Source organism: Pseudomonas sp. S1_G07, from assembly GCF_054668565.1.
Genome location: NZ_CP162778.1, coordinates 1,021,311 through 1,134,635, shown reverse-complemented (window position 1 = coordinate 1,134,635; position 113,325 = coordinate 1,021,311). Strand labels below are relative to the sequence as shown.

Here is a 113,325-nt window from a genome sequence, read left to right as displayed (position 1 = left end):
TGCGCTTGCCGCTCTTGATATCCTGCATCTGTTTGGTCAGGTAACGCTCACCCTGGCCGGCCAGTTTGGGAAAGTTCGGCGCCGGGCTGTTGCCATCCGGTCCGTGGCAAGCACCACACACGGCGGCTTTCGCCTGGCCCGCTGTAGCGTCGCCTGCAGCATGGGCAACACCGGTGATGCCCAAGGTCAACAGCAGACTCACGATCAGTTTGTTCATCAGCTAATCCAACTACGGCTAAGGGTTTAAGAGTTATCTACCGGGTTCACTCACCATCAACTCAATGACGGCCTGGTAATCCTCAGTACTGCAGTCCATGCACAAACCACGCGGCGGCATTGCCTTGAAACCCTGGGTCACGTGTTGCACCAGCGTGTCCACGCAAACTCGGTTGTACACCGCTTCCGGATCCTGTGTAGCCTGAGCGCCCTAAAGCGGAACCAGAACACCGACAGCGAGCAACCATCTGGTCATACATCGACCTTTTCAGGGTTTGAGAGCGTTTTGCGTTCTAATGCGCAATAAAGGTCTATCACTCCCGTGAGCATCATCCTTCGCTGGGACAAAGCACACACAAAATCTGCGGCATTATATACTGGCGCTACTGAAACGGAAACGACACTGCTTGCCGCACCCTTTTTCGGCACCGCCCACATCGGAAATCCCATGCAACTCAAGAATCCCATTCTCGGCCTGTGCCAACAGTCCACCTTCATGCTCAGCGCCGCCAAAGTTGACCAATGCCCCGATGACGAAGGCTTTGAAGTCGCCTTTGCCGGCCGCTCCAACGCCGGCAAATCCAGCGCGCTGAACACGCTGACCCACGCCAGCCTGGCGCGCACCTCGAAAACCCCCGGTCGCACGCAACTGCTCAATTTCTTCAAGCTAGACGATGATCGGCGTCTGGTCGACCTGCCGGGCTACGGTTATGCAAAAGTACCCATCCCGCTGAAGCTGCACTGGCAGCGTCACCTGGAGGCTTACCTGGGTGGACGGGAGAGCTTGAAGGGCTTGATTCTGATGATGGACATCCGTCATCCAATGACCGACTTCGACCTGCTGATGCTCGATTGGGCGGTCGCCAGCGGCATGCCGATGCATATCCTGCTGACCAAAGCCGACAAGCTCACCTACGGCGCCGCCAAGAATACTTTGCTCAAAGTGCAGGCCGAGATTCGTAAAGGATGGGGTGATGCGATCACCATCCAGCTGTTCTCGGCGCCAAAGCGCATGGGCCTGGAAGAAGCCTACACGGTACTGGCTGGCTGGATGGAATTGGCCGATAAAGGCGCGGAAGCCGCCGAATAACTTTTGCGCGGGCAAAAAAAACCCCGGACTTCTTATGGGGAGGGGAAGTTCGGGGTTCAAGTTCCGGACCGCTAGGGCGGGGTCCAGATATCTGCCAACACTTAACACAACATAGGAGCATTGAAGGGCTTCACCACCCATTCAGTAACTCTGAGTAGCAGTTCACGGGTTAAGTTCCGGCAGGTTGGAAAACTATTGGAAATAACTGACGGAGATTTCCGATCTAAAGCACCTTGCCACCCTCCCCAGCGGCGGCAAGGCCGCGAAATCAGTGCGCTTCGTCCCAGTTATCACCCACGCCCACTTCCACCAGCAACGGCACATCCAACTGCGCAGCAGCGCTCATGTGTTCACGGATCTTCTCGCTGACTTCTGCAACCAGATCCTCACGCACCTCAAGCACCAGTTCGTCGTGTACCTGCAGGATGACCTTGGCATCCAGGCCCGAGTCGGTCAGCCAGTTGTCCACCAGCACCATGGCTTTCTTGATGATGTCGGCCGCCGTGCCCTGCATGGGCGCGTTGATCGCGGTGCGCTCCGCCGCCGCGCGCTCCTGGGGTTTGTTGGAATGGATGTCCGGCAAGTACAGCCGACGCCCGAAGAAGGTCTCCACGTAGCCCTGGTCGGAAGCCTGCGCGCGAGTGCGCTCCATATACTCACGAACCCCTGGATAGCGGGCAAAATACACATCGATATACGCCTTGGCCGTCTTGGTATCGACACCAATGTCCTTGCCAAGCTTCTGGGCGCCCATGCCGTAGATCAGGCCAAAGTTGATCGCCTTGGCGCTGCGACGCTGATCCGACGTGACCGCTCCCAACTCAACCTTGAACACTTCGGCGGCCGTGGCCGCATGCACATCCAGGTTATGGCGGAAGGCGTTCATCAGCCCCTCGTCCTTCGACAGGTGCGCCATGATCCGCAATTCGATCTGCGAATAGTCGGCCGCCAGCAATTTGTAGCCCTTGGGCGCGACAAATGCCTGGCGGATGCGCCGCCCTTCGGCGGTGCGCACCGGGATGTTCTGCAGGTTCGGATCACTGGAAGACAAGCGTCCGGTGGCCGCCACCGCCTGGTGATAGGAGGTGTGAATACGCTGGGTGCGCAGGTTGATCTGCTCCGGCAGGCGGTCGGTGTAGGTGCTTTTCAGCTTGCTCATGCTGCGGTACTGCATCAGCACCTTGGGCAGCGGATAGTCATCTTCGGCCAGCTTGGCCAGCACTTCCTCAGCGGTGGAGGCTTGCCCCTTGCCTGTCTTCTTCAGCACCGGCAGCCCGAGCTTCTCGTAGAGGATCGCCCCCAGTTGCTTGGGCGAGCCGAGGTTGAACGGCTCACCTGCGATCTCGAACGCCTGGCGTTCCAATTCGACCATCTTGTTGCCCAGTTCGATGCTCTGCACGCCGAGCAACTCGGCATCCACCAGCGCACCCTGGCGTTCGATGCGCGCCAACACGGGCACCAGCGGCATTTCAATGTCGGTGAGCACACTGGCCAGGCGGGGTATGGCGGCCAGTTGGGCGTACAGTGCCTGATGCAGGCGCAGGGTCACATCGGCATCTTCGGCGGCATAAGGCCCGGCTTGCTCAAGCGGGATCTGGTCGAACGTCAGCTGCTTGGCGCCCTTGCCGGCGATGTCCTGAAAACTGACGGTGTCGTAATCCAGGTACTTCTTCGCCAGGCTGTCCATGTCATGACGGGTAGCGGTGGCATTCAATACATAGGACTCAAGCATGGTGTCGAAGGCGATACCGCGCACGTTAATGCCGTGCGCAGGGTCACCGCCGATGGCGCAGTTGGCCAGGATGTTCATGTCGAACTTGGCGTGCTGGCCGACCTTGAGCTTGGTCGGGTCTTCCAGCAGCGGCTTCAACGCCAGCAACACGGTGTCACGATCCAACTGTTGCGGCACCCCGATGTAAGAGTGGGTCAGCGGGATGTAGGCCGCTTCATGGGGCTGTACGGCAAAAGAAACGCCGACCAATTGCGCCTGATGAGCGTCGATCCCGGTGGTTTCGGTGTCGAAAGCGAACAACTTCGCTTCGTTGAGCTTCCTCAGCCAGAGTTCGAATGTGGCCTGGTCGAGAATGGTGGTGTAGACCGCGTCCACGGGTACCGGCGTGGCCGTCTCAACGCTTTCTTGCGCGGCAGGCTCGGCAGCCGTGGCTGCCTTGAGCTCGACACGCTTGGCATCGCGCTGAATCTCATCAAACCAGCTTTTGAATTCCAGGAGGGCATACAGCTCCAGGAGTTTTTCGCGGTCCGGCTCGATCAGGTGCAGGTCCTCCAGGCCCACGTCCAACGGCACATCGACCTTGATCGTGGCCAACTGGTAGGAAAGGAACGCCATCTCCCGATGCTCTTCGAGCTTGGCCGGCAAGGTCTTGGCGCCGCGGATCGGCAGGGTCGGCACGATATCCAGTTGCTCATAGAGCTCTTTGAGGCCGCCATTTACACCCACCAGCAAGCCGGAAGCCGTCTTGGGACCAATGCCCGGAACACCTGGGATGTTGTCGGACGAATCGCCCATCAACGCCAGATAGTCGATGATCTGCTCCGGAGCGACGCCAAATTTCTCCTTTACGCCGTCCACATCCATGGCACTACCGGTCATGGTGTTGACCAAGGTAATGTGCCCGTCGACCAATTGCGCCATGTCCTTGTCGCCGGTAGAAATCACCACCGGTCGGCTGGCGGCCGCGCTGCTGCGGGCCAGGGTGCCGATCACGTCGTCGGCCTCGACGCCTTCGACACACAACAACGGGAAGCCCAGGGCGATCACGCTCTGGTGCAGCGGCTCGATCTGCAGGCGCATGTCATCGGGCATGCTCGGGCGATTGGCCTTGTATTCGGCGAACATTTCATCGCGAAAGGTCCCACCCTTGGCGTCGAACACCACCGCAAAGGGGCTGTCCGGGTACTGCTTGCGCAGGCTCTTGAGCATGTTCAACACGCCCTTGACCGCACCGGTCGGCAGGCCTTTGGAGGTGGTCAACGGTGGCAGTGCGTGAAAGGCACGGTATAGATAAGAAGAACCGTCCACCAGGACGAGGGGTGCTTGGCTCATGAGCAGGATCAACCTTTTCGGCGGGTCTGGCGCTAGAATAGCCGGACCAATGAAAACAAAGGGACAAGGTTATCATGCGTACATTCAATCGCCTGCTGTTGACCGGCCTGATCGCACTCGTTCCGATGGCTGCCATGGCGGCAGACAGCGCGCCTTCGGGCAGTCCGGACGTTACCATTCGCAGGGAAGGCGACAGAACTATCCAGGAATACCGCCAAAACGGTTTCCTGTACGCAATCAAGATCACCAAAAAAGGCTTTCCACCGTATTTCCTGGTGCGCGCGGACGGAACCGACGCGAACTTCATCCGCTCTGACCAGCCGAATATGCTGATCCCGTCATGGAAGATCTTCGAATGGAAATGATTTCTTAACTTCAATTGGCGCCGTGCAGTGCGGCGCCCGTACTGGCAGTTTTAACCATGTCTGTGTTCACCCCCCTGGCTCGGCCCGAGCTGGAAACCTTTCTTGCCCCTTACGGGCTTGGCCGCCTGCTCGACTTCCAGGGGATCGCCGCCGGTAGCGAAAACACCAATTTCTTTATCAGCCTGGAACAGGGCGAGTTCGTCCTGACCCTGGTTGAGCGCGGCCCGGTCGCGGAAATGCCGTTCTTCATCGAACTGCTCGACGTGCTCCACGACGCCGACCTGCCGGTGCCTTACGCCCTGCGCACCACCGACGGCGTGGCCCTGCGCGAGCTGGCCGGTAAGCCTGCACTGCTGCAGCCGCGCCTGGCCGGCAAGCACATCAAGCAGGCCAATGCCCAGCATTGCGCCCAGGTGGGCGAGTTGCTCGCCCACCTGCACCTGGCCACCCAAGGCGAGAAGGTGCTGGAACGCAAGACCGACCGCGGGCTGGACTGGATGCTCCGCGAAGGCGCGCAGTTGATTTCACACCTGAACGACGCCCAGCAACGCCTGCTACGCGATGCACTCGATGAGATTGAGGCGCACAAAGCGCAGATCCTGGCCCTGCCTCGCGCCAACGTCCATGCCGACCTGTTCCGCGACAACGCGATGTTCGAAGGCACGCACCTGACGGGCCTGATCGACTTCTACAACGCCTGCTCCGGCCCGATGCTGTACGACGTGGCCATCGCCCTGAATGACTGGTGCTCGGACGCCGAAGGCGTGATCGATGGGCAACGCGCCCGCGCCTTACTGGGCGCCTACGCCGGGCTGCGGCCGTTCACGGCAAAGGAGGCGCAACTATGGCCAACGATGTTGCGTGTAGCCTGCGTGCGCTTCTGGCTGTCACGCCTGATCGCGGCGGAGTCGTTTGCAGGGCAGGATGTGTTGATTCACGACCCGGCGGAGTTCGAGCATCGCTTGGCGCAACGCCAGCAGGTCACGGTGCAACTGCCGTTCGCGCTTTAAAGGTCAGAACAAAGGAGCTGGCTTGCCTGCTCCTGCATGAGGTCTGTGCAGCCCGTTACAGCGACTCCAGACACCCTGCCAAGTCGTTCCCAAGCTTCTCCAGCACCTGCTCATACCCCTGCGCCGTCGCCGGGGTATAGCCACCCAGCGCATCCAGCTCTGCCAGCTTCACCGGCAAACCGGCCACCAGCGTCTCGGCCAGACGCGGCCGCAGTGGCGGCTCACTGAACACACAGGTCTTGCCGACTTCCTGCAAACGCGTACGCATGGCGGCCACATGCTGGGCGCCAGGCTGTACTTCGGCGGCAACACTGAACACGCCGGCATGCTTCAAGCCGTAAGCGTCTTCGAAGTAATCAAAGGCTTCGTGGAATACAAAATAAGGTTTGCCCTCGACGCCGGCCAAACGCTTCTTCAAGCGCGTATCCAGCGCGTCAAGGCGCCCCTCAAAGGCCTGCGCGTTGCGCTGATAACGCTCGGCATTCGCCGGGTCAGCCTGACTGAGGTCAGCCGCCATGCGCGCTGCGATCACCCGTGCGTTCACCGTCGATAACCACAAATGCGCATCCACGCTGCCTGGACGATGATCATGATCATGCTCGTCCGCTTCGTCGCCATGAGAGTGGCTATCTTCGCCGAAACGGCGCAGTTTCATCCCCGCAAGGTCCTGCACGGCCACGGTTTCGGCGTTACGTCCTTTCAGCACGCGAGGCAGGAAGGTTTCCATATCCGGCCCAATCCAATACAACAGATCCGCCGACTGTACGCGCCGTACGTCGGATGGACGCAATGCGAAGTTATGTGGCGACGCGCCCGGCGGCAGCAACACCTCGGGAACCGCCACCCCGTCCTGCACCGCCGCGGCAATCAACTGTAATGGCTTGATGCTGGTCAGTACCTTGACCTCGGCCTGCGCCTGGCCTGCGATGAACAAACTGGTGACAAATACGACAAAAACGGGAAAAAGTCGGGACACGATGACCACTCAATGGCGTAGGAACGGGTAACATAATAACGTCTCTATCAAATATCTGTCGCCGCTCATGCCTAAAACACCGCTTGCCAGCCGTCCCCACGACCATTCTCACTGCGTGCATACCGCGCTGTCGGAGGCCGACACCCTGTGCGCGCAGAAAGGTCTGCGCCTGACTGCCCTGCGTCGGCGCGTGCTGGAACTGGTGTGGCAGAGCCATAAGCCGCTGGGTGCCTACGACATCCTCGGCGTGCTCAGTGAGCAGGACGGCCGCCGCGCCGCGCCACCCACGGTTTACCGCGCGCTGGATTTTCTGCTGGAAAACGGCTTGGTGCACCGTATCGCCTCGCTCAACGCGTTCGTCGGCTGCAACCACCCGGAACACGCACACCAGGGCCAGTTCCTGATCTGCCGCGAATGCCATGCCGCCATCGAGCTTGAACAAAAAAGCATCAGCGACGCGATCATCAGGAGTTCCGCCGATGTCGGTTTCAAGGTCGAAGGGCAAACGGTCGAAGTGATCGGTCTGTGCTCGGGCTGCCAGGGGGCTTGATGAGCAACGCGTTAATCCGCCTGGAGCAGGTTGGGGTCACGTTCGCCGGGCAAGCCGTGCTGGATAACATCGCACTGAGCGTGGAGCCGGGGCAGATCGTCACCCTGATCGGCCCCAACGGCGCCGGCAAGACCACCCTGGTGCGCGCCGTACTGGGCCTGCTCAAGCCCGACAGCGGCAGTGTGTGGCGCAAGCCCAAGCTGCGCGTCGGCTATATGCCGCAAAAGCTGCATGTCGATCCAACCTTACCGCTCTCCGTGCTGCGCTTCCTGCGCCTGGTGCCCGGTGTGGACCGCGCCCGCGCGCAGGCCGCCCTCAAGGAAGTCGGTGCCGAGCAGGTGATCGACAGCCCGGTGCAGAGTATCTCCGGCGGTGAAATGCAGCGCGTGCTGCTGGCCCGCGCTCTGTTGCGCGAGCCGCAGTTGCTGGTACTCGATGAGCCCGTACAAGGTGTCGACGTCGCCGGCCAAGCCGAGCTGTATAGCCTGATCACGCGCCTGCGCGACCGCCATGGCTGCGGCGTGCTGATGGTTTCCCACGACTTGCACCTGGTGATGAGCACCACCGACCAGGTGGTGTGCCTCAACCGTCACGTGTGCTGCTCCGGCCACCCGGAACAGGTCAGCGGCGACCCGGCGTTTGTCGAGCTGTTCGGCAAGAACGCCCAGAGCCTGGCGATCTACCACCACCATCACGACCACGCCCACGACCTGCATGGCGCTGTGGTCGATGACCCCGCCACACCCCATACCCACGTTCATGGAGATAGCTGCAAGCATGGCTGATTTTCTGCTCTACGCCCTGCTGGCAGGCTTGGCTCTGGCGCTGGTGGCGGGCCCGCTGGGCTCGTTCGTGGTCTGGCGGCGCATGGCATATTTTGGCGACACGTTGTCGCATGCCGCGCTGCTGGGCGTGGCCATGGGCTTTTTGCTGGATGTCAGCCCGACCATCGCTGTGACGGTCGGTTGCCTGCTCCTGGCGGTGCTGCTGGTGGCCCTGCAACAACGCCAACCCCTGGCCTCCGACACCCTGCTGGGCATTTTGGCGCCCAGCACCCTGTCCCTGGGCCTGGTGGTCCTGAGCTTTATGCATGAAGTGCGCATCGACCTGATGGCTTACCTGTTCGGCGACCTGCTGGCGATCAGCCCTACCGACCTGGCCTGGATACTCGGCGGCAGCGCGGCCGTGCTGGCCGCGCTGGTGGCCCTGTGGCGCCCATTGCTGGCGATTACGGTGCATGAAGAGTTGGCCAGGGTCGAAGGCTTGCCCGTATCCGCCCTGCGCATGGCCCTGATGTTGTTGATCGCCGTGGTGATCGCTGTCGCAATGAAGATTGTCGGCGTATTGTTGATCACATCGCTGCTGATCATTCCTGCGGCCGCCGCGCAGCGCCACGCCCGCTCACCGGAGCAGATGGCGATGGGTGCAAGCCTGCTGGGGATGCTGGCGGTGTGCGGGGGCCTGGCCTTGTCGTGGTTCAAGGACACACCGGCCGGACCATCGATTGTGGTCACGGCCGCCGCCCTGTTTCTGCTGAGTTTTGTCCTGCCCCGTCGAGGGGTGTAGACTTGCTCGCTTTTTGCGCAAATAGAGAGTCGCAGGAATGAAGCCGTTCACCTCCCGTTATCTGCTCCTTGCCGCATTTTCCCTGCTGCTGGGCGCCTGTCAAAGCACACCGCCCGTAGCCCCCGAGGCCTCGGACCCGCGCGCTGCCGCCATCGCGCAGCTGGAGCAAAACCTGGCCAGCAGCGAGCTGGCCACCGCCGAAGACCAACTTGCGGCGCTGCAGGCCCAATCGCCCAATGACCCGGCACTCGAAGCCTACCAACGCCAATTGGCCGAGGCTTACCTGCAACGCAGCCAGATCGTGCTGCAAAAAGGCGATGTCAACGCCGCCGCCACCGCCCTGAGCCGCGCCCGCGCGCTGATGCCCAAGGCACCGGCACTGACCGGCGGCGTCAACAGCGCCATCACCCACGCACGCAAAGCCGAGCTGGATAAAGCCGAGGAGGCCCTGAAAGCCGCCGAAGCCAAGCCCGCCGCCAAGGTCATCGACCCGGCCGCGCCAAGCACCACCGTGGCGCTGAACCTCACCGATATCGAAGCGCTACGCCATCAGCTCGATGCGATCGCCACCGATGTGGTGAATTACCAGTGCGACGTGAGCATCCAGGCGCCGCGCACCGAGGATTACCCGTGGTTGGCCACCTTGCTGACCAAACGGGTGAAACGGATTGATTCGGGGTACGACCTGAAAATTCACCGGCAGATCCTGAAGAAAATTCCGGCGCAGATTGTGCTGATTCCGCGCAAGACTCAATAACACCCTTCGCGAGCAAGCCCGCTCCCACATTGGAATGCGTTCCAAATGTGGGAGCGGGCTTGCTCGCGAAGACGATTTAAAAAACAGCGGAAGGTTTAAGCCGGAATCGCCTTGGCCTTCGGTTCACGATCCCAGACCCGGTGCTGGGCAATCGCCGCGAAGAACGCCTTGAACGCCTTCGCATCCGCACCTACGATCAGCCCCGCATCCGCCTCGAGCTTCAGCATATCCAGCAATGGCTTCACGTCACTGGCCACGGCAATCGCCTTCAGGTGCTTGTACGCTTCCAGCACGTAATGCAGCGCTACACCGTCTGCACTCAGCGCTTTCACCGACTCCTTGCCGCCCGGGATAAACACGGCGTCAAACGCAATGGACGGCATGCCTTCCATCGACGCATCCACCGGCAAGGTCTTGCCATCCGCCGTCGTCACCGGCGCCGAGGTCGGCCCCAGCAACTTGGCATGTGCACCTTCGGCCTCCAGCGCCTTTTTCAGCGCGTCAATCGCGGCGCCGTCCACGCCGTTCGCCGCAAGAATCGCCACTTTGCGCGTTTTGATATCGCCCGACAGCAAGTTCACCTGGCTCAAGGCCGGCGATTCTTTCAGCGACGTCTCACGCGCAGGCACTGTGCCCTTGGTCGGTGCCGGCAAACCGAGGTTCTGCGCGACGCGCTGGGCCAACGTCAAGTCGATATTGGCCAGAATCTCGTTCACTTGACGGGCACGGATAAACTCGCGCTCCACCTTGCCCAACTCGAAGCTGTAGGCCGCAATGATGTGTTCTTTCTCATGGTCGCTCATGCTGTTGAAAAACAGCGTGGCCTGGGAGAAATGGTCGCCGAACGACTCACTGCGCTCGCGCACCTTGTTGGCGTCGACGCGCTCGTAATAGGTTTCGAAACCGCCGTCCTGAGCCGCCGACGGGGTTTCTTTCGGCCAGCCACCGTCGATCGAGTTCGGTTCGTACGCAGCACGCCCCTTGTCGATGACCGTACGGTGCTGAGCATCGCGCTGGCCGTTGTGGAACGGTACGACCGGCCGGTTGATCGGGATCTCATGGAAGTTCGGTCCGCCCAGCCGGCTGATCTGCGTATCCGTGTAGGAAAACAGACGGCCTTGCAGCAAGGGGTCGTTGGTGAAGTCGATACCCGGCACGATATGCCCTGGGCAGAATGCCACCTGCTCGACTTCGGCGAAGAAGTTGTCCGGGTTGCGGTTAAGCACCATTTTGCCCAGCGGCGTGATAGGCACCAGTTCTTCAGGGATGATCTTGGTGGGGTCCAGCAAGTCAAAATCGAATGCGTGCTCATCCTCTTCCGCGACGATCTGCACCCCCAACTCCCACTCGGGGTAGTCGCCCATCTCGATGGACTCCCACAGGTCACGACGGTGGTAGTCGGTATCCTTACCCGCAAGCTTTTGCGCTTCGTCCCACACCAGGGAGCAGGTGCCGACCTTGGGTCGCCAGTGGAACTTCACGAAGCTCGATTTGCCTTCGGTGTTGATCAGGCGAAAGGTGTGCACACCAAAACCCTGCATGGCGCGCAGGCTTTTTGGAATGGCTCGGTCAGACATGGCCCAGATCACCATGTGCGCCGACTCAGGCTGCAGCGAGACAAAATCCCAGAACGTATCGTGGGCCGAGCCGCCCGTGGGAATTTCGTTGTGTGGCTCAGGCTTTACCGCGTGCACAAAGTCAGGAAACTTGATCGCATCCTGAATGAAAAACACCGGCATGTTGTTGCCCACCAGGTCGAAGTTGCCTTCTTCGGTGAAGAATTTCACCGCGAAACCGCGCACGTCGCGCACCGTATCACCGGAGCCGCGCGGGCCCTGCACGGTGGAGAAGCGCGCGAATACCGGCGTTTTATGCTCAGGCGTGCGCAGGAACCCGGCCTTGGTCAACGCCGAATGGTCTCCATAACTCTGGAAATAGCCATGGGCACCCGTACCGCGGGCATGCACGATGCGCTCCGGGATGCGCTCATGGTCAAAGTGCGTGATCTTTTCACGCATGATGAAATCTTCCAGCAGCGACGGCCCGCGAGCGCCGACCTTCAAGCTGTTCTGGTTGTCGGAAATCTTCACGCCTTGGTTGGTGCGCAGTGCCTGGCCGGTCGCGTCGGAGCGGAATTCTTCCAGGGCCTGCAGCTTGGCATTGGTATTGCCACGGTCCAGGGTATCGGTGCCCGCCAGTTCACTCTTAGGCGGGGTAGCTGGCTTCTTGGTGCTCATCAGTCAAAACTCCTTATTCAAAGTGGCCAGAGCGGTCCCCGGCTCGTTTGAGCAAAACCCCAGGCACGGCACCTGGGAAATCGCGTTGCCTAAGTAGTGACTGATGGTGTTTTAGGCCGTTCCTTTTTTATGACCTTTGATCGCGTTATTGCCAAATCGCTGGTTGAATAAGAAATAAATGCTAAGAAACGCTATACGGACAGGCTAAAATGCGCGCCCGGCTAACCGCTGATCCCTTTTCCATGCGCCCCACAAGGTTCGCTACGTGATCGAGTTTCAAAACGTCCATAAAACCTACCGCGTCGCCGGTAGGGATATCCCCGCCCTGCATTCCACCAGCCTGCGCGTCGAAAGCGGCCAGGTGTTTGGCCTCATCGGCCACTCAGGCGCGGGCAAGAGTACCCTGCTGCGCCTGATCAACCGCCTGGAAGAACCCAGTGGCGGCCAGATCACGGTCGACGGCGAAGAAGTCACCGCCCTGGACGCCAACGGCCTACGCCGCTTCCGTCAGCAGGTCGGGATGATCTTCCAGCACTTCAACCTGCTCGCGTCCAAGACCGTCGCCGATAACGTGGCACTGCCGCTTACCCTGGCCGGCGAACTGTCGCGCAAGGACATCGACCAGCGCGTCGCCGAATTGCTCGCGCGCGTTGGCCTCTCGGACCACGCCAGGAAATACCCGGCGCAGTTGTCCGGCGGGCAGAAGCAGCGTGTCGGCATCGCCCGCGCCCTGGCGACCAAGCCCAAGATCTTGCTCTGCGACGAAGCCACCAGCGCCCTCGACCCGCAGACCACCGCCTCGGTCCTGCAACTGCTGGCCGAGATCAACCGCGAGCTGAAGCTGACCATCGTGCTGATCACCCATGAAATGGACGTGATCCGCCGCGTCTGCGACCAGGTGGCAGTGATGGACGCTGGCGTGATCGTCGAGCAAGGCTCGGTGGCCGATGTGTTCCTGCACCCCAAGCACCCGACCACCAAACGCTTTGTACAGGAAGCCGAGCAGGTCGACGAAGGCGAGCAGCGCGACGACTTTGCCCATGTACCGGGCCGTATCGTGCGGCTCACGTTCCAAGGCGAAGCGACCTACGCACCATTGCTGGGTACCGTCGCACGGGAAACGGGGGTGGACTACAGCATCCTGGCCGGTCGAATCGACCACATAAAAGATACCCCCTACGGGCAACTGACCCTGGCCATCACCGGCGGTGATATGGAAGCGGCGTTCGCCCGCTTTACCGCGGCCGATGTGCACATGGAGGTCCTGCGTTAATGGACGTATTACTGCATTACTTCGACAAAGTGGACTGGGCTGACATCTGGGTTGCCACCGGCGACACCCTGCTGATGCTCGGCACTTCGCTGTTTTTCACCGTGCTGGTCGGCCTTCCACTGGGCGTTCTGCTGTTTCTGTTCAGCCCGCGACAATTGCTGGAACAGAAAGCCACGTATGCAGTGCTGGCCTTTGTGGTCAACGCGATACGCTCCCTGCCGTTTATCATTCTGCTGATCGTGATGATCCCTACGACGATCTTTATCACCGGCACTTCACTCGGCGTCGCCGGCGCGATACCCCCGCTGGTGGTGGGCGCTTCGACGTTCTTCGCGCGGCTGGTGGAAACTGCGCTGCGGGAAGTGGATCGCGGCATCATCGAAGCGACCCAGGCCATGGGCGCGACCACCCGCCAGATCATCACCAAGGCGCTTTTACCCGAGGCGAAGCCTGGCATTATTGCCGCTATCACCGTTACCGCCATCGCGCTGGTCGGCTACACCGCCATGGCCGGCGTCGTGGGTGCCGGCGGACTGGGGGACCTGGCGATCCGTTATGGCTACCAGCGCTTCCAGGACGACGTCATGGTCGTCACCGTGGTGATGTTGATTGTGCTGGTACAAATTCTGCAGACCATCGGCGACAAGCTGGTGACGCACTATTCTCGAAAATAACGGCCATTGCCGGCCCAACGCCGGCACATGCCCGAACAAGGAGCTTGTTGGATGAAAAAACTACTGGTTGCTTTCGCCGCCGTTGCCGCGTTTTCCGCCCACGCCGAGACCATCACGGTCGCTGCCTCGCCGGTGCCACATGCAGAAATCCTGGAATTCGTGAAACCTGCCCTGGCCAAAGAAGGCGTGGACCTGCAAATCAAGGTGTTCACTGACTACGTACAACCCAACGTACAAGTGGCCGAAAAACGCCTGGACGCCAACTTCTTCCAGCACCAGCCGTACCTGGATGAGTTCAACAAGACCAAAGGCACTCACCTGGTGAGCGTCGGCGCGGTGCACCTGGAGCCTTTGGGCGCCTACTCCAGCAAGTACAAGAAGCTGGAAGACCTGCCAAGCGGCGGCAACGTTGTTATCCCCAACGACGCCACCAACGGCGGCCGTGCGCTGTTGCTGTTGGCCAAGCACAACCTGATCACCCTGAAGGACCCGACCGACATCCTGTCGACCATCAAGGACATCACCGCCAACCCGAAAAATTTGAAGTTCCGCGAACTGGAAGCCGCCACCCTGCCGCGCGTGCTGACCCAGGTCGACCTGGCGCTGATCAACACCAACTACGCCCTGGAAGCCAAGCTGGACCCTGCCAAGGACGCCCTGGTGATCGAAGGCAATGACTCGCCTTACGTGAACATTCTGGTCACCCGCGAAGACAACAAGGATTCGGACGCCGTGAAGAAGCTGGTAGCCGCCCTGCACACGCCAGAAGTGAAGACGTTCATCGAAGATAAGTACAAAGGCGCGATCAAGCCGGCGTTCTGATTTCGACCTGCAAGGCCCGATCTCCTGCCTGATGGAGATCAAAAATGTGGGAGCGGGCTTGCTCGCGAAAGCGGTGGGTCAGTCAACATCAATGTTTGCTGGGCCGACGTATTCGCGAGCAAGCCCCACATTTATTTTGTGTCGCACTATTTACGCTGCAGTAGCCCCGGCAACTGCGCCACCAGCTTCTGGTTGTTCAGCGGCGCACGAATAAACCCACGCTGCGTACCATCCGGCCCGATCAGCGCGAGGTTGCCGCTGTGGTCGACGGTGTAGTTGGGCTTGCTGGTGTCCGCCGGGATGAACGGGATGCTCACTGCGTTCGAGACCTTTTGCACATCGTCCACATTCGCGCCGGTCAGGCCTTCGAATTGCGGGTCGAAGTACCCCAGGTACTGCTTGAGCTGGGCCGGGGTGTCGCGGTTCGGATCGACGCTGACCAGAATCACTTGCAACTTATCCACAGCCTCTTTGGGCAGTTCGCTCTTGATCTGGCGCAGTTGGGCGAGGGTGGTCGGGCAGATGTCCGGGCAGAAGGTGTACCCGAAGAACAGCAGGCTCCACTTACCCTTCAACTCATTGATCAGCACCGGCTGGCCGTCCTGGTTGGTCATGGTTACCGGCGGCAGCTGGCGGCTTTGCGGCAGCAGGATAATGCCAGCGTCAATCAGCGCGGTAGGGTCGCCCTGGCCTTTGCCCGACAGCACTTTGTTAACGGTCAGGCCTATGATCAACGCGACGATGGCCACCAGGATGAAGACGGTTTTTTGAGTTCGAGTCATAGGTTCAACAATAAGTAGTGGTCTACGAGCAGGGCGATAAACAGCAGGAACAGGTACCAGATAGAGTACTTGAACGTGCTGATCGCCGCGTGCGGCCGACCGCCACGGTACAACACCCAGGCCCATTGCAGAAAGCGCCCGCCCAATACCAGCGCACACCCCAGGTACAGCGGGCCGCTCATGTGGATGACATAGGGCATCAGGCTCACCGCCAGCAGGGCGAAGGTGTAGAGCAGGATATGCACCTTGGTGTAGTGCTCGCCATGAGTGACGGGCAGCATCGGGATATCGGCCTTGGCGTATTCTTCCTTGCGGTGAATGGCCAGGGCCCAGAAATGCGGCGGGGTCCAGGCGAAGATGATCAGTACCAGCAGCAGCGGCTCGGCGCTGACATGCCCGGTCACGGCCACCCAGCCCAAGAGTGGCGGCGCGGCACCGGCCAAGCCGCCGATGACAATATTCTGCGGCGTCGCGCGCTTGAGAAAGCCGGTGTAGATCACCGCGTAGCCCAGCAGCGATGCCAACGTCAGCCAGGCCGCCAGCGGGTTGGTAAAGGCCAGCAACAGTGCCAGGCCGGCAACGGCCAGAAACAAAGCAAAAGCCAATGCCGCCACAGGCGACACGCGGCCTTGCGCCAGAGGTCGCTTGTGGGTACGCGCCATCACGGCATCGATGCGCCGATCCACCACATGGTTGACCGCCGCCGCGCCGCCCGCGCACAGGCCGATGCCCAGGTTGCCGAACACCAGCACGGTCCACGGCACCCCGGCGCGGGTGGCGAGGAACATCCCCACCAGGGAGGTGATAAGCATCAGCACCACCACTTTCGGCTTGGTCAGCTCCAGGTAGTCGCGCCAGATCGCCTGGCCGTGACGCGCGCCGATCAAGGTCGCCATGGCATCTCTCCTTTAAGGGTGATGAGGCCCGCTACAGGTTTGCGCGGGCTGAAGCGCCAGCCAAAGGGCAATTGATGACGCACCCGAACCAGGCTGGTGCGCGCGTGATAATTGACCAGTACCAGCGTCAGCAACAGCGCTGCGCCGCCGGCGTTATGACCGACCGCCACTGGCAACGGCAGGCCGAAAGCCACATTGCTCAGGCCCAGGCTGATCTGCGCGGCCAAGGCGATCAACAGCAGGCCCGCAAGCCGCGTCATGCCCACGGCGCGCAACTGCCAGGCCAGGCCCAGCAGCACCAGGGTCACCAGCACCGCACCTATACGATGGGTCAGGTGAATGGCCGTGCGCGCCTCGCTGTCGAGTTGGCCGCCCAGGTAGTTGGGGCCAATGTGCTGAGTCAGGTGAAACCCATTGGCAAAATCCGCCGCCGGCCACCATTCTCCATGGCAGGTTGGCAAGTCGACACACGCCACCGCCGCATAATTGGAGCTTACCCAACCACCCAGGGCGATTTGCCCGATCACCAGCACCAGCCCTGCTGTCGCCCAATACTGCAGGCGCTTGGGCACGATTAACGCCGGCAGTACGCCGGACAAACGCAGCGTCAGCAAAAACAACAGGCTCAAGGTGGCAAAGCCGCCCAGCAGATGGCTCGTCACCACCTGCGGCCACAGTTTCAAGGTCACCGTCCACATGCCGAACACCGCCTGGGCAAACACCACCGCCAACACGAACAGCGGCAACTTCACTGGCTGGCCTGGGTCGCGCCGATGACGCCACGAGCGCGCCGCCAGCAATACGATCAGCAAGCCCAAGGTGCCGGCGAAGTAGCGATGGGTCATCTCGGCCCACCCCTTGTCGGCCTCCACCGGCGTATCCGGGAAATGCAATTGGGCATGGGCCAGCTGGGCTTCGCTTTGCGGCACGCTGATAAAACCGTAGCAGCCCGGCCAATCCGGGCAACCGAGGCCGGCATGGGTCAGGCGGGTATAGGCGCCGAGCAGTACGACGATCAGTGCCAGCAAGGTGGCAAACAACGCGAGGCGAAATCCAGGTTTGGCCATGACAATGCCCTTATCCGATGTTCGACAGTTTCAGCAGGTGGCGCAGGTCGTTAAGCAAATCCTTGCCCTTGACCCTGGCGTCGTAGCGCAGCACCAGGTTGCCGTGGGGGTCGACGATCCAAAGCTGCGCCTCACCCGGCGCGGCGGCGTTTTTGGTGAACGTCGAAACATCCAGGGAGTAACGCTGCAGTTGTGGGTACTCGGTCTTCAACTTGGCCTCGTAAGCGGCGTCGACCGCTTGCGCACTGGCCAAGGCATGGCTGGCGCGGGACGCGTCGCGCCCAAGGCCGATCTGCAATTGGCGCGCGAGGTACACCAGTTGCTGGCAATCGGTGGCACAAGCGGTGGGCGCGGTCACCAGCAGTTGCCAGCGCTGTTCATCGGCCTGCACGCCAATATCGGCACGGGTCTGGCCGTTGCCGATCATCTCGCCGTGGTAGCTGCGACTGTCAGGCACCCAGAACTGCAGCTTGTACATAAAGGTGGCCAGCACCATCGGGCCGATCACCATCAGCAAGATCAGCAGCAGCTGCCAGCGGCCTTTGCGCCGATCAGGCAGTTCAGACATGTTGAGTGGATTCGTGGCCGCTGCCATGGGGCGTCTCCTTTGTGTTGTGCCATCCGAGGTAGAGGTAAAGCGCGAGCAACGCCAGCGCCATGGCGAACCATTGCACGGCATAGGCCAAGTGTTTTTCCGGGCCCATGGCGACCACCGACCAGGAAGTTTCGTATGTACCAGGCCCGGCCTCGGCCCGCAGTTCGTAGGCAAAACCGCTACGACCCAGTTCGGCCCATAGCGCGGCGGGGTGTAGCGCGGTGAGCAAACGCGGCCATGGCGCGCCGGCCGGGTCGGCATGCAGCTGGAAGGTTTCGCCGGGGGCGACATACACCCACGCGTCGAGATTCAACGGTTGTTCAGGGGTGGTGAAGGCGGGTGGGGTGCGCCGGTCCGGCCAGGGTAGCCAGCCACGGTTGAGCAACAGCCACTGGCCACTGGCCTGGTCGTGGAAGGGTTGCAACAGCTCGACGCCTGCCCTGCCGTCGCGCATGCGGTTGTCGAGCAGCACGCTGTGCTCGGCGTCGAACTGCCCGCGTAGATGCACACGGCGAAACGCCGGATCCGCCGTGTCATTGAGTTGCTCACTGCTCATCGGCGCAGCCGCGCGACGCTCGGCATAGCTGTCGAGCAACGCCTGCTTTTCATGCCCGCGCGACAGTTGCCAGAACCCCAACCCCACCATCAACGGCAGCAGCACCAACACCACCAGCGTTGGCGCGATCCCTGGGCGAAACTGTTTTATGGCGCTGGCTATACTTGTTTTCATTGCCCGCCCCTTCCGTAAAAGCCCAGGAGCCAGACCATGCTCAAAGCAGCCATTGCCCTGATGCTGATCGCGACTGTCGTGAGCCTGTTCAGTGGCTTGTTCTTTCTGGTCAAGGACGAGGGCAACTCCAACCGCCTCGTCACTGCCTTGACCGTGCGTGTCGTACTGGCCGTGATCACCCTGGCGTTGATCACCTGGGGCTTTTTCAGCGGCCAACTGGTCTCTCATGCGCCGTGGTAACGCGCCTCACAGCACATAAACGAAGAAAAACAGCCCGATCCACACCACATCCACAAAGTGCCAATACCAACTGGCTGCCTCAAAGCCGAACTGGTGCTCGGCATTGAAATGCCCGCGCAGAATGCGCATGAGCATCACAAACAGAATGATGGTGCCGATGGTCACGTGGGCACCATGAAAGCCTGTGAGCATGAAGAAGGTCGCGCCATACACCCCGGAACCCAAGGTCAGGCCCAGCTCCTTGTAAGCGTGGATGTACTCCTCGGCCTGGAACCCGAGAAACGCCAGGCCCAGCAACACGGTGATCGCCAACCAGATTTTCAGCGCGCCGCGATGACCTTTGCGCAAGGCATGGTGGGCGATGGTAATCGTCACGCTGGAGCTCACCAGCAGGATGGTGTTGACCAGCGGCAGCCCCCACGGGCTGATGGTACCTTCCGGCGCGGGATACAGTTTTGGGTCCGGATTGTTGAGCAATGGCCAGGCAAACTCGAAGTTCGGCCACAGCATGTGCGCGATGCCTTTGGGGCCTTCGCCGGCCAATGCAGGACCGGATAAGTGGCGCACGTAGAACAGCGCACCGAAGAACGCGATAAAAAACATCACTTCGGAAAAGATGAACCAGGTCATGCCCCAGCGGAACGAGCGGTCCATCTGTGAGCTGTACAACCCGGCGCGGCTTTCTTTGATCACCGCGCCAAACCAGCCAAACATCATGTAGGCCAGCAACAGCCCTCCCACGAAAAAGATCCACGGACCGTGGGATTCCGGGCGCGCGGCCTTCAGATCGTTGAACCAAACACCCAGGCCATACACGGTGATCAGCAGCCCAAAAGTGGCAATTATCGGCCATTTGCTTTGCGCTGGTACGTAGTACGTATCATGAGTCGACATGTATTCGCTCTCCTGATTGAGCGGGCAAACAGTAGCTAGCCGCCTGTATGAACAGCCACGGGCGGTTGGCGCGCAGTGATATCAAATAGGGTGTACGCCAGGGTCAGATGCTTCACATCCTTGGGCATGTCGCGGTCGACGATGAAGCGCACCGGCATCTCGATACGCTCACCTGGCTGCAATACCTGCTGGGTGAAGCAGAAGCACTCGGTCTTGTGGAAGTACATCGCCGCTTCGGCCGGGGAAATACTCGGGATCGCCTGGGCGGTCATGGGCTTGTCGGTTGGGTTATGGGCGATGAACAGCATCTCGGTCACAGCGCCAGGGTTAACCACCACCTCGTCAGCCTTGGCATAAAAGTCCCAGACCATGTCGATGGCATTGGTCGACAGGAACTGCACACGCACCTGCCGGGTCGGGTCGACTACCTGCGAGCCCTCATACTGCCCGGCGGTCTTGCCGTTGATGCCGAACGCCTTGCACATCACGTCGTAGATCGGCACCAGGGCAAAACCGAAGGCGAACATCGCCAGCACCAGGATCAACAGGCGGGTGACCAGGCGCTTGAGAGGCACGGAGTCAGCCATGGCGCCCACCCGACCCACACTGACCGAGTTCACAGCGCCATGAGGTGTTCATTTGACCTCCGGCGGCGTGGTGAAGGTGTGATACGGCGCAGGCGAGGGGATGCTCCACTCCAGGCCTTCGGCGCCATCCCACGGCTTGGCCGGCGCAGGTTTGCCGCCACGGATGCACTTGATCACGATGAACAAAAAGAAGATCTGTGTAGCGCCAAACATGAACGCGCCTATCGACGAGACCATGTTGAAGTCGGCGAACTGCAGGTTGTAGTCCGGCACCCGCCGAGGCATCCCGGCCAGCCCCACGAAGTGCATCGGGAAGAACGCCATGTTCATGCCCACGAAAGACAGCCAGAAGTGCAGCTTGCCCAGGGTTTCGTCGTACATGTGGCCGGTCCATTTCGGTAGCCAGTAGTAGGCCGATGCGAAGATGCCGAAGATCGCACCGGGCACCAGTACGTAATGGAAATGCGCCACCACGAAGTAGGTATCGTGGTATTGGAAGTCCGCTGGCGCGATGGCCAGCATCAGCCCGGAGAAACCGCCGATGGTGAACAGGATCACGAACGCCACCGCGAACAGCATCGGCGTCTCGAAGGTCAGCGAGCCTTGCCACATGGTGCTGACCCAATTGAACACCTTCACGCCCGTCGGCACCGCGATCAGCAAGGTGGCGTACATGAAGAACAACTCGCCCACCAGCGGTATGCCCACCACGAACATGTGGTGCGCCCACACGATAAACGACAGGAACGCGATGCTCGCCGTGGCGTAGACCATCGAGGTGTAGCCAAACAGCGGCTTGCGCGAGAAGGTCGGGATGATCGAGCTGACGGCGCCGAACGCCGGCAGAATCATGATGTACACCTCCGGGTGACCGAAGAACCAGAACACATGCTGGAACAGCACCGGGTCACCGCCGCCGGCGGCGCTGAAGAAGCTGGTGCCGAAGTGGATATCCATCAGCATCATGGTCACGCAGCCGGCCAGTACCGGCATCACCGCGATCAGCAGGAAAGCGGTGATCAACCAGGTCCAGACGAACAGCGGCATTTTCATCAAGGTCATGCCGGGGGCACGCAGGTTGAGAATGGTGGCAACCACATTGATTGCGCCCATGATCGAGCTGATGCCCATCAGGTGGATGGCGAAGATGAAGAACGTCACGCTCTCCGGCGCGTAGGTGGTGGAGAGCGGGGCATAGAAGGTCCAACCGAAATTCGGCCCGCCACCTGGGGTGAACAGGGTCGAGACCAGCAGCAGGAACGCCGCCGGCAGCAGCCAGAAGCTGAAGTTGTTCATACGCGGCAAGGCCATGTCCGGCGCCCCGATCATCAGCGGGATCATCCAGTTGGCCAGGCCGACGAATGCCGGCATGACCGCGCCGAACACCATGATCAGGCCGTGCATGGTGGTCATCTGGTTGAAGAACGCAGGCTCCACGATCTGCAGGCCGGGCTGGAACAACTCGGCCCGGATCACCATGGCGAACGAACCGCCGAGCAGGAACATGGCAAAGGCAAACCACAGGTACATCGTGCCGATGTCCTTGTGGTTGGTGGTCAGCACCCAGCGCATCAAACCCTTGGCGGGGCCGTGGGCATGGTCACCGGCGTGGCCATGGTCATCGATCACAGCGCTCATGGCCGTTCTCCTGCAAACGAATGGGCGGGGCGGGTCAGGGCATTGGCAATGAAGTAAGTCATTTGCTTTCCGCCTGCTTAATGGCCAGCACGTCTTTAGGCGTGACCATGTCGCCTTTGTTGTTGCCCCAGGCATTGCGCTCGTAGGTCACCACGGCAGCAATATCCACTTCCGAGAGCTGCTTGCCGAACGCCGCCATCGCGGTACCGGGCTTGCCGTGGTAGACGAGGCTCAGGTGATCGGCGGCAGGCCCGGTGGCGATTTTCGAGCCCTTGAGCGCCGGGAACATCGGCGGCAGGCCCTGGCCTTCGGCCTGGTGACAGGCCACGCAAGTGGTGTGGTAGACCTTGTCGCCTCGGGCCACCAGCTCTTGCAGCGTCCACTCTTTGGAGGTCAGCTCCTTGAGCTTGGTGGCCTCTGCCTTGCGTTCTCCGAGCCAGGTGTCGTAGTCGGCCTTGGACTTGACCTCGACCACGATGGGCATGAAACCGTGGTCCTTGCCGCACAGTTCGGCGCACTGACCACGGTAGATGCCGGGCTTCTCGATACGGGTCCAGGCCTCATTGACGAAGCCGGGAATGGCGTCGCGCTTGACCGCGAAGGCCGGCACCCACCAGGAATGGATCACATCGGCCGCAGTGACCAGGAAGCGCACTTTGGCGCCCACCGGCAGCACCAGCGGCTGATCGACTTCCAGCAGGTAGTGTTCGCCCTTGGTGGCCTGGTTGTGAATCTGCTCGGCGGGCGTGGCCAGGTTGCTGAAGAACTCCACGTCCTGGCCCAGGTATTTGTAGTGCCACTTCCACTGGTAGCCGGTGACCTGGATATCGATATCCGACTCACTGCTGTCGTAGATGTTGATGAGGGTCCTGGTCGCCGGAATGGCCATCGCAATCAGGATCAGCAACGGCACGATGGTCCAGAGGATTTCCACGGTCGTGCTCTCGTGGAACTTGGCCGCCACCTGGCCGGTGGAGCGTCGATGCAGGATCATCGACCAGAACATGGCACCAAACACGATGATGCCGATCACCACACAGATCCAGAAAATGGTCATATGCAGGTCGAACACAGCGTGACTGACTTCTGTCGCCCCTGGCGCCATATTCGTGGTCCAGGCGGCGTGCGCCTGGCCGAATACCGACCACAACAGGAGGCCCATCCAAACGTGTGGATGTCGCATCATTGCGGGTTCCCCTTATCGTTCTTGTTATCCCGCCGGTTTGCACCTGCGTCGAAGGGAGCGGCTTCCATACTGCTTACAACCGCTTAGCCTCACCTGCTTATGCAGTCTGGCGTCATCAGCTAATTGCGTACAAACCCGAGTATAGACAGGGACTGCAACCCCGCAATGTGCAGGGACAAATGAGCCAAAAAGGCGTGGCCGAAGCCCGTAAACTCGGGGGCGGAATCGTTTATCCGACAAACGATGGCAATTCGATATAACACACGTGCATAACCATGAAATAATTATGACGAATGCGTCTTAGGGGCTCGTATAAACGAGCTACCTTATGCTGTCCCTATTCCTACGCCTGCTTCACTGGAGCTTTCATGAACACCGCCGCATTGCGCGAGCAGATTTCCCGTGCCCATCAACACGAATCCAGCACCCATCAGCTTGCCAAGCAATTGGAAAAGCAATTGCCGCACCTGCACACGGCCATTTCCCTGACTGACGGCGATCGCAACATCGTCATGACCCGCTTTGTGACCGCCTATATCGACCTCGTACCGGACTTGCTCGACGCCGCCAATGACGTGGCCCGTGAAGCCGGGATCGAAAGCCAGATCAAACCGGTGCTGAAAATCGCCGAACACTTCTTCCTGCAACCGCCGGCGATCCTGGAGGGCCACGAAGGGCTCGACGGCCTGCTGGACGAGGCTTACCTGGCCCATCGCCTGGTGGAAGAAGTAAACGATCTGTATATCAAGCATTTCGGTCAGCCGTTGATTCCGGCGGACACCACCGTGGCTAACCTGATCGCCCACCAGCTCATCGGAGAGCCGTTTGCCAACCAGTTGGACGAAGCCGTGCACCTGGCCGTGGATGAGATGCTCAACGAGGACAGCTTTGCGCTGGAGTCGGTAGAAACCTACCGCGAAACGCTCAAGAGCCCGAATACGGAAGCGGCGTGGAAGCGCTGGCCATGCCTGTCGCGGCAGCTGGGAGTTGAGCTGGAGCTGGATCAGCCAGCCTGAATGCTGAGCTGATACCGAACAAGCGGGCTTGCTCGCGAAGACGTCGGCCCAGCAAACATTGATGTTGACTGACCCACCGCTTTCGCGACCAAGCACGCTCCCACAGGTTTTTGTGACGCTCAGACGGCTGCGGAGCCAATCCTCGTCGTCGTGCGAATCCGCCCTTCCAGCCGGCGCTTCAACCCCCGCGCCTCGATCACCAGCCTCGAACCCTTGGCCGCATTGGCCCGCCCCCATTCCTCCAGCAACTCCAGGCAGGAATGGTCGATGTAACTCAGGTTATTGAGCGGCACATGCAGGGTAGTCCCTGCGGGTACCACCGACAGCACCTGGGTCAACGCCGGCACCTTCAGAAAGGTCGCCGCCCCCGTCAGGCGCAGCTCCATCTCGCCGTCCTGGGGCAAGTCGATCAGGCTGACTTTCAACCGTGATGCCTTGAAGGCCAGCTTCACCAGGGTCAGGCCAAAGCCCACCAGCACACCGGTCAGCAGGTCGGTAAAGATGATCGCCAGCGCCGTGGCCGCATAGGTAAACATCGGCATCCGCCCGTACCGCCCCAACGCCTTGAACGCCTTGATGTCCACCAACTTGATCCCGGTGTACACCAGCACGCCTGCCAGGCTCGCCACCGGAATGCTTTGCAGCACGCTCGACAGCAACAACACAAAGCCCAGCAACCACACGCCATGGAACATTGCCGACAAACGCGTGGTGGCGCCGGCCTGGACGTTGGCCGAGCTGCGCACGATCACACCGGTCATCGGCAAGGCGCCAACCAGGCCGCAGAGCATGTTGCCAATACCCTGGGCGGACAGTTCCTTATCGAAGTCCGAACGTTGGCCACTGTGCATACGGTCGACCGCCGCCGCCGACAGCAGGGTTTCGGCACTGGCGATGAACGCCACGGCGAATGCGGCAATCAACAGCTGCGGGTCGGCCAGGTTCAGCAAGTCACTGGGGCGCAGCCAGTCAATGGCGTCTGCCAGGTTTTCCGGGACTTCCACGCGCTTGACCTGTAATGCCAGCACCAGGCTTGCCCCGGTCGCCAACCCCACGCCAAGCAGGGCCCCAGGCACGAACCGCAATGATTGCGGGCGCAACTTATCCCACGCGTACATCACCAGCATCGTCGATAAGCCGAGCAACCCCGCTTGCCAGCCAACGCCACCGCCGAGGCTAGGGATCGCCTCAGCCAACGCAGCCGGGAAGCCCGTCAGGTTATCCAGCCCCGACGGTTTGGGCGCGCCGTCGAGCATCACGTGAATCTGCGAGAGCACAATCAGCACGCCGATCCCCGCCAGCATGCCGTACACCACAGCCGGCGCCGTAACCCGGAACCAGCAACCCAGGCGCAAACGCCCGGCCACCAGTTGCAGGAAGCCCGCCAGCAGCAGAATCGGCCCCAGCATCAGCATGCCGTGCTGACGCACCAACTCGAATACCAGCACCGCCAAACCCGCCGCCGGGCCACTGACCTGCAGCGGCGACCCCGCCAGCCAACCCACCACCAGGCCACCGATAATGCCGGTGATAAGACCTTTGGCCGGCGGCATGCCGGACGCAATGGCGATCCCCATGCACAAGGGCAGGGCGACCAGAAACACGACCACGGAGGCAAGCAGCTCCCGTGGCAACACAGCTTTCAATTGAGCAGCACGCATGATGACTCTCCCGAGGCATTCGCCGGGCGCGGTAAAGCCTGACTGCGTCCGTGGCAGCCACCGCTTTACCCGGCAGGGAAGTGTTTTAGAAGCGCGCTTTAGGCGTCGCGGAAGGAATCGGCTCGGTGCCGTTCAACGGTCGAAACGCAGACTGGTCCGCATCGTAGGCCCGAATCTCGCTGGTCTCGATGTTGTAGATCCAGCCATGGATAAACAAATGACCATTGGCCATGCGCGAGGCCACGGAAGGGTGGGTGCGCAAATGCTGCAACTGGGCGATGACGTTTTCTTCGGTGAGCACCTTCATGCTCTCGCCTTCGCTGGCGCAGTCGCAGTTGTCGTGGACCATGGTCTTGGCGACCTCGGCATGCCGCAGCCAGGCCTTGACCGTCGGCATCTTCTCCAGGCTATCGGGGTTGAGTACCGCACGCATGGCGCCGCAATCGGAGTGCCCACAGACAATGATGTGCTGCACGCCCAAGGCAAGTACCGCGTACTCGATGGCCGTGGAGACACCGCCATTCATCTGGCCATAAGGCGGCACCACATTGCCGACGTTACGTGTCACGAACAGGTCGCCAGGAGAACTTTGGGTAATCAGCTCGGGCACGATGCGCGAGTCTGCGCAGGTAATGAACATCGCCCGCGGGCTCTGAGCCGTGGCGAGTTTCTTGAAGAGCTCTTCCTGCTGGGGGAAGACGTCGTGATGAAAATGCAAAAAACCGTCAACGATATGCTTCAACGCTGCATCGGCGGACTCCGCCACTTGAGTGGCTGAAGCCGACGCAGCCAACGGCTGTTTATCCTTGTCACTCATGATTCATCCTCTTGATTAATGCAGGGGAGTTTTCAGGTCGGTTCGACGCCTGGCCAGTGGAATAGTTTTAAAAACGCCACGGACCTCGGTGCCGACCCAATAGTCACTCGCTGAACAAGGTATCGATCGAAACTTAACTCAAACTGAATCAACCGCTCTAGCTCGCGGCTTTCAGTGATGTCAAAACGCGACTATTTATACAGAAAGGATGTATCACTCCTCATCAGTCTACAACAATGCCATCTGTCTACCCGGCGGACAAAACGCCGTGCAATCCAGGTTGAACCCTTCCCGACGGTTGAGCCCCAGGCGTTTGATCGCCTTGCTGAAACGCTGGGCCAGCAGGTCGGCAAACGGCCCTTCGCCACGCATGCGTACGCCAAACCGACTGTCATACACCTCGCCACCGCGTACCTGGCGCACCAGGCTCATCACATGGGCTGCGCGCTGTGGGTAATGCGCCGCCAGCCACTCCTCGAACAGTGGCGCCACCTCCAGCGGCAGGCGCAGCATCATGTAGGCGGCGCTCTGCGCACCGGCGGCATGGGCCTCGGCCAGCAGACTCTCAAGTTCACTGTCGTTGATCATCGGGATCATCGGTGAACACAGCACGCCCACCGGGATGCCCGCCTCACGCATCACCCGAATCGCTCGCAACCGCGCCTTGGGCGTCGCCGTACGCGGTTCCAGGATGCGCTTGAGTTCGTCGTCCAGGCTGGTAAGGCTGATCATCACCGCCACCAGGCGTTGCCCGGCCAGCTCGGTGAGCAGGTCAAGATCGCGCAGGATCAACGACCCCTTGGTGATGATAGTCACCGGATGCCGGTAACGCAGCAGCACTTCAAGGATTTGCCGGGTGAGCATGTGTTCGCGCTCGATCGGCTGATAAGGGTCGGTGTTGGAGCCCAGGTTGATCGGCGCGCACACATAGCCGGGCTTCGACAGCTGTTGCTCCAGCACATTGGCGGCGTTGTGCTTGGCGATCAATCTGGTTTCGAAATCGAGCCCAGGCGACATGTCCCAATAGGCATGGCTGGGCCGCGCATAGCAGTAGATACAGCCATGCTCGCAGCCACGATAAGGGTTGATCGAGCGATCGAACGGCAGATCCGGCGAGTTATTGCGCGTGATGATGGTCTTGGCCGTTTCGATGCGCACTTCGGTGCCTTGGGTCTGTGGCACTTCCTGATACCAGCCATCGTCCTCGACCACGCTGATGGTGGGCGCGAAACGGTTGTGCAGGTTGGTGGCCGTGCCCCGGCCACGGGGCGGCAGCGGAGTCGACATAAAAACGCCTCGATACTGTTTTTATATACAGTACCGAGGCGTGGGGTTTCTGACCAGTGCCGTTTGGCGGCCCGCGAAAAATCAGTGCTTTTGCGTCACCTGCCCCAGATCGTCCCCCGAGGTCGTGCGCATATCGTTCTTGCGCAGGTCCGCCACCTCGCTGGCTTTCACCGGCGCCCCTTTATTGCCCCAGCCGCCACGGATAAAACTCACCACATCCGCCACTTCCTGGTCCGACAGACGCCAGGCAAACGCCGGCATGGTGAAGGTAGACGGTGCCGTATGGGTGGCGGGCAACGTACCGCCGTTCAACACGATGTTGATCAACGAAGTGGCATCCGCGGTCTGCAACACCGGGTTGCCCGCCAGCGCCGGGAATACCCGGGTATATCCATGGCCGTCGGTACGGTGGCAGGCTGCGCAGTTGTCGATATACACCGACGCGCCCGGCGTGCTGTCATCGCCTTTCCACAGGGCCTCGGCCACTTGCTTGTCGTACTGGTGCGGCACATCGTCAGGGTTCACCGCCGGCAGGCTCTTGAGGTAACGGGCGATAGCGGTCAGGTCGTTTTCCGACATGTACTGCATGCTGTGCACGACCACATCGCTCATGCCGCCAAACACGGCACTGCGATCACTGCGGCCGGTCTTGAGGAATTGCACCAATTGCTCTTCGCTCCAACTGCCGAGGCCATCCTTGTGGTCGCCGCGCAGGCTTTTCGCAATCCAACCTTCAAGCGGTGCGCTGCCCGACAGGAAGTCACTGCCGTCGGTAGCACTCAGGGCTTTTTCCTGCATGGTCAGGGCACGCGGTGTATGGCACGCGCCGCAGTGACCGAGGCCCTCCACCAGGTAGGCCCCCCGGCTGATCACCGGGTCGGCATCCGCCGCCGCCGGTTTATCCGCCACCTCAGGAGCAAACATCCAGCGCCACGCCGCCAGTGGCCAACGCATGCTCAAGGGCCAGGGAATATCACTGTCCTTGTTTGACTGGTCTACCGGCTCCACGCCCTTCATGAAATACACATACAGCGCCTGCATATCGCTGTCGCTGACACGTGCATAAGAGGGGTACGGCATCGCCGGGTAAAGCGTACTACCGCTCTTGGCGACGCCATGGCGCACAGCCTTGTCGAAGTCTTCGAAGCTGTAGTCGCCCAGACCGGTCTTGTCCGGGGTGATGTTGGTGGAATAGATCACACCGATCGGGGTTTCCATCGGCAGGCCGCCGGCGAAGGGTTTGCCGCCCTTGGCAGTGTGGCAGGCCACGCAGTCGCCGGCGCGGGCCAGGTATTCGCCCTGTTTGATCAGGTCGCTTTCAGCGGCGCTTATCGAGCAACTGCTGAGCAATGCAAACATCGCGATAACAAATACTTTCATGGTCATCGCTCCTTATGCCTGAACCAGTGGGCCGGGGTTTTTCAGGTACTGCTCGCGGATCGCCCGGGCCGACCAATAGGTCAGCGCCGCCACCAGACCGGTAGGGTTGTAGCCCAAGCCTTGTGGGAAAGCGGACGCGCCCGGGACAAACACATTGTGTACATCCCAGCACTGCAGGTAACGGTTCAGCGCACTGGTTTTCGGGTCGGTGCCCATGATCGCGCCACCGTTGAGGTGGGTGGTCTGGTAGGCCGCAGTGTTGAAGTGCTCGCCGACCTTTTTGCCGAGCACGGCAATGGCCTTGGGGTTCATCGCTTCGGCGATCTTCCCCATTTTCTCGACCATGAAGCGGTTCATCTTGATGTCGTTTTCCTGCCAGTCGAAGGTCATGCGCAGTAATGGCAGGCCGTAGGCATCGCGATACACCGGGTCCAGATCCAGGTAGTTCCCCCTGTAGGATTGGTGGGCGCCATGGGCATCCATGGACACCTGATGGGTGTAGTAATCGGCGGTGGCGCGCTTCCAGGCACTCCCCCAGGCCGGCGTGCCCGGCGGGTTGGAGGTGCCGGCAATCGGCCGGCTGCCCGCCTGGTTGACCCACATCGGCGAGCCCCCCACAAAACCGTGCGGGCCATGGTCGAAGTTATCCGCGTTGAAATCATCGATCGCCACGCCATTGCCGCCGGCGCCGATAAAGTTGTTGGTGTGGGTGTCCTTGTCGAAGAACGCCTTGATGGTCGCCATGTTCTGGTAGGCAAAGTTCCTGCCTACCACACCCTCATTGGTCACCGGGTCGTAAGGCTTGCCGATTCCGGACAGCAGCATCAGCCGCACATTGTGGAACTGAAACGCGCCGAGAATCACCAGATCCGCCGGCTGCTCGCATTCCCGACCCTGGGCATCGATGTAAGTCACGCCGGTGGCCTTGCTCCTGGTGCTATCGAGGTTGACCTTGAGCACATGGCAATTGGGCCGCAGTTCGAAGTTCGGCACCTGGCGCAACGCCGGCAGGATGTTCACATTCGGAGAAGCCTTGGAATACATGTAGCACACGTAGCCGCTGCAAAATCCGCAGAAGTTGCATGGACCCATCTGCGCACCATAGGGGTTGGTGTACGGTCCCGAGGTATTGGCTGACGGCAGGTTGTAGGGCTTGTAGCCCACGCTGGCGGCAGCTTTCTGGAACAGTTGGGCAGACACCGTGTTTTTCTGCGCCTCCAAAGGGAACGGGTTGGAGCGATCCGGTGCGTAGGGGTTGCCACCTCGGCCTTCGCCCACCCGTTGCCCTCTCACCGTCCAGGCCTGGCCGGAGGTCCCGAAGACTTTTTCGGCGTAATCGAAAAACGGCTCCAGCTCTTCGTAGCTGACGCCGAAGTCCTGGATGGTCATGTCCTTGGGAATGAAGTGCTTGCCGTAACGCTCTTCGTAGTGGCTGCGCATGCGCAGCTCCATCGGGTCGACGCGAAAGTGCACGCCCGACCAGTGCAGGCCCGCACCGCCCACGCCATTGCCCGGCAGGAAAGCGCCGAGTTGGCGGTTGGGCAGGGCGACATCCTTCACGCTATGGCGAATGGTCACGGTCTCTTTGGAGATGTCCTGGAAGAGTTTTTTGCGCACGCTGTAGGTCAATTCATCGATGACCTGGGGATAGTTGCCGTCAGGGTAAGTGTCCTGCATCGGGCCGCGCTCCAGCGCCAGCACGTTGAGACCTGCTTCCGTCAGCTCCTTGGCCATGATCGCGCCGGTCCAGCCGAATCCGACAATCACCGCGTCAACTTTTTTCATGATGGTCGCCACGTTTATGCCCTCTCGCCGCGGATGGAAACAGCCGGGAAGGGGTACTGCTCGTTACGTTCCACCCAATCCATGAAGTCGGCGCGCGCGCCAGGGAAGCCGATCATGGTCCAGCCGACCATGCCCTTATTACCGCCGTGAATCGGGTCGCAGAAGAAGCCTTCCTTGGTATTTTGCAGCAGCAGGTTGAAGAACATCTTGGGTGGCACTGCGTCGAAATGCGCCGACACTTCGCTGCCGCCAGCCTCCAGGCGGCGCAGCATATCGTCTCGGGTAGCGCTGTCTTGAGCAGCAAAAGCTTTACCGTTGAACGCCTTCGACCACGCATCCGTAGCGGCGATGCCCAGGCGATAGATCTCTTTGGGCACCAATTTGCTCTGCCAGCCCATCTCCGGCGCGGCATCGGCGTTGAACGGGCCTTGCATGAACCACAGCGCGCCACTGGCATACGGCGTGTTCATCTGACGGTCGATGTACTCGGGCACGCCGGCTTCCAGGGCGCCTGGGCCTTGGGCATCGGCCGGGATCAGGCGCTCGACGGCGGCGTTGATAAACGCCCATTCCTCGGCGGTGAAATAGCTCGGCTCGTACGCCTTGTCGCTCGTTACAGGTTTGACTGGCTCGGCCTGGGCCGGCTCAGGCGTAGCCATCAGCATCGAGCCGCCAAGGCCGGTACTGGCAACCGTGACCACCGGGATCAAGGTCAAGGATTTGCGTAGAAAGTCACGCCGGGGGTTGTCTTGATCTTGATCAGACATGGGGGCACCTCATCATGTGGTCACGGATTTGTTCAGCGGCTTCTTGGGAGCGGCTTGTCGTTTCGGGCAGTGAGTGGGACCTGACGATCCACCGGGGGTAGAACGCAGAAGCAATCAATAGTTACAAATGATAGCAGGCTAAGCATCCGCCGAATCGTTTCAGCGACTAAAGACTGAGGATTCACGATTCTTTGACGCCTGCCTGACACCCCGTTGACCCCCTGTAAACGAATCTGCGCACACTCCATCCACGCCCTATTCGGTTACGTCGCTCATGCCCAAGAATCAATGGTGGCCAGCCCTCGGCCTGGCACTCATCGCATTGCTCGCCACCGCATGTGCTCAAGCCGACGAGAGCACGTCCATTCGCTCGCCTGAATGGGCCCAACCCGTGGGCGATCAGTACAACCTTTATCAGATGACACCCACGCTCTACCGCAGCGCGCGACCGGACGGCAACGCGGGGCCGCTGTTGGAGAAACTCAAGATCGGTACCGTGATCAATTTCCTGCCGGAATCCGACGCCGACTGGCTGAAAGCACCCGACATCCGGCAAGTACAGCTGAGTTATCGCACCAATCATGTGGATGATTCCGACGTGCTGGCTGCTCTGAGAGCGATCCAGACAGCCGAAGCCAGCGGCCCGGTGTTGATGCACTGCAAACACGGCTCGGACCGCACCGGCCTGATGGCGGCGATGTATCGCGTGGTGGTTCAGGGATGGAGCAAGGAAGAGGCGCTGAACGAAATGACCCTGGGCGGCTTCGGCAGCAGCAACGGCTTCAAGGACGGCATTCGCTACATGATGCGAGCCGATATCGACAAGTTGCGTACAGCCTTGGCGAATGGCGAGTGCAGCACCAGCGCGTTTGCGCTGTGCTCGATGAAGGATTGGATGAATACAGCAGGCAGCCCCGCCATAAAACCCTAAAGGTAGGAGCGAGCTTGCTCGCGAAAAAAGCAAGGACACTGCGGGCATTCAGGATGCCCGCGTCATCAATGACGTTCTTCGCGAGCAAGCTCGCTCCTACAGCGGGGGTCGTGTCAGGTTTTTTTCAGCTTGGGGTTAGGAAAAAACTGCACCGCCTGCACCTTGGGGTCAGGGGCTTTCAGCGCCGACGTATTGACCCGCGTGCCCAATTCCTTGGGCACCGACAACCCTTGGTCATTGAGGGTGTCGGTATACCCGCAGGCCACGCATTCGCGGTGTGGCACGCTGTCCTCGGTCCACATTTTGAGCTTGTCAGGCTCGCTGCACGCCGGGCACACCGCCCCGGCGATAAATTGCTTTTTGGTGATCACAGGCCCTTCGCTCATGCTGCCGCGTCCTCACTCAGGCCGCTGTGGCGCAAGAGTGCGTCAATCGACGGCTCGCGTCCGCGGAAGTCGACGAACAGCACCATCGGTGCCTGGGAACCGCCGCGCGCCAGGATCGCCTCACGGAAGGCGCGCCCGGTGTCGGCATTGAGCACGCCGTCTTCTTCGAACTTGGAGAAGGCATCCGCCGACAGCACTTCGGCCCACTTGTAGCTGTAATAACCCGCCGCGTAACCGCCGGCGAAGATATGCGCGAAGCTGTTAGGAAAACGGTTGTAGGCCGGCGGACGCATCACCGACACCTCGTCGCGTACGCCTTCCAGCACTTGCGCCACACTGCGGCCGTCGCCGTGGGTGGCGTGCAACTCGAAGTCGAACAGTGAAAATTCCAACTGGCGAACCATCATCAGCCCGGACTGGAAGTTCTTCGCCGCGAGCATTTTTTCCAACAGGTCCTGGGGCAGCGGCTCGCCGGTTTCATAGTGACCGGAGATCAGCGCCAGGCCTTCCGGCTCCCAGCACCAGTTCTCCATGAACTGGCTCGGCAACTCCACCGCATCCCAGGCCACGCCGTTGATACCGGACACGCCAGCATGTTCGACGCGGGTCAGCAGGTGATGCAGGCCGTGGCCGAACTCGTGGAACAGGGTGGTGACTTCGTCATGGGTCAGCAGGGCAGGCTTGCCGCTGTCGGCCGGGGTGAAGTTGCACACCAGGTTGGCCACCGGGCTTTGCAGCACGCCGTCGACGGTACGACGACGGTCGCGGGCGCCGTCCATCCAGGCGCCGCCACGCTTGTTGGCGCGGGCATACAGGTCGAAGAAGAAGCGGCCGACGTGCTGGCCGTTTTCCTTGATTTCAAACAGGCGCACATCCGGGTGCCAGGTGTCGAAGCCTTTCTGCTCGGCGATCTCGATGCCGTACAGACGTTGCACAATGGCGAACAGGCCGCCAAGCACTTTATCGATGGGGAAGTAGGCGCGCAGGGCTTCCTGGGACACGCTGTAGCGCTGCTCGCGCAGTTTTTCGCCATAGAAACCGCTGTCCCAGCTTTGCAGGTCGGCGCAGCCTTGTTCGGCGGCGTAGGCCTTGAGCTGTTGCAGGTCCTGGGCGGCAAACGGCTTGCTGCGCTTGGCCAGGTCACGCAGAAAACTCAGCACCTGGTCGCTGGAGTCAGCCATTTTCGTGGCCAGGCTCAATTCGGAGAAGGACGCATAGCCCAGCAGTTGAGCCAGTTCCTGGCGAAGGTCGAGGATCTGTTCCATCACCGGGCCGTTATCGTTCTGACCGGCATTCGGGCCCTGGTCCGACGCACGGGTGCAGTAGGCAGCGTAGAGTTCTTCACGCAGGGCGCGGTCCTGGGCGTAGGTCATTACCGCGTAGTAGCTGGGGAACTCCAGGGTGATCAGCCAGCCGTCGAGGCCTTTGGCCTGGGCAGCGGCGGCCATTTGCGCCTTGGCCGAGTCGGTCAGGCCGGCGAGGATGGCTTCATCGGTGACGTGCTTGGTCCAGGCCTGGGTGGCGTCCAACAGTTGGTTGGAGAACTTGCTGCCCAGCTCGGAGAGTTTGCTTTGCACTTCGGCGTAGCGCTTCTGCTGCTCGGGTGGCAAGTCGATACCCGACAGACGGAAATCGCGCAGGGAGTGCTCCAGGATGGTTTTCTGCGCCACGTCGAAACCGGCGGCTTCCGGGCTGTTGGCCAGCGCTTCGAAGGCCTGGAACAACTCGCGGTTCTGGCCCATCTCGGTAGAGTAGGCGCTCAATGCCGGCAGGCATGCCTCGTAGGCTTCGCGCAGCTCAGCGCTGTTGCACACAGCGTTGAGGTGGCTGACCGGGCTCCAGGCAGCGCCCAGGCGGTCATTGAGTTCGTCCATGGCCAGCACCAGGCCGGCCCATGTAGGGTTTTTACCCTGGCTTTGCAGGATGCCTTCGATGGCCACGCGGTTGTCAGCGAGGATCTGTTCGATGGCCGGCTGGACGTGCTCGGCACGGATCGCCGAGAACGGCGGCAGGTCGTAGGACTGCAGAAGAGGGTTGTTCGCGCTCACGGTTGATACCTTGGCTGAAGAAACATGTAAGAACAAAGATGGGGCCATCTTAATTACAATCAACACCCACCGCAGCTATCAGCAGAAGAGAGAGAGGCTATCGTGACCCTTCGCACCTATCAGAACCACACGCCAACCCTGGGCGCCGGGGCTTTTGTCGACGTTTCGGCGGTGGTGATCGGCGATGTCGAAATCGGCACCGACAGCTCGGTATGGCCGCTGACCGTGATTCGCGGCGACATGCACCGCATCCGCATCGGCGCGCGCACCAGCGTGCAGGATGGCTGCGTGCTGCACATCACCCATGCAGGGCCGTTCAATCCTGACGGTTTCCCCCTGCTGATCGGCGACGACGTAACGATTGCTCACAAAGTCATGCTCCATGGCTGCACCATCGGCAGCCGCATCCTGATCGGCATGGGCAGCATCGTGATGGACGGCGCGGTGGTAGAAGACGATGTGATCATCGGTGCCGGCAGCCTGGTGCCGCCGGGCAAAAAACTCGACAGCGGTTTTCTGTACGTGGGCAGCCCGGTTAAACAGGTCCGCGCCCTGACGGACAAGGAACGGGCCTTTTTCACCTACAGCGCCGCGAACTACGTGAAGCTCAAAGACCTGCACCTGGCAGAAGGGTTCGACCAGTGAACCTGCCCTATCAAACCGTGCTGTTCGACCTGGATGGCACCCTCACCGACCCGCGTGAAGGCATTACCCGTTCGATCCAATACGCTCTCGGTAAACTGGGCATCGACGAACCGGACCTGACCAAACTCGAACACTTCATCGGCCCGCCACTGCTGCAGGCGTTCATGCAGTTTTATGACTTCGATGAAGCCAAGGCCTGGGAGGCGGTGAACTTCTACCGCGAACGCTTCAAGGTCACCGGTCTGTATGAAAATCGCGTGTTCGACGGGGTGATGCCTCTGCTGGAAGCATTGAACGGCCAGGGGCGTCAGCTGTATGTGGCCACCTCCAAGCCGTGGGAATTTGCCCGTGAGATCGCCCGGCATTTCGACTTCGCAAAGCACTTCAAAGTGATCTACGGCAGCGAATTGGACGGTACGCGCACCAACAAGGTCGAGCTGATTGCACATTTGCTGAGCGAGGAACGCCTGGATCCAAGCACCACCTTGATGATTGGCGATCGCAAGCATGACCTGATCGGCGCGCGCAGCAACGGGCTGGATTCGGCGGCGGTGGGGTACGGGTTTGGCAGTTTCGAGGAATTGAATGCCGAAGCACCGACCTGGCACTTTGAAACATTGGCTCAGATGCATCAGGCATTCATGCGGTGAGGCCCTAAAGGCCGGCACCTTCCAACTGTTTCAACGTTGCCTTGCGTTGCACCAGCGGCAACCCACCGATCTTCTCCACCGCTGCGTAGAACTTCACCCAATCCCCTCCTTCATGCCTGAACAACGCCGCAAACGCCGACACCCACTGGTCATACAGCCCGAATGGCAGCAAACGCGCGTTGTTCATCGGCTGGTTGATCCAAGCGTCGTAGCGCTTATCGCCCCCCCATTGGCTATCGCGCAACTGCCGATACTCACTGCGCAAGCGTTCGAACTCCGCCGTCTTGGCCTGACGCATCGCATCGGCCGCCAAGGGCTGGCCGTAGAGTGTGGTCAGGCGTTTGCGGGTATCGAGGATCAGCTGGATAAACTGGTCGCGCTGCTTCAATGTCGCATTGCTCAAAGGCGCCAGGCCACGGGACGCGCGCCATTGCCGGGTGCCTTCCTGCTCGACGAAGGTGGCGAATGACTCATTGAATTCGGTGTCGTCCTTAACATAGAAGCGCTGATGCGCCAGCTCATGGAAAATCAGCGTGGCCAGACGCTCATCGCCCCAGTTCATCATCGAACTGATGATCGGGTCATTGAACCAACCCAAGGTGGAATAGGCCTCGACGCCGCCAATCGACACGTCCATGCCCCGCTGGCGCAATAACGCCGCCTCGCCCCGCGCCGCGCCCTGGCTGTAATAACCGCGATAGGCCACGCAGCCGGCAATGGGGAAACAATGGTTCTCAGGCGATAGAGAAAATTCCTGCGTGGCGAAGACATTCCAGACCACATAGGGCCGGCCAATATCGGCGTATAGCCGGTAACTCTGATTGTCGGGCAGGTGCAGGTGCTCGCTGGCGAAGGTTCGCGCTTTTTGTGATTGAGCAAGATGGTCACGCAGTGGCTGCGGGCGGGATGGGTCGGCGATGACCTGCGTAACCGGCTCCCGCGCCCGCAAAAGCTGCCACTGGCCGTCTGCCAATTGGCTGTAATAACTGACGCTGGAGCAACCACTGAGCAGCACGACCATCAACCCTGGAAGAAAACGCCTGACCATGCCCCGACTGCTCCTCGGTGATTTGTTCGTGTTTATACTGACAGAGAGCTTGCTTCCCGGCTCATCCTTCCCCGCCGTCGAGAGTGCCTGCCATGCGTCAGTGCTTACTTCCCATCGCCTTCATAGTCCTCAGTGCCTGCACTTCAACCCCGGTGCCGCCGGCTGATCCGAAGCAGGCCTGGGTTGATTTCGCCACGCCGACGCCGGGCGCCAAGCTGATCATGGCGCAACGCCTGGACGGCAAGAACCTTGACGATGGGCGCTACTTCCAAGTGCCGCCAGGCCGCCACGAGCTAATGGTACGTTTTGATTTTGAAGTGCCTGCCGGCGGCAGCTTGAGCGGGTTTGGGCAAACCATCGACCGAACCTGCTTCATTACCGTGCAGTACGACCATTTCGAAGCTGGCCAACGTTATCGCCTTGAAGGGCGCTCATTGGCCTACACGCCGAATATTCGCCTGTATAACGCGGCTCGCCAATTATTGGCTGAAGAACGCAGCGTGAACTGCCTCTGATCAGTCGTTGTTCTTCTGATAGATGATGCGCTTGGTGCCGTTTTCGCACGAACCGACAATCATCGCGCTGTCATGGTTCTTGGCTTCTTCGGCAGTGATGATTTCGAGGGTATAGGACGGAATCGCCTTGGCCTGGATCTTCACTTCGATTTCCTTCCTGAGCTCTTCACAATCTTTTGGAGCGGCCACGGCCGAAGTGGCCAACGCACCGCAGATGATCGCCAAGGCAAAACGTTTCATAGGTGAAGCTCCCTGAATGCATTGCGCACGAGTGTGCGGCTATGACTGCATGAGCTATAGGACCACATTTGCGAAACGGGAGTTCTGATTTAAGGCAGAACTAAATGTGGGAACGAGGCTTGCTCGCTCCCACATTGGACCTGCGGTATTTCCCGGACTGCGTCAGTTGACGAGCGTGCCATCCAGCGTGATGGTTGCATTGAGTACCTTGGACACCGGGCACCCTTCCTTGGCCTTCTTGCTCAGCTCATCGAACTGCGCCTGGCTTGCACCTGGGATCTTGGCCTTGAGGATCAGGTGCACAGCGGTAATCGCAAAACCACCCTCCACTTGGTCCAACGTCACTTCAGCCTGGGTATCGATGCTGTCAGCCTTTAGGCCGGCGTCACCGAGAATCATGGAAAACGCCATGGAGAAACAGCCGGCGTGCGCCGCACCGATCAGTTCTTCCGGGTTGGTGCCCTTGCCACCTTCAAAACGTGCCTTGAAGCCGTAGGGCGCGTCGCGCAGCACACCAGTCTCAGTGGAAATGGAACCCAGGCCGGTCTTCAGATCACCTTCCCAATGCGCGGATGCCTTTTTAACGATACTCATAGCTTTCTCCTCGTACGGTGGTTTTGCGTCAGTAAGGTTCTGAGGATAGAAGCTTTGGCAAAGTTCAGTCGTAAGAGAAACCCAGTAAATAAGTAGGAATTTTCGCGCTCACTATTGAATCTCGGGTATATGCCCTCATTGCATAGAACATGCACATGAAGCGGCAGGTTTTGGTTCGTCTAAGAAGCCTGCGCCCCTATTTGGAGAAGCAGGCTTATGAAATCGCTGTCCGAAGTGAAGTTCTCGACCCTCGACCTGGTGCCCGTTCGGGCCAACGGCAGCCCGGCGCAGTCGCTGCGTAACTCCCTGGATCTTGCCCAACACGTGGAAAAGTTCGGCTATAACCGTTTCTGGGTGGCCGAACACCACAACATGGATGGTATCGCCAGTTCGGCCACCTCGGTCTTGCTGGGCTACCTGGCCGGCGGCACCTCGACCATCCGCGTCGGCTCCGGCGGCGTGATGTTGCCCAACCATGCGCCGCTGGTGATCGCCGAACAGTTCGGCACCCTGGAAAGCCTCTACCCCGGCCGCATCGACCTGGGCCTGGGCCGCGCGCCCGGCTCCGACCAGATGACCGCCCGCGCCCTGCGCCGCGAACGCTCCGGCAGCGCCGACGACTTTCCGGAAGACGTGGCCGAGTTGATGGCCTACCTGGGCCCGCGCACCCCCGATCAACGTGTCATCGCCGTTCCGGGTACCGGCACCAACGTGCCGGTCTGGTTGCTGGGCTCCAGCTTGTTCAGCGCACAGCTGGCGGGGGAGCGCGGTTTGCCTTACGCGTTCGCCTCGCATTTCGCACCACGCCTGATGCATGAGGCAATTCGCGTGTATCGCAATCACTTCACACCGTCGGCGGTGCTGGACAAGCCCTATGTGATGCTCGGCATTCCTCTGGTGGCTGCCGACACCGACGAGCAGGCCGAATACCTCGCTACGTCGGTGTACCAGCGCATTCTTGCGCTCATGCGCGGCCAGAGCCTGGTGCAGCGCCCCCCGGTCAACACCATGGATGGCCTGTGGCTGCCCCATGAAAAAGACGCGGTCGGCAGTTTCCTCGGCCTGGCCATGGTCGGCAGCCCGGCGAAGATCCGCGCCAAGCTGGAAGTGCTGATCGAGCAAACCGGTGCCGACGAACTGATCTTCACCTGCGACCTGTATGAACACGCCGACCGGATTCATTCCTACGAACTGCTCGCGCAGTTGATGAAGGGCTAAACCCCAGGCGAAAAAAAACCGACGCACCTGTGGCGAGGGAGCTTGCTCTCTCGCCACAGGTGCGTCGGCTTCAGGTCTGCAACACGGAATTAACCGCGCTTGTAGACGATTTCCTTGGTGCCGCCTTCGCAGCTGCCGACCACTTGAGCGTCGGTGGAGGCGCCTTTATCCACGATTTCCAGCGAATAACCCGAAACGCCCTTGGCGTCCATTTTCGCTGCGATCTCGCTTTTCAGCTCTTCACAAGGCTTGCCCGCCGCCAGGGCTGTGCCCGCAATGCTCAACAAACCTACCGCTAGCAGAAACGTCTTCATCCGTTACTTTCCTTGCGCTGATCGAAAAAAGAACGTGCCGACGCGCATGGCATCGGCACCCCATCGTTGTAGCGCAGGTTATGGCAATCGGCCAGCCAGCAAGTTCAACTCAGCGGATCAACTGCTGGCAATTCGGAATCCCACCTTGAGCGTGACCTGGAAGTGCGCGGCTTTGCCATCCTTGATGTGACCACGGGTTTCGGTCACCTCAAACCACTCCAAGTGCTTGATGCTCTTGCTGGCTTCGGCCAGGGCGTTGTTGATCGCCTCTTCGATGCTGGTGGTGGACGAGCCCACCAATTCGACTTTCTTATAGGTGTGATGGTCAGACATGGCGTTTCTCCTGAGGGTCGTCAATAAAGCCTAGCAGTCAAAGTTCATACTGACTCTGGCGACCGTTCCTACCCGAAAGTTCAGATTTACTGCACTTTCTGAAACCGCCGGAGTCGGTATCTACACACGCCACTCAATCACTTCAGGAGAGTCCACATGGCCAACACTTCTTTACGCAAAGCGTCGCTGGAAAGCATGGAAGCCGAGATTTCGAGCCTGCTCAAGTCCCTTGAAAGCCTCAAGGACGATGCGTCCGATGAGTCGCGCAAGACCCTGAAGGCCCTGAAAAGCAATGCCGAGAATGCGCTCAAGCACTCGCGCCACCTGATCAGCGATGCCTACGAAGAAAGCAAAGTCAAAATCCGCGAAACCGGGGTTGCCACCCGTGACTACGCACAAGACCACCCATGGACTACAGCCGGTGTGGCTGTGGGCGCATTGGGCCTGCTGGCGGCTTACCTGCTGTGCAAGCGCGGTGACTAAACCGGTTGGCGCATCAGCTCAGCCTTGAGCCACTGCGCCAGTTGCCGAGCGCGCCCGTCCGCGGCGCGCTTGGGCAACCACAATGCCAAGTGCGCCGGGGTTTCGCTGAAACCCCACGGCGCCACCAGACGACCCGCGCGCAGGTCCTCTGCCACCAGCGGCTCCGGCGCGATTGCCACACCCAACCCGGCCACCGCCGCCTCCAGCAGATAATACAAATGCTCGAACCCCTGGCCATGTTTCAGCGCGCCGGGCTCGATACCGTGTTGCCGCGCCCAACTGGGCCAGGCTTGTGGACGCGACGTGGTGTGCAACAGGGCTTCACCACACAGGGCAGAAGCGGGCGCCTGGCGCAGCTGCTCGTAACTGGCGAAACGCGGGCTCATCACCGGGCCGATGCGCTCGCTGGCCAGTTCATACACCTGCATATCCGCCGGCCACGGCGGTTCGGCGAACACCAGCAGCGCGTCCAACCCCGGGCGACGCGGGTCCAGATCGCCTTCGCCTGCCGACAGATGCAGGCGCAGGTCGGGCAGGTCGGTGTTCAAGCGGCCCAGGCGCGGAATAAACCAACGCGCCAGCAGACTGCCCGAGCACCCCAGCACGAACGGCGCGTCCGCGCTGCTTTGAGTGAGTTCGGCGCACACACCTCTCAAGCGCTCAAACGCCTCGAAGCTGGCGTCGCGCAACCGAACACCGGCATCTGTGAGTTTAAGGCCGCGCCCTTCCTTGACGAACAAGCTGACACCCAAGTGCTCTTCCAGCACTTTCAGCTGCCGGCTGACCGCACCGTGGGTCACGTGTAATTGCTCAGCCGCCTGGCTCACGCTGTTGAGGCGAGCGGTGGCTTCAAATGCGCGCAAGGCATTGAGGGGAGGAAGGTCTCGGCTCATCTGTGAGTTTTCCTGACAGGTTGCAGCGATCTTATCGGTTTTCAGCGTAGCGTGTCAGGGGTAGAGTGGCCCTCATTGTTTCCTACACCCTTCTTTCCTGGAGCGTCCCATGACTCAGTCCCAGACCGATTTACGCAACGGCCCAGACGCCAACGGCCTGTTTGGCGCGTTCGGCGGCCGCTACGTCGCTGAAACCCTGATGCCGTTGATCCTCGACCTGGCCCGCGAATACGAAGCGGCCAAGATCGATCCGGCGTTCAATGAGGAATTGGCCTACTTCCAGCGCGACTACGTTGGCCGCCCAAGCCCGTTGTATTTCGCCGAACGCCTGACCGAGTTCTGCGGCGGTGCCAAGATCTACCTCAAACGTGAAGAGCTGAACCACACCGGCGCGCACAAGATCAACAACTGCATCGGCCAGATCCTGCTGGCGCGGCGCATGGGCAAAAAACGCATCATCGCCGAAACCGGCGCCGGCATGCACGGCGTGGCCACCGCCACCGTGGCGGCGCGCTTTGGCCTGCAATGCGTGATCTACATGGGCACCACCGACATCGAGCGCCAGCAGGCCAACGTGTTCCGCATGAAGCTGCTGGGCGCCGAAGTGATCCCGGTGGTGGCCGGTACCGGCACCCTCAAAGATGCGATGAACGAAGCCCTGCGCGACTGGGTGACCAACGTCGACGACACCTTCTACCTGATCGGCACCGTGGCCGGCCCACACCCCTACCCGGCGATGGTGCGCGACTTTCAGGCCGTGATCGGCAAAGAAACCCGCACCCAGCTGCAAGCCCAGGAAGGCCGCCTGCCGGACAGCCTGGTGGCGTGCATCGGCGGTGGCTCCAACGCGATGGGCCTGTTCCACCCGTTCCTGGATGACACCAGCGTCGAGATCATCGGTGTTGAAGCGGCCGGCCATGGCATCGAAACCGGCAAGCACGCCGCCAGCCTCAACGGTGGCGTACCAGGTGTGTTGCACGGCAACCGCACTTTCCTGCTGCAGGACGACGATGGCCAGATCATCGACGCCCACTCGATTTCCGCCGGCCTCGACTACCCCGGCATCGGCCCTGAACACGCCTGGTTGCACGACATCGGGCGCGTGCAGTACACCTCGGTGACTGACGACGAAGCCCTCGATGCCTTCCACAAATGCTGCCGCCTGGAAGGGATTATTCCTGCACTGGAAAGCGCCCATGCCCTGGCTGAAGTATTCAAGCGCGCACCGACCCTGCCGAAGGATCACCTGATGGTGGTCAACCTGTCGGGCCGTGGCGACAAAGACATGCAGACCGTGATGCACCACATGGAACAGTCCCAGCAGGAGAAACACTGATGAGCCGCCTGCAAACCCGCTTTGCGCAACTCAAGGAACAAAACCGCGCCGCCCTGGTGACCTTCGTCACCGCCGGCGACCCTGGTTATGACGCCTCGCTGGCGATCCTCAAGGGCCTGCCGGCCGCCGGCGCCGATGTGATCGAGCTGGGCATGCCCTTCACCGACCCGATGGCCGATGGCCCGGCCATCCAACTGGCCAACATCCGTGCGCTGGAGGCCAGGCAGAACCTGGCGAAAACCCTGCAGATGGTCCGCGAGTTCCGTAAGGACAATAACGACACCCCGCTGGTGTTGATGGGCTACTTCAACCCGATCCACAAATACGGCGTACCGACGTTCATCAGCGATGCCAAAGAGGCCGGTGTCGACGGCCTGATCGTGGTCGACATGCCGCCGGAGCATAACGGCGAGCTGTGCGACCCGGCCCAGGCCGCGGGCATCGACTTTATCCGCCTGACCACGCCGACCACCGACGACGTGCGCCTGCCGACCGTGCTCAACGGCAGCTCCGGCTTTGTGTACTACGTGTCGGTAGCCGGCGTGACCGGTGCCGGCGCCGCCACCCTGGAACACGTCGAAGAGGCCGTGACCCGCCTGCGTCGCCATACCGACCTGCCGATCAGCATCGGTTTCGGGATCCGCACGCCGGAACAAGCCGCGGCTATCGCACGCCTGGCGGACGGCGTGGTGGTGGGTTCGGCATTGATCGACCACATCGCCAATGCCAGCAACGACCAGCAAGCCATCGATGGCGTGTTGAGCCATTGCGCGGCGCTGGCCGAAGGTGTCCGTAACGCACGTAAGTAAGCGTGCCGGTTTCGTTCCTTGCGCTAGGCTTGAGGGGTGAACATTCCGTTCGCCCCTCAACGCACTTCATGCCTATTGTTGTCTGACCGCCTCTGCAAGCCCCCGCCTTTCTTGCCACTCGGCCGTTAAGTTAGTCGCATCAGAAGTCATTTTTGGCTCTCAGGAGTACAGCATGGCATTTGATCTCATCCACCCCTCGGACCGCCGCCATTCAACCTTGCAGAAAGGTTTCAACCTGCGCTGGCCACGTGACAATAGGCCGGGTGAGTCATCGCCCAATGGTGCCAGCCGCATCTATATCTGCCACAGCCATCAAGACATCATCGCCGCCGCCGCAGATGCGCTGGCGATTCCCAATGGCCGAATCACCGTGCGTAGCGGCGGCCACTGTTACGAAGGGTTTGTCGCCAACAAAATGCCCAACGCCCCCGACGAGCAGTTGTCGATCCTGGACATCGGGCAAATGAACCAACTGGTTTATGACGCCGATGGGCAGATCCAATCCCAGCTGGTGTCCGGCTTGCCCTACCGCTATGGGTTTCGCCTGGAAGCGGGTGCGCAAAATTGGGATGCCTATGTGGCGCTGTACAAACTGGCCGGAAAAACGCTGCCCGGCGGCTCCTGTTATTCGGTCGGTCTGGGCGGACATATCTGCGGAGGAGGCTATGGTCTGCTGTCGCGCAGACACGGACTGGTCTGCGACTGGCTGGACGGTGTCGACATGCTCGTGCCGAACACAGAGGGAACCGGGCTGAAACCGGTGCATGTCTCGCGGGACAGCAGCGACGCCGATGAGCTCGACCTCTTCGCGGCGTGCTGCGGTGCAGGGGGAGGGCAGTTCGGCATCATCACCAGCTATTACTTCAAAGACCTCCCCGTTGCGCCAAAGGAAGTGCTGTGGCTGGTGCTGGAATGGGATTGGAACGTGCTGACCAAACCCGCGCTCGACAATCTGCTGGCGGCCTATCAGTCGTGGTTCGCCGATAACCAGAGCAACCCCGACACCTGGGGCCTGGCGACCAAACTGGAGATGCGTCATCAGCACACCGGTAACGTCACGCTGGGTATTCACTATGTGGACAAGAACGGAGAGCTGAACGATCAGGCCCCGTTCGATGATTTCGTCACCCGAATGCTCGCCGCTATCAACCTGCCCGCTACCGAATCGTTGGTTCCATTTCACGTAATCCACCTGCCGCGCAGCAACGCTGCCGGACGCACGATCAACTCTTTGCTCTCAGCCCGCGCGACGGCTCAACGTCTGGATTGGCTGCCGTGCCAGCAAACATTGAACGGCTCGGGCGATAACCAACGGGGCCGGTACAAATCGGCGTATCAGAAAGGTGTTTTCACACCTCAGGTACTGCAAGCCATCTGGGACACGCTGACCCTGGACGACCCCAACAACGACCTGACCCAGAGCCTCATCCAGATCCAGTCATTCGGCGGGCGCATCAACGAACCAGCTTGCGCGGTGCGCCAAGAATCATCGGCCGCGCAGCGCTCTTCTTACTTGAAGTGGCAGCCGCAATGTTATTGGCGCGACGCAAGCGAGGCCTCGGACCAGGCCCATGCACGGTGGATCCAAGGGTTGTTTTTCCAGGCCTTTGCCAACGATGTCGGGGTGCCGCTCAACAGCGAGTTCGAAGGTTGCTACATCAACTATCCGGACCTGGACATGACCCACGTCGGCGGCGACCCTGCCAACGCCAAGAACCCACTCTGGTACGGGATCTTCTTCCCCGACACCGTCATCGAAAACCGTCTGCGCCGAACCAAACAACACTGGGACCCGTTGAATATCTTCCGTAACGAGATGTCGGTGCCGTAGCGCGAAAAATGGGCGACCTTGAGGTCGCCCGTTTTTACAGCTCGATCCGTTCAACCTTGCCTACAAGCAGTATGTAGGACAGCGCCCCAAGCAACGCCAGCACCGCGATATAGGTAATCGCTGGTGCAAACGAATCGCCGCTGGCCAAAAAGCCGATCACGATCGGCGTGGCAATCGCCGACAAGTTACCGATGAAGTTGAACACCCCGCCGGTCAGCCCCAGCAGCCGTGCGGGGGCCAAGGTCGACACCAACGACCAGGTAATCGACGCCAGGCCATTACCAAAAAACGCCACCGCCAAAAACGCAATCACCCACGCCGTCGAATCCACGTAGTTGGCGCCAATGATCGCCGTGGAAATCAGCAGCCCGCCAATGATCGGCAATTTGCGTGCGAAGCCTACCGACGCGCCCCGGCGAATCAGCCAGTCGGAAAAAATCCCGGAACACAGCACGCCGACAAACGCCGCCAGGAACGGCAGCGACGCCAGCAGGCCGGACTTGATGAAGTCCATGCCGCGATATTTCACCAGGTAGGTCGGGAACCACGTCAGGAAGAACCATAGAGTGGAGTTCAGGCAGAACTGCCCCAGGTAGATGCCCCAGAGTTTGCGCTTGCTCAGCACAATGCCCAGGTCGACCCAACTGAACGGTGCTTTGGCCGTTTGCGCCTGCATGTCCACCAGGCCGCCACCGTCACGGATCAACTGGATTTCAGCGTCGTTGGCGCCTTTGAAATCCTTCGGCTCGCGGTACACCGCATACCAGATCACCGCCCACAGGATGCCGACGCCGCCGGTGACGACGAACACCATGTGCCACCCGAACGCATGTTGCAGCCAGGCCAGTACCGGCGTGAGAAACGCCAGCCCGACGAACTGCCCCGAGGTATAGAAACCAATCGCGGTAGCGCGTTCACGCTCGGGAAACCAGGTGGTCACCACGCGGCTGTTGATCGGGTAAGCCGGCGCTTCCAACGCGCCAACCGCCATGCGCAACACAAACAGCGCGATAAAGCTGGCGGCAAAGCCGAGCATCACAGTGGCGATGGACCACAGCAGCAGGGCAGCAGCGTAGAGGATGCGCGGCGGCACGCGGTCGACCAGCCAACCGCCGGGGATCTGCATGGCGGCGTAGGTCCAGCCGAACGCGGAGAAAATCAGCCCGACCTGCACGGGGTCTATCCCTAAGTCGCTGGTCAGCGCCGGTGCGGCAATCGACAAGTTGCTGCGATCCAGGTAGTTGATCACCACAGTGATAAATAGCAGCACCATGATGAAGAAGCGCTTTCGGCTAGGCGTGACTAAAGAAGCCTGCCCGGTGAGGGGTTCAGGTTGCATGGGGAGGTGCCTCTTCTTATGTTTATTGAGGGACGGAACGTGGTCAAGGTGGGAGCTGGCAAGCCAGCTCCCACATTTTTACCGGGTGTCTTCAGATAAAAACATCACCACTCGGCAAAACTGCCATCGGCATGGCGCCAGATCGGGTTGCGCCAGCGGTGGCCGATAGCCGCGCGTTCGATCACATATTCCTCGTTGATCTCAATGCCCAGGCCCGGCCCGTTGGGGATCTTCACAAAGCCCTGGTCATAGTCGAATACGCCCGGGTCGCGCACGTAGTCGAGCAGGTCGTTGCTCTCGTTGTAGTGAATGCCCAGGCTTTGCTCCTGGATAAATGCGTTGTAGCAGACCGCGTCCAGCTGCAGGCAGGCCGCCAGGGCAATCGGGCCCAGCGGGCAGTGCAGGGCCAGGGCCACGTCGTAGGCTTCGGCCATGTTGGCGATCTTGCGGGTTTCGGTGATGCCACCGGCGTGGGAAGCATCCGGCTGGATGATGTCGACGTAGCCTTCGCTGAGCACGCGCTTGAAGTCCCAACGTGAAAACAGCCGCTCGCCCAGGGCAATCGGGGTGCTGGTCAGCGGTGCCAGTTCCTTGAGCGCTTCGTAGTTTTCGCTGAGTACCGGCTCTTCGATAAACATCAGCTTGTACGGGTCCAGCTCCTTCATCAGCACCTTGGCCATGGGCTTGTGCACGCGACCATGGAAGTCGACGCCGATGCCGACGTTAGGACCGACTGCATCGCGCACGGCGGCGACGTTGGCCAGGGCCAGGTCGACTTTCTCGAAGCTGTCGACGAACTGCAATTCTTCGGTGCCGTTCATTTTCACGGCGGTAAAGCCACGGGCCACGGCCTCCTTGGCAGCTCGGGCGGTGTCGGCGGGGCGGTCACCGCCGATCCACGAATACACGCGGATCTTGTCACGCACCTGGCCACCCAGCAGGTCGCTGACGGACACGCCCAGGGCCTTGCCCTTGATGTCCCACAGCGCCTGGTCGATGCCGGCCAGCGCGCTCATGTGCACGGCGCCGCCACGGTAGAAGCCTCCGCGATAGAGCACGGTCCAGATGTCTTCGATATTGCGCGGGTCTTTGCCGATCAGGTAGTCGGACAGTTCCTCGACGGCAGCGGCCACGGTGTGGGCGCGGCCTTCAACCACAGGCTCGCCCCAACCGGTTACGCCCTGGTCGGTTTCGACCTTGAGGAAGCACCAGCGCGGCGGGACGATAAAGGTCGTCAGTTTGGTGATTTTCATCTGTTATCTCTCTTATCGATGCAGCGCCAGGGGCGCGGAACTTGATATCAGCTCAGGGCTTTCCAGGCGGCGACATACGCCTGGGCGCGGCTCGCTACCTGATCCACTGTCATACCCGGTTTGAACAACCCGGAACCCAGCCCGAACCCTTTGGCGCCGGCGTCGGTGAACACCTGCATGTTGTCCGGGTTAATACCGCCCACCGGCAGCAGCAATGTGCCCTGCGGCAGCACCGCCAGCCACGCCTTGATCACCGCCGGGCCCATTTGTTCGGCCGGGAACAGTTTCAATACGTCGGCGCCTTCGGCCAGGGCGGCGAAGGCTTCGGTGGGCGTGGCCACCCCCGGCGACAGGTACAGACCCGCCGCTTTGGCGGCGCGCAACACCTTGGGATCGCTGTGGGGCATGACGATCACTTGGCCGCCAGCCGCTTTCACCTGCTCGACCTGCTCAGGCGTCAACACCGTACCGGCACCGATCAGGCAATCGGCGGGCAGGCTGTCACGCAGGGTGCGGATGCTGGTGTAAGGGTCCGGCGAATTAAGCGGCACTTCGATCACGCGAAAACCGGCGTCGTACAGCGCCTGGCCGACAGCCTGGGCTTCGTCCGGGCGTACACCACGCAGAATTGCGATCAGACCGTTTTGTGCGAGTGCTTGCTTGAGCATGTCAGGCCTCCAATACAGGTTGAGTGAGCCCGGCCGCCACGGCCAGTTGCCACAGACCGCGCTCAGTGGCTTCCTGCGCCAGGCTGACGTGGGCGAACCCACAAAAGGCGAGGGCGCGTTGATAGCGGGCGCAGAGGGGAGCGGCGCCGACCAGGATGATCGGCATGTGTTTGGCGCGGTCCGGCAGGCCCGCGAGTTCGTGACCGATCAACAGGCCGGACAGGTAATCGGGCTGCTGCTGGGGTGAGAGTTCAGCAGTCAGACCCAGGGTGCGCGCACTGAACAACGTCGACAGCACGCCACGCCGACCCTCGTCGGACAGCGCCACATGCACGCCTCGGTCAAAGGCATCGGCCTGGAAAGTTTCAGAAGGCGTTTGGGTACGGCCAAGCAGGCTGTGCTTGCTCAATACCGCAAACACTTCACCGGTCATGAATGTGTCGAAATGAGTGATGCAGCCACCCATCACCTCGACCCATTTGGAGTGGCTGCCCGGCAGGCCAATCAACACCTCGGCCTTCAGCCCCTGCAACACACCCAACACCTGGGTTTCTTCGCCGCGCATTACATTGGGCAAACCAACCTGCTCGATCACGCCAGGCACAATGTGCACCTCGATACCGCGCAGGCTGCGTACCTTGTGCAGGGCCTGGCCCAGGCTGGCGACATCGACCGGCGTATTGCGATACGCCGCCTCGCTCCAGCCCTGGGCGCTGCCGACCATGCCGCAGGCGATCACCGGTAAGCCGGGTTCGGCATCGAGCCAATCGCCGCAGGCCGCCTCGAAGGCCAATTCGAAGCCATCGCTGCACAACACACCGGCAATCTCGCGGGCCTCGGAGGGCAAATGCATGATGCCCGACGCCAGCGAACGTTGTTCCAGCACCACGCCTGCGGGGCCGAGTTTGTAAGCACGAAGGGAACTGGTTCCCCAATCGAGCGCGATCAATTGCGCCTGCATCGCTTCACCTGAAATGAGTGGGTGCTGAAAAAAGCAGATGGGCGAATATAAACCGATGCCTGGCAACATCTCAATATATAAATGCATGTCCCATATAATGGGAAATAGCTACGCAAATCCCTACAACCTCGACAGACGTTGAGCGTTGCAAATCAGAGACAGTGCTTACAAAGCAGCCAGGTTCAGCGGGCGCATCGCGCCCATCCAGATCGCGTAGTCGGTGTGATCCTTCAGGTCATCGCCGGTTTCGGGATGCAGGAACACCACCAGGCCATTGCGATGCAGCGCCAGCCACGGCAGGACTATGCCGATGTATTCGGCGTCGAACGCCAGCTGGCAGCTCCAGTCGGGGTGCGGCCCGACGGGGCGCTCATGCACGCGCCCCATGCGCAGCGGGAACAATTTTGCGGCGTCTTCACACAGGGTGCGCGCCTGATCGATTGTGGTGGCGTCGAAGTAGATGTGAGCGTGATAGCCCTTGATACGTTGCATGACGGACTCCGGATCCAATATGCGCCAGAGGCTAGACCGCAATCGACGGCAGGGCCAGCCCGGCCAATGACTGCGCACTACCGGCCTGCTCGGCCACCAGCCAATCGACAAAACGCTCGACCAGCTGCCCCCGGCGTTTGCGCTGGGGCTGTACCACGTAATAGCCCAAGCGTGAGACCACCGTGTTGCCGAACGGCCGGCACAACCAGTTCTGTTCCAGCAGGTTATCCACCAGGTGGCGCCAGCCGATAGCCACGCCCTGGCCGGCAATCGCGGCCTGGATCAGCAGGGTGTAATTGTCGAAGCGCAACTGGCCGGGGGTGGGCGCGGCGCTGATGCCCAGCTCGCGGAACACGCCGCTCCAGTCGAACCACCGGCTGTTGTTTTCCTGGCGCAGGTGCAGCAAGGGAACGTCGGGCAAGGTCTGCAGGGTCAGCGGCGTGGCCTGGTCCTTGAGCCACTGCGGGCTGCACACCGGAAACACTTCCTCATTGAACAACCACAGGCTGTCGCCCTGCTTGAAGCGGCCATCGCCAAACAGCACTGCCACGTCGATGTCGCTGCGCAGGGTGGCGTGGTTGCGTTCGCTGGTCACCAGGCTGACGTCGACCTGAGGGTTGGCCTGGTGGAAGCGATGCAGGCGCGGCATCAGCCAGTAGGCGGCGAAGGCGAAGTCGGTAGCCACTTGGAGCACTTCGTGCTGGTCCTGCCGGGTGATAGCACCGAGGCCCTGGTTGATGCTCTGCAAACCGCCCTGTACGTGTTCGAACAGCACGGAGCCGGCGTCGGTCAGTTCAATGCCACGGTAGATGCGGTCAAACAGGCGGATCGCCAGCTGTTCTTCAAGGCGCTTGATCTGCTGGCTGATCGCCGGCTGGGTGGTGCCCAACTCCATGGCGGCTGCCGTAAAGCTGCGATGACGTGCCGCCGCGTCAAAGGCACGCAGCAGGTCGAGGGACAGGTTACCGAGGGCTTCATACATAAGCAGTGCTTATCCTAGACATTGCATTTCATGGGCTTTACCCCGTTTTCCATGGGCCGCATGCTCACTCGCATAAACATCGCCTATGGAATGCCGAAGCCCTATGAAGCGCAAGAACATTCTTTTCATCATGGCCGATCAAATGGCCGCGCCGATGCTGCCGTTCTACGGACCTTCCCCAATCAAGCTGCCAAACCTGAGCCGCCTGGCCGAACAAGGCGTGGTGTTCGACGCGGCCTATTGCAACAGCCCGCTGTGCGCACCGTCGCGCTTCACCCTGGTCAGCGGCCAGTTGCCGAGCAAGATCGGCGCCTATGACAACGCCGCGGATTTCCCGGCCGACGTACCGACGTATGCCCACTACCTGCGTCGCCTCGGCTACCGCACCGCGCTGTCGGGCAAGATGCATTTCTGCGGCCCCGACCAGTTGCACGGCTACGAAGAGCGCCTGACCAGCGACATCTACCCCGCCGACTACGGCTGGGCGGTGAACTGGGACGAGCCAGACGTGCGCCCCACCTGGTACCACAACATGTCGTCGGTGCTGCAAGCCGGCCCGTGCGTGCGCACCAACCAGCTGGATTTCGACGAAGAGGTGGTGTTCAAGGCCCAACAGTATTTGTTCGACCATATCCGTGAGGACGGCGACCGGCCGTTCTGCCTGACCGTTTCCATGACTCACCCCCACGACCCGTACACCATTCCCAAGCCGTTCTGGGACCTGTACGACGACGCCGACATTCCCTTGCCTGCGACGCCACCCCAGGCCGATCTCGACCCGCATTCCCAGCGCCTGCTCAAGGTCTACGACCTGTGGGGCAAACCGCTGCCTGTGGATAAGATCCGCGATGCGCGCCGCGCCTACTTCGGCGCATGCAGCTACATCGACAGCAACGTCGGCAAGCTGCTGCAGACATTGGAAGACACCGGCCTGGCCGACGATACGATCATCGTGTTCTCCGGCGACCATGGTGACATGCTCGGCGAGCGCGGCCTCTGGTACAAAATGCACTGGTTTGAAATGGCCGCCCGCGTACCGCTGCTGATCAGTGCGCCGGGGCAATTCGCGGCGGGGCGCGTGGCCAGAGCTGTATCCACCGCCGACCTGTTGCCGACCCTGGTGGAACTGGCCGGCGGCGAACTGGACCCGCGCCTGCCGCTGGACGGCCGCTCGCTGGTGCCGCACTTGCAAGGGCAGGGCGGGCACGACGAAGTGTTCGGCGAATACATGGCCGAAGGCACCGTCAGCCCGCTGATGATGATTCGCCGCGGCGCTTACAAATTCATCTACAGCGAAGACGATCCCTGTCTACTGTTCGATGTGCACAACGACCCACGGGAGCAGGAAGAGCTCAGCCAGTCGCCGCAGCATCGGGCGCTGTTCGACGCATTCCTGATTGAGGCGCGGGCCAAATGGGACATCCCGGCGATCCACCAGCAAGTGCTCGCCAGCCAACGCCGCCGTCGCCTGGTGTTCGAGGCGCTGACCCAGGGCAAGCTGAAGAGCTGGGATCACCAGCCACTGGTGGACGCCAGTCAGCAGTACATGCGCAACCATATCGACCTCGACGATCTGGAGCGCAAGGCACGTTATCCACAACCCTGCCAAAACCAATAACTAAACAGAGGGAAGGCCATGCAAAAGTTGACTGTGGTGCTGGGCATGCTGCTACTGAGCAGCGCCAATGTGTATGCAGACGCCCGTTGTGAAACGGTGAAGATGGCCGATCCCGGCTGGAGTGACATTGCCGCAACCAATGCCATCGCCGGCTTTCTGCTGACGGGTATGGGCTACAAACCGAAGGTCGACACCCTGGCGGTGCCAATCACTTTTGGCGGGCTCAAGGATGGCCAGGTGGACGTGTTCCTTGGCAACTGGATGCCGGCGCAGCAGGGGTTCTACGACAAGTTCGTGGCCAATGGCGATGTGGTGCAACTGGCGAAGAACCTGGACGGCACCGAGTTCACCCTCGCCGTGCCGGACTACGTGTGGGACGCGGGTGTGCATGACTTTGCCGACCTGAATAAATTCGCCGACAAGTTCGACAAGAAGATCTACGGCATCGGCTCCGGCGCGCCGGCGAATATCTCGTTGCAGGAGATCATCAAGAAAAATGACTTCGACCTCGGCCAGTGGAAGCTGATCGAGTCCAGCGAACAGGCAATGCTCGCCGAAGTGTCGCGGGCGGTTAGAAAGCAGAAGTTCGTGACCTTCCTTGGCTGGACACCGCACCCCATGAACGTGCAACTGAAAATGCACTACCTCAAAGGCGGCGAGAAGTATTTTGGCGACACCGGCAGCGTGTATACCCTGACCCGCAAAGGTTATGCACAGGCCTGCCCGAACGTAGGCAAACTACTGACCAACCTGAGTTTCACCCAGGCGATGGAGAACAGCATCATGGCCGAGGTGGCCAACAACAAGGTCAGCAATGCCGACGCGGCGAAGGCGTGGATCAAGGCCAATCCGGCGGTGCTGGATAAGTGGCTCGACGGCGTGAAAACCGTGGATGGCCAGGATGCGTTGGCTGCGGTAAAAGCCAAGCTCTAACGAGCACCGCTGCCCCCCCTGTAGGAATTGGCTTGCCTGCGATAGCATCACCTCGGTTTAACTGACGGACCGAGTCGTCTGCATCGCAGGCAAGCCAACGCACACAAGGATTTGTACGTACTGATACCCTGAGCCAAACCTTTCAAACCGAGTTTGCGATGCCCCGGCCCAACCGCCACACACTCTTTCCTTTCCTGGACTGGCTGCCACGCCAAACCCGCGCCAGTGTCGGCCGGGATGCGATGGTCGGCCTCAGCGGCGCCGTGCTCGCCTTGCCGCAGTCGATTGCCTACGCGCTGATCGCCGGTCTCCCACCGGAATACGGCCTGTACGCCGCAATCATCCCGGTGCTGATCGCTTGTCTGTGGGGTTCATCCTGGCACCTGATCTGCGGCCCCACGGCGGCAATTTCCATCGTGCTTTACGCCAGTGTCAGCCCGCTGGCCATGCCGGGCTCACAGGATTACATCACCTTGATCCTGTTGCTCACGTTGCTCGCCGGGGTATTCCAGTGGTTGCTGGGCATGCTGCGCTTCGGCGCGCTGGTGAATTTCGTCTCCCATTCGGTGGTACTCGGTTTCACTCTCGGGGCTGCCGTGGTAATCGCCCTGGGGCAGTTGCCCAACCTGCTGGGGCTGGATTTGCCGAGCCAGGCCACCGCCATCAATAGCCTGCTGACCTTGATCGACCATAGCAAAGAGTGGGACCACGCCTCGCTGGCGCTGGGCCTGGGCACGTTACTGGTGGGCGCATTGCTCAAGTACCTGATGCCACGGTGGCCGACGCTGCTGATTGCCCTGGCATTGGGCAGCCTGGTCGCATGGCTGTGGCCGGCGATGTTCGGGCATGTGGCGCGGGTCAGTTGGTTTATCGGCAAACTGCCGCCGTTCAGCCCGCTGCCATTGGACCTGGACATGATCCTGCGCCTGCTCCCGAGTGCCGTGGCGGTGGGCATGCTGGGGCTGGTGACCAGCCTGTCGATTGCCCGCTCGCTGTCGGCTCGCTCGCAGCAATTGCTCGACGCGAATCAGGAAGTGCGTGCGCAGGGATTGTCCAACATCGTTGGAGGATTCTTCTCTGGGTACTTGTCAGCCGGTTCCTTTACCCGCTCCGGTCTCAGCTATGAAGCGGGCGCCTGCTCGCCATTGGCGGGGGTGTTTTCCGCACTCTGGGTGGCGCTGTTTGCCCTGTTTGGCGCGGCGCTGATCGCGCATATTCCGATCCCGAGCATGGCCGCAAGCATCCTGCTGATTTGCTGGGGCCTGGTGGATCATCGCGGTATTCGCGCGTTGTTCCGGGTCAGCCACGCCGAGTTTGCAGTGATGAGCCTGACGTGTGTCGCCACACTCTTGCTGGAGCTGCAAACGGCGATCTATGCGGGGGTGCTGGCGTCGCTGTTTTTCTACCTCAAGCGCACCTCGCAACCACGGGTTCAGCAATGGCGGGATGGCGAAGAGGATGTACTGCGGGTGGGCGGCTCGATTTTTTTTGGCGCCAGCCATTACCTGCAAGTGCGCCTGCAAAGTCTGCAGGGCGAACGGGTGGTGATCGAAGCGCAGCAGATCAACTTTATCGACTATTCCGGGGTGGAGATGCTGCACCAGGAAGCGCGTCGGTTGAGGGCTTTGGGACGCAGCCTGACGTTGCGCCGGGCCCGGCCACACGTGGTTGAGGAACTGAAAAAACTGGAAGGGCCCGACAAGTGCCCCCTCCACTTCGAAGACTGAACGCGATTAACACGTTGGGAGGCCCCATTACCTCTTCGCGTAGAGCTGTCGCGTAGCAAGCCCGATCTCTGTGGCGAGCGGGCTTGCCCCGCGTTGGGCTGCGCAGCAGCCCCAAGAACAGGCGCAGAGGAGTGCCTGATACAGCGCATTCGTCTTCATTAGGGGCGCTTCGCACCCCAACGCGGGCGGTGCGACGATTCGACAAGCCCGCTCGCCACAGAAATGCGGTTGACTGAAAGTGCCATGCAAGAATTCAGGGTGAAGTTTTAGTTTGATAAGAGCCGGCGAAGCTCAGCCAACACCGGCGCCGACTCCGGGCGCACGCCGCGCCACAGGTAGAACGCTTCGGCCGCTTGCTCCACGAGCATGCCCAGGCCATCCATCGCCACTGCGGCGCCGTGTTCAGTGGCCCAGCGGCAGAACGCGGTCGGCTCCTTGGCATACATCATGTCGTAGCAGAACGTCTTGCCCGGTTCGATCAGGCTGCCGGCAATCGGCGGTACATCGCCTGCCAGGCTGGCGGAGGTAGCGTTGATGATCACGTCCACCGGCTCACGCAGCCAGTCGAAGCCGCTGGCGGACACCGGGCCGAGGTCGTCGAACAGCTCGGCAAGCATTTCGGCCTTTTCCACGGTGCGGTTGGCGATGATCAGCGAAGAAGGCTGCTCAGCCAGCAACGGCTCCAGCGCACCGCGCACCGCACCACCGGCACCCAGCAACAGGATGCGTTTGCCGTGCAGGCTCAACCCGGCGTTCACCGTGAGGTCGCGCACCAGGCCCGCGCCATCGGTGTTATCGCCCAGCAAGGTGCCATCGGCCAACTTACTCAGGGTGTTCACCGCGCCCGCGCGTTGAGCGCGCTCGGTGAGGGTGTTGGCCAGGCGATAAGCCTCCTCCTTGAACGGCACGGTGACATTGGCGCCACGGCCTTGTCGGAAAAACTCGCGGGCACAGCCGGTAAAATCTTCCAGCGGCGCGAGCAAGGTGCTGTAGTCCAACTGTTCGCCGGTCTGCTCGGCAAACATGCGGTGGATCAGCGGCGACTTGCTGTGGCCAATGGGGTTGCCGAACACCACATAGCGATCCATCAGACAGCCGCCTTGGGCGCTGCCACGCCGAGCCAGTCGCGGTCCTGCAGGAAGTAATCGGTGAGGCGCGCTTCTTCACTGCCGGCTTCGGCCTTCCAGTCGTAGCTCCAGCGCACTTGCGGCGGCAGCGACATCAGGATCGACTCGGTACGCCCGCCCGATTGCAGGCCGAACAGGGTGCCACGGTCATATACCAGGTTGAATTCAACGTAGCGGCCGCGACGAAACTCCTGGAACTGGCGCTGTTGTTCGGTGTAGGCGGTGGCCTTGCGGCGCTGCATGATTGGCAGATAGGCGTCGATGCAGGCGTCGCCGATGGCACGGATAAAGGCGAAGCAGGTGTCGAAGCCCCACTCGTTCAAGTCATCGAAGAACAAGCCGCCAATGCCACGCGGCTCATTGCGGTGCTTGATATGGAAGTAGGTGTCGCACCACGCTTTGTAGCGTGCATAAACGTCCGGGCCGAACGGTGCACAAGCCTGCTCGGCTACGCGGTGCCAGTGGATACAGTCTTCTTCGTTGCCGTAGTAGGGCGTGAGGTCGAAGCCGCCACCGAACCACCATACCGGCTCTTCGCCGTCTTTTTCGGCGATGAAAAACCGCACGTTGGCGTGGGAAGTTGGCACGTGCGGGTTGTGCGGATGGATCACCAGCGACACGCCGAGCGCTTCAAACCCGCGACCGGCCAGCTCAGGGCGGTGCGCACTGGCGGACGGTGGGAGACCACTGCCAAACACGTGGGAAAAGTTGACGCCGCCTTTTTCGATCACCGAACCGTTTTCAATTACACGGGTACGGCCGCCACCGCCAGCAGGCCGGGTCCAGGCGTCTTCAATAAAGCGAGTGTCCGTCTCGAAGGTTTCCAGGGCACTGCAAATGCGGTCTTGCAGGTCAAGCAGATAGGCTTTTACAGCCTCGGTGCGGGTAGTCATGGCATCACCTTGAATCGGGCAAAGCTACGCGAGGCCATGCGGCGTCGGCGGCAAATGGGCGCACAGGATACCACCGTGCTCCCATCGCACCGCACTCAGGTGCGCCGCAGTTGACGAAGATCAAGCTTAGGAGTCCGATAGGGGGCTACGCGAATTCGATCTCAGGAGAAGTGCAGATGGCCAAACGTATCCAGTTCAGAGCCCATGGCGGCCCCGAAGTACTTGAATATGTGGACTACACACCGGCGCAGCCGGGCCCGCAGCAGGTTCGGGTGCGTAACGAAGCCATTGGCCTGAATTTCATCGACACCTACTACCGCAGCGGGCTGTATGCGCCGCCGGCCTTGCCATCGGGATTGGGCGCCGAAGGCGCCGGCGTGGTAGAGGCGGTGGGCAGCGAGGTCACCCAGTTCAAGGTCGGCGACCGCGTGGCCTATGGCAGCGGCCCACTCGGTGCCTACAGCGAGCTGCACGTATTGCCTGCCGCCAACCTGGTGCACCTGCCGGCCGAGATCAGCTTCGAACAGGCCGCCGGGGCCATGCTCAAGGGCCTGACCGTGCAGTACCTGCTGCGCCAGACCTATGAGTTGAAGGGCGGCGAGACCATCCTGTTCCATGCCGCCGCTGGTGGCGTAGGCTCCCTGGCCTGCCAATGGGCCAAGGCTCTGGGCGTCAAGTTGATCGGTACCGTGAGCTCGCCGGAAAAAGCCGCCTTGGCCAAGTCCCTCGGTGCCTGGGAAACCATCGACTACAGCAAGGAAAATGTCGCACAGCGCGTGCTGGAATTAACGGACGGCAAAAAGTGCCCAGTGGTGTACGACGGCGTCGGTAAGGACACCTGGCTGACGTCGCTGGACAGCGCGGCACCTCGCGGGCTGGTGGTGAGCTTCGGCAATGCATCGGGTGCGGTGGACGGGGTGAACCTGGGGATTCTGGCGGCGAAGGGCTCGCTGTACGTAACCCGGCCAACCCTGGCGACTTACGCCAACAATTCGGCGAACTTGCAGGCGATGGCGAATGATCTGTTTTCGATGATCACGAGCGGCAAGGTACGGATCGATATCAACCAGCGGTACCCGCTGGCTGAGGCGGCGAAGGCGCAGACGGAGCTGTCGGCGCGGCGCACGACCGGCTCAACCATTCTGCTGCCTTAAGGACACCATGGCGGCAAGCCCGGCTCCCACACTGACCGAGTTGTCATGACAGACACCGATCAAATGTGGGAGCCGGGCTTGCCCGCGATGGCTGCGCCTAGGTCTCAGGAAGGTCGTACCACATCACCCGTCACCAAATCTCGGATCAGGCTCGGATTCTTGCGCCCACCCAGGGCACCACCGAGCACCAGGTCCACCTGGCCACGGAAATATTGCTCCACGCGAATTCGCGTGCGCGCCGCCGGGCGGCCCTGGGGGTTGGCCGAGGTGGAAATCAACGGCCCCACCAACGAGCATAAATCCCGCACCAGCGGGTGATCGCTGACGCGCAGCGCCACCGTGTCGTGCACGCCGGTCACCCACTCGGGGAGCAAATCCTGATGCGGTACCAACCAGGTATTCGGCCCCGGCCAGGTGCTGGCCATGCGCTCGATCCAGGTGTCCGGAAAGTCTTCGAACAGAAAATCGAACTGGCGAATATTGTCCGCCACCAGGATCAGCCCCTTGTCCACCGAGCGATTCTTGATCGCCAGCAGCCGGTCCACTGCTTCTTCGTTCCAAGGGTCGCAGCCCAGGCCCCAGACTGCCTCGGTTGGATAGGCAATCACCGCGCCTGCGCGAATTTCTCGTGCGGCTTCCAGCACACGCCACCTGTTGACCATTGTTCACTCTCCGGACTAAAGCTCTGCGCAGTTTACCGATCTCTGTTACAAAACCTAGCAGCGCGCGAGCCAGCGCCCGCTTTCGCAAATCACCCGGCCTTCAAGCTCCAGCTCCGTGAGCGTCGCCAACACCTGGGACAACGGACGCCCGCTCGCGATCGCCAGGGCTTCGCTGGTGTGCGGCGCCGCAAGCAACAGAGCCACCAGCGGATGGGTCACCGGCAGCGGTGCCGGGCAAGACAACGCCTGCCACCCGCGCAACCCCTCGAGGATATGCTCGATGGTTTCCACCAATACTGCGCCATCGCGAATCAACTGGTGACAACCCTTGGCCCCGGGATGATGGATCGAGCCTGGAATCGCATAGACCTCGCGCCCCTGCTCGGCCGCGAGTTTCGCCGTGATCAGCGAGCCACTGGCCATACTGGCCTCGACCACCAGCACGCCCAGGGACAAGCCACTGATGATGCGGTTGCGTCGGGGGAAGTTGCCGGCCTGGGGCGCGGCGTCCAAGGGGAACTCGGAAACCACCGCACTGCCTTGGGCAATCATCTGCGCCGCGAGACGTCGGTGGCGCTGTGGATAAAAATTTTCCAGGCCGGTGCCGAGTACACCGATTGTATGCCCCCCAACATCCAAAGCTGCCTGATGCGCCGCCCCATCAATACCCAGCGCAAGGCCACTGGTGATGACAAACCCAGCGCCCGCCAGGCTGCGGGAAAAGGCGGCGGCGGTGTCCATGCCAGGGCGCGATGCGCGGCGGCTGCCGACCATCGCCAGTTGTGGTTTTTCCAGAATCAAAGGGTCGCCGGCGACGAATAACAAGGGTGGCGCGTCGTCGATCTGAGCCAGCAGTGCCGGGTACTCAGGCTGGTCCCACATCAGCAAATGCTGGGCCGGGCGCCCCAGCCAGGCCAGTGCATCACTCGCGCCATCACGGATTTCATGACTACGCCGGGCCTCGGCGCTGATGGCTGGCACTCCCAGGGACCGCCAGGCACTGGCGGGGGCGCTGAGGGCTTTGGACGCGCAGCCGAACGCCTCGATCAATAGGCGAAAACGCTTCGGGCCCAGTTCCGGCAGCCTGTGCAAGCGTAGTCGCGCTTCGAGTTCTGACGGGGAAATTTCATGGCTGTTTATCGGATTCATCGGATCATCCTTGACCGGAACAAGCTGTGGATAACTCTGTTGGTAACTTATTTAGCAGGCTATTTATTGTGTTTGACGGCTGTCTCGAAACGGTCCATCACCGCCAGCGGTTGCGAAGCGCTGAGCACCAGGCCGTAACTGAGCTTTTCATAGGTTCGAAACACCAACAGGGTGGCGGCACGCTCATCGGGGAGCGCGAGTGGCTCGCCGGTGAGCACATCTCGCACGGTGGCGCCGGCCTTGATCACTCTCAGCAGTTGGCCTTCGACCAGGCCATCGCGGCGGCCTTTGTTCAGAGTGACGGCGTCGAGCACGCCGATCTGGGTTACACCTTTGGGGACATCGATAATGTGCCCTTCGATAAAGGACCCAGACACGTGGGGTTGCAGGCCTGCCGGCGCAACAGGTGCCTGGGCGCGGAGCAGGCGATCACCAGGGCGCACTTCCTGGGTGATCCGCTGCACGGCCAGGGTGTTGAGGTCGCCAGCGGTCACAAAACGGGCCGTGCCGATGTCGTCGGCGTTGACCCCCATCAGTTCTCGCGTTTGCGGGTCGGTGTAGACCTTGCCTCGGCGAAAAATCCCATAGCTCGGCTGGGTAGGGTCCAGGTCACCCCTGGCGTACACAGGCTCGCCATTGGCGCCCAGCACGCGACCGGCGCCGGCCGCGACGATGTAAGGGGCTGTGTCCAAGTCCTGCGGCGTATCCAGAATGCGGTTATGCAGCAAAAAACGCTGGATGGCCTGTTGCGTCGGTGAATCCAGGCGCTGGCCGGACGGGGCCAGTACGGCCATGGCAAACGGGGCCCAGAGCAGCAAGACGAGTAGCGATTTCCTCATGGGGTGAATCTCCTTTATTATGTGCGTTCGCGTGAAATGCCAAGGCCCTCGCGGCTTTCGGGCATTTCACACCGGCCGCGTGGGTCCATCCCAGCGCCGATTTGCCTCTACCTCACATGTGCAGCAATTACGCTTATGGCTATTTTGAACATCCTCGAATTCCCCGACTCGCGCCTGCGCACGATCGCCAAACCGGTGGCCGTAGTGGACGACAAGGTTCGTCAGTTGGTCGACGACATGTTTGAAACAATGTATGAAGCCCCGGGCATCGGCCTTGCCGCCACCCAGGTCAACGTGCATCAGCGCGTCGTGGTCATGGACCTGTCGGAAGATCGCAGCGAACCACGGGTGTTCATCAACCCCGAGTTCGAACCGCTGACCGAAGAGATGGGCGAATACCAGGAAGGTTGCCTGTCGGTGCCGGAGTTCTACGAAAACGTCGAACGCCCGCTGCGCGTGAAGATCAAGGCGCTGGACCGTGATGGCCAGCCGTACGAGCTGATCGCCGAAGGCCTGCTGGCAGTGTGCATCCAGCACGAATGCGATCACCTCAATGGCAAGCTGTTTGTCGATTACCTGTCCACGCTCAAGCGCGACCGGATCAAGAAGAAGCTGGAAAAAAAGCATCGCCAGCAAGCTTGATGCCCTTCTTCCAAAGGCTTGCCGCGGCAAGCCTTTTTCTTTTGTGACTGTTTTTAACCGAGACCTCCCATGACCGAGCCATTGCGCATTGTTTTTGCCGGCACGCCCGAATTCGCCGCCGAACACCTCAAGGCGCTGCTCGCCAGCCCTTATGACATCGTCGCGGTGTACACCCAACCGGATCGCCCGGCCGGGCGTGGGCAGAAACTGATGCCCAGCCCGGTCAAGCAGTTGGCGCTCGAGCACCACATTCCGGTGCTGCAGCCGCCCACCCTGCGCAATGCCGAGGCCCAGGCCGAACTGGCCGCGCTGAAACCCGACCTGCTGGTGGTGGTGGCCTACGGCCTGATCCTGCCGCAAGGGGTGCTGGACATTCCACGCCTGGGTTGCATCAACAGCCACGCCTCGCTGCTGCCGCGCTGGCGCGGCGCGGCGCCGATCCAGCGCGCCGTGGAGGCGGGCGACAGCGAAAGCGGTGTGACCGTGATGCGCATGGAGGCAGGCCTGGATACCGGCCCGATGCTGCTCAAGGCCATCACCCCGATCAGCGCCACCGATACCGGCGGCAGCCTGCACGACCGCCTGGCCGAGATGGGCCCGCCGGCAGTGATCCAGGCCATCGCCGGCCTCGCTGCCGGCACCCTGGAAGGCGAAGTGCAAGACGACAGCCTGGCCACCTACGCCCACAAATTGAACAAAGACGAAGCGCGCGTCGACTGGAGCCGCCCGGCCGTGGAGCTGGAACGCCTGGTGCGCGCCTTCAACCCGTGGCCGATCTGCCACAGCACCCTCAACGGCGAAGCCTTGAAAGTGCTGGCTGCCACCTTGACCGACGGCAAGGGCGCACCGGGCGAGATCATCGGCGCCAGCAAGGACGGCCTGCTGGTCGCCTGCGGTGAACAGGCGCTGTGCCTGACACGTCTGCAATTGCCCGGTGGCAAGGCGCTGAATTTCAGCGATCTGTTCAACAGCCGTCGTGAGAAATTTGCCCTGGGCACGATCCTCGGGGTGACCGCTCAATGAACCCACGTCTGGCCGCCGCCAAGGCGCTCGCCGCCGTACTCAACGGTAAGGCGTCGCTGAACAGTTCGCTGCCCACGCAGTTGGACAAGGTCGAAGACCGCGATCGCGGTTTCACCCAGGACCTGGCCTTTGGCACCGCCCGTTGGCAACCACGCTTGTCCGCCCTGGCGGCCAAGCTGTTGCAAAAACCGTTCAAGGCGGCGGATGCGGATGTGCAGGCGTTGCTGCTGGTGGGTCTCTATCAACTGCTCTACACCCGCGTACCGGCCCACGCCGCCATCGGTGAAACCGTCGGTTGCGCCGACAAACTGAAAAAGCCCTGGGCCAAGGCCCTGTTCAACGCCGTGCTGCGTCGCGCCCAGCGTGAAAGCGAAGCACTGCTGGCCGAGCTGGAACATGACCCGGTGGTGCGCACCGCCCACCCACGCTGGCTGCAAAAATCCCTCAAGGCGTTCTGGCCCGAGCAATGGGAAGCCATTTGCGCGGCCAACAATGCGCACCCGCCGATGATCCTGCGGGTCAACCGTCGCCATCACCGCCGTGACGCCTACCTGCAGTTGCTGACGACCGCGGGCATCAACGCCACGCCCTGTGTGTACAGCCGCGACGGCATCGTGCTCGAAGCCGCCGTCGATGTGCGCAGCCTGCCGGGCTTTGCCGAAGGTTGGATCAGCGTGCAGGATGAAGCTGCGCAGCTGGCGGCCGACTTGCTCGACCTGGCCCCCGGTCAACGGGTACTGGACGCCTGTTGCGCACCGGGCGGTAAAACCTGCCACATTCTGGAGGTCGAAAAAGACCTCGCCGGCGTAGTCGCCGTCGACCTGGAAGCCAAGCGCCTGGTGCGCGTGCGGGAAAACCTCGCACGCCTGGGCCTGAACGCCGAACTGATCGCCGCCGACGGACGTGACACCGCCACCTGGTGGGACGGCACGCCATTCCAGCGCATCCTGCTCGACGCCCCGTGTTCGGCCACCGGCGTGATCCGCCGCCACCCGGATATCAAACTCACCCGCCAAGCCGACGACATCGCTGCCCTGGCCGTGCTGCAAGGCGAACTGCTCGATGCGATGTGGCCGACCCTGGAAGTCGGCGGCATCCTGCTCTACGCCACCTGCTCAACGTTGCCCACCGAGAACACCGAAGTCATCGAAGCCTTCCTCGCCCGCACCAGCGGCGCACGGGAACTGGACCTCGCCACGGACGCCGGCATCAAGCAGCCCCACGGCCGCCAACTACTCGCGCAACAAGGCGGGCATGATGGTTTCTATTACGCCAAACTGATCAAGATCGCCGCCACGCGCGGCTGAATGGGTTTAAGGGAGTGACCGGATGAAAATCATCATCCTTGGTGCAGGGCAAGTGGGCGGCACACTGGCCGAACATTTGGCCAGCGAAGCGAATGACATCACCGTGGTCGACACCGACAGTGAGCGCTTGCGCGACCTCGGTGACCGCCTGGACATCCGCACCGTACAGGGCCGCGCATCCTTTCCGACGGTGCTGCGCCAGGCCGGTGCCGATGACGCCGACATGCTGGTGGCCGTGACCAACAGCGACGAAACCAACATGGTCGCCTGCCAGGTCGCCCACACCCTGTTCCACACCCCCACCAAGATTGCCCGGGTGCGTGAGGCCGCCTACCTGACGCGCGCCGGCCTGTTCGACAATGACGCGATTCCTGTAGACGTGCTGATCAGCCCGGAACAAGTGGTGACCCACTACATCAAGCGTCTGATCGAAATTCCCGGTGCCTTGCAGGTAATCGACTTCGCCGGCGGCAAAGCGCAATTGGTGGCGGTGAAGGCCTACTATGGCGGGCCGTTGGTGGGCCAGCAGCTCAAGCAACTGCGCGAGCACATTCCGAATGTGGAGATGCGCGTGGCAGCGATCTTCCGCCGTGACCGGCCGATCCTGCCCCAGGGCGACACGGTGATCGAAGCCGACGACGAAGTATTTTTCATCGCGGCCAAGGCCAATATTCGTGCGGTGATGAGCGAAATGCGCCAGCTCGATGAGAACTACAAGCGCATCGTCATCGCTGGCGGCGGCCAGATTGGCGAACGCCTGGCCGAAGCGATCGAGAGCCGCTACCAGGTGAAGATCATCGAGATGAACCCGACGCGCTGCCGGCATTTATCCGACACTCTCGACAGCACGGTGGTCCTGCAAGGCAGCGCCTCGGACCGAGACCTGCTGCTGGAAGAGAACATCGCCGATGCCGATGTTTTCCTGGCCCTGACCAACGATGACGAAGCCAACATCATGTCCTCGCTGCTGGCCAAGCGGCTGGGGGCGAAAAAGGTGATGACCATCATCAACAACCCGGCCTATGTCGACCTGATCCAGGGCGGCGACATTGACATTGCAATCAGCCCGCAACTGGCCACCATCGGCACCTTGCTCGCCCACGTACGCCGTGGCGATATCGTCAGCGTGCACTCCCTGCGCCGGGGCGCGGCGGAAGCCATCGAGGCAATCGCCCACGGTGATGCGAAATCGAGCAAGGTGATCGGCAAGGCCATCTGCGACATCGGCTTGCCACCGGGCACCACCATTGGCGCGATCATTCGAGATGAGGAAGTGATCATTGCCCACGACGACACGATGATCGCCGCCGGTGACCATGTGATCCTGTTCCTGGTGGATAAAAAACATATTCGCGATGTGGAGAAACTGTTCCACGTGGGGTTGAGCTTTTTCTGATCAAACGGAGTTTTTGAAATGCTCGAATCCCTGGAAAAGATGCTGGCCAAGGGTGTGGATAACTCACTGCTGCGCTTTGGCCTGGGCAAGGGTTATCTGGATTTGAAGGACAACGCCCAGGCGGCCGAGCATTTGCGCAAATGCGTCGAGTTCGATCCGAAGTATTCGGCGGCGTGGAAGTTGTTGGGCAAGGCGCATCTGGGGCTGGGTGATCAGGCCGCTGCACGGGTGGCGTGGGAGAAGGGCATCGAAGTGGCCCAGGCCCACGGCGACAAACAGGCTGAAAAAGAGATGACTGTGTTCCTGAAAAAACTCGACCGCCAAGCCTGAATGAAGATCAAAAATGTGGGAGCGGGCTTGCTCGCGAATGCGCTATGTCAGATACATATTCAGTGACTGACACTCTGCATTCGCGAGCAAGCCCGCTCCCACATTGGTTTTGCATCGACCTTGAGTCAATGCTGAATCAGTACCACCGCTCTTCACCCGGCGGGCGTTTCTTGAAGCGCTTCATGCTCCACATGTACTGGCTCGGGTAGGCGCCGACATAACGCTCCACCACCTTGCTCATCGCCGCGCAGGAGGTGGCGGTGTCGGTGCTGTACATGTCTTCGGGCGCCGCTTCCAGGATCACTTTGTAACCTGAACCATCCGGCAGGCGCAGGGCATGCAGGAACACGCCCACTGCCTTGTGGCCCGCCAGCATGTTCGGCACGAACTTGCTGGTCAACGCCTGGGTGGCAAAGAACGGCACAAAGACCCCGGCGGACTCGGCCGGCTCCGGATCGGCCGGAATACCTACCTGGCCGCCCTTGCGCACTTCCTTGATCACACTGAGGATGCCTTCCTTGGTCGACGCGGCCACGCGGTTACCCAGTTGCACGCGTTGCTTGCGCAGCAATTCATCCACCGCCTTGAGCTTGGGCGGGCGATAGAAAATGATCGGTTTGCACTGGCTGCAATAGAAGTGGTTCAACACCTCCCAGTTGCCCAGGTGGCTGGTGATGCCGACCACGCCTTTGCCCGAGGCCAGTGCTTCGTGCAGCACTTCCAGACCTTCAACTTCACGCACCAGGTCGATAGAGCGCTGGGCCGGCCAGATCCAGGCGCAGGCGCTTTCGGTCAGGGACTTGCCGATGTCCTTCAGGCTCTGGCCAACCAGGCGCTCGCGCGCGGCGGGGTCCATGTCCGGAAAGCATTTTGAGAGGTTGATCCGCACCGTTTCACGGGAGCGGTTGGGGGTTTTCCACATGATCCAGCCGATGGCCGAACCCACGGCTTGCACCGCGCGCCAGGGCAGCAGGGCAAACAACCGAAGAGCGCCTACCAGCAAGGCGCCTTTAAACTTTTCCACAGGTCACTCCTGATCGTGTGTGGTGCGCAAAGCCGCCATTCTAACCGGCGTTGGCCAGGTCCGCGTAACGGTCGCAGTCCTGAGTGTGGTCCATGACCATGCCCGAGGCCTGCATGAACGCGTAGCAAATGGTCGGCCCGACAAAGGTGAAGCCGGCTTTTTTCAAGGCTCGGCTCATGGCTTCGGCTTGCGGGGTAATCGCCGGGACTTCGCTGCGGTCCTTGAAATGATTGACCTGGGGCACGCCACCGACAAATGACCAGAGCAACCCCACCGGGTCCTCCAGCGCCAGCCAGGCCTCGGCGTTGCGGCGGGTGGCCTTGAGTTTGAGGCGGTTGCGCACGATGCCGGGATCGAGCATCAGCGCTTCGATATCTTCATCGGTCAGTTGGGCCAAACGCCGCGCATCAAAACCAAACAAGACCTTTCGATAATGCTCGCGTTTGCGTAAAACGGTGATCCAGGACAGGCCCGCCTGGAACCCTTCGAGCAAAAGTAACTCGAACAAACCCTGCGCATCGCGCAGCGGTGTTCCCCACTCCTGATCGTGATAAGCCATGTACAGCGGATCTTCAGAACACCAAAAGCAGCGTGGCATAAGGCTCCAGGGGATGGTGGCGCGGCCGAATCGGGTATACTCCCGCTCTTTAAATCGCAGCCCAAGTAACAGGTGAATTTCGTGAGCCAGCCTACGCCAGCCGTGCGTACCTTCCAAGACTTGATCCTCGCCCTCCAGCAATACTGGGCCGAGCAAGGTTGTGTGGTACTTCAGCCCTACGATATGGAAGTAGGCGCCGGCACTTTCCACACCGCTACCTTCCTGCGGGCCATCGGCCCGGAAACCTGGAACGCCGCTTATGTGCAGCCCAGTCGTCGCCCGACTGACGGCCGCTACGGCGAGAACCCGAACCGTCTGCAGCACTACTACCAGTTCCAGGTAGTCCTGAAGCCAAACCCGGACAACTTCCAGGAACTGTACCTGGGCTCGCTGAAACACGTCGGCCTGGACCCGCTGGTCCACGACATCCGTTTTGTCGAAGACAACTGGGAGTCGCCAACCCTGGGCGCCTGGGGCCTGGGCTGGGAAGTCTGGCTCAATGGCATGGAAGTGACGCAGTTCACTTACTTCCAGCAAGCGGGCGGCATCGAGTGCTACCCGGTGACCGGCGAGATCACCTACGGCCTCGAGCGCCTGGCCATGTACCTGCAGGGCGTGGATTCGGTCTACGACCTGGTCTGGGCTGACGGCCCATTCGGCAAAGTGACCTACGGCGATGTGTTCCACCAGAACGAAGTGGAGCAATCGACCTACAACTTCGAGCACGCCAATGTCGACAAGCTGTTCGAACTGTTCGACTTCTATGAAAGCGAAGCCAAGCGCCTGATCGAACTGGACCAGCCGCTGCCGTTGCCGAGCTATGAAATGGTGTTGAAGGCATCCCATACCTTCAACCTGCTGGACGCCCGCCGTGCCATCTCGGTGACCGCGCGCCAGCAATACATCCTGCGTGTCCGCACCCTGGCGCGTTCCGTCGCCCAAGCCTACCTGCTGGCTCGCGCCAAGCTGGGCTTCCCGATGGCAACCCCGGACCTGCGTGATGAAGTGTTGGCTAAGCTGGAGGCTGCACAATGAGTGCTCAAGATTTTCTGGTTGAACTGGGCACCGAAGAGCTGCCACCCAAGGCGCTCAATACCCTGGCCGATGCCTTCCTGGCCGGTATCGAAAAAGGCCTGCAAAGCGCTGGCCTGAAGTTTGAAGCCAAGCACGTCTACGCCGCGCCACGTCGCTTGGCCGTGTTGCTGACCGCGCTGGAAACCCAGCAGCCGGACCGCAGCATCAACCTTGACGGCCCACCGCGCCAGGCTGCCTTCGACGCCGAAGGCAACCCCACCCAGGCCGCCCTTGGTTTTGCCAAGAAGTGTGGCGTGGAGCTGAGCGAGATCGACCAGAGCGGCCCGAAACTGCGTTTCAGCCAGGTTATCACCGGCAAGCCGACAGCGAGTCTGCTGCCGACTATTGTCGAAGACTCCCTGAACGACCTGCCGATCCCCAAGCGCATGCGCTGGGGGGCGCGCAAGGAAGAGTTCGTGCGCCCAACGCAGTGGCTGGTGATGCTGCTCGGTGACCAGGTCATCGATTGCACCATCCTCGCCCAGAAGGCCGGTCGCGATTCCCGTGGTCACCGCTTCCACCACCCGCAAAGCGTGCGCATCACCTCGCCGGCCAACTACCTCAACGATCTGCGTGCGGCCTACGTATTGGCCGACGCCAATGAGCGTCGCGAGCTGATCAGCAAGCGCACTGAAGAGCTGGCCCGCCTGCAGGAAGGCACCGCCATCGTGCCGCCAAGCCTGCTCGACGAAGTGACGGCCCTGGTTGAATGGCCAGTGCCGCTGGTGTGCTCGTTCGAAGAGCGCTTCCTCGACGTGCCGCAGGAAGCATTGATCACCACCATGCAGGACAACCAGAAGTACTTCTGCCTGCTGGACGTGGACGGCAAATTGCTGCCGCGTTTTATCACCGTGGCCAACATCGAAAGCAAGGACCCGCAGCAGATCATCGCCGGTAACGAGAAAGTCGTGCGCCCGCGCCTGACCGACGCCGAGTTCTTCTTCAAGCAAGACAAGAAGCAGAAGCTCGAAGATTTCAACCTGCGCCTGCAAAACGTGGTGTTCCAGGAAAAACTCGGCAGCGTCTACGACAAGGCTGTGCGTGTTTCCAAGCTGGCGGCCTACATCGCCCCACGCATTGGCGGCGACGCCGCCTGGGCCGCACGAGCCGGCTTGCTGTCCAAGTGCGACCTGGCCACCGAGATGGTCGGTGAGTTCCCTGAGATGCAAGGCGTTGCCGGCTACTACTACGCCCTCAACGACGGCGAAGCCGACGATGTTGCCCTGGCACTGAACGAGCAGTACATGCCGCGCGGTGCAGGCGCTGAGCTGCCAACCACCTTGACCGGCGCAGCCGTGGCCATTGCCGACAAGCTGGACACCCTGGTCGGCATCTTCGGTATCGGCATGCTGCCCACCGGTAGCAAAGACCCCTATGCCCTGCGCCGTGCAGCCCTGGGTGTGTTGCGCATCCTGATCGACAAGAAGCTCGACCTTGACCTGACCCAGGCCGTGGTGTTCGCCGTCGGCCAGTTCGGCGCCAAGGTCAAGCAAGCCGGCCTGGCCGAGCAAGTGCTGGAGTTTGTGTTCGACCGCCTGCGCGCGCGTTACGAAGACGAAGGCGTGGACGTTTCCGTCTACCTGTCGGTACGTGCCCTGCAACCGGGCTCGGCGCTGGACTTCGATCAGCGCGTACAAGCCGTACAGGCCTTCCGCAAACTGCCGGAAGCCGACGCCCTGGCCGCCGTGAACAAGCGTGTGTCGAACCTGCTGAGCAAGGCCGAAGGCCTGGGCAACGCCGACGTCGACCCAGGCCTGTTTGCCGATGCCAAGGAGTTCTCGCTGAACTCGGCCATCGCCAAGGCAGAAAATGCAGTGAAGCCGCTGATCGCCGAGCGCAACTATGCCGAAGCCCTGGCACGCCTGGCGACCTTGCGCGAGCCGGTGGATGCGTTCTTCGAAGCGGTGATGATCAATGCCGAAGATGCCGGCGTGCGGAAAAACCGCTACGCCATGCTGGCGCGTCTGCGCGGCTTGTTCGTGAACATCGCTGACATTTCGACGCTGAGCTGAGCATGTTGAAACTGCTGATTCTCGATCGGGACGGGGTGATCAATTACGACTCCGACGCTTACATCAAGTCGGTGGCCGAATGGGTGCCACTGCCCGGCTCGATCGAAGCCATCGCGCAGTTGAGCAAAGCCGGCTGGACGGTGGCCGTCGCCACCAACCAGTCCGGCATTGCACGTGGTTACTACGACATCGCTACCCTGGACGCCATGCACGCACGTTTGCGCACATTGGTGGCCGAGCAGGGCGGTGAGGTGGGGCTGGTGGTGTACTGCCCTCACGGGCCGGATGAAGGCTGCGATTGCCGCAAACCCAAGCCTGGCATGTTGAAAACCATTGCAGCACATTACAACGTGCCCTTGGCTGGGCTATGGTTCGTCGGGGACAGCCTCGGTGACCTGGAGGCGGCCAAAGCCGTCGACTCTCAGCCAGTTTTGGTAAAGACCGGGAAAGGCGAAAAGACCCAGGCGAAAAACCTGCCGGTTGGCACTTTGATTTTTGACGATCTGGCGGCGGTTGCCGCAGAACTTATCAACAACTAGCCGCCCTCGACTTCCTGGCCAAGGATTGTTCGGGAGTGCGCTTTTCAACAGTCGGGCCGTGTCCCGCAACGGTAAATGCCGCCATGTCGATCTTGCAGGCCATCAGAACCTTTTTCTTTTACCTGCTGCTGGGCACCAGTTCGCTTCTCTGGTGCACCCTGAGCTTTTTTATTGCGCCCTTTTTGCCGTTCAAGGCGCGCTATCGTTTTATCAACGTCTATTGGTGTCGCTGCGCCTTGTGGCTGACCAAGGTGTTCCTGAACATTCGTTTCGAGATCAAGGGCGCGCAAAACGTCCCGGACCAGCCTTGCGTGATTCTGTCGAACCACCAGAGCACCTGGGAGACGTTCTTCCTCTCGGCGTATTTCTCGCCGTTGAGCCAGGTACTCAAGCGCGAGCTGCTGTATGTGCCGTTCTTCGGCTGGGCCATGGCCATGTTGCGTCCGATCGCCATCGACCGTGACAACCCCAAAGCGGCGCTCAAGCATGTGGCCAAGAAGGGCGACGAGCTGCTCAAGGATGGTGTTTGGGTGCTGATCTTCCCGGAAGGTACGCGGGTGCCCTACGGCACATTGGGCAAGTTCTCGCGTGGCGGCACCGCCCTGGCGGTCAATGCCAACCTGCCGGTGTTGCCGATTGCACATAACGCCGGCAAGTTCTGGCCGAAGACGGGCTGGGCCAAGCGTGAAGGCACCATCACCGTGGTGATTGGCGAACCGATGTACGCAGAAGGCGAAGGACCACGTGCCATCGCCGCGCTGAATGACCGTGCCCAGGCCTGGAATGAAGCCCAACAACGGGCCATGGGTTCGCTGCCGCCGGAACCGGTGCTGGTCGACACACCTGTGATCTGAGCAATTGTGGATAACCTGTGTACGGTTTGTTAGCGAGTTTCTATTTTTTGCTTATAACCATATGATTTATTTACATATTTTATAAACCTATAAAAACGCGAAAATGGTGCATAAGTTTTTTCCAACATAAAAAATCGGTCCTGGTGACCGATTTTTTATGCACAGCGAAAAAGCACGTTTCAGGCATCTTCCAGCAAGGGCAATTGCAGAATAAAGGTAGTGCCTTTGCCCACGGTGCTTTCACAATCAATACGGCCACTGTGACGTTCCATGACCGCCTTGACCATGGTCAGCCCCAACCCCAAACCTTCGCTGCCCTGCGCCGAATCGAAACGCCGGTATTGGCTGAACAGCTCCGGCAGATCCTGCGCCGCTATCCCCGGGCCCTGGTCGCTGATGCGGCATTCCAACCAGCCTTGTGCGCTGCTGTGTCTCAACCTGACCGTGGTGCCGGAGGCGGAGTACTTGATCGCGTTCTCCAATATATTGAATAACGCACGGGTGAGCAGCGATTGATCGGCTGACACCATGCCTTCATCGGCCTCGTCCAAGTCGTGCACCAGATGAATCCCCTTGAGCTGGGCAACCACAGCCACTTGATCGAAGGCATCCATCACCAGCATCGCGAACAGCGTGGATTGGAACTGGTAACCGTCGGCCTCGGCTTTCGCCAGTTGCACGAACGATTCGGTGAGGTTCAAGGCCCGTCGCACTTGCTGCTCGATCTGGGCAAATACTGGCGACTGCGCGTTCTGCACATCCAACAGCGCAAGGATTGCCGAGTGCGGTGCACGCAGGTCGTGGGAGAGGAAACGCAACATGGTTTCCCGATGCTGCTGCGCGTTGCGCTCCTTGCTCAGGTCGGTGAGGCTCAGCAGCCAGCCCAGCGCGACATCACCTTCGGCCGGCAGCAAGGGGCCAAGCTCCATACGCAGACTACGCTGGTGGATATCACGGAACTCCACCAGCTCCAGCGCTGAGAGGGCAGGGCGCACGCCATCGTGCAGCGGCGGATAACCGAGGTCGGCCAGCTGCTCCAATAGGTTTTGGTTGACCAGGTTGTTGCCGAACACGTCACGGGCAACGCGGTTGGCCAGCAGGATATTACCCTTGGGGTCGGTGATCAGTGTCGCTACTGGCAGACATTCCAGGCCATCGGCCATAAACCGTCGGGTATCACGGGTGCGACTTACCGCTTGCTCCAGGGCAAAGATGCGCCCCTGGAGCACATCACCATGGCGGGCAGGTGCGCGACGGCGTTCGGGCAGCACTTTTGGCTCGTTATCCAGGCGCGCCAACTCCCAGCCAAAGTAGGCGAGAATGACGCTCAGGCGGCGCCAATTCCAGATCAGGTAGCTCAGTAGCAGGCCAATGAGGCAGGCCGCCGGCGACCACCAGTGACCCAGGCGCAGCAAGGTCAATGAGCCGAGCAGGGCGATGAGCATGCACCCCAGGGTCATCCCCAGCGCATAGCGTGGACGGTAGAGCAGCAGCCCCAGCAGCAAAGCCACCAGGGACGTCGCCATCAGTGCCGCCAGCCAGCCAGGCAAGTCGACAACACTGCGTTCCTGCAGCAGGCCATTGAGTACGTTGGCCTGGATTTCCACACCCGCACTGGTGCCGACCGTGGAGGAAATCGGCGTGACAAAACGTTCTGCCACCCCGGATGAGGTGGACCCCACCAGAATCAAACGGTTACGCAGGCGATCCGACGGTACCTCACCGTGTAGGACGCTGGCGTAGGACACACTCGGGAACTGAGCGTCGGCGGCAATGAAGGGGATACGAATCGCATGTTCCCGGAGCCAGGGCTGGGCACCCGGTTCCTTGGCCGCTCCCGGCATCGCAGAAAACTCTCCACTCATCACATAGGCCAGCCACGCCAACTGAGGTGCCGGGGCGTCGAGCGGGCCTTCGCGCAGGTACAGGCTGCGGACCACGCCATCATTGTCTGCCTCTACATTGATATGCCCAACGCCCTTGGCGCATTTGAGCAACGGCTGCATTTGCACACCGGGCTGGCTATAGCCCGCAGACCCTTCACGCACCAGCGGCAGCAACACATTGCCAGCATTGCAGACAGCGTCGGCCAGTCGTTTGTCGTTGGCAGGGTCGCCGGACTCGCTGAAGATCACGTCAAACAGGATAGCCGTCGGTTGCCCCGCGCTGAGGCGATCGATCAGGTCGGCGTGCAAGCTGCGCGGCCAAGGCCACCGGCCGAGTTTCTTGAGACTGGGGTCGTCGATGGTGACCAGCAGGATACGTGGGTCGACCGGCACGGGCGTCAGTCGGCGAAGGCTGTCATATAACGGGTTATTCAACGCCAGGCCCGGGCTCAACGACAGGTAAGCGGTGATGGGCAACAACAGCAGGCCGATCCACAGCCACTCGCGCACCAGACCACGGAACAGGCGCTGGGCATGGGTGGGTTGGCGTTTTTCGGGCTTGCCCCAGAGCGTCATGAGTCAGCGCGCCTGTGCTGTGGGTGGGTAGTAGAAAATGTCATAGATACCCGTTTCCCCTCCAGGCCGTGTTCATCGTAAGCCGACACACGCACGTGATAAAAAGACGCTTCGAGCCCAGTGAAGCTCACTTTGGGCGCAGTGGAAAAATTTTCCTGCTTGATGTGGTTGGCGATTCCATATCGGCGCACAAGAGTTTACGACAGCGCATGCGTCGGCTGATCCTTTTCCTTACGGGCAGGAGCCGGTATCTTTCCCACATAGGTATCGATGACATTCAATGGGGCATCGCCTATCGAGCCCAGCGTACCGAGAGATCCAAGGGGTCGTCGAATCTGAGCACATTTCTTCAGATTCAACGACCGGCATCTGCGGTAATAACGTGAGCACCCTTAAAAGAAAGGACCCTTTCCATGCGTGTCGCAATACTGGACGACGAGCCCGCGGAGTTGCGCCGGGTAGAACAGACACTGCGACAAATCCCCGGCACCGCCGAACAGCCCTGGACCCTGCATTGCTTCGAGCGCGGTGAGGACCTGCTGCGTCAATTGCGGCGCGAAACGTTTGACCTGCTGATACTCGACTGGCAGCTGCCCGACATCACCGGCATTGCTCTGCTGCGCTGGACGCGAGAGCACATGGAGTCACCACCCGCCGTCATCATGCTCACCAGCCGCGATGCCGAGAGCGATATTGTCACCGCACTGAACAACGGTGCCGACGACTACGTCAGCAAACCCTTTCGCCCCAATGAACTGAAAGCCCGAGTCATAGCCGTACTGCGTCGACAGGGCCTGCGCAAATCGGCGACCCACGAAGTGCAAAGCTTCAACGACCTGACCTTCGACGATGCCGAGTTGACCGTCACCCGTGCAGGAAAACCTATCAACCTCACGGAGCGTGAATACCGCCTGGCGAGTTGCCTGTTCGCCAACCTGGCCCGACCGCTGTCGCGCGAGTATCTGTATGAACGCTTCTGGAGCCATGAAGAAATGGTCTCGTCGCGGCCGTTGGACACGCATATCTATCGGTTGCGCAATAAGCTGGGGCTCACGGCGGATCGTGGTTGGCAGCTATTGACGATCTACGGCTATGGGTACCGGTTGGAGAGTGTGGCGACGGCGTCCAACGGCTGAGAATGGCGATGTTCCACGTGGAGCATTTCGATAAAGCGTGAGTTCTGCACCCATAAAAAAGGTTCTTCACGGATTGCCGGGAAAGACGCTCTTGATCTTCATGAAAAAGAATTCGCTGTCCCGGTAACCGTACGCCATTCGTTTGATGACCTTTATTCGATTGTTTATTCCTTCCAACTGACCAGTGTGCATTGGCCAGCGTACCCGGCTCACGATGCCCCGCAAGTAGCCCTTTAATCGCTTTGCGAACTGGATCAGTGCGGGTATTTCGCTTTCTTGAGCGTGACGCAGCCACTGCTTCCAGGCTGATCTCCAGTCCCAGGCATCGCTCGGCGCCCAGAGCATTTTGAGCTCGGCCTTCATCAAGTAGACCGTCATTAACGATTGGTTAGCGGCCAGCAGATCCTGTAAATGAACCTGCTGTTCCGGCTTTTTCAGGTTCTCCGGGTTACGCAATAGCAACCATCGCGCTTGCTTTATGACCTTTCGAGCGGGCTTGTCATGGCGCAGTCGGTTCGCCTCGTCAACGCGAACACGATCAATCACTTCTCGGCCATATTTGGCGACCACATGGAAAAGGTCATAAATCACCCGTGCTTTTGGGCAGTGTTGGCGAACCTCCAGGTCATAAGCCGTGTTCATGTCCATCGCTACCGCTTCAATTCGGGCGCACCCTTCTGGCCCCAGCTCTTCGAAAAACGGTCTGACTGCCGCTCGGCTACGGCCTTCGCCGATCCAAAGCACTCGCCGAGTATCAGCGTCCAACACCACGCTGGCGTAGCGATGACCTTTGAATAACGCGAACTCGTCCATTATCAAGCGCCGTGGCTGGGCCTTGGGTAAGGCACTCAACGCCGCTTGCAGAGCGCGCCGCTCCAGCAACCGAACGGTGTCCCAGTGCAGCCCGAACATTTGCGCAACATGCAGTGTAGGAAGGCGTTCGCAGGCTTGAATAACGGCCTCTGCCAGCCGGCGCGTCATGCGGGCATAGCGATCCAGCCAACTGACGACCTCCATGCGCTTGCCACAATCACGGCAGCCAACACGCCTGAGTTGCACGTTGAGGCGGACTGCGCGACCGAGAATCGGCAAGTCACGCACGACTCGATCGCAGTATTCATGAGTTGTTGGACAGAGCTTTTGGCAGCCACCACAGGTGGGAAATCGCGTGGCCTGGGGGATCAGGTCGATTTGAAGGGCATCGCCGTCAGGTTTGATCGCGACGACAGAAAAGCCCTCCCAAAAGGGAAGGAAAGTATTAATATCGCGCATAAGAACGCCGGTTTTTTAGATGTGTTTGCTCGCACGAACATCATCCATCAAATCGGCGTTCTTGTTTCTGTGTTTCCCGGGATTCCGTGAAGAACCATAAAAAAGGCCAACGCTAATAAGCGTTGGCCTTTTGTTTTAGCGAGTTATCTCTGGATGTAGGTGGGCAAAGTTAATTGGCCTTGACACGACTAAAAACTGGCCATTTGCCTGCCGGGATCGTTTAGCGAAGCAGGATGTTTTGTTTTGCGCGATCTAACCGAGTTTGATGACGTACGAATATCTCGCAACCGTCATGAGTCGCATCAATGGCGCCTGTCAAGATTGAAAGTCCTGACAGGCTCCACGTGGATCAACAGGGGAGATGCGTTGATTTGTCGTACTCTTCACCTTCCTATCACTGGTGCGAATCCCAGTATGGCAATCGAGCAATCGTCTGAAGTTTTACGGGCAAAATTCTGTTCCAAGTTGAGGCGTATAACCTTTTTCATCCGGCCTGAAGTAAGGGAACTGTTCCAATCGAATAGTCTCTTCAATCCGTCTTGCGCCGGAGACTTAGTTGATCGGAGATAAAGACTTTCTGCAGTACCATCACTCATAATTGCGAATGCTGAAAGGTGGCCACTTTCCCCTTTGTACAATCGCATACGACTGCTTGCAGAGAGGTCAGTGACAAAGACAGTAGTATTTGCATACTCGCCATTATCTGGGTGCGCCAGGGCAACAATAGAGCCGTCATCTTTCAACTGCGCAATGAATCCATCTCCTAGATGGCCAGCCAAAAAGCGCCCCTTGGAATGCGCGACAAACAGCAGGGTACTCGCAAGGTCGTTCAACGTGCATTGCTGTTTTTTCGCTTCACGTTGCAATGCGATCAAGCAGTGGGAAAGCACATCTTGGACGGCCACTGCTGGGTCAGTCTCGGTCTTCGCCCATAGGTCATCAAATTTCTGAGCGAGAAGACGATTGACTGTTTTAACGACCGTTTGGGCGCCGTATTCTGATTTGGATCTGGAACCCGCGCCATCTGCCAGCGCTATACATCCAAACTCTGGGTGATTTCGTACTGCAGCGTAGTCCTGGCACGGCGTATTATCTTTGGCATGCGACCTACCAGCGATACGCCCATGAGAAGTTTTGTAACGATACCCCTCAAAAGTTTCGGCCATATTCAGACCTGCCCCCAGGCTTCGATACCAGCAACGTCAAGCTGTACTGCCTCACCAGGTGTGGATTGCGATACGCGCGACACGCTTCTGCTGAGCCACAGGAAAAACTCCTTAAAGTTCAGCCCTTTCAACCGCAGCGGAGGGCGACCAGGAGAGAGAGCAGACAATGTCTCAAGGTTTGCACCCGCGCCAATAGCAATAGGAAAGACTGTCAGTTTTTTCGATCCTGCCAGACTTTTGATCCTCGAACTGGCAACAGAAATATCATCTGTAGGTTCACCATCAGTCATGATGACCATCCAAGGTTGGTAATAGTCCACGCCAGCTCGTCTGTACTCCTCCTTTCGAGCGTCCAGCAAGTCAAGCGCCATATTAACGCCTTGCCCCATTGCAGTAGTACCGTCTGCAACTAGCGCTGGAACATCCTGACGCTCAATTGACATGAAATCGACAGCGCGCTGCGCGGTGCTTCCGAACGTTACAACGCAGATCTCCGCTGCATATTGAGCAACATCATCCTCTCGAATGGCGTCGAAGAACATCTGAACACCTGATTGGAGCTCCTGTATAGGCTCGCCCCCCATGGAGCCACTCACGTCGAGTACAAGACAGATCGGGACTCGAGCAGTGGGGTTCTCAACAAGCTCTTCTTGCCGAATCAGAAATTCTTCCTTCATGTACTTCTTCTCCTAGTTAGCGAATTATTTACGCTGAGTGTTACTTGAAAAAGTTATTAAGAATGAAGCCCAAAATACTCATTCCAACATTCGGCTGGTCAGCAGGTCGTGAGTAAGAGGGTTTCGGAGTTGGTTTTGGAGCTGCCGGACGAGCAGATGCAGTCTGTGGTCTCGGGGGAGTGCTGGGACGATTCGGACGGGCGTGGGTGGTGGCAGAAGCTTTATAGCCTAACTGATCTACTTCCCTTCGACTTTGGTTGGCTAAACGTGTCAGCTTACTTTTTTGCGTACATTCCGGACACCAGGCCATCCGGCCCTGCTGTTTGAGCTTCTCCACCCAACTCTTAGAATTGATGTGCTTACTTTGACATTTATCGCACACTACTTCGATAGGATCACGGATCTTATAAAACGTCGACGGAAACAAGTCGTCCGACACGTGCCCCTTTTCTAGCGAATAGAGGTATTTTTTCATCAGCGTAATCCATTCGCTGACGGAAACCCTTTCATTCAGCCGAAACGTTTTATGGAATGCCTCACGAAGACCGAAAGGCAGGTGATTCCAGATTAGCTGCCAAGGGCCCTGCGGAGCATTCTTTCCAGTAAATTGCTGATCATCCTTAGTGAACCGATACGGGAAATCCATCGCTTTGATGTTGTCGGAGGGGGTACCGCCACCTTGCTGAGAATAGGGTGGCTTGCCTGGGTGCAGAATCATAAACAGCATGGTAGCGACTGCGAATAACTCATGCTCCTTCGTTCTCAGGTAGGTGCTATAACTCGTTCCTTGAATCTCCGGTGCGGTAAAGTTCACGGTCCCGACGGGACATGGGAATGCTTCAATTTGGAAGCTATCGGTATCAACCAGCCAAAGCTCGGAGCTATTTTTTGTAACCAAGAAGTTCAGTGGATTGATATCACCGACGATAATATTCAGGCTGTGAAGAAAACGCACATGCTCAAGAAAAGACATGCAGACTTTTGCAAGATCACGTCGTGTCCAATGTGGAAAATTTTTCTCTAGGACTGGTTTGACGAACATCGACGTCTGCATCGTTTTACCGTCCGCTCGTGGCATGGTGTAGCCAACGAACTCCTTGTGCTCATTGAGCACAAGATCGCTGGGCCAGCAGATACCACGTTGCATGATCTTACGGCTCGCCATCAGCTCAATTTTACGCCGTTTCAGCTCAGTGAGCTTGTTGGCGTGATAGATTTTGCAAACCTCAGCCGGCACGCCAGTTTCGTAAATGACCCCTTCACCACCCGAGCTAATCTGCTTACCAAGTCTCAGCGTCCTGCCGGAACTCGTCGTGACGACAGATCCTGTGGCTGGGCGCGAACGCACTGCAATGGAGGTGTCAGCAGTATTAGTTGGAGAAGCACAAAGCAGGAAAGGTTTGACCCCCCTTTTTGAGAGGCATTGGCATCCGGTGCTTTTTCTTGGACTTTTGGAGATTTTGACTCTGTTGGGCCCGTCCATAGATATGTCGTAATACCTCTGGACTCTGCATACCGCTTGGTTTGATTACTGCTTGTTATCAAGACCATCCCGTAGTCAGTGGCGACATCAATCAACCTTGCAGTGATTGAGCTGAGGTGTGCATTTTCACGGATGACCACGTATACCGGGCCGCCCTCAAAGTGACCTTGATCGAGCTTATCACCGGAAACTAATTGCTCGCCGCCGGGTAGCATAGTTACGGTGGTTCTCTCCCCTGATCCGACTTCCCCGAGAAAGTATCGAGCGTTCCTGCCTCCCTCATCGTCGCTACTCTGACGATCTAAGAGCGCCTGGAGGGTGAAGCCTGTGATGATCGGAATTCCGTTTTTTTGACGAATCCTAGAGATGACCTTTGGATCTGCGAACAATATGTCGCCATCAATCAGAATTTTTCTGCGTACTGTCATAGGCGCTCATCGTGTCCTTACTTTGAATTCAACTTACGGGATCAATTAGGTACAGGTCAGATTGAGAGCTTGGGCCTCCAGACCAGCTTTTGCTCCAAGGGCTGCGAGGCTAGGGGTGCCAAGGAATACATCGCAACAGAACTGATATGCAAAACGGTTCCTGTCGCTTTGACAGCCTCATCGGTGACATCGCTAAGCTCGCTATGTGGTTAATCTGACCCTGTTTTCCATTGGCCTCCTAGCCACTTCACAGTCGCCATAAAGTCACCACGACAAAAAACGCACTCACCACAAAGCTAGCAAGCTGATGAACGCTCGCATGTGGTCCAAGGGCTAGATCAAAAGCCAAGTATCAGAATGCCACTACTGAGCCGCCTAAGGGAATCGCTATTTACATCAAAACGAGCGTTTAGGTTCTGCAGTGCTGCGACATCCACTGACGGTGGTGACGCAGTCGGCAAATGAAATGGCCGGAAGGATTCTCTATCCTGAAATGTCAGGGGCTCCATCTGGTGAACTACTTCTACCAACCATATTGATTAGGTACTTCGATACTAAGTCCAGCAACTCATCCGCCCTATGGGTAAGGGGATCCAGCCAATCTACTTTGACCCTGGCCCACTGTGCATAAGCGAGCTGCTCCTGGGTCGGCACTCCCGAACCATAGGTTTTTTTCTCTAATTCAAGGAGATATTGCCGTAGTAAATTTGCCCGCCGCCAATTATTGGCGTCGTCTTCAAGCCGCTGTAGCTTTTTCCTTTCCGCATCCTGCAGTGCTTTTTGTAGTGGTCTGTCCCGTCCTGAATAAGGTTTACGCCTTCTGACCTATCTTCAGGAAGAGTCAATGGATTCGGGCAAAAGGCGGAGCCAGCGTGACTACACGCTAGCCTTTAAATTATCGGTCGTAGACCAGGTCGAAAAGGGCGAGTTGAGTTATAAGGAGGCTCACGGCGCTACGGCATTCAGGGCCGGTCCACGGTACTGGTCTGGCTACGCAAGCATTTAGAAGGGCATCCGCGGAGCCCAATACTGCTCTGAACTTTATCAACGCTTGCACGCGAGTCACGGCGTCAGATGCTCAATGACCGACGGTTATGACTGCTACCAGAATGCTCTGGCGGAGAGGATAAACGGCATTTTGAAGACCGAGTTCCTGCTGTATCGCCCTAAAAATCTGGCGGAAGCAGTGAAAACGGTGGATGAGTCGGTGCTGATCTACAACGGGGAACCGCTACACCTATCCCTGAAATACAAAACGCCCGATGCGGTGCATAGGGCGTTTTGAGATTGAAACAGGTGTAAACCTATTTCAGGACTAGACAGCGAGTTATCTCTGGATCAGAAGTCCAGGTTGGAAACCGCCAAGGCATTGCTTTCGATGAAGTCACGACGAGGTTCAACCGCATCACCCATCAGGGTATTGAAGATCTGGTCCGCGCCAATGGCATCCTCGATGGTCACGCGCAGCATGCGACGCTGGGCAGGATCCATCGTGGTTTCCCACAGTTGATCCGGGTTCATTTCGCCCAGACCTTTGTATCGCTGAATGGTGTGGCGCTTGGTGCTTTCGGCCATCAGCCAGTCAAGGGCTTCCTTGAATTCCTTGACCTGCTTCTTGCGTTCACCACGTTGAATATAAGCACCATCGTCCAGCAGGGTGTTCAGCTGTGCGCCCAAGGTCACTACGGTCTTGTAGTCGTTGCTGCCGAAGAAGTCACGGTTGAAGGTGACGTAGTTCGACAGGCCGTGGGAGATCAATTCGACCTCCGGCAGCCAGACATTACGTTCACGGTCTTCACGCAGGCTGGCCTTGTAGACCAGGCCAGATTTCTCGACAGTGCGCAGACGCACTTCGTACTGGGCCAGCCAATCCTGCATATGTGCATGATCGCCCAGCTGCTCCAGGCTCACGGCCGGCAGGTAGATGAAGTGCTCAGTCAGCTCCTGGGGGTAGAGGCGCGACAGACGCTTAAGGGTCTTCATGACCATACGGAAGTCGTTAACCAGGCGCTCCAGCGCCTCACCGGCGATGCCCGGCGCTTCGTCGTTCAAGTGCAAACTGGCATCTTCGAGGGCCGACTGCGTCATGTACTCTTCCATGGCGTCGTCGTCTTTGATGTATTGCTCTTGCTTGCCCTTTTTGACTTTGTACAACGGCGGCTGAGCGATGTAGATGTAGCCACGCTCGATCAGCTCCGGCAACTGACGGAAGAAGAACGTCAGCAGCAGGGTACGGATGTGCGAACCGTCGACGTCAGCATCGGTCATGATGATGATGTTGTGGTAGCGCAGCTTGTCGATGTTGTATTCGTCACGGCCAATACCGCAGCCCAACGCCGTGATCAAGGTGCCGACTTCCTGGGAGGAAATCATCTTGTCGAAGCGCGCCTTCTCGACGTTGAGGATCTTGCCCTTCAACGGCAGGATGGCCTGGGTACGGCGGTTGCGACCCTGCTTGGCGGAACCGCCAGCAGAGTCACCTTCCACCAGATACAGTTCGGAGAGGGCAGGGTCCTTCTCCTGGCAGTCAGCCAGTTTGCCCGGCAGGCCGGCGATATCCAGCGCGCCTTTACGACGGGTCATCTCACGGGCCTTACGCGCCGCTTCACGGGCACGCGCGGCGTCGATCATCTTGCCGACAACCAGCTTGGCTTCGTTCGGGTTTTCCAACAGGAAGTCGGAGAAGTACTTGCCCATTTCCTGTTCCACTGCGGTCTTCACTTCGGAAGACACCAGCTTGTCTTTGGTCTGGGAGCTGAACTTGGGGTCTGGTACTTTCACCGAAATAATCGCGGTGAGACCTTCACGGGCATCGTCACCGGTCGTGGCGACTTTATGCTTCTTGGCCAGGCCTTCGGCTTCGATGTAATTGTTCAGGTTACGCGTCAGTGCTGAACGGAAACCCACCAGGTGAGTACCGCCGTCTCGCTGTGGAATGTTGTTGGTGAAGCACAACAGGTTCTCGTTAAAGCTGTCGTTCCACTGCAGGGCGATTTCCACGCCGATGCCGTCTTCACGCTGGATGTTGAAGTGGAACACCTGGTTGACCGCAGTCTTGTTGGTGTTCAGGTATTCAACGAAGGCACGCAAGCCGCCTTCATACTTGAACAGCTCTTCCTTGCCGCTGCGTTCGTCCTTAAGGACGATGCCCACACCGGAGTTGAGGAAGGACAGCTCACGAATACGCTTGGCCAGGATGTCCCAGCTGAAGTGGATATTCTTGAAAGTCTCAGCCGAAGGCTTGAAGTGGATCTGGGTACCGGTGGTCTCGCTGTCGCCGACGATTTTCATCGGTTCCTGTGGAACACCGTGCACGTAAGTCTGTTCCCAGATCTTGCCGCTACGGCGGACGGTCAGGATCAGCTCTTCAGACAGCGCGTTCACTACCGACACACCTACACCGTGCAAACCGCCGGAGACTTTATAGGAGTTGTCGTCGAACTTACCGCCAGCGTGGAGCACGGTCATGATGACCTCTGCCGCCGATACGCCTTCTTCTTTATGCACGTCTACCGGGATGCCACGACCGTTGTCGCGCACGGTAATGGATTCGTCCGGGTGGATGATGATGCTGATGTCGTCGCAGTGACCGGCCAGGGCTTCGTCGATGGAGTTGTCGACCACCTCGAACACCATGTGGTGCAGACCGCTACCGTCATCAGTGTCGCCAATGTACATACCGGGACGTTTGCGTACGGCATCCAAACCTTTCAGCACTTTGATGCTGGTCGAGTCGTACGTGTTTTCTTCGCTCATGCCTTCACTCCCGATGGTCGTGGGTCTGGGTGATACGGCCTTGTTCCACGTGGAACAAAGCGACTGGCGTTTCCGTCTGCCAGCCTTCCCTCAATAATTCGTGGTCTACACAGGTGATAAACACCTGGCAGCGTAAGTCTTCCAACAAGCGGCATAACGCACGGCGGTGTTGCTCGTCGAGTTCGGACGGCAAGTCATCCACCAGATAAATACACTGACCACGTCGAGCTTGGCTAACCAGATGGCCCTGGGCGATGCGCAACGCGCACACCACCAACTTTTGCTGGCCACGGGACAAGATATCCGCGGCATTATGAGCACCTAATCTAAGGCGCAAATCAGCTCGCTGAGGGCCGGCCTGGGTATGACCGATTTGCTGATCCCGATGCAAGGAGGTGGCGAGCACTGCACTCAGTTCACGCTCTTTGTCCCAACCGCGGTAGTAACTCAGCGTCAGCCCCTCGAGATCCAGTAACTCACTCAAGGTCTGCTCAAAGACTGGTTTCAAGGCTTTGATATAGGCGCGGCGGTATTCATCTATTTCATCGCTGGCCAGGCACAGTTCCCGGTCCCAGGCCGCTTGCGAAGCGGCGTCAAGTGTACCATGCCGCAGCCACGAGTTCCGCTGCCGCAGGGCCTTCTGCAGGCGCTGCCAAGTGGCCATGAATCGTGGTTCCACGTGGAACACTCCCCAGTCAAGGAACTGCCTGCGGATTTTCGGTGCCCCTTCCAACAGGCGGAAGCTATCTGGGTTGATTAATTGCAGGGGCAGGATTTCCGCCAACTGGGCTGCGCTGCGCGCATTTTGCCCATCAATGCGAATCTGGAATTCTCCACCACGATCACGGGATATCCCCAGGCTGCTGTGCCCACCTTCTGCAAGTTCAACCTGGCCAAATACCGTGCACGCCAGTTGCTCGTACTGGATCACCGGCAACAGGCGGGCGCTGCGAAAGGAACGCGCGAGCCCCAACAAATGAATGGCTTCCAGCACGCTGGTTTTGCCACTGCCGTTGGCGCCGTGGAGGATATTGATGCGGGGAGAGGGAGAGAAGGTCACCGGGTGCAGATTGCGCACCGCGGTGACCGAGACGCGACTGAGGGACATCTAGCTTCTGCTGAGCATGATTACAGGCGCATCGGCATGACAACGTAAGCCGAGTCGTCGTTATCGGATTCCTGTACCAGGGCGCTGCTGTTGGAGTCGGACAGAATCAGGCGAACCTGTTCGGTGGTCATCACACCCAATACGTCGAGCAAGTAGCTCACGTTGAAACCGATTTCCAACGAACCACCGTTATAGTCGACGCCCACTTCTTCTTCGGCTTCTTCCTGCTCAGGGTTATTGGCCTGGATTTTCAATTGACCATTGGCCAGCTGCAGCCGAATACCCCGATACTTCTCGTTAGACAGAATCGCCGTACGGCTGAACGCTTCACGTAGGGCCTGGCGATCACCGATCACCAGCTTGTCACCGCCTTTAGGCAGTACGCGCTCGTAATCCGGGAACTTGCCGTCGACCAGCTTGGACGTAAAAGTGAACTCGCCGGTGGTGGCGCGAATGTGATGCTGACCCAGCACGATGCTGACATTGCCATCCGGCTCGGTGAGCAGGCGGGCCAGTTCAAGGATACCTTTACGCGGCACGATCACCTGATGACGATCCGGTTGACCGATATCGGCACGCATGGAGCACATCGCCAGGCGGTGGCCGTCGGTAGCAACAGCGCGGATAACACCTTCAGACACTTCCAGCAGCATACCGTTGAGGTAGTAGCGCACATCCTGCTGCGCCATGGCAAAGCTGGTGCGCTCGATCAGGCGGCGCAACTTGCTTTGCTCCAGGCTGCAGGTCAGCGAGCCTGGGCCTTCTTCCACCGTTGGGAAGTCATTGGCTGGCAACGTCGACAAGGTGAAGCGGCTGCGACCGGCCTTGACCACCAATTTCTGCTCATCAACCCGGATGTCGATCAGCGCATCGTTCGGCAGACTTTTGCAGATATCCATCAGCTTGCGTGCGGGCACAGTGATCTCGCCAGGTTCGGCGGGTTCTTCCAGCTGGACGCGGCCAACCAGTTCCACTTCAAGGTCGGTACCGGTCAGGGATAATTGCTGGCCTTCGACAACCAGCAAGACGTTGGAGAGTACCGGCAAGGTCTGTCGGCGCTCGACGACGCCTGCGACCAGTTGCAGGGGTTTCAACAGGGCTTCGCGTTGAATGGTGAAATGCATGGTCTAGTCCCTTGCCTTAATAAGCTGCGCTGGTGTCATCACGTAGTCAGTGTACGCAGCAGGTTCTTGTAGTCCTCGCGAATATCCGCGTCGGATTCCTTAAGTTCATTGATCTTGCGGCACGCGTGCAAGACCGTGGTGTGGTCGCGGCCGCCGAACACATCACCGATTTCCGGCAGGCTGTGGTTGGTCAACTCCTTGGAGAGGGCCATGGCCACCTGACGCGGACGAGCCACCGAACGCGAACGGCGCTTGGACAGCAAGTCGGAAATCTTGATTTTGTAGTACTCGGCAACGGTGCGCTGGATGTTATCCACACTCACCAGTTTGTCCTGGAGTGCCAGCAAGTCTTTCAGGGATTCACGAATCAGCTCGATGGTGATGTCGCGGCCCATGAAGTGGGAATGTGCGATGACGCGCTTGAGAGCGCCTTCCAGTTCACGCACGTTGGAGCGAATACGTTGGGCGATGAAAAACGCAGCATCATGCGGCAGGTCGACCTTGGCCTGGTCGGCCTTTTTCATCAGGATCGCAACGCGGGTTTCCAGCTCCGGCGGTTCTACCGCAACGGTTAGGCCCCATCCGAAGCGAGATTTCAAGCGTTCTTCCAGGCCTTCGATTTCCTTCGGGTATCGGTCGCTGGTCAAGATGACCTGCTGGCCGCCTTCGAGGAGAGCGTTGAAGGTATGGAAAAACTCTTCCTGGGAACGTTCCTTGCGCGCAAAGAATTGAATGTCATCGATCAGCAACGCATCAACGGAACGGTAAAAGCGCTTGAATTCGTTGATTGCGTTGAGCTGCAGGGCCTTGACCATGTCAGCGACGAAGCGCTCCGAGTGCAGGTACACGACCTTGGCGTTCGGGTTCTTCTTTAACAGGTGGTTACCCACGGCATGCATCAAGTGGGTCTTACCCAAGCCAACGCCTCCATAAAGGAAGAGCGGGTTGTAGCCATGCTTGGGGTTATCGGCCACCTGCCAAGCGGCAGCGCGAGCCAGCTGGTTGGATTTACCTTCAACGAAATTCTCAAACGTAAACGTGCGGTTCAGATAGCTGGTGTGCTTGAGCGCACCTTCAACCTGCACGGTGCGTTGTTCGGCACGGACCGGCGCTTGCTGGGAGCTGGCGCCCGCCATCGGATCGAAGCTGTCGCGGGACGGCTCTTCATTGGCGGGGGCGTTTTTCTGGGCAGACGCTTTCGACGGTGTCGGTGCAGGCGCAGGTATGTTGTTGACCGCAGCGGCTGGCGCCTGGGCCTGTGACGCAGCCGCCGCCAGCGGTGCGTTCGGTGCCGCGCGAGGTGCCGAGCTGCGTTTACTGCCTATCAATAAGGAAAGGACGGGCGCGAGGCCGTTGCCATGCTCATCGAGCAATTCGAGAACGCGGCTCAGGTACTTCTCGTTGACCCAGTCGAGAACAAAGCGGTTGGGCGCGTAGACACGCAACTCGTCGCCTTCGGCTTCGACCTGTAGCGGACGGATCCAGGTGTTGAATTGCTGGGCAGGCAGCTCATCGCGCAAAAGCTCCACGCACTGCTGCCAAAGTTCCACTGACACGGATATCCCCTAAGTTGAAAGCCGGTGAGGCAAAAACAGCCGCCATTGTAGCGGCCAGCCGCCCACTTATCCACATGTAGGTTGCTCACAGATCACCCAAAATCAACGTCTTAACGGCAATAAAGCCGACCGGCGGTCTGTGCATAAGCTCTGTGGATAAGCGCGCCTGAGCTCGTTGTACAAGTGGGGGAGAAAGTCTGTGGGTAACCGGCCTGTGGATAACATGCCCTTTCACACACAGCTTATCCGATAGCGCAGCACAGGCAGAGCACCGCTTCTCCCCCGTGTTGTCATTCTCTGTACATCAGGTGGAATAAGGGCTAAAGGCAGTTATCCACAGAGGATCGCCTGCCTAGCTTTTATAAGCTTTACAGAAAAGCTTTAAATAACTTCCTTCTTTATTTTTATATCTATGGCATTGCTCGTGGAAGACCAGCGCGTAGAAAAGCTGCTCTGGGCCTGTGAACATCTAATTGAAGGAAAAGCTGGTTGGAAATTGACCTAGAGGCTTGCTTTCTCTAGAATCGCCGGTCTCTTAAAACGGGGGCCATTCCGGCCCGTTGTGGACGAACCAGGTAACAACGCCATGAAACGTACTTTCCAACCAAGCACCATCAAACGCGCCCGTACCCACGGCTTCCGTGCTCGCATGGCTACCAAGAACGGCCGTGCTGTCCTGTCGCGTCGTCGCGCCAAAGGTCGTGCGCGTCTGGCAGTTTGATAATCCGGTACTGGTGGTGAGTCAGGACTTCAGTCGGGAAAAGCGTCTGCTAACCCCCCGGCACTTCAAGGCAGTCTTTGACTCCCCCACCGGCAAGGTTCCGGGGAAAAATCTCCTGCTCCTTGCGCGTAACAACGATCTTGATCACCCTCGTCTCGGGTTGGTGATCGGCAAGAAGAGCGTAAAGCTCTCCGTTGAGCGCAATCGCCTCAAGCGTCTGATGCGCGAATCGTTTCGCCTCCACCAGGACACTCTGGTTGGTTGGGATATTGTTATCGTCGCGCGCAAAGGCCTGGGGGATGTAGAAAACCCCGAATTGATTCAGCATTTCGGCAAGCTCTGGAAACGTCTGGCGCGTACCAACAAACCAGCACCAGCAGTCAACACCGAAACTGTAGGGGTAGACAGCCTTGATGCGTAAGCTGGCAATCGTTCCGATCCAGTTTTATCGCTATGCCATTAGTCCTCTGATGGCCAGCCACTGTCGTTTCTACCCCAGCTGTTCCTGCTACGCGTTAGAAGCCATAGAAAATCATGGTCTTCTGCGCGGTGGCTGGCTGACCTTTCGTCGTTTAGGTCGCTGTCATCCGTGGAATCCCGGTGGTTATGACCCGGTTCCACCTATCCCTACCTCCCGTTCTTCTTCGATGGCCGAGTAATCATGGATATTAAACGCACGATCCTGATCGTCGCCCTGGCAATCGTGTCCTACGTCATGGTTCTTAAGTGGAACCAGGACTACGGCCAAGCTGCCCTGCCGACTCAGAATGTTGCTACCAACCAGGCTGCGCCGGCTATTCCGGACACCCCGCTGGGTAACAATGCGTCCGCGAGTGCCGATGTTCCCAGCGCGAATGGCGAGACAAGCGCCCCTCTAGAAACGCCAGTGATCACCAACAAAGACCTCATCCATGTAAAAACGGATGTGCTCGACCTGGCTATCGACCCGCAAGGCGGTGATATCGCGCAGCTGAAGCTGCCGTTGTACCCACGTCGCCAAGACCATCCGGATGTTCCGTTCCAGCTGTTCGATAACGGCGGTGAACGTACTTATCTGGCGCAAAGTGGCCTGACGGGCACCAACGGTCCTGATGCACGTGCTACCGGTCGTCCGGTTTATTCGACCGAACAAAAATCTTATCAACTGGCTGATGGCCAGAACCAGTTGAACGTCGACCTGAAATTCAGCCTCGACGGCGTCAACTACATCAAGCGTTTCAGCTTCACGCGCGGTTTGTACGACTTGAAGGTCACTTACCTGATCGACAACACCAGCGAAAAACCTTGGAGCGGCAACCTGTTTGCCCAACTCAAGCGTGACGGCAGTTCCGATCCTTCTTCCAGCACCGCCACCGGCACAGCGACTTACCTGGGCGCCGCCCTGTGGACAAGTAACGAGCCGTACAAAAAAGTGTCGATGAAAGATATCGACAAGGGCGCGCTGAAAGAAACCGTCCAAGGTGGCTGGGTTGCCTGGTTGCAGCACTATTTCGTGACCGCATGGATCCCGAACAAGGGCGAAGCCAACCTGGTTCAAACCCGCAAAGACAGCCAAGGCAACTACATCATCGGCTTCACTGGCCCGACGTTGACCGTTGCGCCAGGCGCCAAGGCTGAAACCAGCGCTACCCTGTATGCCGGTCCGAAAAGCCAGGCAGTTCTGAAAGAGTTGTCCCCAGGTCTTGAACTGACTGTGGACTACGGCATCCTCTGGTTCATTGCTCAGCCGATATTCTGGCTGCTGCAACATATCCACAGCATTGTGGGTAACTGGGGCTTCTCGATTATCTTCCTGACCATGCTGATCAAGGGGATCTTCTTCCCGCTGTCGGCCGCCAGCTACAAGTCGATGGCCCGCATGCGTGCCGTGGCGCCGAAATTGGCTGCGTTGAAAGAGCAACATGGCGATGACCGGCAGAAAATGTCGCAAGCCATGATGGAGCTGTACAAGAAAGAGAAGATCAACCCGCTGGGTGGATGCTTACCGATTCTGGTGCAGATGCCAGTGTTCCTGTCGCTGTACTGGGTACTCCTGGAAAGCGTGGAAATGCGCCAGGCGCCGTTCATGCTGTGGATAACTGACCTGTCGATCAAAGACCCGTTCTTTATCCTGCCGATCATCATGGGCGCGACCATGTTTATCCAGCAGCGCCTGAACCCGACTCCGCCGGATCCGATGCAGGCCAAGGTAATGAAAATGATGCCAATCATTTTCACCTTCTTCTTCCTGTGGTTCCCAGCCGGTCTGGTGCTGTACTGGGTGGTCAACAACGTATTGTCGATCTCTCAACAGTGGTACATCACACGTAAAATCGAAGCGGCTACCAAAAAAGCCGAGGCGTAATTTACTCTGTGGATAACCACTCAAAACGCCCCCTAGTGGGGCGTTTTGCTTTCTGTCACTTTTGTCCTGGAACCTGCTGATGAGTGCTCCTCGTGAAACCATCGCTGCTGTTGCAACCGCTCAAGGTCGCGGCGGTGTCGGCATTGTGCGTATTTCCGGGCCGCTCGCCGGCATTGCAGCCAAGGCGATCAGCGGCCGGGAATTAAAACCACGTTTCGCCCATTACGGCCCATTTCTGGATGCTGACGAACAGGTATTGGACGAGGGGCTGGCCATCTATTTCCCGGGGCCGAACTCCTTTACCGGCGAAGATGTTCTGGAATTGCAGGGCCATGGCGGTCCTGTTGTGCTGGACATGTTGCTGCAGCGCTGCCTGCAACTGGGCTGTCGTCTCGCTCGCCCAGGAGAGTTCAGCGAGCGAGCGTTCCTCAATGACAAGCTCGACTTGGCTCAGGCCGAAGCCATCGCAGACCTGATCGAGGCCAGTTCTGCACAGGCGGCGCGCAATGCATTGCGTTCGCTGCAGGGGGCATTTTCCCTGCGTGTGCATAACCTGACCGAACAATTGATCAGCCTGCGCATCTACGTCGAGGCCGCGATTGATTTTCCGGAAGAAGAAATCGACTTCCTCGCCGACGGTCACGTATTGGCGATGCTGGATAAAGTCCGCGAGGAGTTATCCACAGTACTGCGTGAAGCCGGGCAGGGCGCGTTGCTGCGTGACGGTATGACCGTGGTTATCGCCGGGCGACCGAACGCTGGCAAATCCAGCCTGCTCAATGCCCTGGCGGGGCGTGAAGCAGCGATCGTCACCGAGATAGCCGGCACCACGCGGGACATCTTGCGCGAACATATCCACATCGACGGCATGCCCTTGCACGTGGTTGACACCGCTGGTTTGCGCACCACCGATGACCAAGTGGAAAAAATCGGCGTGGAACGCGCACTCAAGGCCATCGGCGAAGCGGATCGGGTATTACTGGTTGTGGATGCCACCGCATCCGAGGCTGTGGATCCTTTTGCACTGTGGCCGGAATTCCTCGAGCAGCGGCCTGACCCGGCCAAAGTGACCCTGATCCGTAACAAGGCCGACCTGACGGGGGAAGCCGTTGCGATGCAAACCAGTGAAGATGGCCACGTTACCATCAGCCTGAGCGCCAAGTCAGCGGACGACGGTCTGGAACTGCTGCGTGAACACCTCAAGGCCTGCATGGGCTACGAGCAAACCTCGGAAAGCAGCTTCAGTGCGCGCCGCAGGCACCTGGAGGCGCTGCGCCATGCCAGCGCAGCCTTGGAGCACGGTCGGGCTCAGCTGACCTTGGCAGGGGCTGGTGAGCTGCTGGCTGAAGATTTGCGTCAGGCGCAGCAACTGCTGGGAGAAATTACCGGCGCGTTCAGCTCGGATGACTTGCTCGGGCGGATCTTCTCAAGCTTCTGTATCGGTAAATAGACCTCACTTGTTCACAGGCAGGCCATTCGTGCCTGTCTGTCCAGTTCGTTCCAGCGCATCTCATTGCATTTTCCGAGTCACCGCCAGTCGGTGGCGGCTTTCGCGTGCCCGCAAATGGCCCCGGCGAGCACTTTTCTGTGGATTAAGACCTGTGAATAACCGTGCCTGTGCCCAGTTGATAACAGGGCAATAAACCTGAGCAAAAACCCATCTGTGGATAACCTCATGTTTAATCCACAGGCTTAACGCACTTATCCAAGGGCCTCATTGGCACATGACCACAGACTTTTGAATCTCTGTACAACATGTAAATAAAGGGCTATAGCAATCTATCCACAGAAAGGTGGCTCAGTAGAAATAAACATAAAAACAAAGATCTTATAAACTTCTCTCTTTTAATTTCTATTATCCGCAAGTCATCCACAGCTGGTTAAATTTTGTGCAAAGGGTTCTTTAGGAAGGGCTAAGTCCCTATACTTGCCGCCAAAGCTCTAAAACCAGCTCAACCAATCAATTCCTAATTACCTACATAAGCAGGCACGAGGTGCGTGGTGGATTTCCCTTCCCGTTTTGAAGTGATCGTCATCGGCGGCGGTCATGCCGGTACCGAGGCAGCACTGGCGTCAGCACGCATGGGCGTAAAAACCCTGTTGCTTACGCACAACGTGGAAACCCTTGGCGCCATGAGTTGCAACCCCGCTATCGGCGGGATTGGCAAAAGCCATCTGGTCAAGGAAATCGACGCCCTTGGCGGCGTGATGGCCATGGCTACCGACAAAGGTGGTATTCAATTTCGCGTGTTGAACAGCCGCAAAGGCCCGGCCGTACGTGCCACTCGGGCACAGGCCGACCGCATCCTGTACAAGGCTGCGGTGCGTGAAACTCTGGAGAACCAGCCGAACCTGTGGATATTTCAGCAAGCAGCCGATGACCTGATCGTCGAGCAGGACCAGGTTCGCGGTGTTGTCACGCAAATGGGCCTGCGTTTCTTCGCAGAATCCGTGGTATTGACCACCGGTACCTTCCTCGGTGGACTTATCCACATAGGCATGCAGAACTATTCCGGCGGTCGTGCCGGTGATCCACCGTCGATTGCCCTGGCACAACGCCTGCGTGAATTGCCACTACGGGTGGGTCGCCTGAAGACCGGGACGCCACCGCGTATCGACGGGCGCTCGGTGGATTTCTCGGTGATGACCGAACAAGCCGGTGATACCCCAATTCCCGTGATGTCGTTCATGGGATCGAAAGAGCAGCATCCGAAGCAGGTAAGCTGCTGGATTACCCACACCAACGCCCGTACCCACGAAATCATTGCTGCGAACCTCGACCGTTCGCCGATGTATTCAGGGGTAATCGAAGGTATTGGCCCGCGTTATTGCCCATCGATTGAAGACAAGATCCACCGCTTTGCCGACAAGGAGAGCCACCAGGTCTTCATCGAGCCAGAAGGCTTGACCACCCACGAGCTGTACCCGAACGGAATTTCCACTTCGCTGCCGTTCGACGTGCAAATCCAGATCGTGCAGTCGATTCGCGGTATGGAAAATGCGCACATCGTGCGGCCAGGCTACGCCATCGAGTACGACTACTTCGACCCGCGTGACTTGAAGTACAGCCTGGAAACCAAAGTCATCGGCGGCCTGTTCTTCGCCGGACAAATCAACGGCACTACAGGTTACGAAGAAGCCGGTGCCCAAGGTTTGCTGGCCGGAACCAACGCCGCTCTGCGCGCTCAGGGCAAGGACAGCTGGTGCCCGCGTCGTGATGAAGCGTACATCGGCGTATTGGTTGACGATCTGATTACCCTGGGTACCCAGGAACCGTATCGGATGTTCACTTCCCGGGCGGAATATCGGTTGATCCTGCGTGAAGACAACGCCGACCTGCGCCTGACCGAAAAAGGTCGCGAACTGGGCCTGGTCGACGATGCGCGCTGGGCTGCGTTCTGCAAAAAACGTGAAAGCATCGACCTCGAGGAACAGCGCCTGAAAAGTACCTGGGTTCGCCCCGGTACCGAGCAGGGCGAGGCGATCGCGGAAAAATTCGGCACGCCGCTGACGCACGAATACAATTTGCTCAACCTGCTGTCCCGTCCGGAAATCGACTACGCAGGCCTGGTCGAGGTGACCGGTGGCGGCGCCGAAGATCCGCAGGTCGCCGAACAGGTCGAAATCAAGACCAAATACGCCGGATACATTGACCGCCAGCAGGACGAGATCGCCCGACTACGCGCCAGTGAAAATACCAAGCTGCCTGTGGATATCGACTACACCGGTATTTCCGGGCTGTCGAAAGAGATTCAAAGCAAGCTGGGGATAACTCGTCCGGAAACCTTGGGCCAGGCGTCCCGTATCCCCGGCGTCACCCCGGCAGCCATTTCGCTGTTGATGATTCATTTGAAAAAACGCGGCGCGGGCCGTCAGTTGGAGCAAAGCGCTTGAGTTCGTTGGTCACCTCGCAACACGCAGAAGAGTTATCCACAGGCGCACGCCAGTTGGGCGTCGACCTGACGGCCGCCCAGCACGAACTGCTGTTGGGCTACCTGGCCCTGTTGATCAAATGGAACAAGGCCTACAACCTGACCGCAGTGCGTAATCCAGACGAGATGGTGTCCCGGCATTTACTCGACAGTCTGAGCGTGATGCCGTTTATCGAAAATGGTCGATGGCTGGATGTCGGCAGCGGCGGCGGCATGCCCGGTATTCCTCTGGCCATCCTGTTCCCCGAGTCCCAAGTGACCTGCCTGGACAGCAATGGCAAGAAAACCCGCTTCCTGACCCAGGTCAAACTCGAACTCAAGTTGGAGAACCTTCAGGTTATCCACAGCCGGGTCGAAGACTTCACGCCTGAATTGCCCTTCACCGGAATTGTTTCCCGGGCGTTCAGCAGCATGGAGAACTTCAGCAACTGGACCCGCCACCTGGGCGACCACGACACCCGCTGGCTGGCAATGAAGGGCGTCCATCCAAGCGACGAGCTGTTAGCATTGCCGGCAGACTTCCACCTCGATAGCGAACACGCCTTGGCCGTACCCGGTTGCCAAGGCCAACGCCATCTGCTGATACTGCGCCGCACGGCATGATTGGGAACACAAGCAAGAATGGCTAAGGTATTCGCGATAGCGAACCAGAAAGGTGGCGTGGGTAAAACCACCACCTGCATCAACCTCGCGGCATCCCTGGTCGCTACCAAGCGCCGGGTGTTGCTGATCGATCTCGATCCACAGGGCAACGCCACCATGGGCAGCGGTGTGGATAAACACGGTCTGGAAAACTCGGTCTACGACTTGCTGATCGGCGAGTGCGACCTGGCCCAGGCCATGCACTACTCCGAACACGGTGGTTATCAACTGCTGCCGGCCAACCGCGATCTGACCGCGGCGGAAGTGGTGCTGCTGGAAATGCAGATGAAAGAAAGCCGTCTGCGCAGCGCTCTGGCACCGATCCGCGAGAACTACGACTACATTTTGATCGACTGCCCACCGTCGCTGTCGATGCTGACGCTCAATGCCCTGGTGGCCGCCGACGGCGTGATTATCCCCATGCAGTGCGAGTACTACGCACTGGAGGGGTTGAGCGACCTTGTGGATAACATCAAGCGTATCGCCGAGCTGCTCAACCCGAACCTGCAAATCGAGGGCCTGCTGCGGACCATGTTCGATCCGCGCCTGAGCCTGATGAACGATGTGTCGGCGCAACTCAAGGAACACTTCGGCGATCAGCTCTACGACACCGTGATCCCACGTAACATCCGCCTGGCCGAAGCGCCGAGCTATGGCATGCCGGCTCTGGCCTACGATAAAACTTCGCGTGGTGCCATCGCCTACCTGGCGCTGGCCGGCGAGATGGTTCGCCGTCAACGCCGCAATTCACGCCCCGCTGCAGCCCTGCCAACTTAAGGAATCCCCATGGCCGTCAAGAAACGAGGTCTCGGACGTGGACTGGATGCACTGTTGAGTGGTCCGACCGTCACATCGCTTGAAGAACAAGCGGTGCAGGCCGACGAGCGCGAGCTGCAACACCTGCCCCTGGACCTGATCCAGCGCGGTAAATACCAGCCACGCCGGGACATGGATCCCCAGGCGCTGGAAGAACTGGCCAACTCGATCAAGGCACAGGGCGTGATGCAGCCGATCGTGGTTCGCCCGATCGGTGGCGGGCGCTTTGAAATCATTGCAGGCGAACGCCGCTGGCGCGCGAGCCAGCAGGCCGGCAAAGAGACCATCCCGGCGATGGTGCGCGATGTGCCGGATGAAACCGCTATCGCCATGGCGTTGATCGAGAACATCCAGCGTGAAGACCTCAACCCGATCGAAGAAGCGATCGCTTTGCAGCGTCTGCAGCAGGAATTCCAGCTGACCCAGCAACAAGTGGCCGAAGCTGTGGGTAAATCCCGTGTAACCGTGTCCAACCTGCTGCGTCTGATCGCTTTGCCGGAAGTCATCAAGACCATGTTGTCCCACGGCGACCTGGAAATGGGTCACGCCCGTGCTTTGCTCGGTTTGCCGGAAAATCAACAGGTTGAAGGGGCGCGACACGTTGTCGCACGAGGGCTCACCGTTCGTCAGACCGAGGCGCTGGTGCGCCAGTGGCTCAGTGGCAAACCTGCACCGGTCGAAACCGCCAAACCTGATCCGGATATCGCGCGCCTCGAGCAGCGCCTGGCCGAGCGCCTGGGCTCTGCGGTGCAAATTCGTCATGGCAAGAAGGGCAAAGGACAATTGGTCATCGGATATAACTCCCTTGATGAGCTTCAGGGCGTCCTTGCCCACATCCGCTGAAACATTTGCTTATGTAGCGCGTGATCGGAAATCACTACCCGGCAGTTGAATAGGGGCAGAACCGCCCCTATACTCTGCGCGCATTTTGTCGGCACAAATTATGCCAAGTTATTGATTTCCGGCAGCCGACCATTGAGGAGCAAGAGTGATGGAAACCCGCACGCCAAACACGTTGCCATTCCATCGCTTGGCTGTTTTTCCGGTTCTACTGGCTCAATTTGTCATGTTGCTGATCGCGGCTTTGGCGCTTTGGTACGGGCATGGAGTCGTAGCCGGATATTCAGGACTTTGCGGAGGCCTGATAGCCTTGCTGCCCAATATGTATTTTGCTCACAGGGCCTTTCGGTTTTCCGGCGCCCGAGCAGCCCAGGCTATCGTCCGGTCTTTTTATGCCGGTGAGGCGGGGAAACTGATTTTGACGGCAGTGCTGTTTGCACTGACCTTTGCAGGTGTGAAGCCATTGGCGCCGCTGGCTGTATTCGGCGTCTTCGTGTTGACCCAACTGGTCAGCTGGTTCGCTCCCCTGCTGATGAAAACAAGACTTTCGAAACCTTAGGGCGTTTGAGGCAACCATGGCAGAAACAACCGCTTCGGGCTATATCCAGCACCACTTGCAGAACCTGACTTTCGGTCAGCTTCCCAACGGCGGCTGGGGCTTCGCCCACACCGCAGCAGAAGCCAAGGAAATGGGCTTCTGGGCTTTCCACCTGGATACTCTGGGTTGGTCGGTCGCACTGGGTCTGATCTTCGTCCTGATTTTCCGCATGGCGGCAAAGAAGGCGACTTCCGGTCAACCAGGTGCCCTGCAGAACTTCGTTGAAGTACTGGTCGAATTCGTCGATGGCAGCGTGAAAGACAGCTTCCATGGCCGTAGCCCGGTGATCGCGCCGCTGGCACTGACCATCTTCGTATGGGTGTTCCTGATGAACGCCGTCGACCTGATACCGGTCGACTGGATTCCTCAGCTGGCGATCCTGATCTCCGGCGATCACCACATTCCATTCCGTGCGGTTTCCACCACGGACCCTAACGCCACCCTGGGCATGGCCCTGTCGGTGTTCGCGTTGATCATTTTCTACAGCATCAAGGTCAAGGGCATCGGCGGCTTCATCGGCGAACTGACCCTGCACCCGTTCGGCAGCAAGAACATCTTCGTTCAGGCCCTGCTGATCCCGGTGAACTTCCTGCTGGAATTCGTAACCCTGGTCGCCAAGCCGATTTCCCTGGCGCTGCGACTGTTCGGCAACATGTATGCCGGCGAACTGGTGTTCATTCTGATCGCTGTGATGTTCGGCAGTGGTCTGCTCTGGCTTAGCGGCCTGGGCATAGTTCTGCAGTGGGCGTGGGCTGTGTTCCACATCCTGATCATCACCCTGCAGGCGTTTATCTTCATGATGCTGACCATCGTCTACCTGTCGATGGCGCACGAAGAGAACCATTAAGGCCAGTCTCGACTAGTCTGATGTCCTTCCCGGTAAAACGGGAAGGTGGCCCCAAAGGGCTATGAAACGATTTGTTTTACCGCTTTAAAATCTAAAAAACCTAAACCATACGACGTAAAAGTCGGGAGGAAAGATGGAAACTGTAGTTGGTCTAACCGCTATCGCTGTTGCACTGTTGATCGGCCTGGGCGCCCTGGGTACTGCCATTGGTTTCGGCCTGCTGGGCGGTAAATTCCTGGAAGGCGCAGCGCGTCAGCCAGAAATGGTTCCAATGCTGCAAGTTAAAATGTTCATCGTTGCCGGCCTGCTCGACGCCGTAACTATGATCGGCGTTGGTATCGCCCTGTTCTTCACCTTCGCGAACCCCTTCGTTGGTCAACTCGCTGGCTGATCACTCGAATTTTCGAGTTGATTGGGGTGATGGACAACGAATGAGCGAGGTGTTGGCGTGAACATTAATGCAACCCTGATTGGCCAATCCGTTGCGTTCTTCATTTTTGTAGTGTTTTGCATGAAGTTCGTGTGGCCTCCGGTCATCGCGGCTTTGCACGAACGTCAGAAGAAGATCGCGGATGGTTTGGACGCTGCCAGCCGTGCAGCTCGCGACCTGGAGTTGGCCCACGAGAAAGTGGGTCAGCAACTGCGCGAAGCTAAAGCACAGGCAGCTGAAATCATTGAGCAAGCCAAGAAACGCGGTAACCAGATCGTCGAAGAGGCTGTTGAAAAAGCCCGCGTCGAAGCTGACCGTGTGAAGGCTTCGGCTCATGCCGAGATCGAACAGGAACTGAACGGTGTCAAAGACGCGCTGCGTGCCCAACTGGGTGCGCTGGCGGTCGGCGGTGCCGAGAAGATCCTCGGTGCCACAATCGATCAAAACGCGCACGCGGAGCTGGTTAACAAACTGGCTGCTGAAATTTAAGCGAGGGCGATCATGGCAGAACTGACCACGTTGGCCCGACCTTACGCTAAGGCAGCCTTCGAGCACGCCCAGGCCCACCAGCAGCTGGCCTCTTGGTCAGCCATGCTCGGCCTGGCTGCAGCAGTGTCGCAGGACGACACCATGCAGCGCGTGCTCAAGGCCCCGCGCCTGACGAGCGCAGACAAGGCCGCCACTTTTATTGAAGTGTGCGGCGACAAGTTTGATGTAAAGGTGCAGAACTTCATCCACGTCGTTGCCGAAAACGACCGTCTCCCGCTATTGCCGGAGATCGCCGCTCTGTTCGACCTGTACAAGGCCGAAGCAGAGAAATCGGTAGACGTTGAAGTGACCAGTGCTTTTGCATTGAACCAAGAACAGCAAGACAAACTCGCCAAGGTTCTCAGTGCACGACTCAATCGGGAAGTGCGCCTGCAAGCTTCGGAGGACGCATCCCTGATTGGTGGTGTCGTTATCCGTGCCGGCGACCTGGTTATCGATGGCTCGATTCGCGGCAAAATCGCGAAACTTGCCGAAGCATTGAAATCTTGAGTTTGAAGGGGCAGCAGAGCAATGCAGCAACTCAATCCTTCCGAAATAAGTGAAATTATCAAGGGCCGCATCGACAAGCTCGATGTGACCTCCCAAGCCCGTAACGAAGGCACTGTCGTCAGCGTATCTGACGGTATCGTACGGATTCACGGTCTGGCCGACGTCATGTACGGCGAGATGATCGAGTTTCCGGGCGGCGTCTACGGTATGGCCCTCAACCTGGAGCAAGACTCCGTAGGTGCCGTTGTATTGGGCGCGTACACCAGTCTGGCTGAAGGCATGAGCGCCAAGTGCACAGGCCGCATCCTCGAAGTTCCGGTGGGTAAGGAACTGCTGGGCCGCGTAGTCGACGCACTGGGTAACCCTGTTGACGGTAAAGGTCCACTGGGCAACACCGAGACTGACGCGGTCGAGAAAGTTGCTCCAGGCGTGATCTGGCGTAAGTCGGTAGACCAGCCTGTACAGACTGGCTACAAGGCTGTCGATGCCATGATCCCAGTCGGCCGTGGCCAGCGTGAGCTGATCATCGGTGACCGTCAGATCGGTAAAACCGCTCTGGCGATCGACGCGATCATCAACCAGAAGAACAGCGGCATTTTCTGCGTCTACGTAGCTATTGGTCAGAAACAATCGACCATCGCCAACGTGGTTCGCAAGCTGGAAGAAAACGGCGCCCTGGCCAACACGATCATCGTGGCTGCCAGCGCTTCGGAATCTCCTGCGCTGCAATTCCTGGCACCGTACTCCGGTTGCACCATGGGTGAATTCTTCCGCGACCGCGGTGAAGACGCGCTGATCGTTTATGACGATCTGTCCAAGCAGGCAGTGGCTTATCGCCAGATCTCCCTGCTGCTGCGCCGTCCACCAGGCCGTGAAGCCTACCCAGGCGACGTGTTCTATCTCCACTCCCGTCTGCTGGAGCGCGCGTCCCGCGTTTCGGAAGAGTACGTAGAGAAGTTCACCAACGGCGCAGTGACCGGCAAAACCGGTTCCCTGACCGCGCTGCCGATCATCGAAACCCAGGCTGGCGACGTTTCCGCGTTCGTTCCGACCAACGTGATTTCCATCACCGACGGTCAGATCTTCCTGGAATCGGCCATGTTCAACTCAGGCATCCGCCCTGCAGTGAACGCCGGTGTTTCGGTATCCCGTGTGGGTGGTGCCGCTCAGACCAAGATCATCAAGAAGCTCTCCGGTGGTATCCGTACCGCTCTGGCTCAGTACCGTGAACTGGCGGCATTCGCCCAGTTCGCTTCTGACCTGGACGAAGCGACCCGTAAGCAACTTGAGCATGGTCAGCGCGTTACCGAGCTGATGAAGCAGAAGCAATACGCCCCAATGTCGATCGCTGACATGGCGTTGTCGCTGTATGCCGCTGAGCGTGGGTTCCTGACCGACGTTGAAATCGCCAAGGTCGGCAGCTTTGAACAAGCGCTGATTGCTTACTTCAACCGCGATCACGCCGAACTGATGGCGAAGATCAACGTGAAGGGTGACTTCAATGACGATATCGACGCTGGCATGAAAGCCGGTATCGAGAAGTTCAAGGCCACCCAAACCTGGTAAGCCGCAGCGGGAGCCGCAAGGCTCCCGCTTGCTAACCTGATAGGTGTTACATGGCAGGCGCAAAAGAGATTCGCAGTAAGATTGCGAGCATCAAAAGCACGCAAAAAATTACCAGCGCCATGGAAAAAGTGGCGGTCAGCAAAATGCGCAAGGCACAAATGCGCATGGCTGCTAGCCGTCCTTATGCGGAGCGTATCCGCCAGGTAATTGGGCATCTGGCCAACGCCAACCCGGAATACCGCCACCCGTTCATGATCGACCGCGAAGTTAAGCGTGTAGGTTATGTCGTAGTGAGCAGTGACCGTGGTTTGTGCGGTGGTCTGAATACCAACCTGTTCAAGGCCCTGGTCAAGGACATGGCGGTAAACCGCGAAAACGGCGTCGAGATCGATCTGTGTGTTGTGGGTAGCAAGGGTGCGGCCTTTTTCCGTAACTTCGGCGGTAACGTCGTTGCAGCTATCAGCCACCTGGGTGAAGAGCCGTCGATCAATGACTTGATCGGCAGTGTGAAGGTGATGCTGGATGCGTACCTGGAAGGCCGGATTGACCGCCTGTCCGTGGTATCCAACAAGTTCATCAACACCATGACCCAGCAGCCAACCGTGGAGCAATTGATTCCACTGGTGGCGACCCCGGATCAGGAACTCAAGCACCACTGGGACTACCTCTACGAACCAGACGCCAAAGAGCTGCTTGACGGCTTGATGGTGCGCTACGTGGAGTCGCAGGTGTACCAGGCGGTGGTCGAGAACAACGCAGCTGAACAAGCGGCGCGGATGATCGCGATGAAAAACGCTACCGATAACGCCGGTGATCTGATCAGCGATTTGCAGCTGATCTACAACAAGGCGCGTCAGGCTGCGATCACCCAAGAGATCTCGGAAATCGTCGGCGGCGCTGCCGCGGTTTAACGGTTCAAATATTCAGAGGATCCAGCTATGAGTAGCGGACGTATCGTTCAAATCATCGGCGCCGTTATCGACGTGGAATTTCCACGCGACAGCGTACCGAGCATCTACAACGCGCTGAAAGTACAAGGCGCGGAAACTACCCTGGAAGTTCAGCAGCAGCTGGGCGACGGCGTAGTTCGTACCATTGCGATGGGTTCCACCGAAGGCTTGAAGCGCGGTCTGGACGTTGTCGACACTGGCGCTGCCATTTCCGTACCGGTCGGTAAAGCGACCCTGGGCCGGATCATGGACGTACTGGGCAACCCGATCGACGAAGCTGGCCCGATCGACACCGAAGAGCGCTGGGGCATTCACCGTCCGGCACCTTCGTTCGCCGAGCAAGCTGGCGGCAACGACCTGCTGGAAACCGGCATCAAGGTTATCGACCTGGTTTGCCCGTTCGCCAAGGGCGGTAAAGTTGGTCTGTTCGGTGGTGCCGGTGTAGGCAAGACCGTAAACATGATGGAACTGATCCGTAACATCGCCATCGAGCACAGCGGTTATTCCGTGTTCGCCGGTGTGGGTGAGCGTACTCGTGAGGGTAACGACTTCTACCACGAGATGAAGGACTCCAACGTTCTGGACAAAGTGGCACTGGTTTACGGTCAGATGAACGAGCCGCCGGGAAACCGTCTGCGCGTAGCACTGACTGGCCTGACCATGGCCGAGAAATTCCGTGACGAAGGTAACGACGTTCTGTTGTTCGTCGACAACATCTACCGTTACACCCTGGCCGGTACTGAAGTATCCGCACTGCTGGGCCGTATGCCTTCGGCAGTAGGTTACCAGCCGACCCTGGCTGAAGAGATGGGCGTTCTGCAAGAACGTATCACTTCGACCAAGGAAGGTTCGATCACCTCGATCCAAGCGGTATACGTACCTGCGGATGACTTGACCGACCCGTCGCCAGCGACCACCTTCGCCCACTTGGACGCCACCGTCGTTCTGTCCCGTGACATCGCTTCCCTGGGTATCTACCCAGCGGTCGATCCACTCGACTCGACTTCGCGCCAGCTGGACCCGAACGTGATCGGCCAGGAGCACTACGACACCGCTCGCGGCGTTCAGTACGTGCTGCAGCGTTACAAAGAACTGAAGGACATCATTGCGATCCTGGGTATGGACGAGCTGTCGGAAACCGACAAGCAGTTGGTATCCCGCGCTCGTAAGATCCAGCGCTTCTTGTCGCAGCCGTTCTTCGTGGCTGAAGTCTTCACCGGTGCCTCGGGTAAATACGTTTCCCTGAAAGACACCATTGCTGGCTTCAAAGGCATCCTCAACGGTGACTACGACCACCTGCCAGAACAAGCGTTCTACATGGTCGGCGGCATCGAAGAAGCGATCGAGAAAGCCAAGAAACTGTAATCCAGGCGCCCGGAAACGGGCGCTCATCAGGTTGAGGCAATCAGATGGCTATGACAGTCCATTGCGATATCGTCAGTGCGGAAGGGGAAATTTTCTCCGGTCTGGTAGAAATGGTGATTGCACACGGTGAACTCGGTGACCTGGGTATTGCCATGGGCCACGCACCGTTGATCACCAGCTTGAAACCAGGTCCGATCACGCTGACCAAGCAAGGCGGGGAAAAGGAGGTGTTTTACATCTCCGGTGGTTTCCTTGAGGTTCAGCCGAACATGGTCAAGGTACTTGCCGACACCGTGCAACGTGCTGGCGACCTGGATGAAGCTTCTGCTCAGGAAGCCGTAAAGGCTGCCGAGAAGGCCCTGCACGAGAAAGGTGCGGACTTCGACTACAGCGCTGCTGCTGTACGTCTGGCCGAGGCTGCAGCTCAGCTGCGCACGCTCCAGCAGATCCGCAAAAAGTAAGTGGCCATGCCGCCATGCTTCATGCGCGATTGATTAAAAAGGGTAGCCTCGGCTACCCTTTTTCTTTTTTTGCAAAACACTTCTCTGGTCTGAAGCCGGACCGCCCAGGATTGGTAGCCATTCATGTCTCTTGAAATTGTCATTCTCGCCGCAGGCCAGGGCACTCGCATGCGCTCTGCCCTGCCCAAGGTGCTGCACCCGGTTGCCGGCAATTCCATGCTCGGCCATGTTATCCACAGCGCTCGGCAACTGGACCCACAGCGGATTCACGTGGTGATCGGCCACGGCGCCGATGTGGTGCGTGAGCGCCTGGCGGCAGAGGACCTGAATTTCGTCCTGCAAGACAAACAACTGGGTACCGGCCACGCCACCGCGCAGGCCGTGCCATTTATCACCGCCGACACTGTGCTGATTCTTTACGGCGACGTGCCACTGATTGAAGTGGAAACCCTGCAACGTCTACTCAAGCACGTAGTGCCTGGCCAGATGGGCCTGCTCACCGTTGAACTGGACGACCCCACCGGCTATGGGCGTATCGTGCGCAATGCCGACGGCAAGGTCGCCGCCATCGTTGAACACAAGGACGCCAGCGAAGCGCAGCGCGCCATCACCGAAGGCAACACCGGGATTCTCGCCGTCCCCGCCAATAAGCTCGCCGACTGGATGAGCCGTTTATCCAACAACAACGCTCAGGGCGAGTACTACCTCACCGACGTCATCGAGATGGCCGTGAGCGATGGCCTGCTGGTCGCTACCGAGCAGCCCCACGACCCGATGGAAGTGCAGGGCGCCAACGATCGCAAGCAACTGGCCGAACTGGAGCGCCACTACCAATTGCGCGAAGGTCGTCGACTGATGGCCCAAGGGGTGACCCTGCGCGACCCGGCGCGCTTCGATGTGCGCGGTGAAGTCACCGTGGGCCGTGATGTGCTGATCGACATCAACGTGATCCTCGAAGGGCGCGTGATCATCGAAGACGACGTGGTGATTGGTCCTAACTGCGTGATCAAGGACAGCACCCTGCGCAAAGGTGTAGTGATCAAGGCCAACAGCCATATCGAAGGCGCTGTGATGGGCGAGGGCAGTGATGCCGGGCCGTTTGCGCGGTTGCGTCCTGGTAGCGTGCTGGAAGCGAAGGCCCATGTGGGTAACTTTGTTGAACTGAAAAATGCACACTTGGGTGAAGGTGCCAAGGTTGGCCACCTGACGTACTTGGGCGATGCCGTGATCGGTGCGCGCACCAATATCGGAGCCGGTACCATCACCTGCAACTACGATGGCGCCAATAAGTACCAAACGACCATCGGTGAGGATGTATTCATCGGCTCCAATAACTCACTGATTGCACCGGTGAGCATTGGCGATGGGTCCAACACGGCTGCCGGCTCGACAATTAACCAGGATGTGGATAAGTCTCAACTGGCCGTCGCCCGCGCCCGCCAACGCAACATTGACGGTTGGAAACGCCCGGTCAAACTCAAAAAGACCTGAGTTATCCACAGTCTCCGTCGCGCCAAAATAATAATGTGGGAGCGGGCTTGTCCGCTTTCACATTTGATTTGTGGTGATTAAAAAATTCTGCTCCCCCTGCTTGACGAACTTTCGCCAATAGGTTTTGATTGCCTTCGTTATCTTTCGAAACGAAACTTATCACTACCATGTCGAAACGCAATACACCTCAACGCCGCCACAACATCTTGACCCTGCTCAACGAACAGGGCGAAGTCAGTGTGGACGAATTGGCCAAGCGTTTCGAAACGTCGGAAGTCACCATCCGCAAGGACCTCGCCGCCCTCGAAAGCAACGGCCTGCTGCTACGCCGCTACGGTGGCGCGATCACCATGCCTCAGGAACTGGTCGGTGACCCTGCACAACCCATCTCGGCCTACAAACGTGCCATCGCCCGTGCCGCCGTGAAGCGGTTGCGCGAACATGCGCGCATTATCATCGACAGCGGCAGCACCACCGCCGCCATGATCCCCGAGCTGGGCCACCAGCCCGGCCTGGTGGTGATGACCAACTCCCTGCACGTGGCCAGCGCCTTGAGCGAACTGGAACACGAGCCGGTGCTGTTGATGACCGGCGGCACCTGGGACCCCCATTCAGACTCGTTCCAAGGCCAGGTCGCCGAGCAAGTGCTGCGTTCCTACGACTTCGATCAACTATTCATCGGCGCCGATGGCATCGACCTGGAGCGCGGTACCACCACCTTCAACGAACTGCTGGGCTTGAGCCGCGTGATGGCTGAGGTCGCCCGTGAAGTGGTGGTGATGGTCGAGTCCGACAAGATCGGCCGCAAGATCCCCAACCTGGAACTGCCCTGGAGCAGCGTCCATACCCTTATTACCGATGATCGCCTGCCGCTTGAGGCCCGCGACCAGATCCAAGCCCGCGGCATTACGCTGATATGCGCGGCAATCATCTAGGAGAAACACCATGTGTGGAATTGTTGGCGCAGTCGCCGAACGTAACGTGACAGCGATCCTGCTCGAAGGCCTTAAGCGCCTCGAATACCGTGGCTACGACAGCGCTGGTGTGGCGGTCTTCACCAACGCGGGCAAGCTTGAGCGTATGCGTCGCCCGGGTAAGGTCAGCGAGCTGGATCAGGCCCTGGCGGGTGAGCCATTGGTTGGCCGCCTGGGCATCGCCCACACCCGTTGGGCCACCCACGGTGCACCGTGCGAACGTAATGCCCACCCGCACTTCTCCGGTGACCTGGCCGTGGTGCACAACGGCATCATCGAAAACCACGAAGTGCTGCGCGAGCAACTCAAGGGCATGGGCTATGTGTTCACCTCGGACACCGATACCGAAGTCATCGCCCACTTGCTCAATCACAAGCTCAAGGACCACAACGACCTGACCAATGCTCTCAAGGCCACGGTCAAGGAGCTGCACGGCGCCTACGGCTTGGCGGTGGTAAGCGCCAGCCAGCCCGACCGCGTGGTCGCCGCCCGCAGTGGCAGCCCGCTGGTGATCGGGCTGGGCCTGGGGGAAAACTTCCTCGCCTCCGACCAACTGGCCCTGCGCCAGGTCACCGACCGTTTCATGTACCTGGAAGAAGGCGATATCGCTGACATCCGCCGTGAAAGCGTGCAGATCTGGGACGTGAACGGTCAGTCGGTAGAGCGCGAAGCCGTGCAATATCGCGACGGTGCCGAAGCTGCCGACAAAGGCGAATTCCGCCACTTCATGCTCAAGGAAATCCACGAGCAACCGTCCGTGGTGCAGCGCACCCTGGAAGGTCGCCTGAGCCAGAACCAGGTACTGGTCAACGCCTTCGGCCCGCAAGCCGCCGAGCTGTTCGCCAAAGTGCGCAACGTGCAGATCGTCGCCTGTGGCACCAGCTACCATGCCGGCATGGTTGCGCGTTACTGGCTGGAAGAACTGGCTGGTATCCCCTGCCAGGTCGAAGTGGCCAGCGAATTCCGCTACCGCAAAGTGGTGGTGCAGCCCGACACCTTGTTCGTAACCATCTCCCAATCCGGCGAAACCGCCGACACCCTGGCCGCCTTGCGCAATGCCAAGGAACTGGGCTTCCTCGCCAGCCTGGCGATCTGCAACGTCAGCATCAGCTCGCTGGTGCGTGAGTCCGACCTGACCCTGCTGACCCAGGCAGGCCGCGAAATCGGCGTGGCCTCCACCAAGGCCTTCACTACCCAACTGGTCGGCCTGCTGCTGCTGACCCTGTCCCTGGGCCAGGTTCGCGGTACCTTGGCCGCCGGCGTCGAAGCCACGCTGGTCGAAGAGCTGCGCCGCTTGCCGACCCGCCTGGGCGAAGCCCTGGCCATGGACAGTACCGTGGAAAAAGTCGCCGAGCTGTTCGCCGACAAGAACCACACCCTGTTCCTTGGCCGTGGCGCGCAATACCCGGTGGCGATGGAAGGCTCTCTTAAGCTCAAGGAAATCTCCTACATCCACGCCGAAGCCTACCCGGCCGGCGAGCTGAAACACGGCCCATTGGCCCTGGTGGATGACGACATGCCGGTGGTCACCGTCGCGCCAAACAACGAACTGCTGGAAAAGCTCAAGTCCAACCTGCAGGAAGTACGTGCCCGTGGCGGTCAACTGGTAGTGTTCGCCGACGAAAAAGCCGGCATGACCAACGGTGAAGGTACTCACGTCATCAACATGCCGCACATCCACGACATCCTGTCGCCGATCCTCTACACCATCCCGCTGCAACTGCTGTCGTACTACGTGGCTGTGCTCAAGGGCACCGACGTTGACCAGCCGCGCAACCTGGCCAAGTCGGTGACGGTGGAGTAACAGGCTTCGCTTGTACAGATTCATCACGACCAGCAACGTGAATTCACGCAGCAATACCCCCCGCATATGCGGGGGAGCAGTGCAGCGTGGGTTGTACCATCGGTCCGGATTTGCCGCTTCGTTTCACCCCAAGAGTAATCTGGAAAACGCCTCGTCATAGACGGGGCGTTGTAGCAATTCCCCATTTTTCCTTTTGTGAGCACGCGCATAGGAACTAACGGAGTTTCTGGCCGAACAAGTAATAACCTATTGGGTGTGTGCGCCCGACGTGAACAGGGCCCTAGTAAACAGGCTATAAAGGGTTAGTTTTTGAAGGTTTAAAATCCCTAAGTTAATATTAACCCGTACCAGAATTAAACTTATGTTACGAGGTGATGAGGTATGAGTGGCATCTGCACCTCCACGAGGCGTGCATAAATGAAATCTGCGCCGTTGCTGCCATTGCGTGTCGGTTTTTCATCAATTATAATCGCCAAAATTCAACTGGAGCTTCAGTATGTCATTTTTGATTTCTTCTGAAAACAAACCCCAGCTCTTGTCTGTTAGTCAAATGACACTCGAGAGTGTTAATGCTCTTTTTCATTATGCAGACATACTAAAGCCCGTTGCCAGTCGTAAAAAAGTTTGCAGAGTTTTAGAAGGCGCTGTTTTAGCGAATCTATTTTTCGAGGCCAGTACCAGAACCCGGATTAGTTTTGGTGCTGCATTTTGCCGGTTGGGTGGAGCGGTCTGCGATACAACAGGGTTTACTTCGTCTTCAATGGCGAAAGGTGAGTCAATTTCAGATACCAGCCGCGTGATTAGCGGTTATGTGGATGCGATCGTATTAAGGCACCCCGAAAAAGGTGCTGTTGCCGAGTTTGCCAGAGCCACAAACTTGCCGGTTATCAATGGCGGAGATGGGCCCGGTGAACACCCCAGTCAAGCGTTGCTGGATCTTTACACGATAATAAAAGAGTTGTCGCGTTCGGGTAAGGATATCAATGGTTCGCATATCGCTCTTGTCGGTGACTTGAAGTATGGGCGCACGGTCCACTCACTGATAAAATTGTTATCTCTGTATAAAGGACTTAAATTTACACTGATCTCTCCTAAAGACTTGCAGATGCCGAGTTACATACTGGATGAAATTTCAAATGGCGATAATGTCATTGAGCAAGTCAGTGTGCTGGACAAGAATGTGCGTGACATAGACATCGTGTACGCAACACGTATTCAAAAAGAGCGTTTCTCTGCGGGTGAAGAAGATAACTACTCTCCAGAGTTACAACTCAACAAGAGTTTTATTGATAGGTTTTGCAAACCCAGCGTTATTGTAATGCACCCACTACCACGTGACAGCCGAGCTGAAGCTTTTGATTTGAGCACGGATTTGGATAACGATCCAAGACTCGCCATTTTTCGACAAACCGACAACGGGATACCGATCCGAATGGCGTTGTTTGCGGTGCTAATGGGTGTGGAGTCGAAAATTCAAGATTCATTGTGTGACACTACTTGGAAAACCCCGCATTTTATGGGGCCGAACGATCACTTCACGCTCCACGAATGACGTCTACGTTATCTCGGGTAATCAATTATGAACCTGTAATAATGATTCCGACCGCTGTATAAATTCTTTTGTCCAACGGCACTTTCGACTGCACGGGTATGCATCAAACTCCAGTGTTAGTCCCTTCCCCGATCGTGCCGATCCCTAAACTCAAACGATCGCCCATTCCTTAACGTCCTCCCAAGACGTCGCCTCTATATCGTTTCCTGATCGTGAAACCCCCTCAGACGATTAACCTCATGCCCGGTGCGCTGTCCCGCCGTAATCATCGGTCAGGCCGTAGGCCTTATCTAAGAAGCTCTGTGCATCCTTACCTGTCTTAAGCGTCTTTGAGCCGTGTTCGCTGACCTATTTTCTCCTGGTATCCAAGGGGTTCGCTTTGGGTAGATGGCAGCTTCATTCGCAACTTTTCTGGGGGGCGACGAAGGCGCGCGCCGCTCGAGAACGACCGGCAAGGGCAAGCAAAAAACCGTGAAATACCAAATTTTCGAAAAAAATATCAAAAAAAACGGGAAAAACATATCTCGTTGATTTTAATAGATAAAAATCGCTTGACTTTTAGTTTTTCAAAGTAACAAACAGGGTTTTTTGCCGTTTTAGGCTTAGGTGAAACGTTTAATTCACGAAAATGGATTGACTTTAAGGTTTTTCCATTTCACATTTATTGCAACAAGATGTTTCAGAGCTTTACGTCAAATCACTGTTAAGGACTAACAATGAAAAAGCCACAAATGCTGGAAGCACTCTTCACTCAGCCAACCATGCAACACCTGCTTGGTGTGCACGATGCCTTATCCGCTGTCATTGCAGAAAGAGCCGGTTTCAAAGGTGCATGGATTTCTGGTCTAGGGCTTTCTGCTACCGCCGGGGTAAGGGACTCTAATGAGTTGTCTTGGACGCAAGTGCTTGAGCGCACAGAGCAAATTTGTGATCGATTAGAGATTCCATGTTTGCTCGATATTGATACCGGTTTTGGCGACTTTAATAACGTTCGGCTGACCGTTCAGAAGATGAAACGAATCGGTGTCGCCGGCGCTTGTATTGAAGACAAGCTATTCCCTAAGACAAATTCCTTCATTGGAAACAATCAATCCCTCGCCGATGTAAAAGAGTTTTGCGGGAAGATTCGCGCAGCGAAGGATACTGTTGGCGATGATATCTATCTCGTCGCTCGCTGTGAGGCACTTGTCTGTGGACAGGGTATGAGCGAAGCTATCGAACGATGCCAGTCGTACGAAGAGGCGGGCGCGGATGCAATTCTGATCCATTCCAAAAACACAGATGGCAAGGAAATTTTAGACTTTATGCGCCAATGGAGAAAAACATCTCCAGTCGTCATAGTGCCTACTAAATATACATCTGTTCCGTCCTCAACCTTTGATGAAGCGGGCGTTGCCGTTGCCATTTGGGCTAACCAAAGTTTGCGCGCCGCTATTTTAGGGATGGAAGAGTACAGTCAAAGAATCTTTAAAGAAAAATGCATGAGCGGCATCGAGGCTGATATCGCGCCATTGGACAGAATATTCACACTCATCAATAACGATGAACTTGAGCGCGCAAAAGCCAAGTACGCATAACTGTTAGATATAATAACAATATGCCATTGGAAAACCTCATCCAGCAGGCCTACAGACAATACTGCGACCGTGAATCATGGTTCGGAGCGTCTGACAGGCTGCAAAAAATAAAAGAATATGCAAGGGAGCATGTTGCTTTCTATAAAGAAAGCGATGTGCTGGATAATGACGGAGTATTTACAAAAAAAGACTATATAGCGTGTCAATCGGATTTCAAGTCAGCCGTTGAACTGTTTGGGAAAAGTGATATAGGCATTTCAACGTCTGGCTCATCTGGAAAGAAAACCAATATAGATTTGGATCCTGCATCGTGGTTTGCGGTCAATTTTGGCTATTTCTGGAATGTGATGGATGTGCTTGGCTACGACGCCGATGAAATCAAAAAGTTTAAAATAGGGGTTATGTTTGTAA

Annotated in this window: 109 protein-coding genes and 3 pseudogenes (2 of these 112 running past the window's edge); 61 read left to right on the top strand and 51 right to left on the bottom strand. The window is 59.0% G+C overall.

The window, feature by feature from the left end; all coding sequences use genetic code 11:
• Both AB4O05_RS05325 and AB4O05_RS05320 read right to left on the bottom strand, forming a co-directional pair.
• On the bottom strand, window positions 1-217 hold the 5' portion of the coding sequence (locus AB4O05_RS05325; RefSeq protein WP_460132463.1) for a c-type cytochrome. Its footprint begins 395 nt before the window's first position; 217 of the gene's 612 nt are visible here — the first part of the coding sequence; the start codon lies at window positions 215-217; its stop codon lies off the left edge, out of view.
• 33 nt (window positions 218-250) lie between these two features.
• A pseudogene (locus AB4O05_RS05320) lies at window positions 251-472 on the bottom strand (c-type cytochrome).
• Window positions 473-664: 192 nt separating this feature from the next.
• Here AB4O05_RS05320 and yihA point away from each other — a divergent pair.
• Entirely contained in the window at window positions 665-1,306 is a 642-nt protein-coding gene (gene yihA / locus AB4O05_RS05315; protein WP_460132465.1) for a ribosome biogenesis GTP-binding protein YihA/YsxC, read from the top strand.
• Between the two features lie 268 nt (window positions 1,307-1,574).
• On the opposite strand, the gene polA is transcribed toward yihA, so the two are convergent.
• Window positions 1,575-4,370: a DNA polymerase I gene (gene polA, locus AB4O05_RS05310; RefSeq protein WP_460132466.1), complete on the bottom strand. Its 2,796-nt coding sequence runs from the start codon at window positions 4,368-4,370 to the stop codon at window positions 1,575-1,577.
• Between the two features lie 74 nt (window positions 4,371-4,444).
• On the opposite strand from polA, the gene AB4O05_RS05305 reads away from it, so the two are divergent.
• A complete protein-coding gene (locus tag AB4O05_RS05305; protein WP_460132467.1) occupies window positions 4,445-4,735 on the top strand; it encodes a DUF2782 domain-containing protein in 291 nt (96 codons plus the stop codon).
• A 56-nt stretch (window positions 4,736-4,791) separates the two neighbouring features.
• Window positions 4,792-5,745, top strand: coding sequence for a homoserine kinase (locus AB4O05_RS05300; protein WP_460132468.1), 954 nt, complete (start codon window positions 4,792-4,794; stop codon window positions 5,743-5,745).
• 55 nt (window positions 5,746-5,800) lie between these two features.
• Here AB4O05_RS05300 and AB4O05_RS05295 read toward each other — a convergent pair whose 3' ends face one another.
• Window positions 5,801-6,730: a zinc ABC transporter substrate-binding protein gene (locus tag AB4O05_RS05295; protein ID WP_460132470.1), complete on the bottom strand. Its 930-nt coding sequence runs from the start codon at window positions 6,728-6,730 to the stop codon at window positions 5,801-5,803.
• 58 nt (window positions 6,731-6,788) lie between these two features.
• On the opposite strand from AB4O05_RS05295, the gene AB4O05_RS05290 reads away from it, so the two are divergent.
• From AB4O05_RS05290 to AB4O05_RS05275, 4 genes are read left to right on the top strand one after another with little or no spacing between them, the layout of a single operon-like run.
• The gene (locus AB4O05_RS05290) at window positions 6,789-7,271 is read left to right on the top strand and encodes a Fur family transcriptional regulator (protein WP_460132471.1); all 483 of its coding nucleotides are present in this window, start codon (window positions 6,789-6,791) and stop codon (window positions 7,269-7,271) included.
• Entirely contained in the window at window positions 7,271-8,056 is a 786-nt protein-coding gene (znuC, locus tag AB4O05_RS05285; protein ID WP_460132473.1) for a zinc ABC transporter ATP-binding protein ZnuC, read from the top strand. The genes AB4O05_RS05290 and znuC overlap by 1 nt, the downstream gene beginning before the upstream one ends.
• Window positions 8,049-8,837: a zinc ABC transporter permease subunit ZnuB gene (gene znuB, locus AB4O05_RS05280; RefSeq protein ID WP_460132474.1), complete on the top strand. Its 789-nt coding sequence runs from the start codon at window positions 8,049-8,051 to the stop codon at window positions 8,835-8,837. Before znuC ends, znuB begins: the two co-directional genes overlap by 8 nt.
• Window positions 8,838-8,874: 37 nt before the next feature.
• Window positions 8,875-9,594, top strand: a complete 720-nt coding sequence (locus tag AB4O05_RS05275) for a PA5502 family lipoprotein (protein WP_460132475.1) — start codon at window positions 8,875-8,877, stop codon at window positions 9,592-9,594.
• A gap of 95 nt (window positions 9,595-9,689) precedes the next feature.
• On the opposite strand, the gene katE is transcribed toward AB4O05_RS05275, so the two are convergent.
• A complete protein-coding gene (gene katE, locus AB4O05_RS05270) occupies window positions 9,690-11,831 on the bottom strand; it encodes a catalase HPII (RefSeq protein ID WP_460132476.1) in 2,142 nt (713 codons plus the stop codon).
• Window positions 11,832-12,096: 265 nt separating this feature from the next.
• Between katE and AB4O05_RS05265 the strand changes: the two genes are divergently transcribed.
• The 3 genes from AB4O05_RS05265 to AB4O05_RS05255 are packed head-to-tail and all read left to right on the top strand — an operon-like array spanning window position 12,097 to window position 14,600.
• Entirely contained in the window at window positions 12,097-13,104 is a 1,008-nt protein-coding gene (locus tag AB4O05_RS05265; protein ID WP_460132477.1) for a methionine ABC transporter ATP-binding protein, read from the top strand.
• Entirely contained in the window at window positions 13,104-13,778 is a 675-nt protein-coding gene (locus AB4O05_RS05260; RefSeq protein WP_460132479.1) for a methionine ABC transporter permease, read from the top strand. Before AB4O05_RS05265 ends, AB4O05_RS05260 begins: the two co-directional genes overlap by 1 nt.
• 51 nt (window positions 13,779-13,829) lie before the next feature.
• Entirely contained in the window at window positions 13,830-14,600 is a 771-nt protein-coding gene (locus tag AB4O05_RS05255; protein ID WP_460132480.1) for a MetQ/NlpA family ABC transporter substrate-binding protein, read from the top strand.
• A gap of 146 nt (window positions 14,601-14,746) precedes the next feature.
• Here AB4O05_RS05255 and AB4O05_RS05250 read toward each other — a convergent pair whose 3' ends face one another.
• From AB4O05_RS05250 to AB4O05_RS05230, 5 genes are read right to left on the bottom strand one after another with little or no spacing between them, the layout of a single operon-like run.
• Window positions 14,747-15,382 carry an SCO family protein gene (locus AB4O05_RS05250; RefSeq protein WP_460132482.1) on the bottom strand — a complete coding sequence of 212 codons (636 nt, stop codon included), beginning with the start codon at window positions 15,380-15,382 and terminating at the stop codon, window positions 14,747-14,749.
• Window positions 15,379-16,278 carry a heme o synthase gene (gene cyoE, locus AB4O05_RS05245; RefSeq protein ID WP_460132484.1) on the bottom strand — a complete coding sequence of 300 codons (900 nt, stop codon included), beginning with the start codon at window positions 16,276-16,278 and terminating at the stop codon, window positions 15,379-15,381. The genes AB4O05_RS05250 and cyoE overlap by 4 nt, the downstream gene beginning before the upstream one ends.
• Window positions 16,266-17,345 carry a COX15/CtaA family protein gene (locus AB4O05_RS05240; protein WP_460132486.1) on the bottom strand — a complete coding sequence of 360 codons (1,080 nt, stop codon included), beginning with the start codon at window positions 17,343-17,345 and terminating at the stop codon, window positions 16,266-16,268. Before AB4O05_RS05240 ends, cyoE begins: the two co-directional genes overlap by 13 nt.
• Before the next feature lie 10 nt (window positions 17,346-17,355).
• Window positions 17,356-17,940 (bottom strand): hypothetical protein, encoded by a 585-nt coding sequence (locus tag AB4O05_RS05235; RefSeq protein ID WP_460132488.1) that lies wholly within the window; start codon window positions 17,938-17,940, stop codon window positions 17,356-17,358.
• A complete protein-coding gene (locus tag AB4O05_RS05230) occupies window positions 17,906-18,670 on the bottom strand; it encodes an SURF1 family protein (protein ID WP_460132489.1) in 765 nt (254 codons plus the stop codon). Before AB4O05_RS05230 ends, AB4O05_RS05235 begins: the two co-directional genes overlap by 35 nt.
• A 36-nt stretch (window positions 18,671-18,706) precedes the next feature.
• Here AB4O05_RS05230 and AB4O05_RS05225 point away from each other — a divergent pair, with 36 nt between their 5' ends.
• Window positions 18,707-18,910, top strand: a complete 204-nt coding sequence (locus tag AB4O05_RS05225) for a twin transmembrane helix small protein (protein ID WP_012721507.1) — start codon at window positions 18,707-18,709, stop codon at window positions 18,908-18,910.
• Window positions 18,911-18,916: 6 nt separating this feature from the next.
• Here AB4O05_RS05225 and AB4O05_RS05220 read toward each other — a convergent pair whose 3' ends face one another.
• From AB4O05_RS05220 to coxB, 4 genes are read right to left on the bottom strand one after another with little or no spacing between them, the layout of a single operon-like run.
• The gene (locus tag AB4O05_RS05220) at window positions 18,917-19,804 is read right to left on the bottom strand and encodes a cytochrome c oxidase subunit 3 (RefSeq protein ID WP_460132491.1); all 888 of its coding nucleotides are present in this window, start codon (window positions 19,802-19,804) and stop codon (window positions 18,917-18,919) included.
• A gap of 35 nt (window positions 19,805-19,839) precedes the next feature.
• On the bottom strand, window positions 19,840-20,391 hold the full coding sequence (locus AB4O05_RS05215) for a cytochrome c oxidase assembly protein (RefSeq protein ID WP_460132492.1): 552 nt from the start codon (window positions 20,389-20,391) through the stop codon (window positions 19,840-19,842).
• 48 nt (window positions 20,392-20,439) lie between these two features.
• On the bottom strand, window positions 20,440-22,029 hold the full coding sequence (gene ctaD / locus AB4O05_RS05210; RefSeq protein WP_460132494.1) for a cytochrome c oxidase subunit I: 1,590 nt from the start codon (window positions 22,027-22,029) through the stop codon (window positions 20,440-20,442).
• 58 nt (window positions 22,030-22,087) lie between these two features.
• On the bottom strand, window positions 22,088-23,215 hold the full coding sequence (coxB, locus tag AB4O05_RS05205) for a cytochrome c oxidase subunit II (protein ID WP_460132496.1): 1,128 nt from the start codon (window positions 23,213-23,215) through the stop codon (window positions 22,088-22,090).
• A gap of 368 nt (window positions 23,216-23,583) precedes the next feature.
• On the opposite strand from coxB, the gene AB4O05_RS05200 reads away from it, so the two are divergent.
• Window positions 23,584-24,231: a hypothetical protein gene (locus tag AB4O05_RS05200; RefSeq protein WP_460132497.1), complete on the top strand. Its 648-nt coding sequence runs from the start codon at window positions 23,584-23,586 to the stop codon at window positions 24,229-24,231.
• Between the two features lie 119 nt (window positions 24,232-24,350).
• Here the strand turns inward: AB4O05_RS05200 and AB4O05_RS05195 are convergent, their stop codons facing one another.
• From AB4O05_RS05195 to AB4O05_RS05170, 6 genes are all read right to left on the bottom strand, one after another.
• Window positions 24,351-25,892, bottom strand: a complete 1,542-nt coding sequence (locus tag AB4O05_RS05195) for a SulP family inorganic anion transporter (protein ID WP_460132499.1) — start codon at window positions 25,890-25,892, stop codon at window positions 24,351-24,353.
• 85 nt (window positions 25,893-25,977) lie between these two features.
• Complete coding sequence (locus AB4O05_RS05190) at window positions 25,978-26,709, bottom strand: carbonic anhydrase (RefSeq protein ID WP_460132501.1); 732 nt, start codon at window positions 26,707-26,709, stop codon at window positions 25,978-25,980.
• Between the two features lie 228 nt (window positions 26,710-26,937).
• On the bottom strand, window positions 26,938-27,996 hold the full coding sequence (locus tag AB4O05_RS05185; RefSeq protein ID WP_460132503.1) for a PA0069 family radical SAM protein: 1,059 nt from the start codon (window positions 27,994-27,996) through the stop codon (window positions 26,938-26,940).
• 81 nt (window positions 27,997-28,077) lie between these two features.
• Window positions 28,078-29,376 carry a c-type cytochrome gene (locus AB4O05_RS05180; RefSeq protein WP_460132505.1) on the bottom strand — a complete coding sequence of 433 codons (1,299 nt, stop codon included), beginning with the start codon at window positions 29,374-29,376 and terminating at the stop codon, window positions 28,078-28,080.
• A 12-nt stretch (window positions 29,377-29,388) separates the two neighbouring features.
• The gene (locus tag AB4O05_RS05175) at window positions 29,389-31,173 is read right to left on the bottom strand and encodes a GMC family oxidoreductase (protein ID WP_460132507.1); all 1,785 of its coding nucleotides are present in this window, start codon (window positions 31,171-31,173) and stop codon (window positions 29,389-29,391) included.
• 2 nt (window positions 31,174-31,175) lie between these two features.
• Window positions 31,176-31,928 (bottom strand): gluconate 2-dehydrogenase subunit 3 family protein, encoded by a 753-nt coding sequence (locus AB4O05_RS05170; RefSeq protein ID WP_460132509.1) that lies wholly within the window; start codon window positions 31,926-31,928, stop codon window positions 31,176-31,178.
• Window positions 31,929-32,202: 274 nt separating this feature from the next.
• Between AB4O05_RS05170 and AB4O05_RS05165 the strand changes: the two genes are divergently transcribed.
• On the top strand, window positions 32,203-32,859 hold the full coding sequence (locus AB4O05_RS05165) for a phosphatase domain-containing protein (RefSeq protein ID WP_460132510.1): 657 nt from the start codon (window positions 32,203-32,205) through the stop codon (window positions 32,857-32,859).
• 113 nt (window positions 32,860-32,972) lie between these two features.
• On the opposite strand, the gene AB4O05_RS05160 is transcribed toward AB4O05_RS05165, so the two are convergent.
• Window positions 32,973-33,245 (bottom strand): YheV family putative zinc ribbon protein, encoded by a 273-nt coding sequence (locus tag AB4O05_RS05160; RefSeq protein ID WP_460132512.1) that lies wholly within the window; start codon window positions 33,243-33,245, stop codon window positions 32,973-32,975.
• On the bottom strand, window positions 33,242-35,341 hold the full coding sequence (gene prlC, locus AB4O05_RS05155; protein WP_460164845.1) for an oligopeptidase A: 2,100 nt from the start codon (window positions 35,339-35,341) through the stop codon (window positions 33,242-33,244). The genes AB4O05_RS05160 and prlC overlap by 4 nt, the downstream gene beginning before the upstream one ends.
• A gap of 54 nt (window positions 35,342-35,395) precedes the next feature.
• Here prlC and AB4O05_RS05150 point away from each other — a divergent pair, with 54 nt between their 5' ends.
• Window positions 35,396-35,938 carry a gamma carbonic anhydrase family protein gene (locus AB4O05_RS05150; protein WP_460132516.1) on the top strand — a complete coding sequence of 181 codons (543 nt, stop codon included), beginning with the start codon at window positions 35,396-35,398 and terminating at the stop codon, window positions 35,936-35,938.
• Complete coding sequence (locus tag AB4O05_RS05145; protein ID WP_460132517.1) at window positions 35,935-36,588, top strand: HAD family hydrolase; 654 nt, start codon at window positions 35,935-35,937, stop codon at window positions 36,586-36,588. Before AB4O05_RS05150 ends, AB4O05_RS05145 begins: the two co-directional genes overlap by 4 nt.
• A 4-nt stretch (window positions 36,589-36,592) precedes the next feature.
• Here the strand turns inward: AB4O05_RS05145 and AB4O05_RS05140 are convergent, their stop codons facing one another.
• Window positions 36,593-37,636, bottom strand: a complete 1,044-nt coding sequence (locus AB4O05_RS05140) for an aminopeptidase (RefSeq protein ID WP_460132519.1) — start codon at window positions 37,634-37,636, stop codon at window positions 36,593-36,595.
• 92 nt (window positions 37,637-37,728) lie between these two features.
• On the opposite strand from AB4O05_RS05140, the gene AB4O05_RS05135 reads away from it, so the two are divergent.
• Entirely contained in the window at window positions 37,729-38,151 is a 423-nt protein-coding gene (locus AB4O05_RS05135) for a PA0061/PA0062 family lipoprotein (RefSeq protein ID WP_460132520.1), read from the top strand.
• Here the strand turns inward: AB4O05_RS05135 and AB4O05_RS05130 are convergent, their stop codons facing one another.
• Both AB4O05_RS05130 and AB4O05_RS05125 read right to left on the bottom strand, forming a co-directional pair.
• Entirely contained in the window at window positions 38,152-38,391 is a 240-nt protein-coding gene (locus AB4O05_RS05130) for a DUF1161 domain-containing protein (protein ID WP_460132522.1), read from the bottom strand. It abuts the gene before it with no gap.
• A gap of 162 nt (window positions 38,392-38,553) precedes the next feature.
• A complete protein-coding gene (locus tag AB4O05_RS05125; protein WP_460132523.1) occupies window positions 38,554-38,985 on the bottom strand; it encodes an OsmC family protein in 432 nt (143 codons plus the stop codon).
• A 216-nt stretch (window positions 38,986-39,201) separates the two neighbouring features.
• On the opposite strand from AB4O05_RS05125, the gene AB4O05_RS05120 reads away from it, so the two are divergent.
• Window positions 39,202-40,203, top strand: coding sequence for an LLM class flavin-dependent oxidoreductase (locus AB4O05_RS05120; RefSeq protein ID WP_460132524.1), 1,002 nt, complete (start codon window positions 39,202-39,204; stop codon window positions 40,201-40,203).
• Between the two features lie 89 nt (window positions 40,204-40,292).
• Here the strand turns inward: AB4O05_RS05120 and AB4O05_RS05115 are convergent, their stop codons facing one another.
• Together AB4O05_RS05115 and AB4O05_RS05110 are read right to left on the bottom strand one after the other, a co-directional pair.
• Window positions 40,293-40,517, bottom strand: a complete 225-nt coding sequence (locus AB4O05_RS05115; protein WP_460132525.1) for a DUF1161 domain-containing protein — start codon at window positions 40,515-40,517, stop codon at window positions 40,293-40,295.
• Window positions 40,518-40,634: 117 nt separating this feature from the next.
• Entirely contained in the window at window positions 40,635-40,850 is a 216-nt protein-coding gene (locus AB4O05_RS05110; protein ID WP_017848986.1) for a dodecin, read from the bottom strand.
• Between the two features lie 156 nt (window positions 40,851-41,006).
• Here AB4O05_RS05110 and AB4O05_RS05105 point away from each other — a divergent pair, with 156 nt between their 5' ends.
• Window positions 41,007-41,333: an ElaB/YgaM/YqjD family protein gene (locus tag AB4O05_RS05105; protein ID WP_460132527.1), complete on the top strand. Its 327-nt coding sequence runs from the start codon at window positions 41,007-41,009 to the stop codon at window positions 41,331-41,333.
• Here AB4O05_RS05105 and AB4O05_RS05100 read toward each other — a convergent pair.
• Entirely contained in the window at window positions 41,330-42,226 is an 897-nt protein-coding gene (locus AB4O05_RS05100; RefSeq protein WP_460132529.1) for a LysR family transcriptional regulator, read from the bottom strand. The two genes, AB4O05_RS05105 and AB4O05_RS05100, sit on opposite strands and share 4 nt — an antisense overlap.
• A gap of 109 nt (window positions 42,227-42,335) precedes the next feature.
• Here AB4O05_RS05100 and trpB point away from each other — a divergent pair, with 109 nt between their 5' ends.
• From trpB to AB4O05_RS05085, 3 genes are all read left to right on the top strand, one after another.
• Window positions 42,336-43,562, top strand: a complete 1,227-nt coding sequence (gene trpB / locus AB4O05_RS05095) for a tryptophan synthase subunit beta (RefSeq protein ID WP_027608134.1) — start codon at window positions 42,336-42,338, stop codon at window positions 43,560-43,562.
• Window positions 43,562-44,371: a tryptophan synthase subunit alpha gene (gene trpA, locus AB4O05_RS05090; protein WP_460132531.1), complete on the top strand. Its 810-nt coding sequence runs from the start codon at window positions 43,562-43,564 to the stop codon at window positions 44,369-44,371. The genes trpB and trpA overlap by 1 nt, the downstream gene beginning before the upstream one ends.
• Before the next feature lie 172 nt (window positions 44,372-44,543).
• Window positions 44,544-46,202, top strand: a complete 1,659-nt coding sequence (locus tag AB4O05_RS05085) for an FAD-dependent oxidoreductase (RefSeq protein ID WP_460132532.1) — start codon at window positions 44,544-44,546, stop codon at window positions 46,200-46,202.
• A gap of 34 nt (window positions 46,203-46,236) precedes the next feature.
• Here the strand turns inward: AB4O05_RS05085 and AB4O05_RS05080 are convergent, their stop codons facing one another.
• From AB4O05_RS05080 to AB4O05_RS05055, 6 genes are all read right to left on the bottom strand, one after another.
• Entirely contained in the window at window positions 46,237-47,541 is a 1,305-nt protein-coding gene (locus AB4O05_RS05080) for an MFS transporter (protein ID WP_460132533.1), read from the bottom strand.
• Between the two features lie 104 nt (window positions 47,542-47,645).
• Complete coding sequence (dgoD, locus tag AB4O05_RS05075; RefSeq protein WP_003170741.1) at window positions 47,646-48,794, bottom strand: galactonate dehydratase; 1,149 nt, start codon at window positions 48,792-48,794, stop codon at window positions 47,646-47,648.
• 47 nt (window positions 48,795-48,841) lie between these two features.
• The gene (locus tag AB4O05_RS05070) at window positions 48,842-49,462 is read right to left on the bottom strand and encodes a 2-dehydro-3-deoxy-6-phosphogalactonate aldolase (RefSeq protein WP_460132534.1); all 621 of its coding nucleotides are present in this window, start codon (window positions 49,460-49,462) and stop codon (window positions 48,842-48,844) included.
• Window position 49,463: 1 nt separating this feature from the next.
• The gene (locus AB4O05_RS05065) at window positions 49,464-50,423 is read right to left on the bottom strand and encodes a 2-dehydro-3-deoxygalactonokinase (RefSeq protein WP_460132535.1); all 960 of its coding nucleotides are present in this window, start codon (window positions 50,421-50,423) and stop codon (window positions 49,464-49,466) included.
• Between the two features lie 165 nt (window positions 50,424-50,588).
• Window positions 50,589-50,915 (bottom strand): DOPA 4,5-dioxygenase family protein, encoded by a 327-nt coding sequence (locus tag AB4O05_RS05060; protein ID WP_460132536.1) that lies wholly within the window; start codon window positions 50,913-50,915, stop codon window positions 50,589-50,591.
• A 31-nt stretch (window positions 50,916-50,946) separates the two neighbouring features.
• Window positions 50,947-51,897: a choline sulfate utilization transcriptional regulator gene (locus AB4O05_RS05055; RefSeq protein WP_460132538.1), complete on the bottom strand. Its 951-nt coding sequence runs from the start codon at window positions 51,895-51,897 to the stop codon at window positions 50,947-50,949.
• 103 nt (window positions 51,898-52,000) lie between these two features.
• Between AB4O05_RS05055 and betC the strand changes: the two genes are divergently transcribed.
• The 3 genes from betC (at window position 52,001) to AB4O05_RS05040 (ending at window position 56,175) form a co-directional block, all read left to right on the top strand.
• Window positions 52,001-53,515: a choline-sulfatase gene (betC, locus tag AB4O05_RS05050; protein WP_460132539.1), complete on the top strand. Its 1,515-nt coding sequence runs from the start codon at window positions 52,001-52,003 to the stop codon at window positions 53,513-53,515.
• An 18-nt stretch (window positions 53,516-53,533) separates the two neighbouring features.
• Entirely contained in the window at window positions 53,534-54,448 is a 915-nt protein-coding gene (gene choX / locus AB4O05_RS05045) for a choline ABC transporter substrate-binding protein (RefSeq protein WP_460132541.1), read from the top strand.
• Between the two features lie 158 nt (window positions 54,449-54,606).
• Window positions 54,607-56,175 carry a SulP family inorganic anion transporter gene (locus AB4O05_RS05040; RefSeq protein WP_460132543.1) on the top strand — a complete coding sequence of 523 codons (1,569 nt, stop codon included), beginning with the start codon at window positions 54,607-54,609 and terminating at the stop codon, window positions 56,173-56,175.
• A gap of 266 nt (window positions 56,176-56,441) precedes the next feature.
• Here AB4O05_RS05040 and aroE read toward each other — a convergent pair whose 3' ends face one another.
• Complete coding sequence (gene aroE / locus AB4O05_RS05035) at window positions 56,442-57,263, bottom strand: shikimate dehydrogenase (protein ID WP_460132544.1); 822 nt, start codon at window positions 57,261-57,263, stop codon at window positions 56,442-56,444.
• On the bottom strand, window positions 57,263-58,195 hold the full coding sequence (gene hemF, locus AB4O05_RS05030; protein ID WP_460132546.1) for an oxygen-dependent coproporphyrinogen oxidase: 933 nt from the start codon (window positions 58,193-58,195) through the stop codon (window positions 57,263-57,265). Before hemF ends, aroE begins: the two co-directional genes overlap by 1 nt.
• A gap of 176 nt (window positions 58,196-58,371) precedes the next feature.
• On the opposite strand from hemF, the gene AB4O05_RS05025 reads away from it, so the two are divergent.
• Window positions 58,372-59,349 carry a quinone oxidoreductase family protein gene (locus AB4O05_RS05025; protein ID WP_460132548.1) on the top strand — a complete coding sequence of 326 codons (978 nt, stop codon included), beginning with the start codon at window positions 58,372-58,374 and terminating at the stop codon, window positions 59,347-59,349.
• Window positions 59,350-59,453: 104 nt separating this feature from the next.
• On the opposite strand, the gene AB4O05_RS05020 is transcribed toward AB4O05_RS05025, so the two are convergent.
• From AB4O05_RS05020 to AB4O05_RS05010, 3 genes are read right to left on the bottom strand one after another with little or no spacing between them, the layout of a single operon-like run.
• Window positions 59,454-60,011 carry an L-threonylcarbamoyladenylate synthase type 1 TsaC gene (locus AB4O05_RS05020; protein WP_248083236.1) on the bottom strand — a complete coding sequence of 186 codons (558 nt, stop codon included), beginning with the start codon at window positions 60,009-60,011 and terminating at the stop codon, window positions 59,454-59,456.
• 54 nt (window positions 60,012-60,065) lie between these two features.
• On the bottom strand, window positions 60,066-61,160 hold the full coding sequence (dprA, locus tag AB4O05_RS05015; protein WP_460132551.1) for a DNA-processing protein DprA: 1,095 nt from the start codon (window positions 61,158-61,160) through the stop codon (window positions 60,066-60,068).
• 59 nt (window positions 61,161-61,219) lie between these two features.
• A complete protein-coding gene (locus AB4O05_RS05010; RefSeq protein WP_460132552.1) occupies window positions 61,220-61,999 on the bottom strand; it encodes a peptidoglycan-binding protein in 780 nt (259 codons plus the stop codon).
• 135 nt (window positions 62,000-62,134) lie between these two features.
• Between AB4O05_RS05010 and def the strand changes: the two genes are divergently transcribed.
• The 5 genes from def to AB4O05_RS04985 all read left to right on the top strand — a co-directional run bounded on the left by def (window position 62,135) and on the right by AB4O05_RS04985 (window position 66,697).
• Window positions 62,135-62,641, top strand: coding sequence for a peptide deformylase (gene def, locus AB4O05_RS05005; RefSeq protein WP_460164844.1), 507 nt, complete (start codon window positions 62,135-62,137; stop codon window positions 62,639-62,641).
• A gap of 69 nt (window positions 62,642-62,710) precedes the next feature.
• Window positions 62,711-63,664, top strand: a complete 954-nt coding sequence (gene fmt / locus AB4O05_RS05000; protein ID WP_460132554.1) for a methionyl-tRNA formyltransferase — start codon at window positions 62,711-62,713, stop codon at window positions 63,662-63,664.
• Window positions 63,661-64,971, top strand: a complete 1,311-nt coding sequence (rsmB, locus tag AB4O05_RS04995; protein WP_460132555.1) for a 16S rRNA (cytosine(967)-C(5))-methyltransferase RsmB — start codon at window positions 63,661-63,663, stop codon at window positions 64,969-64,971. The genes fmt and rsmB overlap by 4 nt, the downstream gene beginning before the upstream one ends.
• A 22-nt stretch (window positions 64,972-64,993) precedes the next feature.
• The gene (gene trkA, locus AB4O05_RS04990; RefSeq protein WP_460132557.1) at window positions 64,994-66,367 is read left to right on the top strand and encodes a Trk system potassium transporter TrkA; all 1,374 of its coding nucleotides are present in this window, start codon (window positions 64,994-64,996) and stop codon (window positions 66,365-66,367) included.
• Window positions 66,368-66,385: 18 nt separating this feature from the next.
• Window positions 66,386-66,697, top strand: coding sequence for a hypothetical protein (locus tag AB4O05_RS04985; protein ID WP_460132559.1), 312 nt, complete (start codon window positions 66,386-66,388; stop codon window positions 66,695-66,697).
• Between the two features lie 136 nt (window positions 66,698-66,833).
• Here the strand turns inward: AB4O05_RS04985 and AB4O05_RS04980 are convergent, their stop codons facing one another.
• Window positions 66,834-67,721: a lysophospholipid acyltransferase gene (locus tag AB4O05_RS04980; RefSeq protein ID WP_460132561.1), complete on the bottom strand. Its 888-nt coding sequence runs from the start codon at window positions 67,719-67,721 to the stop codon at window positions 66,834-66,836.
• A gap of 40 nt (window positions 67,722-67,761) precedes the next feature.
• Window positions 67,762-68,319 carry a DNA-3-methyladenine glycosylase I gene (locus AB4O05_RS04975; RefSeq protein ID WP_460132562.1) on the bottom strand — a complete coding sequence of 186 codons (558 nt, stop codon included), beginning with the start codon at window positions 68,317-68,319 and terminating at the stop codon, window positions 67,762-67,764.
• A gap of 81 nt (window positions 68,320-68,400) precedes the next feature.
• Between AB4O05_RS04975 and glyQ the strand changes: the two genes are divergently transcribed.
• The 4 genes from glyQ (at window position 68,401) to AB4O05_RS04955 (ending at window position 72,798) form a co-directional block, all read left to right on the top strand.
• Window positions 68,401-69,354: a glycine--tRNA ligase subunit alpha gene (glyQ, locus tag AB4O05_RS04970; RefSeq protein WP_003187265.1), complete on the top strand. Its 954-nt coding sequence runs from the start codon at window positions 68,401-68,403 to the stop codon at window positions 69,352-69,354.
• The gene (gene glyS, locus AB4O05_RS04965) at window positions 69,351-71,405 is read left to right on the top strand and encodes a glycine--tRNA ligase subunit beta (RefSeq protein ID WP_460132563.1); all 2,055 of its coding nucleotides are present in this window, start codon (window positions 69,351-69,353) and stop codon (window positions 71,403-71,405) included. Before glyQ ends, glyS begins: the two co-directional genes overlap by 4 nt.
• Before the next feature lie 2 nt (window positions 71,406-71,407).
• Window positions 71,408-71,944 carry a D-glycero-beta-D-manno-heptose 1,7-bisphosphate 7-phosphatase gene (gene gmhB, locus AB4O05_RS04960; RefSeq protein WP_460132565.1) on the top strand — a complete coding sequence of 179 codons (537 nt, stop codon included), beginning with the start codon at window positions 71,408-71,410 and terminating at the stop codon, window positions 71,942-71,944.
• Between the two features lie 83 nt (window positions 71,945-72,027).
• Entirely contained in the window at window positions 72,028-72,798 is a 771-nt protein-coding gene (locus tag AB4O05_RS04955; protein WP_460132567.1) for a lysophospholipid acyltransferase family protein, read from the top strand.
• Between the two features lie 179 nt (window positions 72,799-72,977).
• Here AB4O05_RS04955 and AB4O05_RS04950 read toward each other — a convergent pair whose 3' ends face one another.
• Complete coding sequence (locus AB4O05_RS04950; RefSeq protein WP_460132569.1) at window positions 72,978-75,260, bottom strand: CHASE2 domain-containing protein; 2,283 nt, start codon at window positions 75,258-75,260, stop codon at window positions 72,978-72,980.
• Window positions 75,261-75,673: 413 nt separating this feature from the next.
• Between AB4O05_RS04950 and AB4O05_RS04945 the strand changes: the two genes are divergently transcribed.
• Window positions 75,674-76,396 carry a response regulator transcription factor gene (locus AB4O05_RS04945; RefSeq protein ID WP_460132571.1) on the top strand — a complete coding sequence of 241 codons (723 nt, stop codon included), beginning with the start codon at window positions 75,674-75,676 and terminating at the stop codon, window positions 76,394-76,396.
• 66 nt (window positions 76,397-76,462) lie between these two features.
• Here the strand turns inward: AB4O05_RS04945 and AB4O05_RS04940 are convergent, their stop codons facing one another.
• From AB4O05_RS04940 to AB4O05_RS04920, 5 genes are all read right to left on the bottom strand, one after another.
• Window positions 76,463-77,668, bottom strand: coding sequence for an ISL3 family transposase (locus AB4O05_RS04940; RefSeq protein WP_460132573.1), 1,206 nt, complete (start codon window positions 77,666-77,668; stop codon window positions 76,463-76,465).
• Window positions 77,669-78,051: 383 nt separating this feature from the next.
• Window positions 78,052-78,834, bottom strand: a complete 783-nt coding sequence (locus AB4O05_RS04935; protein ID WP_460132574.1) for a PP2C family serine/threonine-protein phosphatase — start codon at window positions 78,832-78,834, stop codon at window positions 78,052-78,054.
• A gap of 2 nt (window positions 78,835-78,836) precedes the next feature.
• Window positions 78,837-79,511 (bottom strand): VWA domain-containing protein, encoded by a 675-nt coding sequence (locus tag AB4O05_RS04930; RefSeq protein ID WP_460132576.1) that lies wholly within the window; start codon window positions 79,509-79,511, stop codon window positions 78,837-78,839.
• Between the two features lie 40 nt (window positions 79,512-79,551).
• Window positions 79,552-80,748 (bottom strand): protein kinase domain-containing protein, encoded by a 1,197-nt coding sequence (locus AB4O05_RS04925; protein WP_460164843.1) that lies wholly within the window; start codon window positions 80,746-80,748, stop codon window positions 79,552-79,554.
• 53 nt (window positions 80,749-80,801) lie between these two features.
• Window positions 80,802-81,422, bottom strand: coding sequence for a hypothetical protein (locus AB4O05_RS04920; protein WP_460164842.1), 621 nt, complete (start codon window positions 81,420-81,422; stop codon window positions 80,802-80,804).
• Window positions 81,423-82,266: 844 nt separating this feature from the next.
• Here AB4O05_RS04920 and AB4O05_RS04915 point away from each other — a divergent pair.
• A pseudogene (locus AB4O05_RS04915) lies at window positions 82,267-82,424 on the top strand (helix-turn-helix domain-containing protein); the annotation flags it as partial.
• A gap of 13 nt (window positions 82,425-82,437) precedes the next feature.
• A pseudogene (locus AB4O05_RS04910) lies at window positions 82,438-82,707 on the top strand (integrase core domain-containing protein); the annotation flags it as partial.
• A gap of 53 nt (window positions 82,708-82,760) precedes the next feature.
• Here AB4O05_RS04910 and gyrB read toward each other — a convergent pair.
• From gyrB to dnaA, 4 genes are read right to left on the bottom strand one after another with little or no spacing between them, the layout of a single operon-like run.
• Window positions 82,761-85,178 (bottom strand): DNA topoisomerase (ATP-hydrolyzing) subunit B, encoded by a 2,418-nt coding sequence (gene gyrB / locus AB4O05_RS04905; protein ID WP_460132580.1) that lies wholly within the window; start codon window positions 85,176-85,178, stop codon window positions 82,761-82,763.
• 4 nt (window positions 85,179-85,182) lie between these two features.
• Window positions 85,183-86,286 (bottom strand): DNA replication/repair protein RecF, encoded by a 1,104-nt coding sequence (recF, locus tag AB4O05_RS04900; protein WP_122306927.1) that lies wholly within the window; start codon window positions 86,284-86,286, stop codon window positions 85,183-85,185.
• A 20-nt stretch (window positions 86,287-86,306) separates the two neighbouring features.
• On the bottom strand, window positions 86,307-87,410 hold the full coding sequence (dnaN, locus tag AB4O05_RS04895) for a DNA polymerase III subunit beta (RefSeq protein WP_460132583.1): 1,104 nt from the start codon (window positions 87,408-87,410) through the stop codon (window positions 86,307-86,309).
• A 38-nt stretch (window positions 87,411-87,448) separates the two neighbouring features.
• Window positions 87,449-88,966, bottom strand: coding sequence for a chromosomal replication initiator protein DnaA (gene dnaA, locus AB4O05_RS04890; protein ID WP_460132585.1), 1,518 nt, complete (start codon window positions 88,964-88,966; stop codon window positions 87,449-87,451).
• Between the two features lie 586 nt (window positions 88,967-89,552).
• Between dnaA and rpmH the strand changes: the two genes are divergently transcribed.
• From rpmH to AB4O05_RS04770, 24 genes are all read left to right on the top strand, one after another.
• The gene (gene rpmH / locus AB4O05_RS04885) at window positions 89,553-89,687 is read left to right on the top strand and encodes a 50S ribosomal protein L34 (RefSeq protein ID WP_003213577.1); all 135 of its coding nucleotides are present in this window, start codon (window positions 89,553-89,555) and stop codon (window positions 89,685-89,687) included.
• Window positions 89,688-89,703: 16 nt separating this feature from the next.
• Window positions 89,704-90,108 carry a ribonuclease P protein component gene (gene rnpA / locus AB4O05_RS04880; protein ID WP_460137667.1) on the top strand — a complete coding sequence of 135 codons (405 nt, stop codon included), beginning with the start codon at window positions 89,704-89,706 and terminating at the stop codon, window positions 90,106-90,108.
• Window positions 90,101-90,346 carry a membrane protein insertion efficiency factor YidD gene (gene yidD / locus AB4O05_RS04875; RefSeq protein ID WP_019816912.1) on the top strand — a complete coding sequence of 82 codons (246 nt, stop codon included), beginning with the start codon at window positions 90,101-90,103 and terminating at the stop codon, window positions 90,344-90,346. Before rnpA ends, yidD begins: the two co-directional genes overlap by 8 nt.
• 2 nt (window positions 90,347-90,348) lie before the next feature.
• Window positions 90,349-92,031: a membrane protein insertase YidC gene (gene yidC, locus AB4O05_RS04870; RefSeq protein WP_460132587.1), complete on the top strand. Its 1,683-nt coding sequence runs from the start codon at window positions 90,349-90,351 to the stop codon at window positions 92,029-92,031.
• Window positions 92,032-92,110: 79 nt separating this feature from the next.
• Window positions 92,111-93,481 (top strand): tRNA uridine-5-carboxymethylaminomethyl(34) synthesis GTPase MnmE, encoded by a 1,371-nt coding sequence (gene mnmE, locus AB4O05_RS04865; protein WP_460132589.1) that lies wholly within the window; start codon window positions 92,111-92,113, stop codon window positions 93,479-93,481.
• 551 nt (window positions 93,482-94,032) lie between these two features.
• Window positions 94,033-95,925 (top strand): tRNA uridine-5-carboxymethylaminomethyl(34) synthesis enzyme MnmG, encoded by a 1,893-nt coding sequence (gene mnmG, locus AB4O05_RS04860; protein WP_460132591.1) that lies wholly within the window; start codon window positions 94,033-94,035, stop codon window positions 95,923-95,925.
• Window positions 95,922-96,566 (top strand): 16S rRNA (guanine(527)-N(7))-methyltransferase RsmG, encoded by a 645-nt coding sequence (gene rsmG, locus AB4O05_RS04855; protein WP_460132593.1) that lies wholly within the window; start codon window positions 95,922-95,924, stop codon window positions 96,564-96,566. The genes mnmG and rsmG overlap by 4 nt, the downstream gene beginning before the upstream one ends.
• A gap of 18 nt (window positions 96,567-96,584) precedes the next feature.
• Window positions 96,585-97,382 carry a ParA family protein gene (locus tag AB4O05_RS04850; protein WP_460132594.1) on the top strand — a complete coding sequence of 266 codons (798 nt, stop codon included), beginning with the start codon at window positions 96,585-96,587 and terminating at the stop codon, window positions 97,380-97,382.
• 9 nt (window positions 97,383-97,391) lie between these two features.
• Window positions 97,392-98,264 carry a ParB/RepB/Spo0J family partition protein gene (locus AB4O05_RS04845; protein ID WP_016970690.1) on the top strand — a complete coding sequence of 291 codons (873 nt, stop codon included), beginning with the start codon at window positions 97,392-97,394 and terminating at the stop codon, window positions 98,262-98,264.
• A gap of 148 nt (window positions 98,265-98,412) precedes the next feature.
• A complete protein-coding gene (locus tag AB4O05_RS04840) occupies window positions 98,413-98,820 on the top strand; it encodes a F0F1 ATP synthase subunit I (RefSeq protein WP_460132596.1) in 408 nt (135 codons plus the stop codon).
• 16 nt (window positions 98,821-98,836) lie between these two features.
• Window positions 98,837-99,706 carry a F0F1 ATP synthase subunit A gene (gene atpB, locus AB4O05_RS04835; RefSeq protein ID WP_460132597.1) on the top strand — a complete coding sequence of 290 codons (870 nt, stop codon included), beginning with the start codon at window positions 98,837-98,839 and terminating at the stop codon, window positions 99,704-99,706.
• 133 nt (window positions 99,707-99,839) lie between these two features.
• The gene (gene atpE, locus AB4O05_RS04830; RefSeq protein WP_002555987.1) at window positions 99,840-100,097 is read left to right on the top strand and encodes a F0F1 ATP synthase subunit C; all 258 of its coding nucleotides are present in this window, start codon (window positions 99,840-99,842) and stop codon (window positions 100,095-100,097) included.
• A gap of 57 nt (window positions 100,098-100,154) precedes the next feature.
• On the top strand, window positions 100,155-100,625 hold the full coding sequence (locus AB4O05_RS04825; protein ID WP_003195835.1) for a F0F1 ATP synthase subunit B: 471 nt from the start codon (window positions 100,155-100,157) through the stop codon (window positions 100,623-100,625).
• A 12-nt stretch (window positions 100,626-100,637) separates the two neighbouring features.
• The gene (locus AB4O05_RS04820) at window positions 100,638-101,174 is read left to right on the top strand and encodes a F0F1 ATP synthase subunit delta (RefSeq protein ID WP_015886646.1); all 537 of its coding nucleotides are present in this window, start codon (window positions 100,638-100,640) and stop codon (window positions 101,172-101,174) included.
• A gap of 21 nt (window positions 101,175-101,195) precedes the next feature.
• Window positions 101,196-102,740, top strand: a complete 1,545-nt coding sequence (gene atpA / locus AB4O05_RS04815; protein WP_003177064.1) for a F0F1 ATP synthase subunit alpha — start codon at window positions 101,196-101,198, stop codon at window positions 102,738-102,740.
• 50 nt (window positions 102,741-102,790) lie between these two features.
• Complete coding sequence (gene atpG, locus AB4O05_RS04810) at window positions 102,791-103,651, top strand: F0F1 ATP synthase subunit gamma (RefSeq protein WP_010565870.1); 861 nt, start codon at window positions 102,791-102,793, stop codon at window positions 103,649-103,651.
• A gap of 27 nt (window positions 103,652-103,678) precedes the next feature.
• Window positions 103,679-105,055, top strand: a complete 1,377-nt coding sequence (gene atpD, locus AB4O05_RS04805) for a F0F1 ATP synthase subunit beta (protein ID WP_015886645.1) — start codon at window positions 103,679-103,681, stop codon at window positions 105,053-105,055.
• Between the two features lie 44 nt (window positions 105,056-105,099).
• Window positions 105,100-105,516 (top strand): F0F1 ATP synthase subunit epsilon, encoded by a 417-nt coding sequence (locus tag AB4O05_RS04800; RefSeq protein WP_024078251.1) that lies wholly within the window; start codon window positions 105,100-105,102, stop codon window positions 105,514-105,516.
• Window positions 105,517-105,639: 123 nt separating this feature from the next.
• Window positions 105,640-107,007 carry a bifunctional UDP-N-acetylglucosamine diphosphorylase/glucosamine-1-phosphate N-acetyltransferase GlmU gene (glmU, locus tag AB4O05_RS04795; RefSeq protein WP_460132600.1) on the top strand — a complete coding sequence of 456 codons (1,368 nt, stop codon included), beginning with the start codon at window positions 105,640-105,642 and terminating at the stop codon, window positions 107,005-107,007.
• Window positions 107,008-107,174: 167 nt separating this feature from the next.
• Window positions 107,175-107,942: a DeoR/GlpR family DNA-binding transcription regulator gene (locus AB4O05_RS04790; protein ID WP_460132601.1), complete on the top strand. Its 768-nt coding sequence runs from the start codon at window positions 107,175-107,177 to the stop codon at window positions 107,940-107,942.
• A gap of 10 nt (window positions 107,943-107,952) precedes the next feature.
• Entirely contained in the window at window positions 107,953-109,785 is a 1,833-nt protein-coding gene (glmS, locus tag AB4O05_RS04785; protein WP_460132603.1) for a glutamine--fructose-6-phosphate transaminase (isomerizing), read from the top strand.
• A 496-nt stretch (window positions 109,786-110,281) separates the two neighbouring features.
• Window positions 110,282-111,337, top strand: a complete 1,056-nt coding sequence (locus AB4O05_RS04780) for an aspartate carbamoyltransferase (protein ID WP_460132605.1) — start codon at window positions 110,282-110,284, stop codon at window positions 111,335-111,337.
• Between the two features lie 716 nt (window positions 111,338-112,053).
• Window positions 112,054-112,914, top strand: a complete 861-nt coding sequence (gene aepX / locus AB4O05_RS04775) for a phosphoenolpyruvate mutase (protein ID WP_460132607.1) — start codon at window positions 112,054-112,056, stop codon at window positions 112,912-112,914.
• Window positions 112,915-112,934: 20 nt separating this feature from the next.
• On the top strand, window positions 112,935-113,325 hold the beginning of the coding sequence (locus AB4O05_RS04770; protein ID WP_460132609.1) for a hypothetical protein. The gene runs 839 nt beyond the window's last position; only the first 391 of its 1,230 coding nucleotides appear in the window; it begins with the start codon at window positions 112,935-112,937; its stop codon lies beyond the right edge, outside the window.

Bases quoted from the DNA above. Each gene is read 5' to 3' on its own strand.
- yihA (WP_460132465.1), top strand. From the start codon at position 665: ATGCAACTCAAGAATCCCATTCTCGGCCTGTGCCAACAGTCCACCTTC.
- polA (WP_460132466.1), bottom strand. From the start codon at position 4,370: ATGAGCCAAGCACCCCTCGTCCTGGTGGACGGTTCTTCTTATCTATAC.
- AB4O05_RS05305 (WP_460132467.1), top strand. From the start codon at position 4,445: ATGCGTACATTCAATCGCCTGCTGTTGACCGGCCTGATCGCACTCGTT.
- AB4O05_RS05300 (WP_460132468.1), top strand. From the start codon at position 4,792: ATGTCTGTGTTCACCCCCCTGGCTCGGCCCGAGCTGGAAACCTTTCTT.
- AB4O05_RS05290 (WP_460132471.1), top strand. From the start codon at position 6,789: ATGCCTAAAACACCGCTTGCCAGCCGTCCCCACGACCATTCTCACTGC.
- znuC (WP_460132473.1), top strand. From the start codon at position 7,271: ATGAGCAACGCGTTAATCCGCCTGGAGCAGGTTGGGGTCACGTTCGCC.
- znuB (WP_460132474.1), top strand. From the start codon at position 8,049: ATGGCTGATTTTCTGCTCTACGCCCTGCTGGCAGGCTTGGCTCTGGCG.
- AB4O05_RS05275 (WP_460132475.1), top strand. From the start codon at position 8,875: ATGAAGCCGTTCACCTCCCGTTATCTGCTCCTTGCCGCATTTTCCCTG.
- katE (WP_460132476.1), bottom strand. From the start codon at position 11,831: ATGAGCACCAAGAAGCCAGCTACCCCGCCTAAGAGTGAACTGGCGGGC.
- AB4O05_RS05260 (WP_460132479.1), top strand. From the start codon at position 13,104: ATGGACGTATTACTGCATTACTTCGACAAAGTGGACTGGGCTGACATC.
- AB4O05_RS05255 (WP_460132480.1), top strand. From the start codon at position 13,830: ATGAAAAAACTACTGGTTGCTTTCGCCGCCGTTGCCGCGTTTTCCGCC.
- AB4O05_RS05250 (WP_460132482.1), bottom strand. From the start codon at position 15,382: ATGACTCGAACTCAAAAAACCGTCTTCATCCTGGTGGCCATCGTCGCG.
- cyoE (WP_460132484.1), bottom strand. From the start codon at position 16,278: ATGGCGACCTTGATCGGCGCGCGTCACGGCCAGGCGATCTGGCGCGAC.
- AB4O05_RS05240 (WP_460132486.1), bottom strand. From the start codon at position 17,345: ATGGCCAAACCTGGATTTCGCCTCGCGTTGTTTGCCACCTTGCTGGCA.
- AB4O05_RS05235 (WP_460132488.1), bottom strand. From the start codon at position 17,940: ATGGCAGCGGCCACGAATCCACTCAACATGTCTGAACTGCCTGATCGG.
- AB4O05_RS05230 (WP_460132489.1), bottom strand. From the start codon at position 18,670: ATGAAAACAAGTATAGCCAGCGCCATAAAACAGTTTCGCCCAGGGATC.
- AB4O05_RS05225 (WP_012721507.1), top strand. From the start codon at position 18,707: ATGCTCAAAGCAGCCATTGCCCTGATGCTGATCGCGACTGTCGTGAGC.
- AB4O05_RS05220 (WP_460132491.1), bottom strand. From the start codon at position 19,804: ATGTCGACTCATGATACGTACTACGTACCAGCGCAAAGCAAATGGCCG.
- AB4O05_RS05215 (WP_460132492.1), bottom strand. From the start codon at position 20,391: ATGGCTGACTCCGTGCCTCTCAAGCGCCTGGTCACCCGCCTGTTGATC.
- ctaD (WP_460132494.1), bottom strand. From the start codon at position 22,029: ATGAGCGCTGTGATCGATGACCATGGCCACGCCGGTGACCATGCCCAC.
- coxB (WP_460132496.1), bottom strand. From the start codon at position 23,215: ATGATGCGACATCCACACGTTTGGATGGGCCTCCTGTTGTGGTCGGTA.
- AB4O05_RS05200 (WP_460132497.1), top strand. From the start codon at position 23,584: ATGAACACCGCCGCATTGCGCGAGCAGATTTCCCGTGCCCATCAACAC.
- AB4O05_RS05195 (WP_460132499.1), bottom strand. From the start codon at position 25,892: ATGCGTGCTGCTCAATTGAAAGCTGTGTTGCCACGGGAGCTGCTTGCC.
- AB4O05_RS05190 (WP_460132501.1), bottom strand. From the start codon at position 26,709: ATGAGTGACAAGGATAAACAGCCGTTGGCTGCGTCGGCTTCAGCCACT.
- AB4O05_RS05185 (WP_460132503.1), bottom strand. From the start codon at position 27,996: ATGTCGACTCCGCTGCCGCCCCGTGGCCGGGGCACGGCCACCAACCTG.
- AB4O05_RS05180 (WP_460132505.1), bottom strand. From the start codon at position 29,376: ATGAAAGTATTTGTTATCGCGATGTTTGCATTGCTCAGCAGTTGCTCG.
- AB4O05_RS05170 (WP_460132509.1), bottom strand. From the start codon at position 31,928: ATGTCTGATCAAGATCAAGACAACCCCCGGCGTGACTTTCTACGCAAA.
- AB4O05_RS05165 (WP_460132510.1), top strand. From the start codon at position 32,203: ATGCCCAAGAATCAATGGTGGCCAGCCCTCGGCCTGGCACTCATCGCA.
- AB4O05_RS05160 (WP_460132512.1), bottom strand. From the start codon at position 33,245: ATGAGCGAAGGGCCTGTGATCACCAAAAAGCAATTTATCGCCGGGGCG.
- prlC (WP_460164845.1), bottom strand. From the start codon at position 35,341: ATGGCCCCATCTTTGTTCTTACATGTTTCTTCAGCCAAGGTATCAACC.
- AB4O05_RS05140 (WP_460132519.1), bottom strand. From the start codon at position 37,636: ATGGTCAGGCGTTTTCTTCCAGGGTTGATGGTCGTGCTGCTCAGTGGT.
- AB4O05_RS05135 (WP_460132520.1), top strand. From the start codon at position 37,729: ATGCGTCAGTGCTTACTTCCCATCGCCTTCATAGTCCTCAGTGCCTGC.
- AB4O05_RS05130 (WP_460132522.1), bottom strand. From the start codon at position 38,391: ATGAAACGTTTTGCCTTGGCGATCATCTGCGGTGCGTTGGCCACTTCG.
- AB4O05_RS05125 (WP_460132523.1), bottom strand. From the start codon at position 38,985: ATGAGTATCGTTAAAAAGGCATCCGCGCATTGGGAAGGTGATCTGAAG.
- AB4O05_RS05120 (WP_460132524.1), top strand. From the start codon at position 39,202: ATGAAATCGCTGTCCGAAGTGAAGTTCTCGACCCTCGACCTGGTGCCC.
- AB4O05_RS05115 (WP_460132525.1), bottom strand. From the start codon at position 40,517: ATGAAGACGTTTCTGCTAGCGGTAGGTTTGTTGAGCATTGCGGGCACA.
- AB4O05_RS05110 (WP_017848986.1), bottom strand. From the start codon at position 40,850: ATGTCTGACCATCACACCTATAAGAAAGTCGAATTGGTGGGCTCGTCC.
- AB4O05_RS05105 (WP_460132527.1), top strand. From the start codon at position 41,007: ATGGCCAACACTTCTTTACGCAAAGCGTCGCTGGAAAGCATGGAAGCC.
- AB4O05_RS05100 (WP_460132529.1), bottom strand. From the start codon at position 42,226: ATGAGCCGAGACCTTCCTCCCCTCAATGCCTTGCGCGCATTTGAAGCC.
- trpB (WP_027608134.1), top strand. From the start codon at position 42,336: ATGACTCAGTCCCAGACCGATTTACGCAACGGCCCAGACGCCAACGGC.
- trpA (WP_460132531.1), top strand. From the start codon at position 43,562: ATGAGCCGCCTGCAAACCCGCTTTGCGCAACTCAAGGAACAAAACCGC.
- AB4O05_RS05085 (WP_460132532.1), top strand. From the start codon at position 44,544: ATGGCATTTGATCTCATCCACCCCTCGGACCGCCGCCATTCAACCTTG.
- AB4O05_RS05080 (WP_460132533.1), bottom strand. From the start codon at position 47,541: ATGCAACCTGAACCCCTCACCGGGCAGGCTTCTTTAGTCACGCCTAGC.
- dgoD (WP_003170741.1), bottom strand. From the start codon at position 48,794: ATGAAAATCACCAAACTGACGACCTTTATCGTCCCGCCGCGCTGGTGC.
- AB4O05_RS05070 (WP_460132534.1), bottom strand. From the start codon at position 49,462: ATGCTCAAGCAAGCACTCGCACAAAACGGTCTGATCGCAATTCTGCGT.
- AB4O05_RS05065 (WP_460132535.1), bottom strand. From the start codon at position 50,423: ATGCAGGCGCAATTGATCGCGCTCGATTGGGGAACCAGTTCCCTTCGT.
- AB4O05_RS05060 (WP_460132536.1), bottom strand. From the start codon at position 50,915: ATGCAACGTATCAAGGGCTATCACGCTCACATCTACTTCGACGCCACC.
- AB4O05_RS05055 (WP_460132538.1), bottom strand. From the start codon at position 51,897: ATGTATGAAGCCCTCGGTAACCTGTCCCTCGACCTGCTGCGTGCCTTT.
- betC (WP_460132539.1), top strand. From the start codon at position 52,001: ATGAAGCGCAAGAACATTCTTTTCATCATGGCCGATCAAATGGCCGCG.
- choX (WP_460132541.1), top strand. From the start codon at position 53,534: ATGCAAAAGTTGACTGTGGTGCTGGGCATGCTGCTACTGAGCAGCGCC.
- AB4O05_RS05040 (WP_460132543.1), top strand. From the start codon at position 54,607: ATGCCCCGGCCCAACCGCCACACACTCTTTCCTTTCCTGGACTGGCTG.
- aroE (WP_460132544.1), bottom strand. From the start codon at position 57,263: ATGGATCGCTATGTGGTGTTCGGCAACCCCATTGGCCACAGCAAGTCG.
- hemF (WP_460132546.1), bottom strand. From the start codon at position 58,195: ATGACTACCCGCACCGAGGCTGTAAAAGCCTATCTGCTTGACCTGCAA.
- AB4O05_RS05025 (WP_460132548.1), top strand. From the start codon at position 58,372: ATGGCCAAACGTATCCAGTTCAGAGCCCATGGCGGCCCCGAAGTACTT.
- AB4O05_RS05020 (WP_248083236.1), bottom strand. From the start codon at position 60,011: ATGGTCAACAGGTGGCGTGTGCTGGAAGCCGCACGAGAAATTCGCGCA.
- dprA (WP_460132551.1), bottom strand. From the start codon at position 61,160: ATGAATCCGATAAACAGCCATGAAATTTCCCCGTCAGAACTCGAAGCG.
- AB4O05_RS05010 (WP_460132552.1), bottom strand. From the start codon at position 61,999: ATGAGGAAATCGCTACTCGTCTTGCTGCTCTGGGCCCCGTTTGCCATG.
- def (WP_460164844.1), top strand. From the start codon at position 62,135: ATGGCTATTTTGAACATCCTCGAATTCCCCGACTCGCGCCTGCGCACG.
- fmt (WP_460132554.1), top strand. From the start codon at position 62,711: ATGACCGAGCCATTGCGCATTGTTTTTGCCGGCACGCCCGAATTCGCC.
- rsmB (WP_460132555.1), top strand. From the start codon at position 63,661: ATGAACCCACGTCTGGCCGCCGCCAAGGCGCTCGCCGCCGTACTCAAC.
- trkA (WP_460132557.1), top strand. From the start codon at position 64,994: ATGAAAATCATCATCCTTGGTGCAGGGCAAGTGGGCGGCACACTGGCC.
- AB4O05_RS04985 (WP_460132559.1), top strand. From the start codon at position 66,386: ATGCTCGAATCCCTGGAAAAGATGCTGGCCAAGGGTGTGGATAACTCA.
- AB4O05_RS04975 (WP_460132562.1), bottom strand. From the start codon at position 68,319: ATGCCACGCTGCTTTTGGTGTTCTGAAGATCCGCTGTACATGGCTTAT.
- glyS (WP_460132563.1), top strand. From the start codon at position 69,351: ATGAGTGCTCAAGATTTTCTGGTTGAACTGGGCACCGAAGAGCTGCCA.
- gmhB (WP_460132565.1), top strand. From the start codon at position 71,408: ATGTTGAAACTGCTGATTCTCGATCGGGACGGGGTGATCAATTACGAC.
- AB4O05_RS04955 (WP_460132567.1), top strand. From the start codon at position 72,028: ATGTCGATCTTGCAGGCCATCAGAACCTTTTTCTTTTACCTGCTGCTG.
- AB4O05_RS04950 (WP_460132569.1), bottom strand. From the start codon at position 75,260: ATGACGCTCTGGGGCAAGCCCGAAAAACGCCAACCCACCCATGCCCAG.
- AB4O05_RS04945 (WP_460132571.1), top strand. From the start codon at position 75,674: ATGCGTGTCGCAATACTGGACGACGAGCCCGCGGAGTTGCGCCGGGTA.
- AB4O05_RS04940 (WP_460132573.1), bottom strand. From the start codon at position 77,668: ATGCGCGATATTAATACTTTCCTTCCCTTTTGGGAGGGCTTTTCTGTC.
- AB4O05_RS04935 (WP_460132574.1), bottom strand. From the start codon at position 78,834: ATGGCCGAAACTTTTGAGGGGTATCGTTACAAAACTTCTCATGGGCGT.
- AB4O05_RS04930 (WP_460132576.1), bottom strand. From the start codon at position 79,511: ATGAAGGAAGAATTTCTGATTCGGCAAGAAGAGCTTGTTGAGAACCCC.
- AB4O05_RS04920 (WP_460164842.1), bottom strand. From the start codon at position 81,422: ATGACAGTACGCAGAAAAATTCTGATTGATGGCGACATATTGTTCGCA.
- gyrB (WP_460132580.1), bottom strand. From the start codon at position 85,178: ATGAGCGAAGAAAACACGTACGACTCGACCAGCATCAAAGTGCTGAAA.
- recF (WP_122306927.1), bottom strand. From the start codon at position 86,286: ATGTCCCTCAGTCGCGTCTCGGTCACCGCGGTGCGCAATCTGCACCCG.
- dnaN (WP_460132583.1), bottom strand. From the start codon at position 87,410: ATGCATTTCACCATTCAACGCGAAGCCCTGTTGAAACCCCTGCAACTG.
- rpmH (WP_003213577.1), top strand. From the start codon at position 89,553: ATGAAACGTACTTTCCAACCAAGCACCATCAAACGCGCCCGTACCCAC.
- yidD (WP_019816912.1), top strand. From the start codon at position 90,101: ATGCGTAAGCTGGCAATCGTTCCGATCCAGTTTTATCGCTATGCCATT.
- yidC (WP_460132587.1), top strand. From the start codon at position 90,349: ATGGATATTAAACGCACGATCCTGATCGTCGCCCTGGCAATCGTGTCC.
- mnmE (WP_460132589.1), top strand. From the start codon at position 92,111: ATGAGTGCTCCTCGTGAAACCATCGCTGCTGTTGCAACCGCTCAAGGT.
- AB4O05_RS04850 (WP_460132594.1), top strand. From the start codon at position 96,585: ATGGCTAAGGTATTCGCGATAGCGAACCAGAAAGGTGGCGTGGGTAAA.
- AB4O05_RS04845 (WP_016970690.1), top strand. From the start codon at position 97,392: ATGGCCGTCAAGAAACGAGGTCTCGGACGTGGACTGGATGCACTGTTG.
- AB4O05_RS04840 (WP_460132596.1), top strand. From the start codon at position 98,413: ATGGAAACCCGCACGCCAAACACGTTGCCATTCCATCGCTTGGCTGTT.
- atpB (WP_460132597.1), top strand. From the start codon at position 98,837: ATGGCAGAAACAACCGCTTCGGGCTATATCCAGCACCACTTGCAGAAC.
- atpE (WP_002555987.1), top strand. From the start codon at position 99,840: ATGGAAACTGTAGTTGGTCTAACCGCTATCGCTGTTGCACTGTTGATC.
- AB4O05_RS04820 (WP_015886646.1), top strand. From the start codon at position 100,638: ATGGCAGAACTGACCACGTTGGCCCGACCTTACGCTAAGGCAGCCTTC.
- atpA (WP_003177064.1), top strand. From the start codon at position 101,196: ATGCAGCAACTCAATCCTTCCGAAATAAGTGAAATTATCAAGGGCCGC.
- atpG (WP_010565870.1), top strand. From the start codon at position 102,791: ATGGCAGGCGCAAAAGAGATTCGCAGTAAGATTGCGAGCATCAAAAGC.
- atpD (WP_015886645.1), top strand. From the start codon at position 103,679: ATGAGTAGCGGACGTATCGTTCAAATCATCGGCGCCGTTATCGACGTG.
- AB4O05_RS04800 (WP_024078251.1), top strand. From the start codon at position 105,100: ATGGCTATGACAGTCCATTGCGATATCGTCAGTGCGGAAGGGGAAATT.
- glmU (WP_460132600.1), top strand. From the start codon at position 105,640: ATGTCTCTTGAAATTGTCATTCTCGCCGCAGGCCAGGGCACTCGCATG.
- AB4O05_RS04790 (WP_460132601.1), top strand. From the start codon at position 107,175: ATGTCGAAACGCAATACACCTCAACGCCGCCACAACATCTTGACCCTG.
- glmS (WP_460132603.1), top strand. From the start codon at position 107,953: ATGTGTGGAATTGTTGGCGCAGTCGCCGAACGTAACGTGACAGCGATC.
- AB4O05_RS04780 (WP_460132605.1), top strand. From the start codon at position 110,282: ATGTCATTTTTGATTTCTTCTGAAAACAAACCCCAGCTCTTGTCTGTT.
- aepX (WP_460132607.1), top strand. From the start codon at position 112,054: ATGAAAAAGCCACAAATGCTGGAAGCACTCTTCACTCAGCCAACCATG.